Below are 115343 nucleotides of genomic sequence, written 5' to 3'. Positions count from 1 at the left end.
AAGGCTTTGGTGAAGGCTGCCGGCATGTGCTGGATCAACACGATCGGTGCCGGGAAGTTGGCCGGCAACTGCGTCAGTACCCGTTGCAGGGCAACCGGGCCACCGGTGGAGGTGCCGATGGCGACCAGTTTGTAGGCTTTGCGTTTCGGCGCTGGCGACGCCGGCGTCGCTGCATGGCTGCGAGCCGGAATCGGTGCCGGGGCCGGACGCGCAGGCGCACTGCTGCTGCCGTAGCTGCTGACGCTCGAAGGCGCAGGTGTCGGGGCGGGTGCGGCCACTGGAGCCGGGGCACTGTAGGCGCTGACACGACGGTTACTGCGCGAGATGCTGAGAATTTTCTCGCACAGCAGTTGCTTGACCTTCTCCGGGTTACGCGAGATGTCTTCGAAATTCTTCGGCAGGAAATCCACCGCGCCAGCGTCCAGCGCATCGAGGGTGACCCGCGCGCCTTCGTGAGTCAGCGAGGAGAACATCAACACCGGGGTCGGGCAGCGCTGCATGATGTGCCGCACTGCCGTGATGCCATCCATCATCGGCATCTCGTAGTCCATGGTGATCACGTCTGGCTTGAGCGCCAGCGCCTGATCGATCGCCTCTTTGCCGTTGGTCGCCGTACCGACGACCTGGATATTGGAATCCGCTGAAAGAATTTCCGAGACGCGGCGGCGGAAAAACCCCGAATCGTCCACCACCAGGACTTTGACTGCCATAAACACTCCGTTAGACGGGGCGAGGCTCAGTCGCCCCGCTCCCGCAGAATCAAATACGCCGTGCGGCGTAACGCTTGAGCATGCTCGGAACATCGAGAATCAGTGCAATGCGGCCGTCACCAGTGATGGTGGCGCCGGACATGCCCGGGGTTCCCTGGAGCATTTTGCCCAATGGCTTGATGACCACTTCTTCCTGGCCCACCAGTTGATCGACGACGAAGCCGATCCGCTGAGTGCCCACCGAAAGGATCACCACATGGCCTTCGCGCTGCTCTTCGTGAGCGGCGGAGCTGACCAGCCAGCGCTTGAGGTAGAACAGCGGCAGCGCCTTGTCCCGCACGATCACCACTTCCTGGCCGTCCACCACGTTGGTGCGCGACAGGTCGAGGTGGAAGATCTCGTTGACGTTCACCAGCGGGAACGCGAACGCCTGGTTGCCGAGCATGACCATCAGCGTCGGCATGATCGCCAGGGTCAACGGGACCTTGATGACGATCTTCGAGCCCTTGCCCTTGGTCGAGTAGATATTGATGGTGCCGTTGAGCTGGGCGATCTTGGTTTTCACCACGTCCATGCCCACGCCGCGCCCGGAGACGTCGGAAATCTCGGTCTTGGTCGAGAACCCCGGAGCGAAGATCAGGTTGAAGCAATCGGTCTCGCTGAGACGGTCCGCCGCATCCTTGTCCATCAGGCCTTTCTTCACGGCGATACCGCGCAGAACATCGGCGTCCATGCCTTTGCCATCATCGGAGATGGACAGCAGGATGTGGTCGCCTTCCTGTTCCGCGGACAGAATCACCTTGCCGCTGCGAGGCTTGCCCATCGCTTCGCGCTCAGCCGGCTCTTCAATACCGTGGTCGACCGAGTTGCGCACCAAGTGGACCAGCGGGTCGGCCAGGGCCTCGACGAGGTTCTTGTCGAGGTCGGTTTCTTCGCCGACCAGCTCCAGGTTGATCTCTTTCTTGAGCTGGCGAGCCAGGTCGCGAACCAGACGCGGGAAGCGCCCGAAGACTTTCTTGATCGGCTGCATCCGGGTCTTCATGACCGCGGTTTGCAGGTCGGCCGTGACCACGTCGAGGTTCGACACGGCCTTGGACATGGCTTCGTCGCCGCTGTTGAGGCCCAGGCGGACCAGGCGGTTACGCACCAGTACCAGCTCGCCGACCATGTTCATGATCTCGTCGAGACGCGCGGTATCGACCCGCACGGTGGTCTCGGCTTCGCTGGCCGGTTTTTCCGGTGGCGGTGCGGCCGGGGCACGAGCAGGTGCCGGTGCAGCAGCGGCGGCCGGTTTCGGCGCTTCGGCTTTTGGCTCGGGCGCTTTGGCCACAGGTTTCGCAACCGGTGCTGGCGCCTTGGCGACAGGAGCAGAAACCACTGCGCCAGTGCCAACCTCGGTGAACTTGCCTTTGCCATGCAATTCGTCGAGCAGTGATTCGAACTCGTGATCGGAGATCAGATCGTCGCCGGCCGCTTTAGCGGTTGGCGCAGCCGGGGCCGGAGCCGAAGCAATCGCCGACTCCAATGCATCGACCGCAAAGTTGCCTTTGCCGTGCAACTGGTCGAGCAGTGCTTCGAACTCGTCGTCGGTGATGTCGGAGCTGTCGCCTGGCGCTTTCGGGGCCGCCGGTGCGGCGGGCGCCGCGACCACTGCATCGGGGGCGAACTGGCCTTTACCATGCAATTGATCGAGCAACGACTCGAACTCGGCATCGGTGATTTCGTCGCTGGCCGAGGCATCGCTGGTCGGCACTGGCGCAGCCGCTGGAGCCTCGGCTTGAGCCTTGACGGCATTCAGCGAGTCCAGCAGTTGTTCGAATTCGTTATCCGTGATGTCGCCCGATTCTTCAGCGGCAGGTTCTTCCACCACCTCGGCGACCGGTGCCGACTCATCGGCGGTTTGCGGCTCGGCCAAACGGGCCAACGCTGCAAGCAACTCAGGCGTGGCAGCCGTGATCGGGCTGCGTTCGCGGACTTCGCTGAACATGCCGTTCACCGCGTCCAGTGCCTCGAGAACCACGTCCATCAGTTCCGAGTCGACGCGTCGTTCACCCTTGCGCAGGATGTCGAACACGTTCTCGGCGATGTGACAGCACTCCACCAACTCGTTGAGCTGGAGGAAGCCGGCGCCCCCTTTTACAGTGTGAAAACCGCGAAAAATTGCATTGAGCAAATCCGCATCATCCGGTCGGCTTTCAAGCTCGACCAGTTGTTCGGACAGTTGCTCTAGAATCTCGCCGGCCTCAACCAGGAAATCCTGAAGGATCTCTTCATCGGCGCCGAAGCTCATTAAGGGGGGTGCTCCTGAGGTCTAAAAACCTAAAAAACCTAAAATGCTAAAACTCTAGAATCCTAGGCTGGATAACAAATCGTCCACATCGTCCTGACCGGACACAACGTCTTCTCTTTTATCGGCATGAATCTGCGGACCTTCACCCTGAGAGAGATGTTTTTGCGGATCTTTTTCAGCCAGCATCGCTTCACGGTCATGTTCGATACCCGCAAAGCGGTCGACCTGACTGGCCATGAGCACGAGCTTGAGCAGGTTGCTTTCAACTTCGGTGACCAACTGGGTCACGCGCTTGATCACCTGACCGGTGAGGTCCTGGTAATCCTGGGCCAGCAGAATGTCGTTGAGGTTGCTCGACACGATGCGGTTGTCTTCACTGCTGCGGGTCAGGAAACCGTCGACCCGCCGAGCCAGTTCGCGGAACTCTTCGGCCCCGACTTCGCGACGCATGAACCGTCCCCAATCCGTGCTCAGCGCCTGAGCTTCGTCGCTCAGGCTGTTGATCAGCGGTGTGGCGTTTTCCACCAGGTCCATGGTGCGGTTGGCCGCGGCCTCGGTCAGCTTGACCACATACCCCAGGCGCTCGGTGGCATCCGTGATCTGAGACACTTCCTCGGCTTGCGGCATGTGCGGGTCAATCTGGAAATTGACGATCGCGCTATGCAGCTCGCGAGTGAGCTTGCCCACTTCCTGATACAGGCCGCGGTCACGGGTCTGGTTGAGCTCATGGATCAGTTGCACAGCGTCGCCGAACCTGCCTTTTTCAAGGCTTTCGACCAGTTCGACCGCGTGTTTTTTCAGGGTCGACTCAAAATCGCCCTGTGAAGATTCGTTATGCTCCATAGCTCCCCCGTGACGGACTGGCTTTGCACATCAACCGATGCGTTCGAAGATCTTTTCAATCTTGTCTTTCAACGCTTGAGCCGTGAATGGCTTGACCACATAGCCGTTCACGCCCGCCTGAGCGGCTTCGATGATTTGCTCGCGCTTGGCTTCGGCCGTGACCATCAACACCGGCAGGTGTTTGAGTTTTTCATCGGCACGCACGTGGCGCAGCAGATCAATACCGGTCATGCCGGGCATGTTCCAGTCCGTTACCAGAAAGTCGATGCTCCCGCTGTTGAGGACCGGAATCGCGGTAATACCGTCATCCGCCTCGACCGTGTTGGTGAACCCAAGGTCACGCAACAGGTTTTTTATGATCCGCCGCATCGTTGAGAAGTCATCAACGATGAGGATTTTCATATTCTTGTCCAATTCGACCTCCAAGCAGTCTTAAAACGCGCGCAGCACCTGAACGCGCCGTTCAATCAATTCGGCGTAACACTCAACAGTTGTATGGATTACAACGGGCCGTGGCCGATGCAGCAAAATGCCGTACCCACCTCGTTCGCAGTGTCCCCACACTGCCTGTCAGCGCGCTCGCCACTCCCCCAAACGCCCCCGCAAACGGGCCGCGCACTGGCTGTGTAACTGGCTGACCCGCGATTCGCTGACCCCCAGGACCTCACCGATTTCCTTGAGATTCAACTCTTCGTCGTAGTACAGCGCCAACACCAGTCGCTCACGCTCCGGCAAATTGGCAATCGCGTCCGCCAGCGCCGCCTGGAAGCGTTCATCTTCCAGATCGCGCGACGGCTCGAGATGAGCACTGGCGCCATCCTCGTGCAGCCCTTCGTGTTCGCCGTCCTGCAACAGATCGTCGAAACTGAATAACCGGCTACCGAGGGTGTCGTTCAAAATCCCGTAATAATCGTCGAGACTCAATTGGAGTTCGGCCGCAACTTCGTGATCTTTAGCGTCACGGCCGGTTTTAGCTTCAATCGAGCGAATTGCGTCGCTGACCATGCGGGTATTGCGGTGAACCGAACGTGGCGCCCAGTCCCCCTTGCGCACTTCATCGAGCATCGCGCCGCGGATTCGAATGCCCGCGTACGTCTCGAAGCTCGCGCCTTTGCTGGCGTCGTATTTGGTTGATACTTCAAGCAGGCCGATCATCCCGGCCTGGATCAGGTCTTCGACCTGGACACTGGCCGGCAGACGCGCCAGCAAGTGGTAGGCAATGCGTTTGACCAGTGGCGCGTAACGCTCGATCAGCTCGTACTGCGCGTCACGTGCCGACTTCTTGTAGAGGTTGTAGCCACTGGCTGTCATAGGACGGGTCCTGCGGTCTGTTGCACGAGGCGCTCGACGAAAAACTCCAGGTGCCCACGCGGGTTGGCCGGCAGTGGCCAGGTATCGACCTTCTGCGCAATGGCCTTGAACGCCAGGGCGCACTTGGAACGCGGGAAGGCTTCGTAGACAGCACGCTGCTTCTGCACGGCCTTGCGCACGCTTTCGTCGTAAGGCACGGCACCAACGTACTGTAAGGCGACGTCGAGGAAACGATCCGTGACCTTGGTCAACTTGGCGAACAGATTGCGGCCTTCCTGCGGGCTCTGCGCCATGTTGGCCAGGACGCGGAAGCGGTTCATGCCGTAGTCGCGATTCAGCAATTTGATCAGCGCGTAGGCGTCGGTAATCGAGGTCGGCTCATCGCACACCACCAGCAAGACTTCTTGCGCTGCGCGAACGAAACTGACTACCGAGTCACCAATACCCGCAGCGGTGTCGATCACCAATACGTCGAGGTTGTCGCCGATGTCGCTGAAAGCCTGGATCAGGCCGGCATGCTGGGCCGGGCTCAAATGAACCATGCTCTGGGTGCCGGACGCCGCCGGGACGATGCGGATGCCGCCGGGTCCTTGCAACAGCACGTCGCGCAGCTCACAGCGGCCTTCGATCACGTCGGCCAGCGTGCGTTTGGGTGTCAGTCCCAGCAGGACGTCGACGTTCGCCAGTCCCAGATCGGCATCCAGCAGCATGACGCGCCGGCCGAGCTCAGCTAGAGCCAGGGACAAGTTCACTGACACGTTAGTCTTCCCGACGCCACCTTTGCCGCCGGTCACCGCGATCACCTGTACGGGATGCATGCTGCCCATGTTATTTCTTTACCTTGTCTTACTTAGACGGAGGCCACATTACTGGCTGCGCGTTCACCAACTGAACAATGCATGGCAGACCATCGATGTAGGTACAAAAACTGTTCATTAGTACCTCAGCCAACCTGCTTGGTCGGGCTGTGGTAAATATCAGCGAACATGTCAGCCATGGCTTCTTCGCTGGGTTCTTCCTGCATTTGCACGCTAACGGCGCGACTCACCAACTGATGACGACGCGGCAGATGCAAATCATCCGGAATCCGCGGGCCATCGGTCAGGTAAGCCACCGGCAGTTCATGACTGATAGCCAGGCTCAACACCTCGCCCAAGCTTGCCGTTTCATCCAGTTTAGTCAGGATGCAGCCGGCAAGGCCGCAACGTTTGTAACTGTGATAAGCGGCGGTTAGAACCTGTTTCTGGCTAGTGGTTGCCAAGACCAGATAATTTTTTGATTTGATGCCCCGTCCGGCCAGGCTTTCGAGCTGCATGCGCAGTGCTGGATCGCTGGCTTGCAGGCCGGCGGTATCGATCAGCACTACGCGTTTGCGCAGCAAAGGCTCCAGCGCCTGCACCAGCGATTGGCCCGGGTCGACGTGGGTGACCGACACGTTGAGGATGCGGCCCAGGGTCTTGAGCTGTTCCTGAGCGCCGATGCGATAGCTGTCCATGCTCACCAGCGCGATGTTTTGCGCGCCGTACTTGAGCACATAACGCGCTGCGAGCTTGGCCAGCGTGGTGGTCTTGCCCATGCCTGCCGGGCCAACCATGGCAATCACACCACCCTCTTCCAACGGCTCGATTTCCGGAGTGGCGATCATCCGCGCCAGGTGCGCGAGCAACATGCGCCAGGCCTGACGGGGTTCATCAATATCGGTAATCAGTGCCAGCAGATCGCGCGACAACGGGCCGGACAGACCGATGCGTTGCAGGCGACGCCAGAGGTTGGCCTGGGCCGGACGGCTGCCTTGCAGCTGATTCCAGGCCAGCGAGCCGAGTTGCACTTCCATCAGTTCACGCAAGCTGTTGAGCTCGAAACGCATCGAATCGAAGGCTCGCGGGTCAACTCCACCGGAGGCTGGCGCGGGGGCTGGTGCAGCACGACGAGGTTCAGCGTAAGTCGGTTCGATCAGTGGCTCGGCGGCGGTCAGCGGCAGGCCGGCGAACAATTGGCGATTGGTGCTGTTGTCGCTCTCGCCGTCGCTACGCAGGCTCAATTCGGCCTGGGCGGTCACGATCCGCGACTGAGTCTTGCGCAGCTCGTCCTCGAGCTCCATGTTCGGAACACGCGGGGCCAGCGCCGACAATTTGTAATCCAGGGCAGCCGTCAGCTCGACACCGCCGGCAATCCGGCGATTGCCAATGATGGCGGCATCAGCGCCCAGCTCATCACGAACCAGTTTCATGGCCTGACGCATATCGGCGGCGAAAAAACGCTTAACTTGCATAAACCACTACCTCAGCCGTTGGGCCCTACTGTCGCAACGATGGTCACTTGCTTGTTGTCAGGGATTTCCTGGTAAGCCAACACATGCAAACCCGGGACTGCCAGTCGGCCGAATCGCGAGAGCATCGCGCGAACCGGACCGGCCACCAGCAGAATCACCGGTTGACCTTGCATTTCCTGACGCTGCGCCGCTTCGATCAACGAACGTTGCAGTTTCTCTGCCATGCTTGGCTCCAGCAGAACGCCCTCTTCCGAGCCTTGTCCTGCCTTCTGAAGACTATTGAGCAATATTTGTTCCAACCTTGGCTCCAAGGTGATCACAGGCAGCTCCGACTCAGTGCCTACAATGCTTTGGACGATTGCACGGGATACGCCGACGCGCACTGCGGCCACCAAAGCGGCAGTATCTTGACTCTTGGCGGCGTTGTTCGCGATGGCTTCGGCGATGCTGCGAATGTCCCGTACCGGCACCTGTTCGGCCAGCAATGCTTGCAAGACCTTGAGCAGCTGCGACAGTGAAACCACCCCCGGCACCAACTCCTCAGCCAGTTTCGGTGAGCTCTTGGCCAGCAATTGCATGAGTTGCTGGACTTCTTCGTGGCCGATCAACTCGCTGGAGTGCTTGTACAAAATCTGGTTCAAGTGGGTTGCCACGACTGTACTGGCATCGACCACGGTGTAGCCGAGGGATTGCGCCTGGGCACGCTGGCTGATTTCGATCCAGACCGCCTCCAGACCAAAAGCCGGATCTTTGGCGGTAATGCCGTTGAGCGTGCCGTAGACCTGCCCCGGGTTGATCGCCAGTTCGCGATCCGGGTAAATCTCGGCCTCGGCCAGGATCACGCCCATCAGTGTCAGGCGGTAGGCGCTTGGCGCCAGATCGAGGTTGTCACGGATATGCACAGTCGGCATCAGAAAGCCCAGGTCCTGGGACAGCTTTTTACGCACCCCCTTGATCCGTGCCAGCAACTGACCACCCTGGTTGCGATCCACCAGCGGGATCAGGCGGTAGCCGACTTCCAGGCCGATCATGTCGATAGGGGTCACGTCATCCCAGCCAAGCTCCTTGGTTTCCTGGGCGCGGGCCGGCGATGGCAACAGTTCCTGCTGACGCTTGACCTCCTGCAGGGCCTGAACCTTGACCGTGTTCTGCTTCTTCCAGAACAGGTAAGCGCCGCCGGCCGCCAAGGCTGCCATGCTGAGAAAGGAGAAGTGCGGCATGCCTGGCACCAGGCCCATCACCGCCATCAGGCCAGCGGCCACGGCCAAGGCTTTCGGCGAGGCGAACATCTGACGATTGATCTGCTTGCCCATGTCCTCCGAGCCGGAAGCCCGGGTCACCATGATCGCAGCGGCAGTCGACAACAGCAGTGATGGCAATTGCGCCACCAAACCGTCACCGATGGTCAACAAGGCATACACCCGACCGGCATCGCCAAAGGTCATGCCGTGCTGGAAGATACCGACTGCCATGCCGCCGATCAGGTTGATGAACAGAATCAGCAGGCCGGCGATGGCGTCACCGCGCACGAACTTGCTGGCACCGTCCATGGAACCGTAGAACTCGGCTTCCTGGGCCACTTCCATCCGGCGCAGTTTCGCCTGGTTCTGATCGATCAGGCCGGCGTTCAAGTCGGCGTCGATGGCCATTTGTTTGCCCGGCATTGCGTCGAGGGTGAAACGCGCGCTCACCTCGGAAATCCGTCCGGCACCCTTGGTCACTACGACGAAGTTGATGATCATCAGAATCGCGAAGACCACGATACCAACCACGTAGTTGCCGCCGATCACCACTTCACCGAAGGCCTGGATCACCTTACCGGCGGCCGCATGGCCATCCTGACCGTGGAGCATTACCACCCGTGTCGAGGCCACGTTCAACGCCAGTCGCAACAACGTCGCCACCAGCAGAATGGTCGGGAACACCGCAAAATCCAGCGGCCGCAAGGCGTACACGCAGACCAGCAACACGACGATGGACAAGGCAATGTTGAAGGTGAAAAACACGTCCAGCAGGAACGGCGGCACCGGCAACATCATCATGGCCAGCATGACCAGCAGCAACAGCGGCACGCCCAGATTGCCCCGACTGAGGTCGGCAACGTTTGTGCGTGCAGTGTTGATTAACTGAGAGCGATCCACCGGTTTTCCCCGTTCCTTTAAAGCAAATCTTTGACGCCTGAAGCAGGCGCAGGGCGGCTACTGCAAGAAGCCTTCCAACTTTTGCCGAGCGGGGAGATAGAGGGCCGTTTTGGGGATTTGTATCGTCTGTACCGACGCCTTCGCGGGCAAGCCTCGCTCCTACAGATTTGAGTCAGTAGCGACTTATGCGAACGACACCGGACTGTAGGAGCGAGGCTTGCCCGCGAAGAGGCCGGCACTACCAACGCACAATCAGGAATCGCGGCGCAGATCCGGCGGAATCGGCAAATCATCCTGGAGCGGATCCGGACGTTTACCCTTGCCGGCGCGGTACTGGCGAATCTGGTAGACGTAGGCCAGTACCTGGGCGACCGCCAGATACAGCCCGCCGGGGATTTCCTGCTCCAGCTCGGTGGAGTAGTAGATCGAACGCGCCAGCGCCGGCGATTGGAGCAGCAGCACATTGTTGGCCACGGCGATTTCGCGGATTTTCAAGGCAAGGAAATCGCTACCTTTGGCCAACAGCACCGGCGCATTGCCTTTGTCCGGGTCGTACTTGAGGGCTACGGCATAGTGAGTCGGGTTGGTGATGACCACGTCGGCCTCGGGAATGGCCGCCATCATCCGCCGCTGCGACATCTCGCGTTGCAACTGGCGAATGCGCTGCTTGACCTCTGGTTTACCTTCCTGATCCTTGTGCTCGTCGCGCACTTCCTGCTTGGTCATCTGCAGCTTCTTGTGGCTTTCCCAGAGCTGCACCGGCACGTCGACCACGGCGATGATGATCAGCCCGCAAGCCATCCACAAGGTACTCCAGCCGACCACCTGCAAGCTGTGAATGATCGCCATGTCCAATGGCTCGTGGGCGATGCGCAACAGATCATCGATGTCCGACGACAGGACCGCCAACGCCACGAACAAGACGATGAAAAACTTCGCCAGAGCCTTGAGCAGCTCAACCAAAGCCTTGGCCGAGAACATCCGTTTCAGGCCCGCGCCGGGGTTCATGCGACTGAACTTGGGCGCCATGGAGCCGGCCGCGAACAGCCAGCCACCGAGAGAGATCGGGCCGATCAACGCAGCCAACAGCAAAGTGATCATCACCGGCTGAATCGCCAACAGGGCAATCTGTCCCGAGTGCAGCAAGAAGGTACCCATGTTGCGCTGATCCAGAATCACTTCCCGCGACAGCGTGAAGTTCATCCGCATCAGCTCCATCATGTCCTGCGCCAATGCACCACCGAAAATCAGCAGCGCACCGGCGCCGGCGAGCATGACCGCCAAGGTATTGAGCTCCTTGGAGCGCGCAATTTCGCCCTTCTCACGGGAGTCCTTTTTACGTTTCTCCGTGGGGTCTTCTGTTTTGTCCTGACCGCTTTCGCTCTCAGCCATGACTCAGCGCGCCCGTGCCAGTTCGCGTAACAACTGCAAAGCCTCGGCGGCCAGCGGTTGATACTGATTGAGAATGTCCGCCAGGCCGACCCAGACAATGAACAGCCCCAGCACCAGCGTCAGCGGGAAGCCGATCGAGAAGATATTCAGCTGCGGCGCCGCACGGGTCATCACGCCAAACGCAATGTTGACCACCAGCAACGCCGTGATAGCCGGCAACACCAATAACAGCGCCGCACCGAGTACCCAGCCGAGTTTGCCGGCCAATTCCCAGAAATGATGGACCATCAAGCCGCCGCCGACCGGCAGCGTGGTGAAGCTTTCGGTGAGCACTTCGAACACCACCAGATGGCCGTTCATTGACAGGAACAGCAGGGTCACCAGCATGGTGAAAAACTGCCCGATCACCGCCACCGACACACCGTTCGTAGGGTCGACCATCGAGGCGAAACCCATGCCCATCTGGATCGCGACAATTTGCCCGGCAACCACGAAAGCCTGGAAGAACAGTTGCAAGGAGAATCCCAGTACCGCACCGATGATGATCTGTTCGGCAATCAGCAGCAGCGCACTCAAGTCCAGCGCATTGACGGCGGGCATGGGCGGCAGCCCCGGCGCAATAACCACGGTGATCGCCAGCGCGAAGTACAAACGCACGCGCGTGGGCACCAGCGTCGTGCCGAAAATCGGCATGACCATCAGCAACGAACCGATGCGAAACAACGGCAACATGAACGTTGCCACCCAGGTGCTGATCTGGGTATCGGTCAACTGCAGCAGCGACATGGTTTAACCGATGACCTGAGGAATACTGCCGTACAGCTGCAGGATGTATTCCATGAAAGTCTGCACCAGCCACGGACCGGCAACGATCAGCGTCACCAGCATCACCAGCAGGCGCGGCAGGAAGCTCAGGGTCTGTTCGTTGATCTGGGTGGCGGCCTGGAACATCGCCACCAACAAACCCACCAGCAAGCTGGGAATCACCAGCACGGCGACCATCATGGTGGTCAGCCACAGCGCTTCACGAAAGATATCTACGGCCACTTCCGGCGTCATGGTGAAACGCCGCCAAAGCTGCTGGCCAAGGTACCGATGATCAACGCCCAGCCATCCACCAGCACAAACAACATGATTTTGAACGGCAGGGAAATGATCAGTGGCGAGAGCATCATCATACCCATCGCCATCAACACGCTAGCCACCACAAGATCGATGATCAGGAACGGGATGAAGATCATGAAGCCGATCTGGAACGCGGTTTTCAGCTCAGAGGTCACGAACGCCGGCACCAGAATCGTCAGTGGCGCCTGATCAGGCGAAGCAATGTCAGTGCGCTTGGACAAGCGCATGAACAGTTCCAGATCGCTGCTGCGAGTCTGGGCCAGCATGAAGTCCTTGATCGGCACCTGGGCCTTGGTCACGGCATCCTGAGCGGTGAGTTTCTCCGCCAGATACGGCTGCAAGGCATCCTGATTCACCCGATCGAACACCGGCGCCATGATGAACATGGTGAGGAACAACGCCATGCCGGTGAGGATCTGGTTCGACGGTGTCTGCTGCAAGCCCAGGGCCTGCCGCAGGATCGAGAACACGATGATGATCCGGGTGAAACTGGTCATCAGCATGACGAACGCCGGGATGAAACTCAGCGCAGTCATGATCAGCAGAATTTGCAGGCTGACCGAGTATTCCTGAGCGCCTTCGGCGTTAGTGCCCAAGGTGATTGCCGGGATCGACAACGGATCGGCGGCGAACGCCAGCGGCGCGGCCAGCATCAGGGCCAGCGTCAAGACGATGCGTAACGCACCCATTACTTCTTATCCTTGTGGTCCTTGCCCAACAACTCCAACAGGCGCTGGGCAAACTCTGGGGTCGCTTTTTCAGTCCCGCTCGGCACTTGCACCGGTTCCTTGAGCACATGCAACGCGGTGATGTTGCCGGGACTCAGGCCGAGCAGAATCTGTTCGTTGCCGACCTGCACCAGCATCAAACGGTCCCGGGGACCCAGCGCGCGCGAACCGATCAGCTCGATCACCTGCCCCTTGCCGGCCGGCCCGGCCTGCTGGACCCGGCGCAGCAGCCAGGCGAGGAAGAAGATCAACCCCAGCACCAGCACCAAGCCGAATACCAATTGCGTCAATTGCCCCGCCACACCGCTGCTGACGGCCGGCGTGGCAACCGCTGTCGCAGCTGTCGTTACCGGCTCGGCCGCCAACGCGCTGAACGGCAAGGCCAGCGCTAACCCCAGCACAAAACCCAGAACCTTTTTCACTCAGCGCAGCTTCTTGATGCGTTCGCTTGGGCTGATCACGTCGGTCAGGCGGATGCCGAACTTTTCGTTGACCACCACCACTTCACCGTGGGCGATGAGCGTGCCGTTGACCAGCACGTCCAGCGGCTCGCCGGCCAGACGGTCAAGCTCGATCACCGAACCCTGGTTGAGTTGCAGCAGGTTACGGATGTTGATATCGGTGCTGCCGACTTCCATGGAAATCGACACCGGAATATCGAGGATCACGTCCAGGTTCGGACCGTCCAGCGTCACCGGATCGTTGTTCCTCGGCACGCTGCCAAACTCTTCCATCGGCAGACGGTTGGACGGCGAACCGGCGGCGTCGGCGGCCAGCAAGGCATCGATATCGTCCTGCCCGGCGTCACCGGTCTCTTCCAGGGCCGCAGCCCACTCATCAGCCAGTGCCTGGTCGTCCTGGGCGTTCATATCGTCGTTCATCATTTGTCCTCGGCGGGCACCTGCTCAATCAAGAGCAGTCAATTAAAGGGGGGGGGGTGGAGCGCCGGTCAGCGGCGCTCGATCGGCTCGATCACTTGCAACGCGAGGTTGCCCTTGTGCGAGCCCATCTTGACCTTGAAGGCCGGTACGCCGTTGGCGCGCATGATCATTTCTTCCGGCATCTCGACCGGAATAATGTCCCCGGGCTGCATGTGCAGGATGTCGCGAAGGCGCAGCTGACGGCGGGCCACGGTGGCACCGATAGGCACATCAACGTCCAGCACGTCCTGGCGCAAGGCGTTGATCCAGCGCTCATCCTGATCGTCGAGGTCCGACTGGAAGCCGGCGTCGAGCATCTCGCGCACCGGCTCGATCATCGAGTACGGCATGGTCACGTGCAGGTCGCCGCCACCACCATCGAGTTCAATGTGGAACGTCGACACTACGACCGCTTCGCTCGGGCCGACGATGTTGGCCATGGCCGGGTTCACTTCCGAGTTGATGTACTCGAAGTTCACTTCCATGATCGCCTGCCAGGCTTCCTTCAAATCGACGAAGGCCTGTTCCAGCACCATGCGCACCACACGCAGTTCGGTGGGGGTGAATTCACGCCCTTCGATCTTCGCGTGACGGCCATCGCCGCCGAAGAAGTTGTCCACCAGCTTGAACACCAGTTTGGCGTCGAGGATGAACAGTGCGGTGCCGCGCAGCGGTTTGATCTTGACCAGGTTGAGGCTGGTCGGCACGTACAGCGAGTGCACGTATTCGCCGAACTTCATCACCTGCACGCCACCGACGGCAACGTCCGCCGAGCGGCGCAGCATGTTGAACATGCTGATGCGGGTGTAGCGGGCGAAACGCTCGTTGATCATTTCCAGGGTCGGCATGCGTCCACGGACGATGCGATCCTGGCTGGTCAGGTCGTAGCTTTTGACGCTGCCGGGTTCGGCAGCGTTATCGGTCTGTACCAGACCATCGTCGACGCCATGCAACAGCGCATCGATCTCATCCTGGGACAGCAGGTCCTGCACGGCCATGTCGTGTTCCTACTGCAGTACGAAATTAGTGAAAAGCAACTGTTCGATCACCACTTTGCCAAGCTCTTTCTGCGCCACTTCCTGGACGCTGGCCGTGGCCTTCTGACGCAACATTTCCTGGCCGACCGGAGTCGCCAGCGTGGCGAAATCCTGACCGGAAAACAGCATCACCAGGTTATTGCGAATCACCGGCATGTGGACTTTGAGCGCTTCCAGATCGGCCTGATTGCGGCCCTGCAGGGTGATGCTCACCTGCATGTAGCGCTGGCGACCGTTCTGGTTGTAGTTGGCCACGAAAGCCGGCGCCATGGGCTCGAATATCGCTGGCTGCTTGCCGATCACCGCCGTTTCAGCCGCAGGGGCAGGCTTGCTCTGGGCGCTGTGCATGAAGAACCAGGTCGCCCCCACGGACAAGCCGATCGCCAGCAACAGGGCCACGACGATCACAATGATCAGCTTGATTTTGCCTTTGGTTGCGGGGTCTTTCACTGGTGCTGCGTCGCTCTTAGCCATGCCAATAATCCGTCACTATTCGGGTTTTCACAGTCGCACGGCAAGGCAAGAGCAAGTGTTATGCCAGAAGTGTCGGGAGGGAGTAGAGGCGCAGGCTTAGATCGAAGGAACCGTAGGAGCGAGGCTTGCCCGCGAAGAACGATAACGCGGTTTATCGGTTAAACCGCGTTATCGTTCTTCGCGGGCAAGCCTCGCTCCTACAGGGGTATTGCGTTTGATCAGGCGTAGTAGTCGACGGCGCTGGAGCCAATCACGCTGGTTGTGTTGGCGGCTACTTCAGCGACAGTCGCAGGAAGCTCTTCATCGACAGAATCGAGTCGACCGCCATTGGCGTTGGCACGCCCACCCTGCCCCTGTTGAGCCTGCTCCTGACCCTGCCCCTGCCAGCCACGGGACTGATCGGAAACGTTGACGTCGACCTGGCCCATGCCCTGTTGCGCGAACATGTCACGCAGGCGATGCATTTGCCCGTCGAGCGCTTCACGAACGCTTGGATGGGCACTCATGAAGGTCACCTGGGTCTGCTGATCCGGAACCATGTTCACCCGAATATCCAGGCGCCCCAGCTCGGCCGGCTGCAACTGAATGTCGGCCGCCTTGAGATTGGCGCTGGACAGGTACATGACCCGGTTGACCACCTCTTCGGTCCAACCGCTCTGATGCATGGCGATTGGCTGGTTTACCGGTAATGCATTGGCAGTCTTCGGCGTTGCCGCCTGGGTCAATGCCGCCAGACGGTTGGCGAAATCATCGACACGGGTATCGCTGCTGGCGGACTTGAGATCCTTGAGGCCGTCATCGATCAGGCCACTGAAAGCCTTCTCGCCGCCCTGGCTGGTGCTGTCCTGATCGGCTTGCACATCGAGCATGCCCGCCATGCCCGTGGCAAAGTTCTGTGCCGAAGTTGGCTCGCCGTCGACTTGAGCCGAGGTCGGTGCCGCTTTTGGCTGGGCCTGGCTGGCGGGCGAAACGTGCCCGCCCTGCTCCATGGCCATGCGCACGGCTGGCAGCGCATCGAGAGGATCGGCTTCGGGATCGAAATCCGGATCGATGGTTGCAACAGTCTGTGCCGCAGCCGCAGTAACGACGGCAGCGACAGGTGCCTCAACTTGTGATTGCGCAGTGGCCACAACTGTTGGCGTTTCCAGCACAGGAGCTGGCAACACCGGCTGCACCACCAACGCAGGATCGAGGGCCGGATCGACAGGCGCGGTATCGGCCACCGGCGTCGACGCCTCGGCCGTATCCGACGCGTCATCGCTGGCCGTCTTGTCGTCAGCCTGCGCCGGTTTATCGGCGGGCAAGGATTTGCCGCTATCGGCAACCGTCGGTACCGGGGCGGCAGACTCGTCGTTGCTCACGTCCTTTTTGCCGACGCTGTCCGAGACTTTGTCGCGCGCGGGTTTAGCCGAGCCGTCCGCCATGGCGGAGGGTTTATTCTGCGCCTGATTGGCATAGACCTGAGCGAAGCTGGAGGCCTTGTCCCCGGGCTCGGCCGTCAGCGCCGGTGCATTGGCGGACGCGGCTTGAGCCTTGGCCGTCGTGGCGGCCTGAAGAAGGATGTTTGGGGTAACGGGCATAAAACGGTCTCCGCTGCACTGGGATCGTAGGTACAGTTGAGCAAGTTAACTGCAAGGGTCGAGCCAGCTTTGTTCGCTGGCTGCTAAAAACGCCGGACGGATGCTGGTTCAGCCTGGGAACGCTGGCGTTCCGCTTCGTAGAGCGGTCGGACAATAGCGAATTCGCCGTCAATGTCATCAATGAGCCGCTCAATGCCGACGAGACTCTTTTCTTTGGCACGCTGCTCCAGCTCACCGCACAGCTTGGCCAGATAACTGGCGCCCATGTTGCTGCTGCTACCTTTGAAACTATGGGCAGCATTCATAAGCTGCGCGGCGTCCTCGGCCTTTCGCAGGACGCGTAAACGCTCTTCGGAATCGGCGAGAAAGGTATCGAGCAATTCTGGATACCCGTCCTCCATCACTTCCTGCAACGCGCTCAGCACGTCGCGGTCCAGATGTGTGTCGTCCACTTGTTCACTCCTTGATCAAGAATGCCTGGCATTATGCCAGAGCCTCCCAGAAAAACTCCACGCGAGCACTTCTTCCATTATCGGACCAGGTCGCATGATCGCTCAACTGGCGGATCAAATTGACCCCACGTCCTGACAGACGGACGTCATCGACGGGACGCGCCATGACCCGCGCCACATCGAAGCCTTTGCCACTGTCTTCGACCCGCACCACCAGGCAACCGCCCTCGCCTTTTGGCGTCACCTGCAAATGCACCCGCACATAGCCATCGCGCAACTCGTCCAGGCGTGCATTGCGCTGCTGATAATAACGCGCAAAACCTGCCGCATCGCGTTTCAAACTCGAATCCAGGCCCAACACGCCATGCTCCAGAGCATTGGAATAAAGCTCTGCCAGCACACTGTAGAGTGCGCCACTCTGAGCCCGCAGACCATGCACCTCAAGCAGCAACTGCAACAAGTACGGCAGCGGATTGAAGCGCTTGAGGGTGGCGGCGCGGAACTCGAAACTCACCGACCAGTCCAGCGGGCACGACTGGCCGCTGTCGGAATACACCGGTGCCGGAGGGCTCAGTTGCGCGGCCTCCAGCAGGCGGACCTCGACCATGCTCACGTCATCACGAGCCTCGCCACGAAAATCCCGCAGTGCCTGCTCGATCTCTTCAAACAGTGCATCGGGCTGACGATTGGTTGCAAACACTTGCTCCAGCCGCTCTACGCCAAACAACTGCTCATTGGCATCACAGGTATCGATCACCCCATCGGACAACAGGAACACCCGATCGCCGACGGCCATCGGGAACACCTCGGTGCGATCATCGAAGGTTTGCGAGCTCAGTACGCCCAGCGGCAAGTGCCGTGCCGTCAGCGCCGTGCGTTCGCCACTGGCGATACTGTGCAGGTAACCGTCCGGCATTCCGCCGTTCCAGACCTCCACCGACCCTCGCTGAAAGCTCAGGCACAGCAGCGCCGCACAGCAGAACATGTCCACCGGCAGAATACGTTTGAGCTTGGCGTTCATCTCGCGCAGGGTTTCGGACAAACCGTAACCCTTGGCCGTCATGCCATAGAAGACTTCGGCCAACGGCATGGCACCGACAGCGGCCGGCAAACCATGGCCGGTAAAATCACCGAGCAGCACATGCATGTCGCCAGCCGGAGTGAACGCGGCCAGCAACAGATCGCCATTGAACAGCGCATAGGGCGATTGCAGGTAACGGATGTTCGGTGCATTCAGGCAACCGGAGTGGGCGACCTTGTCGAACACGGCTTTGGCTACCCGTTGTTCATTGAGCAGGTAATCGTGGTGCCTGGCAATCAGGTCGCGCTGCTCCAGCACCGTGGCTTGCAAACGTCGCAAGCGGTCCATCGCCTTGACCTTGGCCGCGAGGATCACCTGGTTGTAAGGCTTTGCCAGAAAATCGTCGCCCCCGGCCTCCAGACAACGAGCCAGGGCTTCGCTTTCGGTCAGCGACGTCAAAAAGATGATCGGCACCAGGGTTTCGCCGGCCAGCGCCTTGATCTGCTGCGCCGCCTCGAAACCGTCCATCACCGGCATCATGGCGTCCATCAGTACCAGATGCGGTCGTTGCGAGCGAAATACTTCGACCGCTTCGGCGCCGTTGGCGGCCGTCAGCACTTCATGGCCCTGGCGCCGGACGATAGTCGACAGCAGCATGCGATCGGCCGCGCTGTCTTCGGCGATCAGAATCGTCAGCGGTTCGAGCGACTGCATGACGGTCAACTGATGTCGAACAGTTTGTCGAAATTGGAGATGGCGAGGATTTTCTTCACATCGGAACTGCTGTTGACGACGCGAATATCGGAGGTGTCGCCACCGGCGTGATCACGCAGCAAGAGCAGCATGCCCAGCGCAGAGCTGTCGAGATAAGTGGCTTTTTTGAGGTCCACCACAATGGAATCGGGTTTACTGCTGAGTTTTTCGTAGCACTCGCGAAACTCCTGATGCCGACCGAAATCGAATCGTCCCTCGATCGAAATCGTCAGCTTTTTTCCATCTTGAGATACTTCTGTAACGACTGACATTTCACGGCTTCCTTGTCATTGGCGAACGAACGTACGTGTACAAGGTTTAGCACCTGATGGGGGCTGGAGCAAGGCTGAAGAGTTGTTCGGTTTGTGAAATCGACTTCGCGGGCAAGCCTCGCTCCTACGAAAAATGGTCGAACACACCGTTGCGCTCGACACTGCCTCTGTAGGAGCGAGGCTTGCCCGCGAAGAACGATAACGCGGTCTTCAATACGGATCGTGACGCGGCAAGCGCTGGGACAGCTCATCGAGCAGCTTCTGCTCGCGCTTGTCTTCCAGTTGCCGCGCTTCATCCCTGTAGCGCTGAACCAGTTTGCGCAAGCCTTCGACCCGGGCAAACGCCTGCTGCCAGGCTTCCCGGGATTTGTTCAGGTTATTTTGGTGCCAGTTCAGGCTCTGACGCTGCTGGTCGATGGCCGTGCCCAATTGCGCGAGAAAACCCTGATAACCCAGCAACCATTGGCCCGACACGCCGCTACTGCCGCGTACGATCCATTGTTCCTGGTATTCGAGGCGGAAGTTTTCCAGGTCGGCGAGTTTGCTTTCCGCCAGGCGAACCTGGCCCTGAAAGTGCCCCAGGCGCAGGACCGCGGTCTTTTCGGCCTTTTCAGCCATTTCCACCACAGGCGCCAGACGTGCTGCGCGGCTCGAGGCCATGACGGGTTAACCGCCCGGCGCTGGCGCAAAGATCGAAGCGAGATGGTTCTCGCTGGCGCCCATGCTGATGTTGTCGTTCAAGCCCTGGCGCAGGTACATGCTCATGGCCGGTTGCAGACTGATCGCAGTATCGGTTTCCCGATCACCGCCAGACACATAGGCGCCGACACTGATCAAGTCGCGGCTCTGCTGATAGCGCGACCAGTATTGCTTGAACGTCTGCGCGTGGTTCATGTGCTTGATGCCCACCACCGACGGCATGACCCGGCTGATGGAGGCTTCGATATCGATGGCCGGGTAATGCCCTTCCTCGGCCAGACGCCGGGACAGCACGATGTGTCCGTCGAGCACACCCCGCGCCGAGTCGGCGATCGGGTCTTGCTGATCGTCGCCTTCGGACAATACCGTGTAGAACGCAGTGATCGAACCGCCGCCCTTTTCAGCGTTACCGGCACGCTCCACCAGTTTCGGCAACTTGGCGAACACTGACGGCGGATAGCCCTTGGTCGCTGGAGGTTCGCCGATGGCCAGGGCGATTTCCCGCTGGGCCTGGGCGAAACGGGTCAGGGAATCCATGAGCAACAGGACGTTCTTGCCCTTGTCGCGAAAATACTCGGCGATTCGCGTGCAGTACATGGCCGCGCGCAGACGCATCAGTGGTGCGTCGTCCGCTGGTGACGCCACCACCACCGAACGCTTGAGGCCTTCTTCACCGAGGATGTGCTCGATGAACTCTTTGACTTCACGACCCCGCTCACCGATCAGCCCGACGACGATGATGTCGGCCTCGGTAAAGCGGGTCATCATGCCCAGCAGCACACTCTTGCCCACGCCAGTACCGGCGAACAGCCCGAGCCGCTGACCGCGACCCACCGTCAACAAACCGTTGATGCAGCGAATGCCCACGTCCAGTGGCTCGCTGATCGGTTCGCGCTTGAGCGGGTTGATAGTCGGGCCGTCCATCGGCACCCAATCTTCTGCCTTCATGCCACCCTTGCCATCCAGCGCACGCCCGGCGCCATCGAGCACCCGCCCGAGCATGCTCATGCCCATGGGCAAGCGACCGGTATCAGCCAGGGGAACCACACGGGCACCGGGGGCGATGCCGGCGACGCTGCCAACTGGCATCAGAAAGACTTTGCTGCCAGAGAAACCCATGACCTCGGCTTCAACCTGCACCGGGTGATAACTGTCATCGTTGATGACCATGCAGCGGCTGCCCATGGCGGCGCGCAAGCCTTCGGCCTCGAGGGTCAGGCCGACCATGCGCAGCAGGCGACCTTCGAGGATCGGCGCACTGGCAAGCTCCGTGGCCTCGGCGTAGCTGCCGAGGCGCTTGGCAAAGCTGGTGCGATCAAGGCGCATCGGGATCGTCCAGTGTCGGCTCGACCGGTGTAACCGCGGGTTTTTCGTCGATTGGCAGTTCCAGGCTCAGGTCCGGCGCGGCCGGGTGCAGCGCCTGATCGTGCAATTGATCGAACAGCTTGGCCATGACCTGGGTAACACGGGTTTCGATGGTGGCGTCGATGCGGCTGTGTTCGGTCTCGACCCGGCAGCCGCCCGGCAACAAGCACTCGTCCTCGACAATGCGCCAGGTTTCTTCATGGCGCTCGCGCAGGGCTTTGACCTGTTCGAAATCCTGCGGATTGATGTACAGCCGCACATTGCCCACACCCAGCGGCAAAAGCTTGAGCGCTTCGCGCATGACGTGTTCGATCTGCGTCGAGTCGATGGCCAGTTCGCGCTGAATCACTTGCCTGGTGATGTGCTGCACGAGGTCAACCAGCGACTTTTCGATCTGCGTGTCCTGCTCGGCAATCGGCTCGAACAGGTTGGCCATCAGTTGTTCCAGGCCCGCGATCTTGGCCGTCAGGGCCACTTCGGCTTCCTGACGGACCTTGAGCGTGGTGCTGTGGAAACCTTCTTTTTCGCCAACGGCGAAGCCTTCGTTGTAGGCCTCCTGGCGAATGCTCTCGAGCTCTTCGAGGGTCAGTGGCTGGACTTCTTCCAGCGGCACTTCTTCCATTTCCGGCGGTTCGGGTTCCGGTTCCGGCTCGGGTTCTGGCACAAACGGGTCGAAGCTGGGCAACGACCAGATGTCGAAACCACCGACGTCCTTGGCACGGATCAGGTCGGTATTGGACTCATCATGTTTGGACGACATAGTGACCTTAGATCATCTCTTCGCCGCCCTTCCCGCCGAGAACGATTTCTCCGGCTTCGGCCATACGGCGGGCAATGGTGAGGATTTCTTTCTGTGCGGTTTCCACGTCGCTGACGCGCACCGGGCCTTTGGCCTCGAGGTCGTCGCGCAACAGTTCGGCCGCCCGTTTGGACATGTTCTTGAAGATCTTTTCCTTGACGCCTTCGTCCGAACCCTTGAGGGCCAACACCAGGACGTCCGAGGACACTTCGCGCAACAGCGCCTGAATGCCACGGTCGTCGACATCGGACAGGTTGTTGAACACGAACATGAGGTCTTCGATCTGACCGGACAGGTCTTCGTCGACTTCGCGGATCGAGTCCATCAGCTGACCTTCGATCGAGCTGTCGAGGAAGTTCATGATGTCGGCCGCACGCTTGATGCCACCCAGGGTGGTGCGCGAGGCATTCGAGTTGCCGGAGAACTGCTTCTCGAGAATCTGGTTGAGTTCTTTCAGGGCTGCCGGTTGCACGGTGTTCAACGAAGACACCCGCAGGATGATGTCCAACCGGACCTTGTGGTCGAAGTTGCCCAGCACTTCACCGGCCTGATCCGGGTCGAGGTAGGCGACCACGATGGCCTGGATCTGCGGGTGCTCGTAACGGATCACGTCGGCGACGGCGCGCGGCTCCATCCACTTCAGGCTGTCGAGGCCACTGGTGTTGCCGCCCAGCAGGATCCGGTCGATCAGGCCGTTGGCCTTGTCTTCGCCCAGTGCCTGAGTGAGCATTTTGCGCACGTAGTCATCGGAGCCGACACCCAGGCTGGTCTGGTCGCCGACGATGTCGACGAACTCGCTCATCACCTGTTCGACCTGCTCACGGTGCACGTTGCCCATCTGGGCCATCGCCACGCCCACACGCTGGACCTCTTTGGGCCCCATGTGGCGCAGCACTTGCGCAGCATCGGTGGAACCGAGGGACAGCAGCAGAATCGCGGCTTTGTCGACCTTGGTCAGTTTGGCGGCAACGACTCGGTTATCACTCATCTGCGTTAATCCACTCTTTCACGACCTGGGCCACGCGACCCGGATCTTCTGCCACCAGACTCTTGATTGCGTTCAACTGTGCGTCATAGCCTTCGCTCGGGCTCGGCAGCAGGATGCTGGTCGGGCCACCAAGGCTGACGCGGTCGCTGGACAGTTCGCCGTCCAGGCCGCCCATGCCTCCGAGCTCCACGTCGCTGCCCAGGCCTGCGAGTTGCTTGTCTTTGCCGCCACCGGTGATGTTGTTGAGCACCGGACGCAGCACACCGAACACCAGCACCAGGATGAACAACACACCCAGCACTTGCTTGACGATGTCCCAGAACCACGGCTGGGAATAGAATGGAATCTCGGCAATCACTTCACCGCGCTCGGCGGAGAACGGCATGTTGATCACACTGACGCTGTCGCCACGGCTGGCGTCGAAACCGACCGCGTCCTGTACCAGACGCGTGAAGCGCGCCAATTCATCGGCGCTCCACGGCGCGCGAGTCGTTTCGCCGTTGACCGCGTTGACCTTGAGCTGATCATCCACCACCACCGACACCGACAGGCGATTCAAACGGCCCTGCTGCTGTTTGGTGTGACTGATGGAACGGTCGAGTTCGAAGTTCTTGGTGGATTGTTGACGCTTGTCCGCCGGGTACGGCGCCAGCATCGGCTGGCCGGTGGCCGGGTCCATGATTTGCTGACCGTTGGCATCGAGCAATGGCTGGCCTGGTTGCACCATCCCGGCCGACGCGGTGGCGCCACCGGTGGTTTGCGGCGCCGAGGCTGGCGATGGAGGCTGGTTGCTCAGGGCACCCGGCACACCTTGCGGGCCATTGCTGGCGGTGCGCTGTTCGTTGACCGATTGCTCACTGCGCAACGCCGGCTGATCCGGGTTGAATTGCTCGGAAGTCGACTCGACGGCGCTGAAATCCACATCAGCCGACACTTCGGCTTTATAGCGATCATTACCCAACACCGGTTGCAGGATGTTGTGTACACGCTGGGTCAGCATGCTTTCCATGCGACGGCTGTAATCGAATTGCTTGCCGGCCATGGTCAGTTCGGAGTTTTCCGCCTGATCCGACAGCAGGTTGCCCTTCTGATCGACCACTGTGATCTGCGACTTGCTCAGTTCAGGAACGCTGGTAGCAACCAGATTGATGATAGCGACGACCTGGCCCGGCTCCAGCGAGCGACCGGAATAGAGTTCAACCAGAACCGAAGCGCTGGGCTTACGCTCGTCACGCACGAACACCGAACTTTTCGGAATCGCCAGGTGCACGCGGGCACCCTTGACGTTGTTCAGGCTGGAAATGGTCCGGGCCAGTTCGCCTTCGAGGCCGCGACGATAACGGGTCGCTTCCATGAACTGGCTAGTGCCCAGCCCCTGCTCCTTGTCGAGGATCTCAAAACCGATGTTGCCGTCGCTGGGAGTGACACCAGCGCCCGCGAGCTTGAGCCGCGCACGGGACAGGTCATCGGCCTTGACCAGCAAGGCACCGGAGTTCGGTTCAACGGTATAGGGGATGTCGGCTGCGGCCAGGGTTTCCATGACCTGCTTGGCGTCCATACCGGCAAGGCTGCCGTACAGAGGCCGGTAGTCTGGCTGCTGGGACCACAACACCACGGCAAAACCAATCGCCACGCTCGCGGCCAGGCCGACCAACAGGCCCACCTGACGCAGCATGGTCATCTCGGAGAGGTTTTCCAGGAAGGACAACCCGAACAGCGGCTGTTTGCCGTCTATTGGAGTGGCCTTGGCCGGAACATTATCGGCGATTGCTTCTGCCATGACTCAATCTCGTCCTTAAACCGGCATCTGCATGATGTCTTGGTATGCCTGAACCAGCTTGTTACGCACTTGGGTCAACGCTTGAAAAGACACGCTGGCCTTCTGCGAGGAAATCATCACGTCCGTCAGATCGACGCCGCTTTTACCGATCTCGAAAGCACTGGCCAACTGATTTGACGCCTGCTGGGTGTCGTTCACTTTATTGACGGCCTGACCGAGCATGTCGGAAAAGCTGCTGCCACCCAATTCAGGGACTGCGGCAGTCGATTTCGGCGCAGACATGGCATCCATTTGCATGGAGCGCATATCCAGCATCAACCGATTGAATTCAATACCTTGGCTCATGGTTTCTCTCTTTGACGAAGCTACGTCTTTGGCTACCCGCAATTTTTTGACACTCACTCGGCGGGTAGTGAGGTGTTAGCAACAAGGGTGCCAGCTCGGTGATCGCTTTAAACAAAAGCCTTCCGGATCTTGCTCAACCTTGAACCACCGCAAAACAAATGTGGGAGCGGGCTTGCTCGCGAATACGGTTTCCCATTCAACAGAGATGCTGGCTGGTTTACAGCTTTCGCGAGCAAGTCGAATCGTCGCACCGCCGCTCCCACATTTGGATCGGTGTTGCTGCGTCAACTTTCAGGTGGCGAACAAGTAGCCTTCCACATCCATACCGGCGTCACGCATTTGCGCCAGCTTGTAGCGCAAGGTGCGCGGGCTGATGCCCAGTCGCTCGGCGGCTTCTTTGCGACGGCCACGCTCGGAACGCAAAGTGTCGATGATCATCTGAAATTCACGGCGCCGCAGGTCATCGCCGAGGGCGCCCGCCGATTCAGCTTCGACGTCCACCGTACGTGTGGGGGGCGACGCCAATGGCGGCAACGGCGCACACGCCACAGGCCCGGTCAGGCAAAAATCCTGCGGCTGGATCAAACCGCCCTGCTGCAGAATCATGGCTCGCTGGATCGCGTTATCCAGCTCACGGACGTTGCCCGGCCACGGATAAGCGATCAGGCAAACTTGCGCCTCGGGCGAGAGCTTCGCCGCGGCATGCTTCATTTTATTGACGTACTTGGCCAACAGTCGCTCGGCCAGCGGCAGGATATCGGCGGTGCGCTCGCGCAGCGGACGCCAGGCCAGCGGGAACACCGAAAGGCGATAGTAAAGATCTTCGCGAAAACGCCCCGCCGTCACTTCGGCGGCAAGGTCACGGTTGGTGGTAGCCACCACTCGAATATCCAGCACGATCGGCTTGCGTGCGCCGACTCGCTCGACTTCACGCTCTTGCAATACACGCAGTAATTTGGCTTGAAGGCCGAGGGGCATTTCGGAGATTTCATCGAGCAGAATCGTGCCGCCATCGGCCTGCTCAAACTTGCCGGCCTGCGCCGCAATGGCGCCCGTGAACGAGCCCTTTTCGTGACCGAACAAGGTGGCTTCGAGCATGTTGTCCGGGATCGCTGCGCAGTTGATCGCAATGAATGGCTGACTGGCGCGATGAGAATGCTGATGGATGTAACGCGCCAGCACTTCCTTGCCGGTCCCGGACTCACCGGAGATCAACACCGTGGAGTCACTGCGTGCCACCCGCGCAGCCAGTTCCAGCAATTGCGCACTGGCGGGCTCGAATGCCACAGGCCCTTCGCCCTCGGTCGCGCCCAGATTGCCCAGTGCGTGCCGCGCCACCAGGTCGAGCAAGGCTTTGGGCTCGAATGGCTTGACCAGATAATCCGCCGCGCCCTGACGCATGGCGTCGACTGCGCGTTCGACCGCACCGTGAGCGGTCATCAGTAATACAGGCAGTTGCGGCTGACGAGCCCGCAGCAATCCAAGCAATTGATGACCATCCATGCCCGGCATATTGACGTCGCTGAGCACCAGGTTAAATACCTCGGTGCCGACCGCAACCAGCGCCTCTTCCGCCGAACCGACCGCCGTGTAATCGTGCCCGGCAAGCAGCAGCGTATCGGCCAATGCTTCCCGTAGCGCGCGGTCATCCTCGACCAGTAAAACCTTGATGGCCATGTCCTTCACTTCGCTCCCTGAGCGCTGGGTTGTTCACCAGAAAAAAGCGGCAAGATCACCTGCGCGCAGGTGCCGCGACCCGGCCGCGAGCGCAACTGCAATTCTCCCTGATGGGCACGGGCGACTGCCTTGACCACGGTCAGGCCCAGGCCGGTGCCGGTGGTTTTAGTGGTGAAAAACGGTTCACCCAAACGCGCCAGTACCTTCGTGTCGATACCGCTGCCGCTGTCGCTGATGCACAAGCGCAGGTTGTTGTCGCGGGTATACAGGTGAACCTTCAAACGAACATCGCCGGCGCTGGCCTGGATGGCATTCTCGATCAGGTTGAGGATCGCCCCGACCAAGGTGTCGCGATTACACAACAACTCACCGGCATGACTGTCGCACTGCCAGCGAATCGGCAAGTCCTGAACGTGAGTCAGCGCTGCCGCTTGCAGCGACTGCATCAGCATCCTGGGGGTCACGCGATCGGTCAGCGGCAGCTCGCCGCGGGCGAACACCAGCATGTCGCGAACCTGGTGTTCGAGTTCATGCAGACGCTCTTTCAGGCGCCCGGCAAAACGTTGCTGGGTCTCGACCGGCAACTGCTGCTCAGTCAAATGACTGGCGTAGAGCAACGCAGCGGACAATGGCGTGCGAATCTGATGAGCCAACGAGGCGACCATACGCCCCAGAGACGACAGGCGTTCATGGCGAGCCAGTTGATCTTGCAGATGACGGGTTTCAGTCAGGTCGTTGAGCAGCACCAACTGACCGGGCTCGGCGTCCAGCGAACGCGTGGCGATCGATAGACGTCGACCGTCCTTAAGGGATATTTCGTGACCGTCGTCCTCGCGCGGTGCAAAGCATCGAGCAATCACATGACGCCACAGCTCGCCTTCGAGGGGCAGCCCGAGCAGTTCACTCGCGGCGGGATTTGCTTCGCGCACGATGCCTTGGGCGTCGATGACGATGACACCGCCGGGCAACAGATCGAGGAGATTTTGCAGACGGTTGGCCAGGCGTTCTTTTTCCGCCAGCTCCTGCATGCGCTGAGCACTGACCACCGCCAGCTCGCCCTTGAGCTCGGTGACCCGGGCTTCGAGCATGCTGTAGGAATCGGTCAATTGGCTCGACATCTGGCTGAACAGCGCAAATGCCTGCTCAAGGCCAAGCCGGCTTGCCTGCTCTACGGACGACGGTTGCCCCGAAGCATCAAGGGCAGGAGACATCTGGGCGGCTTGGGGCATCGGGCTCTCTCGCGTGGTTGACCGTCAGTTAAACGGAACGTTGCGAGGGATGTAGCAATACCCGTGCCTAAAAAAAACCACCTATAAATGAAGGAGTTGAAAAACAGGCGTCAATCATCCGCCTGTTCATCACCGTCACGACGACTCATGCCGTACTTGCGCATCTTCTCCACCAGCGTGGTACGACGAATCCGCAGCCGTTCTGCCGCCCGCGCCACGATGCCATTGGCATCATCCAGCGCTTGCTGGATCAGCCCTTGTTCCAGACCACCGAGGTAATCCTTCAAGTCCAGGCCTTCCGGTGGCAGCAAGGCATTGGCGGTGAAGTCCGGGGTATGACCGTTAATGGCCACCCGCTCTTCAAGATCGCTGCGCAGGCTGTCGACCAGTTGCTCGTCTTCGTCATCGACGTAGCGGAATTTCTTCGGCAACTCGACCACGCCGATCACCCCGTACGGGTGCATGATCGCCATGCGCTCCACCAGGTTGGCAAGCTCGCGAACGTTGCCCGGCCAGCCATGACGGCACAGCGACATGATCGCCGCCGAATTGAAACGGATCGAACCGCGCTTCTCGTGCTCCATGCGCGAGATCAACTCATTCATCAGCAGCGGAATGTCTTCGACGCGTTCGCGCAATGGTGCCATCTCGATCGGGAACACGTTCAAGCGATAGTAGAGGTCTTCGCGGAAAGTGCCGATCTCGATCATGCTTTCGAGATTCTTGTGGGTCGCGGCAATGATCCGCACATCGACGCTTTGGGTCTTGTTGCTGCCCACGCGCTCGAAGGTGCGTTCCTGCAAGACGCGCAGCAGCTTGACCTGCATCGGCAACGGCATGTCGCCGATTTCGTCGAGGAACAGTGTACCGCCGTTGGCCAGCTCGAAACGCCCGGCACGACTGGTGATCGCTCCGGTGAAAGCACCCTTCTCATGGCCGAACAATTCGCTTTCGAGCAACTCGGCCGGAATAGCACCGCAGTTGACCGGCACGAACGGCGCATCACGACGCTTGGAGTGGTAGTGCAGGTTGCGCGCGACCACTTCCTTGCCGGTCCCGGACTCGCCGAGGATCAGCACGCTGGCGTCGGTGTCAGCAACTTGCTGCATCATCTGACGAACGTGTTGAATCGCCCGGCTGGTGCCGACGAGGCTACGGAAAAGATTGGGTTCACGGTGACGACCGCGCTCACGCGCCTGGTCATACATCTCGCGATAGACCTGTGCACGGTGCAACGAGTCGAGCAATTTGCTGTAGCTGGGTGGCATTTCGAGCGTCGAAAGCACTCGACGACGCTGGTCTTCCGGCAAGTCAATGGAAGAATTATCGCCCATTAACAAAACTGGAAGGAACTCATCCCAGGTTGAGAGTGTCTTTAACAGGCCCAAAAGTGCACCAGGAGCATTTACCGTCCCGATGAGGACACAGATTACTTCACGACTTGATGACAAAGAGCCGACAGCCTGCTGCCAGTCATGGCTGCCACAGGGTAAATTTTCTTCGCCGAGAAAATTTAAAATCACCGCCAAATCGCGGCGGCGGACGCTATCGTCATCAATCAGCAGAATTTTGGTTTCACGCCACATGCAATAGCAACTTCCCTAGTCAACTCAATGCCCAAAATGAGGGGCAAGCTAGACGCTTGCAGACACGTTATGCCTGTAGACGCCTGAAATCTGGAACCAGCCACTAGTTAAGTCAAAAAACCGTGCACAGTCAAATTTATGGCGCACTATGTTTGGATTAACTGAGGGTTAACTACCCAAACAGATGGTAAACCTTTGCCGCGCTCTGCGCTTGGTGGATCTGCGACATCTCGTCGACTATCGCCTGGCGCTCCCCCGTCGCCGCCTCCAGAAGCTGTTTATACACCCCCAGCAACTCCTCAAGGTTATCGCGCAACGCGGCCTCGTCCACCGAAGCTTCACTCAAGACGTCTTCCATGCAGGAACGGCAAGCCAGGTCCAATTCACCAATGGCTTCCCAGTTGCGCTCGGCCAATGCACCGACGAGGGCATCCCGGGTTTGTTCGATTCGCTGCAAGACAAGACTCATGGTGATCTCCTTAAAACTGCGGACCCGGCGCGGCAATGGCATCCCAACCGTCTTTGACCGTGCGAAGCAGGTCGGCGACTTCGTCGAGAATTTTTGGATCGGTCTTGAGATTGGCTTCAGCCAGACGTTTCATCATGTAGGTGTAAAGGTTATCCAGCTCAGTCACCGAGTCGGCCTGATTTTCCAGATCCAGACCTTCACGCAGACCACCGATGATGCCGATGGCCTTACCGATCAGAACACCTTTATTCGGAATATCCTTACGCTCCATCGCGCCTTTGGCCTGGGCGATACGATCCAGGCCGCCTTCCATCAGCATCTGCACCAGACGATGCGGGCTGGCTTCGGAAGTTTGCGCCTGAGCGCCAATCTTCTGGTATTGGCGAAGGGCTAACATTGGATTCATGTTGTACCTCATCAGAAATCTGTGGTTCGTATAACCAGTGTATCGACGACGCGTCAAAAAACTTTAGATTCAAAAACAAAAAGCCCGGAGCGTGAAAACGCTGCCGGGCTTTTGGCACTGTGAGTGTTAGGAGTTCTTCTGCTGCGCGGTCATCGCTTCGAACATCGACGTGATGTTGCTGGCTGTCGCTTTCAGCTTGCCGACCAGGGTGTCCATGTCGTTGTACTTTTTGGTCAGTACCGCGGTCAGGGTCTCGATTCGGCGATCCAGGGCTGCCTGGTCATTGCTCAGCTTTTTCTTGGTTGAATCGAGGCTCTTGGCGCGCGCATCCAGGATCGAGTCGACTGCTTTGCCATTGACGGTTTTACCTTCGGTGTAAGGCTTGATCGCATTGTTCATACGTTCAATCAGACCGTTGGTACCGGTGAACAGTGTCTGAACCTCACCGCCCAGCTTCTTGTCGTTCATTGCAGTGTTGAACTTGGTGCTGTCGAAATCCAGCGCGCCGGTCTTCTGGTTAGTGGTGATACCCAACTGGGAAAGCACGGTCAGCTTGTCGCCGGCACCGGTCTGGGACAACGGGCCCCGCAAGGAATCCAGAATTGAACGTGGCAGCGGATCACCGGTCAGCGCCGCGGAAACGGTCAGCTTGCCATCGTCATCCAGGGACGGCTTGGTCAACGAAGTCACAGCGTTGGCGACGGCGTTGTACGCATCGACGAACTTCTGGATCGACGCCTTCAGACCATCATTGTTGGACGCCACGGTGACGGTCGACTTGCCCGTGGTGAGCAAACTCAGGCTCAACCCGGAGATCGTCTTGTCGATGGTGTTGGACTTGCTGGTCATCGCCAGGCCGTCGACGCTAAACACCGCGTCCTGGGCCGGAGCACCAATAGCCCCCGAAGAAGTGGCAGTCGGCGGGGTGGCCATCGGGGCGGTCCCATCGATTTCCAGACCGGCAATACCGCTGGCGGAAATGTCGGAACCCGCGCCAGTCGTCGTGGAACCCAGCACCAGGCGCGAGCCGAAGCTGTCGGTCACAATGTTGGCGCTCAAGCCACTGGACTGGTATTGGCTGTTGATCGAATCACGCACCGATTGCAGCGTGGCGCCTGCGCCCACAGTTACCGGATAGCTTTTGCCATTTTGCGTGATGGTCAGCGTGCCAGCAGGGATCGCACTGGTTGTACCACCGGCAAACGCAGCAGAGGCGACTTTCGAGGAGGTGGCCAGGCTGGTGATGTCGACCACGTAGTTACCGGCGACAGCCGCGTTACTGGACGTAGCGGTCAGCACTTTTACATCGGACGACGTCGCGGCAAAACCCGTGAACTGAGGGGTTGTCGTACTACCCAGATCGGTAAGCGCTTTCTGGAACGTAGCCAACAGCGACTTCAAGGTACCAATCCCGGAAATACTCGCCGAGTTAGTGGCGGTTCCACGATCGATCTGACCTTGCTTGGCCGCTTTATCGGCGTTCACCAAGGCTTTAACGATAGCACCGGTATCAAGGCCGGAACCTAAACCTGTGCCCGGTAGAATTGGACTTGCCATGTGAAACTCCCTTCAGTGTGTCGCCGGCCTTTTGACCACTACAACGCCCAAAAGAACATAGCAACAAAATTCGTGCCAGTTGTCAGACTTTAGCGCTGAACAACAGGCTGCTTGCATCATTCAAACTATTGGCCAGTTTCAGGACTTCTTCGTTGGGGATCTGTCGGATCACCTCACCGGATTCGCTGGCAATGACTTTGACGACCACTTTGCCCGAAGGCTCGTCGATCGAGAATTCCAGGTTGCGCTTGACCGACTGAACGAATTTTTCAATTTCCTGAACAGCCATCTTCAGTTTGTCCTGCTCGGTCTGTTCGCCCTTACCTTCTTCCTTGACGACAGCTACTGGAGCAACTACCGCTCGAGGCTTCTCCGCCGGCTTGTCGGCAACAGTCGTCGCCTGCTTGGCCGCAGGATAAGACAAGTTCAGCTTGACGCTCATATCCATGTCCATCACCTCTTAAAGTAAAAAGCGAGAGAGCGCGACAAGCGCACTCCCCCGCCAAAACGCATCAGCTATTACTGAAGCAGTTTCAGTACAGCGGATGGCAGTTGGTTGGCCTGAGCCAGAACTGCGGTCGAAGCTTGTTGCAGAGTTTGTTGCTTGGTCAGCTGTGCAGTTTCAGCAGCGAAGTCGGTATCTTGTACGCGACCCAGTGCAGCACTGGCGTTTTCGTTGATGTTCTGCAGGTTGGAGATGGTGCTGGACAGACGGTTTTGCGCAGCACCGAGGTCAGCACGGCTGGAGTTGATCTTGGCCAGAGCGGCGTCGATTTTGGTCAGCGCGTTGTTCATCGAAGCTTCGGCGGTTGCCGAGTTGTTACCAGTGATCTGAACGGTAGCCGAGTCAACCGACAGGGTAGCTGCGTCGAAGCCGCTGTCCAGGGTCAGAGTGATCTGGTTGGTAGCGCCGGTGTTGGAACCAACCTGGAAGGTCATGGTGCCAGCGGTGCCGTCGATCAGGTTCTTGCCGTTCAGGTTGGTCGACTTGGCGATACGAGTCAGCTCGTCCGACATCGAAGCGAATTCTTTGTTCAGAGCAGCACGGTCAGCAGTACCGTTCGAGTCGTTTCGCGATTGAACAGCCAGTTCACGCATACGCTGCAGAATGTTAGTCGATTCTTGCATCGCGCCTTCAGCGGTCTGAGCGATCGAGATACCGTCGTTGGCGTTTTTGATAGCCATGGTCTGACCGCGGATCTGCGAAGTCATACGGGTAGCGATTTGCAGGCCGGCGGCGTCGTCTTTAGCGCTGTTGATTTTCAGGCCGGAAGACAGGCGAGTCATCGACGTCGACAGAGCGTCGGAAGCGCGGTTCAGGTTTTTCTGAACGTTCAACGATGTGACGTTGGTGTTTACTGTTAAAGCCATGACGAATTCCTCGTTGGTTGGGTACTGCGGCTTCCGGCCCTGGCAACCGCCGGGTATGGCCTAGAGAACCTTCGTAATAGTTATCGTCGGGATTGGAACTTGCTTTAGGGGATTTTGAAAAATATTTGCCATCACGTTGCCACCCTCCGCAAATCAAGGGCTTGGCTGTGTTCAAGCAGCGAAAAAATGACGTCAGGGAAATGCCGGTGACAGACTGGCGAGGACTCGCCTGCACCGGCAGAAGGGAAATTGTTTAAATGGACAGACTGTCGCGCAGCAACTGGACCAGTTCGTATTCCAGATAGTCCGCCAGCGCCAGCCAATTTTGCGCCTCCTGGCATTCGAGCATCTGGCCGAGCAACAGCACCCACTGCTGCTGAACCACCTGCGGCGTCAGATCAAAGGACGGTTGCACCGCAACGATCAGCTCGATCATCGCCAGCCCGGCTTCTACATCACGTCCCAAACGGAACAATGTTGCACATTGCTCAGAGTCGACGACAAAGGATTCAAGCCCGCTCATGACACCCACTCCGGATGAAAAGCCGTACCGGCAATCATCGCGCCTGCCCGGCTGCTGTTATAGAAGCGCACCTGAGGATGCCCTGCGATAAAGCGCTCCAGCTCACACAGGTAACTGCGAAAATTGAGCTGGGTCTTGATGCGTTGACCGTTACCATCGAGCACCCAATGCTTGGCGGCGCCCAGTTGCGGTCCCAGATCGCCATCGTTCCAGCCCGCATGGGTCTTGTCATTGGGAAAGGCAAAGTCGGCACCGAACAAGGTGATCTGTGCTGCGCCCATCTTCACCGCAAGGTCTACCGCGGGATGAATCACGCTACCGCCGACATACAGTTCGCCTTTGGGCTGTTGCCGACGCATCTGCTGGTAAATCGGGCTGGCGGAGTAACTGGCATAGCGCGGTCCCTGCCAGGCTTCAAGCACCAGGGGATCGACCATGGGCATATACGCCAGGATGATATCGGTCGTGCCTTCATAGGGTAGATGCCGAGCCGAGATGCGCTGGTCGATGCTGACCACCACATCAGGTCGGATCCCGTGATCGATCAGTGGTCGGTAAGCCGTATCGACACAGATGAACAACGGCCGTTCGGCCTGATTACGAATCGCGAGCAAGGTCTCGAAATGCTGCTCAAGGCTCGGGCCCGTGGCAATGACGAACACCTCCTGCCCTTTGCGCCAGCCGAATAACTCGGCCACATCTCGATCGCCCTGCACCAGTTCCAGACTCGCCTGCAAGCGTTCGACGATGTCCGGAGCCTGAGGGTCGAACTCGCGATTATTGAACGCCAGGTGGGTTTCGCTGATCAGGCGATCGCGGATCTTGGCATTGAAGTCATCGGCCAGCACCAGCTCGGACGGCAAGGCAAAGAACGGCAGCTGAATTTCTGCCAGATCGCCGGCATATAACAATTCAACTCGCGGATCGCTGAGCCACTGCTGTTGATCGAGCAGTTGCAGCACCAGCGCAAACACCGCGCCGTTGAGGATGTGTACGTATAAACGCTCGAGCCCGTCGCGCTGCAGAAGCTCTATCTGCAGATCGCCAAGCCCGGTGCCGTAGACATGCACCACCGGACTGTCAATGGGCAGGCTGTCGGCCTGAAGCCTGGCCTCGCGATTGCGGTCATGGCGACTGGTCAACTGAATGCCGTTGATGCTCAGGGTCGAGCCCAGGCCTTCCACCAGATCGGCCTGCAACGGGCCCGGATCTTCAGTCAGCAAACGCTCAGCCACGGCCGGCCAGCGACGCTGGATGACCTCGACGTTGCGCTCAAAGAACTCGCTCATGGAGCCTCGCTTTTCATTCGGGCAAAAAAATAGCGTTCAAGGTTACACCTTGAACGCTTTTTTTGTGCCTGGCTTTTAGAAGCTCAAGGACGATAGATGATCGCCGACCCCCAGGACAAACCAACACCGAAACCGCTGAGCGCCACACGCTTCCACTTGGAATCGAGCACGTGTTTTTCCAGCAGCAACGGAATGCTCGACGACACGGTATTACCGGTTTCGACCATGTCCTTGATGAACTTCTCAGGCTCGCCCTCGAAGCGTCGCGCCACCGCGTCGACAATCGCCGCGCTGCCCTGATGAATGCAGAAGGCATCGATATCGTCAGCCGTCAGGCCCGAGTCGCCGAGCAGCTCATGCAAATGCGCGGGCACTTTGAGCAGCGCGAAGTTGAAGACCTGACGGCCGTTCATGAAGAACACCCCGTCGGAAACCTTCAGGTGCGGCGCGCCGGAACCGTCAGTGCCGAACTTGGCCTTGCCCAGCTGCCATGGAGCGTCTTCGCCCATCCAGGTGGCGGTGGCGGCATCGCCGAACAGCATGGTGGTGTTGCGGTCTTCCGGGTCGACGATCTTCGAGTACGGATCGGCGGTCACCAGCAGGCCATTCTTCAGGCCCGCGGCTTCCATGAAGCCCTTGATGGCGTAGATGCCGTAGACGTAACCCGAGCAGCCCAGGGAAATATCGAACGCTGCCACGGTCGTCGGCAGGCCCAGTTTGTCCTGAACAATGGCAGCAGTGTGCGGCAGACCTTCTTCGTCACCGTTCTGGGTGACGACGATCAGCACGTCGATGGCTTCACGCTTCAAATCGGGATTGTTGGCGAACAGCGCGTTGACTGCTTCGACACACAGGTCCGAAGTTTCTTGCCCCGCATCTTTGCGCGGCAGGAAGGCCGAACCGATTTTACCCAGGATGAATTCTTCATCCTTTTCGAATTTTGCACCTTGTGCGTAATTGTCCACGCCGGCTACAGGAACGTAGCTCGCAATGCTCTTTATGCCAATCATTACGGCTTCCCAATAATAAACAGCCCAATACCACCGCTCGCAAGGAATCGAGGGGCGCCGACAAACAACGAATAAACGTCGCCCTCAAGGGGGTGACAGCGGGAAGAATAAAAGGCCATCACTGGGCTAAAAACAGTCCAGGCGCCATCTCCCCTTTTTATACAATACAGTGAAGATGCGCGTTATGACTCGCAGGTCACGCTATTTTGCCGAATCAGCCGCACAAGCGGTTATTCAACCAACGACCAATCCAGCGGTGTTCCGCGCTTGATGGGCTGGCGCGCACGGCGGCCCAGCAGGGTTTCAGCGTGTTTGGGGGCCAGCCCCAGGCCAGGCCGGATGGCTCGCAGGTTGGCAACGGTGAAAGGCTCACCGGCGGCCATGTCCTGAGTGACGTATAGCGAACGTCGGTATACCAGAGATTTGCGCTCGGCCTCGGTCACGCCGTAATGCACCTGGCCCATGGCCTGCCAGGCGCGTTCGGTTTCGATCACCAGGCTGGCGAGTTCAGCCGGTTCCAGCGAGAAACTGGCGTCCACGCCACCGGCGGCACGGTCGAGGGTGAAGTGTTTTTCCACCACCGTCGCCCCCAGCGCTACCGCGGCGACGGACACTCCAACGCCCATCGAATGATCGGACAAACCGACTTCACAGCCAAACAGCTCCCGCAGATGAGGGATGGTGCGCACATTGCTGTTGGCGGGCGTCGCCGGGTACGTGCTGGTGCACTTGAGCAACACCAGGTCCTTGCAACCGGCCTCACGGGCGGCGCGCACGGTTTCGTCGAGTTCGGCGATGCTGGCCATGCCAGTGGAGATGATCAGCGGCTTGCCGGTGGCAGCGACCCGCCGGATCAACGGCAAATCGGTGTTCTCGAAACTGGCGATCTTGTAGGCCGGCACGTCCAGGCTTTCGAGGAAGTCCACTGCGGTGTCATCGAACGGTGTGGAGAACGCCAGCATGCCCAGCTCTTTGGCACGGGCGAAAATCGGCGCGTGCCATTCCCACGGCGTGTGGGCCTTCTCGTACAGCGCGTACAGCGAAGAACCGGCCCACAGGCTGTTGGGGTCCTTGATGAAGAACTCGCCTTCAGACAGATCCAGGGTCATGGTCTCGGCGGTATAGGTTTGCAGCTTCAAGGCGTGCGCACCGGCCTTGGCCGCGGCTTCGACGATGTGCAGCGCCACGTCCAGCGACTGGTTATGGTTGCCGCTCATCTCGGCAATGATGAACGGCGGCGCATCGGCACCAATCAAGCGGTTGCCGATCTTGAAACTGGTCATGGGTGATCCTTTAAGACGCGTGTGAACGCACAAGCACTCTGAGTGAAACCTGCCTCGCGGAAAACTTTCAGCGACGCTGAATTGGCCGGCAGCACCTGAGCGGTGATGGCTTCCAGTCGCGGCCAATGAGCGGTGACGAAGGCTTCGCCCCGCGCCAGCAGCGCCCTGCCCCAGCCCAGGCCAAATCGGCCTTCGAACAGATAAATCGAGACTTCGGCGCGAGCATCGTCGAGGTCATAACGCAGCACACCGACCGGGCCATCATCCGCTTCGGCGATCAACAGCAACCGCCGCGGATTGCTCAGGCTCGCGGCTAGCCAGGCCTGATGCCGTTGCCAGTCAATGACGTGCGTGTCCAGCGACCAGCGCCGAACCGCTTCGGCATTGCGCCCATCGAACAACAATTGCGCATCATCCTGAGTGGCCTGACGAACCTGCAACACCGCCCCCGCCAGCGCTGCCGCCACCCGCTGCGCCCCACGGCCATCGACCAACTGCCGCGAGCGTTCGGCCAGACTCTGACGAATCCCCTGATTGCCCACGACAAAACCGATGGTCTGATGCAACTGCTCGACGCTGACCCGGTCGCGATTGCCCAGAAACACATGAGCACCCGAGGTCGCCATCACCTCGCCGTTGGCCTGCTGATTATTCGAAACCGCAATGCAGATCGTCGGCAGTCCCATGGCCGCCCGCTCCCAGCTGGTACCGCCACCGGCACCGATGAACAGGTCGGCCTCGGTCATCAGCTGGTAGAAATCGCTGACAAAATGGTGCAGGCGCCAGTTCGGACGATAGTCCACCAGACTCTGCATCTGCTCCCAGGCCGGGTTGTCGGCACCTGCCACGAAATCGACTTCCAGCTCATGGAAGTCCGCCAATGCCAGCATCGCGTGATGGGTCTGCATGGCCGCGTCGAAGCCGCCGAAGTTCACCAGCACGCGCCTGGCTCGAGGTTTGATCTCGATCGCCGGGCAACAGAACTCATCGCGCAGCAAGGCAAACCGTGGGCCGAGTAAAGTCTGGCAATCGGGCGTCAGCAGTGAGGCATAAGCCTCTGGCGTGCCCGACAGATTTTGATTGAGCAGCAGATCGACGCTGTATTGCCGAGTGGCCAAATCGTCTACCGCCGCAATTCGTGGAGCCCAGCGGCGGGCGGCAGTCTGCCAATGGTGATCGAGACCGTAGTGGTCGGCGATGATCCAGTCGAAAGCCGGATGACTTTCCAATACTTGCCCCAGCGCTGCAATGTCTGCCTGCCAGGGCAGCATCGACTCGATGGCCTGCTGTGGGTCTTCATCGCGATAGCGCTCCGGCAGCGCGAAGGTCTCGAAACCCTCGGCCCGCAGACTGTCCAGTCGATGCCCGGGCAACAGACGACAGGCGAAAGCAACGTGCGTGCCCTGCTTGCGCAATACCCTGGCCAGGGTCAGGCAGCGGGCAACGTGGCCACTGCCAATGGTCGGCGACGCATCGGCGCGGATCAGTACTCTCATTGCAGCTCACCTCCCGCCTTCAAGGCGATGTAGAGGTATTCGGCGCGTTTCCAGTCTTCGAGGGTGTCGATGTCCTGCACCAGATGCCGCGGCAGAATCACCGGCAGGCTCGCCGGCGAGAACAGCACATCGCCACGCAACCAGGCCTCGCTACGCCCCCAATAGAACTGGCCGGCATCCTGAAAAGCTTCGGGCAAGTCCTGGGAACGGGTCTCGCGAAACTCCGGGTAGAGCGAGGTCAAGGCGCCCTGCTCGTCGAGGGTCAAGGCCCGTTGTACCGGGAAGCCAAAACCGGCGACTGAAAACGCGAAAGACTTGTCCGGATGCTGCACCAGCAACTCATACCCCTGACGCAGATAACGCGCCTGCAACAGGGGCGCCGTCGCGTAGACGCAGCACGCATAGTCGAACGGCGGCAATTGCTGCAAGGCATGTACGATCACCGCTGCAGTCCCGGTGAAATCATCGGCCAACGTTGCGGGCCGCATGAACGGCACTTGAGCCCCATTGGCCCGTGCGACCTCGGCGATTTCTTCATCGTCGGTGCTGACGATCACCTGGTCGAACAGGTTCGACTCCAGCGCCGTGCGAATCGAACGGACGATCATCGGCACGCCATCGAACGGCTTGAGGTTCTTGCGCGGAATTCGCTTGCTGCCACCACGGGCCGGGATGATCGCAACACAACTCAAGAGTCTCTACTCCTCAAAGATCAGTCGTCGCAATTGCTCGACCACATAGTCCTGTTGTTCATCGCTCAGCAGAGGAAACAGCGGCAGGCTGATGGCCTCGGCGTAATAACGTTCGGCCTGGGGGAAATCACCCTCGGCAAAACCCAGGTCGCGATAGTACGGCTGCAAGTGCAGCGGAATATAGTGCAGATTCACCCCCACCCCGGCTGCTCGCAAACCTTCGAACACCTGTCGATGACTGAGGTTGATCCGCTCCGTCTGCAAGCGCACCACGTACAGATGCCACGCCGATTCGGCCTCGGGCTGCGCGCTGGGCAAGGTCAGCGGCAAGTACGCCAGCAACCGCTCATAACGCGCCGCCAGTTCACGCCGACGTTCGATGAAACCATCGAGCTTGTTCAGCTGTGACAGACCAAGGGCCGCTTGCAGGTCGGTGATGCGGTAATTAAAGCCCAGTTCCACTTGCTGGTAGTACCAGGGGCCGTGGCTGGGTTCGGTCATCTGCGCAGGGTCGCGGGTCATGCCGTGGCTGCGCAGGCGCTGCAAGCGCTCGGCCAGTTCCGGGCGGTTGGTCAGCACCATGCCGCCTTCGGCGCTGGTGATGATCTTCACCGGGTGGAAACTGAACACCGTCATCGCCGCGAAATCGCCGCACCCTACCGGACGCCCGGCATAAGACGCCCCAACCGCGTGGGAAGCATCCTCGATCACGGTGAAACCATAGCGCTCGGCCAATTCAGCGATCATGCGCATATCGCAGCTCTGCCCGGAGAACGCCACCGCCACCAGCACTTTCGGCAGCGTGCCGTCGCGCTCGGCGATCTCAAGCTTCGCCGCCAAGGCATAGGCGTCGAGGTTCCAGGTCAGCGGGTCGATGTCGACAAAATCAACCTCGGCGCCGCAGTAGCGACCGCAATTGGCCGAGGCCAAAAAGGTGTTCGGCGTAGTCCATAACCGATCGTCCGGCCCGAGGCCGGCGGCGAGACAGGCAATGTGCAACGCCGCCGTGGCATTGCACACCGCCACAGCGAAATCGGCCTGGCAACGCTCGGCCATGGCCTGTTCGAAACGCTCGATGGTCGGCCCCTGCGTCAGCCAGTCGGACTGCAACACGGCAACCACCGCGTCAATATCTTCCTGATCCAGGCTTTGCCGACCGTAGGGAATCATGCCGACAACTCCGCGTGCAGATCAGCGATCTGGCCGACCGACAGGAAGTGCGGGTTGGTGTCGGAGCGGTACTCGAAATCTTCGCTCACCGGCCGGCCCTGCTCGCCCAGTTTGTCGACGGCAAAATCCACGTCGACGCTGGTGAAGCGAATCGACGGCTGAATGGTGTAGTGATCATCGAACTCCAGGGTCATGCGCGCGTCGTCCAGCGGCACCATCAGTTCATGGAGCTTTTCCCCCGGACGGATGCCGACGTTTTTGTGCGGCAAATGTCCAGCCATGCCCTGCGCCAGATCGACGATGCGAATCGACGGGATCTTCGGCACAAACACTTCACCGCCGTGCATGCGGGCGAAGCTGTCGAGCACAAACTTCACACCGTGATCGAGGGTGATCCAGAAACGCGTCATGCGCTCGTCGGTGATCGGCAGTGATTTGGCGCCCTCGGCAATCAGTTTGCTGAAGAACGGCACCACCGAACCCCGCGAGCCAGCCACGTTGCCGTAGCGCACCACGGCAAAACGAGTCTGCTGTTCGCCGGCGATGTTGTTGGCGGCCACGAACAGTTTGTCCGACAGCAGCTTGGTCGCGCCGTACAGGTTGATCGGGCTGGCGGCCTTGTCGGTAGACAGCGCGACGACCTTTTTCACGCCGTTGTCGATGGCAGCGGCGATGATGTTTTCCGCACCGTTGACGTTGGTACGAATGCATTCAGTGGGGTTGTATTCCGCCGCCGGCACTTGCTTCAGGGCCGCGGCATGCACCACGTAATCGATACCGCGCATGGCCTGACGCAAACGCTCGGCATCGCGCACATCGCCGATAAAGTAACGCATGCACGGCGCGTTGAACGTCTGCTGCATCTCGTACTGCTTGAGCTCATCGCGGGAGAACACCACCACCCGCTTGGGCTGGTATTGCTCCAGCAAGCGGCGAATGAAGTTGCGCCCGAACGAGCCGGTGCCGCCAGAGATGAAAATCGATTTACCGTTGAACATGCCTTGAGTCCTTTTACCTGTCAGCCAGGCTTATGCGAGCAACTGCGCCCAGTTCACGCTGGTCGGTTCGCCGAGAGTAAAGCCCTTGCCGGTCAAGGCCAGGTTCTGGTTGTAGGCCGAGTCGTGTTCGAATCGGGCCTGCCACTTGTCGCGCAGAGCGGCGCGTGCTTGAGGCGCATCGGGCAGCAGGCCCGGGTGCAGTAATTGTGCTTGTGGCGTCCAGACTGTCAGGTAACCGGCATCGGCGACTTTCAGGCACAGGTCGATATCGCCAAAAGCTTCGTCGAAATGTTCCTCGTCCAGACCGCCCACCGCTTCGAACACGTCTTTGCGAACCATCAGACAGGCACCGGATATTGCCGAATAGTTCTGCTCGACCTGATGGCCGTTCATGTAGCCCTTGGCGTCCTTACGTTCATCGACAAAGACCGAGCCGATCTCGCCATTCAAACCCAGGACCAGACCGGCCTGGGTGGTGACACCACGAATGTCCATCAGTTTGGCGCCAACGATGCCGACTTCCGGACGCTGGGCCTGGTTGAGCATGGCGTCGAGCCAATTGACATTGACCACTTCGGATTCCGCCGACAGCAGCACCAGGTAGTTCCCCTTGGCCTCGGCACAGGCAAAGTTGTTCAGCGCCGAGGCACTCAGGCGCTGATCGCTGCGCACTACGCGAAGTCGATCGCCCTTGCCTTCAAGGCTGCTCAGCCAGGTCGCCAGTTCTTCGGATTGGCTGTGATTGTCGGCAATCAGCACTTCGTGACGTTGATAACGGGTGCGCTGCAGCACGCTGACCAGCGCTCGTTGCAGCGACTCAAGGTTGTCCTGGCTCTGGAGGATAATCGATACCAGCGGCCGCTCAGCGTGTTGATAGTCGATCTGGTAAGTCAGCGGCAGCGTCGAGCTGACCTGAGCGCGATACCCACGCGCAGTCAGAGAACGGGTCAGCACCTGACGCTCCTGAACGCTGACTTCCTCTACCGGGGCATTGCAAATCAGCAGCGGCTCGGCCAGATGCGCCAGGCCCGCCAGCCCGCCATCCTCGATCAGACGCAGCAACAGATCGAATTCCAGCGCCTGACTGTACTCGGCCGAGAAACCGCGTGCCTGAGCCAACACATCACGCTGGATCAACCAGTGGCGCGCCATCAGCGACGGCACGCTTTGCAGCAGGTCGAGATTGACCCCGGGGCGGAACACATCCGCCAGAGCACCGTTGGCCTGACGCTGAAGCTCGTCCATCGCCACTGCACGGACACCCTCGGCACCGGCCAGCTCCAGGCTGGCGCGCAGCAAACCGCTGGCAGTGAACTGATCACCGGCCTCGGCCAGCAACAGCCAATCGGCGGTGGACTGAGCGACGATCTGGTTGATGCGCTCCACATAATTGGTCGCGGTGACTTTGACAAAGTGCACGGTGTCGCGCACGGATGTCGTCGCCGGTAAATCACCGGTAGTGAACACCACCACGTTGAACGCTTTGCAGTGACCACCGACCAAGCTGTCGAAGGTCGCCTGCAACTTGACCATGTCGGCATCCAGATCCAGCAACAGAATGCCGAACTGAGGACCGCCATTATGCTTGGCCAACTGTGCAGCGATTGCCTTGAGCTGCGCGGCATCCGGGTTGCGCGCTTCGAGCCAGCTCAGCAAGCGGCCGGACGGCATGTTCTCGAACAGTCGGCGGTCTTGCTGACCCGGTAAAGCGTTCAGTCGCTCAGCCCAGGCTTGCAGCTTGAGGCCTTCTTCCGGCTCGTCACTGTCTTTCAATGACTCCGCCAGGCGCTTGACCACCGTGCGGTTGAACACGTTCAGGCTCAAGGCCTCCCACAACCGGCTACGCACGGTGCGGTCGGTGTCGTTGGGGTGAACGCGCATCAACTCATGCTGCTTGAGCAGGATGCCTTCCAGCTCCTGAAGTTGCAGGCGACCGGCAGGCATGGCGTGCAGCAGGAATTCGAACTCGGTCAGCAGATCGAACACCGGTTTGTTGTAGAACGGTATTTCGACGAACTGCTCCGGGCCGAATGAACGAATCGGCTCTTCCCCCGCCTCGCGCCAGGCCGAGCGAATAATCATGGTGCCTTTGAGCGAGCGGCCTTCGACCAGGCAATCAGCCATGGCGGCAAAACTGTCCAGGGCAATTTGTTTGACCCGGACCGGATCCTTGTTGTCACTGAGTGGCGTCGGGATCGAGGCCAGGAATTGGGCAAACTGCTCGCGTTCGGCAACGCTTTTGGCGTCTTTGAAAGTCAGCACCGTCAACACGTTGGTGTTGTGGTCCGAAGCGCCATAGTTCATTTCCCGCACGGCGAACGGAATCGGCAGGATCCGCGCCTTCGCGCAGGCCAACAAATAGAAAGTGTGGCCGATTTCCTGCCATTCGAAACTGGTGCCCGCTGGCAGAAGGCTGTACCACTGTTGCAGCAAGTCGGTACGGGTGACCGCATAGAACGGCGGCAGGAAATTATCCATGAACCGCACCACACGGTCTTCGGCCTGCTCCGAGTTGTAATCTTCATGAACCTTGCGGTCGCGACGGAAGTAGTTCACTTCCGTGGCACGGGTCAGGTACATGATCCCGTAGCCATGGCACAAGCCGTAGTCGGGATTGGCTTCGAGAAACTCCACCGACTCGGTCAGTGCGCGGTGCAGCAGGAAGTCGTCATCGGCGGCAAACACCATGTAGGGCGTGGTGACCTGATTGACACCGTAGGTGAGTTTTTCCTGCAGTCCCTTGTAGGTGTATTGCGGCAAGTGGCGATAGTCGACCGACGGGAAGTCCCGGGCCATGTTCTCGTCACCCTCAGCGGACGAATCCAGAACCAGAACCGTGCAGGGATAGCTGCTGTAGTACTGCAAGGTACGCCGCAGGAACGCGTTCCGGTTGTGGGAAATCACCACCACCGTAAACCGCTCGTTCAGCGGTGCAACGTTGTTTTGAGCACTGTTTTGAACCTGCATCTTTCTATCCCCACAACCGGCCAATCGCCAAGAACCTGAAACCACTTTTGATTAACGAACGCGACGCAGATAGCCGTCCGGCGCTACGGTGATCAGCAGCTTGTTTTGCAGTTGCTGGTCAATTTCGAAGTCCTTGTTCTCTTCAAGGTACTTCCATACCGCAGTCTTCGGGTTGTCGCCCGGGCCCCATGGACGATCCGGAAAGAAGTCGGCCGGCATGTCTTCAACCACGGTGTCCATCACCACGCAGTAGCTGTCCACCGAAACCAATGGCGCATACAGACGCAGCTCTTCGAGCACGTGATCGTGGGTGTGGTTGGAATCCAGCACCAGGATGACTTTCTTGCCTTCGGCGGCAGCGCGCACTTTGGCGGCGATGGCCGGGTCGATGCTCGAACCTTCGATCATCGAAATGCGCTTGCTCATCGGGTGGCTTTCGATGGCTTCGCGGTTGTGCGCACGGATGTCCAGGTCGATGCCCAGCACTTCGCCGTGGCCTTGCAGCTCCAGCAACGAGGCGTAGTAGATGATCGAACCGCCGTGGGCAATTCCGCACTCGATGACCAGATCCGGTTTGACCTGCCAGATGATCTCTTGCATCGCCATCATGTCTTGCGGCAGCTGGATGATCGGACGGCCCATCCACGAGAAGTGGTAGCTGTATTTGTGCTTGGCCGATTCGTTGAAGAAGTCACGGGCCAGGCCGGTGAGTTTCTGGTCATCACCTTGCTGGGCGATCTGTTCCCGGCATTCGGCTTCGAAGGCTTTGTTGATGCTGTTGTCGGTCATTTCAAAATTCTCATTGGTCACTGGAACGAAGCGCTGTCGACGGCGTGATAGACGTAGCGTCCACCAGTCATCCGCTTGATTTCTTCGAGGTAGTTGGAGTTCATCACAAACAGGTTGGCGCCTTCGGGCAAGGCATCCATGGCCTCTTGGGGCGAGGACACCCGCGCGCCGCTCAGGGGCAGATATCGGCCCTGTTTGGCCGGATTGATATCCACCACGCGATCCACCGCCACACCCGCTCGTTGCAGGAACAGCGAATAAATCACGCCTTTGGACGACGCGCCCCAGATCGCCGAACCTCGCTCAGGCGCGGCCTGAATGATCTGCACGGCGCGGTCGAGGCTGGCGGTGAAACCTTCCGGCAGCGTCAGGCGCGGCACCGGTTGTTCCGGGGTCAGGCGCAACGTGGACAGGTCGGCGACGAGGTACAGATACTGGCCACCGAACAGGTGACCGGCCTCATGCACCGTGCCGAACATCCGGCGCAGGTCATCGAGGCGGAAATAATTGACGTGCTCGTAGAACAGGTCGAACCAGGCATGGTGCTCGAGAATCCAGTCGAAGCACGGCACTTCGATGTAGATCTGCCCCCCGCCCTGATTGGCCTCGGCGATGACCGCCAGAAAGCTCAACGGATCCTGAATATGCTCCAGCACATGCCGCAGCACGATGGCGTCCGCCGACAGACCCAGGCCGCGAGTGAATGGCGCCTTGATCACATCGGCGTTGTCGCCTTCGTAGGCCGGATCGATGCCGGTGATCGAGTAACCCAGGCCTTTGAGCAGCTCTAAAAAATACCCCTTGCCGCAGCCGACTTCGATCAGCTCTTGCCCCTTGAAGTGGCGAGCAATGATCCCTTCGACATCGTTCAGATGTTTCTGGAACTGGCCGGAATGCGCCTGCTCGTTCTGATAGTCAGCGTCGTAGCTGAGTTTGTCGGCGTCGAAGGCCTGATTGAAGATCAGCCCGCTCGTCTCATCCTGCACCAACACCATGTCGGCGCAGGCCGAAGCTTTCGCTGATTGCGCATCGGCAAAGGTACGGTTCTGCAACACCGGCAGGTCGGCGACCCGATACAACTCATGCCTCATGCTCTGCTCCCAGTAGCTGTTGCAAACGGTCCGCCACGCCCCAGAACGCCATCGGTTCATGGGTAGGGTAAGGGTAATGGCCCAGGTTCAAATCGATTGACACGCCGCGCTCATGCAGACGTTGTTCGACCAGCGCTCTGACCGATATCGGTTGGCCGCTGGAACAATTGATCACGCCATCAAATTCGCGCTGTTGCAGGATCGCGGCGAGGTAACCGGCGGCCGTCTCGATCGCCAGGTAATCGCGCAATTGCTCGCCGGCCGACATGTTGAAGCTGGCGTCGCCGGCCTCGATTGCCCGGTCCAGCGCAGCCAATAAACTGTTAGGGTTCTGCCCTTCCCCGTGCAGGTAAAACAGCCGCGCCCATTGCAGGGTGAACGGTTGAACCTGCTGCAGATTTTCGAGGAACAGCCGTAGCGTGTTTTTCGCCAACCCGTAAGGGTTACTCGGCCGCGCCTCGGTCTGCTCGCTGAGCGGTCCGCTCTGCAGGCCGTATTCGAAACAGGTGCCGGTGACCAACACTTGCGGCACACCCGCCTCGACCGCGCCCTTGATGAACCGGTAATCGGCCATCAAGTTATGCTCGAAATGGAACAGCGCCTGATAGTTCGGCAACCCCGGCCATGCCAGATGCGCCAGGGCGTCGATGCCATCGGTCAGCGCTGGAATGTTCAGCTCGTCGGCGTGAATATCCGCCGCGATAAACTCCACAGCATTGATCCACGGCAAACTCGCAGCGGCCTCGGCGTTACGCGCCACGGCCCGGACTTGACAGCCACGGGTGAGCAAGGCTTCGACCAAGTGTCGGCCGACGAACCCTGTGGCACCGGTCACGAGCACTTTCACAGCACGATCAACTCAGGCACAGCGATCACGAAACGGCCATCCCACTGCCGTACCTGCGCCAGTTGCTGACTGACTTCGTGAAGCAAATTCCACGGCAGCACCAGCACGTAATCCGGTTTCTCCAGATCGATCTGCGCCGGCGAAACGATCGGAATGCGACTGCCCGGCAGGTACTTGCCCTGTTTGTGCGGGTTGGCGTCGGCCACCCAGGCCAGCAGGTCCGGTTTGACCCCGGCGTAGTTGAGCAAGGTGTTGCCCTTGGCCGCCGCGCCATAACCGACCACGCGCTTGCCGTCGGCCTTGGCCTGCAGCAGGAAACGCAGCAGTTCGTGCTTGATACATTCAGCCGCTGGCGCCAGGGTCGCGTAGTACTCGGGCGTCTTCACCCCGGCGTCCAGTTCAGCCTGCAACTGATGCTGCACAGTTGGTTGGACGGCGCGGCGTTCACCGTCCTTGCGCTGCACGAACACCCGCAACGACCCGCCATGAGTCGTCAACTGGCTGACATCGAACACCTCCAGCCCATTGCGCTCGCACAGCGTCTGCACGGCGGTCAGGGACAGATAGGAATAATGCTCGTGATACAGCGTGTCGAACTGCTGCCCCGCCATCAGCGTCAACAGCTGTGGAAACTCGAACGTCGCCACACCGGTGGGCTTGAGCAAGGTGGCGAAACCACCGAGGAAATCATTGATGTCCGGCACATGGGCGAGCACGTTGTTGGCAGCCATCAGGTCAGCGGCCCAGCCTTCGCTGTTCAACTGCGCAGCGGTGTCGCGACCGAAAAACAGTTCGCGAATCTGCAGGCCTTTTTCCCGTGCCGCCAGCGCGGTGCTGCGGGTTGGCTCAACGCCCAGACAAGGGATGCCGCGCCCCGCCACGTACTGCAACAGGTAACCATCATTGGCGGCGATTTCCACCACGCGGCTGTCGGCGGTCAGGCCGAAGCGTTCGACCATCTCGGCGACATAGCGCTCGGCGTGGGCCAGCCAGGTGCTGGAGAACGAACTGAAATACGCATATTCGGCATCAAACAGACTGTCGGCGCGGGTGTAATCCTCGGTCTGCACCAGCCAGCACTGCTGACACACCGCGACCTTCAGCGGCACCCATTGCTCGGCTTGTTCCAGGCAATCCGCATGCACGTAGGCATTGGACGGCGGCGAGGTGCCGAGATCGATCAGCGGCAGGCTCAGCGGTGCAGCGCAACCACGGCAATTCATAGACGCACTCCAGCGAAGTGTTCATCGAGCAAGGGATGGCTGGAATCCCTGGCCGACAGATTATTGACAGGCAACGGCCAGGCGATGGCCAGCCGTGGATCGTTCACGCTCAAGCCACCCTCATGCGCAGGCGCGTAATCGTTGCTGTGCAGGTAGAGCAATTCGGCGTCGTCGGTGAGGGTCTGGAAACCATGGGCGAACCCGGCCGGGATCAGCAGGCTGCGGCCGTCGCCGGCCTGCAGGTGTTCGGCGTGCCAGTGCAGAAAAGTTTCGGAGTCAGGGCGCAAGTCCACCGCCACATCCCAGACCTCGCCACGCAGGCAGGTAATCAACTTGGCTTCCGGCGCATTGGAATTTTGATAATGCAGGCCGCGCACACTGCCCCGCTCGCGAGTGCAGGAATGATTGATCTGGCGGATATGAAACGTCTGGCCGAAGGCGCTCAGGCTGCCTTCGCAAAACAGCCGAGCGAAGTGCCCGCGATCATCTTCGAAGCGTTTGTGCTGGACACTGAACAGACCGGCCAGCGGCAAGGCTTTCAACAGGAACTCGCTCACAGCGCGCCTCGGTACAGGTTCAACTGGTTCAAGGTGACTTCACGCATGTCATCGCCGTTCTGCCATGCCAGGTGCCAATCGAGGGTCTGGGTCAGGCACTGCTGCAACGACCATTGCGGTTGCCAGCCAAGCAGCTGACGGGCGCGGCTGCTGTCCAGGCGCAGCAGACCGGCCTCATGCAAATCAGTGGGTTCGATGCGCAAGCCGCGCGCTTGCGGCCAGCGGCTGGCGAGCAACTCGACCACTTCACCGACGCTGCACATGTCCGCTTCGCTCGGGCCAAAATTCCACGCACCGGCAAACGCCGGGCCCTGCTCGTAGAGGCCGGCGGCCAGTTGCAGGTAACCAGCCAATGGTTCCAATGCGTGCTGCCATGGGCGCACGGCTTGCGGGTAGCGCAGGGTCACCGGCTCATCCGCCGACCAGGCTTTGAGCACATCGGGAATCAGGCGCTCAGGCGCAAAGTCGCCACCGCCCAACACATTGCCGGCACGCGCGGTGGCCAACGCCAAGCCATGCTCGGCGTACTTGTCGGCCGGGAAAAACGATGCGGCGTAAGACTGCGCCAACAATTCACAGCAAGCCTTGCTGCTGCTGTAAGGGTCATGACCGCCGAGGGCTTCGTCCTCGCGATATGGCCACAGCCATTCCTTGTTCGCATAAACCTTGTCGGTGGTCACCAGCACGCAGGCGCGCACACCACCGACCTGGCGGATCGCTTCAAGCAGATTGAGCGTGCCCATGACGTTGCTGGAATAGGTGCCGAGCGGATCGCGATAGCCTTCGCGCACCAGCGGTTGAGCCGCCAGGTGCAGAACGATTTGCGGCTGGGTTTCGGCGATCAATTCCAGTAAGGCACCGAGATCACGCAGGTCACCGCGCTGATCATTGATGCCCTCGTGCACGCGGGCCAGTTCGAACAGGCTCGGCTCGGTGGACGGATCGAGCGAAAACCCGCTGACCTCGGCACCGAGGCTTTGCAGCCACAATGTCAGCCAGCTGCCTTTGAAACCGGTGTGGCCGGTCAGCAGAACACGTTTGCCGCGCCAGAATTGCGGACTCAGTCCCATTGCTTCCATGGGGCCTCCCCGCTCTGCCACAGCGCTTCGAGGTGGTTCTTGTCGCGCAGGGTGTCCATCGGATGCCAGAAACCTTCGTGCTCGAAGGCCTTCAACTGTTCATCCTGGGCCAGTCGCGCCAAGGGCTCGGCTTCCCAAGTGGTTTCGTCACCGCCGATGTATGACAGCACTTTGGGCGAAAGCACAAAGAAACCGCCATTGATCCAGCCACCGTCGCCACGGGGCTTTTCGGTGAAACCAAGCACCTGATCGCCGTGACGCTCCAGGGCACCGTAACGGCCCGGCGGTTGTACGGCGGTGACGGTCGCCAGGTGACCGTGGGCGCTGTGGTAGTCCACCAGTTGACGGATATTGATATCGGAGACGCCGTCGCCGTAGGTGAAGCAGAACGCCTCTTCGTCCTTGAGGTAACGGCCGGCGCGCAACAAGCGGCCGCCGGTCATGGTTTCCTCACCGGTGTCGATGAGCGTGACGCTCCACGGTTCGCTGTAGTTCTGGTGTACGTCCATGCGGTTATTGCGCATGTCGAAGGTGACGTCGGAGGTGTGCAGGAAGTAATTGGCGAAGAAGTCCTTGATCGCATAGCCCTTGTAGCCAAGGCAAATCACGAAATCATGAATCCCATGGGCAGAGTACTGTTTCATGATGTGCCAAAGAATTGGCTTGCCACCGATCTCGATCATCGGCTTGGGCTTGAGGTGCGACTCTTCGCTGATGCGCGTACCGAGACCACCCGCCAGAATTACTGCCTTCATCGCTGTCCTCTTGCTCTTCGCGCGGCGCGGCAGCCCCCCGCAAGGGTCGGCGAGCCGTCATGCACATCATTTACCCGCAGCCATTGGGCCGGTCATCCCCTCGGGGGTGAAGGTTTTATGGCGATATACGGGCGACTTGCAGGAAGTGAGCCAATTGCGCAGGACAAAAAAATCGCAGCCTTCGCCAGTCAACACATTCCTGTGAAGCTGTCGAAGGCTGCGATTTTTGATCCTTGGAAGGTAATAGCAGAATCAGTCCGGCAACCAGCCCCATAACCAGTGATTGAGGTTGTCGCCACGCAACATGAAATCGCGATGCACCGCTTCACGCAATTCATCGCCCATACGATAGCTGGCATCCGGGTCAGCCAGGTGCATGCGGATCGCCTGCAGCCATTCGTCCGTGCTGTTGCTATAGACCTTGGTACACGGCAAGTGGCCGCGGTAGGCCTCGGTGTCGGTGCAGATCACCGGGTACCCGCAGGCGCCGTATTCCAGCAGGCGCAGGTTGCTTTTGCAGTCGTTGAAGATATGAAATTCCAGCGGTGCCAGCGCCAGGTCAAGGTTCAGACTGGCCAGTTTGAATGGGTAGCTCTGCAAACCGATGGTGGAGTGAAACTCGTGAACATACGGACGCAAGGCGTCAGGGCACATGCCGAAGAACACCCACTCGACTTCGTCCGCCAGTTCGCGCACAACCTCGGCAATGATCTCCAGGTCACCGGTGTGGCTGGTGCCGCCCCCCCAGCCGACTCGCGGCTTGCTGGAGGTGCGACGGTGACTGGTCAGTGTCGCCCAAGGGTCCGGCGATAGCATGTTCGGCACCACGCGGATCTCGCTGTGCATACTCGACAAGGCATCGGCCAGTGGCTGAGTGGTGACCACTACGCGATCGCACAGGCCAATGCCTTCGCGCAACAGCTGCTCGGTATTGACCGGTTTGTTGCGGGCGTGGGTGTTTTTCTTCGGCGCACTGACGATGTAGTCGTCGAGTTCGAAAATTCGTAGCGCACTGGAATACTTTTTCATCCGCAGAATGTCACCCGCGGCACCTTCGCTGTAACGCCCTTGCAGAATGATCGTGTCGGGTGACAGACGCTCGATCTCCACAGTCGACGGCGACTCATAGGCCACCCGCGCGATCACCCGACCGGCTGCTTCGAGTTCGGCCAGCGGCGCGGTTACCCGGTAATGGCCAACGGCGGTGCTGTTAACCGGCAGACCGAGAATCAACGGCAGGGCACGGGTACAAAACGGGTTCCAGTTATTGCGCAGTGACGGCTCCAGACTGAAGCTGGAAATCCCAAGGCTCAGCGCCGGGCTGTAGGCCGGATCCTTGGCGATCTTCGGCAGCCATTTGCGATAAAAGTCCTCCTGTTCACGCTCGCGCAGCGCCAGTGTCGAAGGCTGTGCCGGCGACACATCTTGCGGCACCCACACCACGCTGGCGTAAGGCGTCCAGACCACCAGGTAGCCATCCTTGGTCGCCCGCAAACACAAGTCGACGTCGCTGAGGCCTTGGGTGAAAGTCACCTCATCGAACTGCTCGAGTTCATCGAACACTTGCTTGCGCACCATCAGGCAGTGATTGCTCACCGCACTCCAGTTCTGGGTCACGTGTAAACGCTGCATGTAGCCGCGAGAACCGGCCGCTTCGCCATAAAATGGCGAACCGACGGGTCCGGCAAGACCAAGAATCAACCCGGCACTGACGATCGAGCCCTCGGGGCTGAGGATGCGGGCACCGACCACACCCACTTCGGGGCGCTGGGCGTGATTGAGCAATTCATCCAGCCAGTCGCTGTCGCAGATTACCGTCTGCGCACTGAGCAGCAGCAAGTACTCGCCATGCGCCAGGCTCGCGGCAAAGTTACGGATCGCCGCGTCGTTGGCGTCACCGGCGTAACGCAAGACTCTCAGCATTGCGGCGCCCAGTTGCGCCATCGCTTCCAGCCAGTCGAGCATCGCCCGGTCGCCCGTGCCGCTGTCGACGATCAGGATTTCGTATCGGCTATAGGCCGTGCGCTCGATCAGGCCTTCGATGCATCGCTGCAACGCGTACAGCGAATCGCCGGTCTGGATGATGATCGACACCAGCGGTCGCACCCCATGGAGGTAGTCGATGCGGTTGATCAGCGGCAACGCTTCCTGCCGGATCGCGTGCGCCACGCCAATACGATCCAGGTGCGCACTGACCATGCCGGCGTTGCTCTCGATCACTTCGGGCAATGACAGCCAGGCGGCGAAAGATTGAGTCGACTCTACCTGGATTTCGGCGATGTGCTCGATGGTTTGCGGCCCGGCCTCTTCCACCAGACGCCATAACAAATCATGCGGTGCCAGCTCACCGTGAGCCGGATCGAAACCGCCCAGCGCCATGAAGCGCTGCCGCTCGAAGGCCAGGGTTCGACCGACGTAGGGATAGGCGCGCATCAAGTCGAGGTTGAAATCGGGTTTGAACACCGGATCGATCGACTCGCCATCGACCAGCGCGCCTTCGTCACTGTAAGCACAGAGAATGCCCGCCGAACCGGCAATGCGTTCGGCCAGGATCAGCAGAGCCGACTCGCGCAAGGTGTCGCCAGCGTGCAGCAGATAAAACCAGTGAGCGCCTTCCAGTTGCGGTACCACGGCGTTGAGCTGTTGCGCCCAATCCGCCTGGAACGGCAACTGCACCACGCGATCGTCAGTCGCACACAAGGCATCGGACAACACCAGCACTGCCTGAGGCGCGTACAGTTGCTGGCTAATACTCTGCAACGTCGTCTTGAGCCCCGCACCGTCAGCTGTGCTGTCGATCACGATCGGCACGATCTGCGGACGGTACGCCCAACTGTCGAGACGTTGCGGCATGAGCCGTTGCTCGACATCGGAGAACCTGCGGATCGCCAGCCATTCGCGATAGAAATCGGCGTAGCTTTCGCTCTCCCCGCCCACCCGGCCATTCACCACCGTGTTGCGATTGCCCAGAATGCGCACCACACACAACTCTTCCCAGGCGTGGGGCTGGTCGGTGATTTTAGTCAGCTCGATGTAGCGCACCCAACCCGATGCCGGTGCCGATTCACCGCTGCGCGCCGCGAGCATCTGCGAAAGCCAGTTCCACTCCACGGCTGCGGCCTTGACCATTTCAGGGGTTTTGCTCAGGCGCTCCGGATACAGACGTTCAGTGCTCAACACAGTGCTCAGCGACACCAGATTGCCGCGACGCATCAAGCACACGAACAAGGCGAAATCGAGCATGGCGACGAAACCGGCACCTTCCTGAATCAGCGCCGGCAACAGCTCCAGTACATCGGTGCGGCGCATCAGGGTCGAACTGAAGTTACCGAGGAAATTCTTTGGCGTGCCTTCAAAGATCGCCAGCATGTCATCGCCCTTGAGCAAGGCGTCGTTCGGTGAGAACCGGCAGTTGTCGACCCGTGGCGGCAAGATGAAATTGCCGGCGTCGCTGAGCATCCGCAGGGCAAACACCACATTCACGTCCGCGTGGTCGATCAACACCTGCGCCTGCAAGGCAATGCTCGGTGAAAACAGACGGTCGTCGTCACACAGCACTTTGATGAACTCGCCCCGGGCTTGCTCGACGCAACGCAATACGTTCTTCTGCAAACCCAGACGCTGCGGATTGCGCAAGTAACGAATCGGGTGAGCCGGCTCGACGAAGGTCTCGACAATGTCGCGGATTTCGTCGCTGGACGAATCGTCGCAGATGACGATCTCGACGTGCTCGTAGGTCTGGGCGAGCGCACTTTCCAATGCCTGACTGAAGAAGCGCGGATTGAAGGCTGGGATGACGATGCTGACGAGGGGGCGTTGATTCACGGCGGAAACTCTCGAGCGGCGGGCCTCTACCCTTTCAGGCAGAGGCCCCGGAACCGCTTAAAAAAAGACGGTTGGCTGCTCGGCAGGCGCAGGCTCAGACCTTGTTGAACAGGCCCAACTGAGCAATCTTGCTGAAGGCCAGTTGCGAGGCTTGCAACATGGTTTGTTGCAGGGTCAGACGGGTCATCACTTCAGCCGGATCGGAATCGCGGATCGATGATTGGGTCTGGGCATTGGCCAGTTTCAAGCTCTGGTTGGTATCGCTCTGGGTATCCAGGGCAGCACCGCGACCACCGACCGAGCTCAAGGCACTGGACAGCTGATCGGTACCGCTGGCCAGGTTGGCAATACCGGAAGCCAATGACGCTTGCAGCTTCTGAGTAGCGATCGGATCACCGTTGGTTGGCGTATTCAGCGCGGTTTTCAACTGGCTCACGGTGTCCAGGATGTTCTGGGTTTCGTGAGTGTTGACCGCGATGCTGAACTGATCGTTGGCAGCCGGCGTACCACTCAACGTGAAACTCACACCCGATGCAGTGGCGACGCTACCGGCCATGGTTCCGCTAGACACAGGCTTGCTGCTGGCCGTCAAAGGCGCCGCATACAGGTCGAAGGCGGTGGCGCTGGTGAACTTGAGGATCGCAGAACCGGTAGGGAAACTGGCGTGGTAATCCGCCGGGTTGGTGATGCTGCTGGTGGTGACCTGCGCCGCCGAAGGGTTGCCCGGGCTGCCGGTTGCGCTGAAGGTGTCCGGCTTGGCCGCCAGGGTAAACGTGTGGCCAGGCAGCACGGTCGCCGCCGTGTCGCCGGCGCTCAGGTTGATGTTCAGGGTCAGCTCGACGCCACGGAAAGTGACGGCCTGGCCGGTCTTGCTGGCAGGATCGAACGCGCCACCCTGACTGGCTTCGGCAGTCACGTCATTGCCGCCCGAGTCAGTGATTTTCAGCTGGGTGCCGCTGACGAAATCCACGGTATACGGCTCGCCGCTGCGGAATTTGGCGTTGTAGGTGACGTTCGACGACACTTGGCCGTTGGACAGGGTCACGCGGCCGTCGTCCACGACCGGCGCGGTCCGGGTGACCTCGCTACGGCTGGTGTTGATCGCTTGCTGGAATGCATCCCAACCGGTGCTGTTGGTGGCCATCGACATGGTGTCGCCGATCGCCAGGTCAAGCGTTACCTGGTCACCGTTGTAGCTGTAGGTGCCATCGTTGTTACGTGTGAACGGCACGGTATCGCCCTTGGAACCGGCGAAGATGTATTTACCGTTCTCGTCTTTGCTGTTCATCAGGCTGAGCAGCTGCTCTTCGATCTGCCCCAGCTCCGATGCGTTGGCCTGGCGGTCGGCATCGGTATAACCGGCGTTGCCTGCGCCTACGGCCAATTCCTTGGCGCGTTGCAGCACGTTATTGATGCTGGTCATCACTGCTTCCGTGGTGCCCAGGGTTGCCTTGATGGTGGTGGTATTGGCTTCGTACTGATCAAGCATCGAAGCCTGCTGACCCAGTTGCAGCAAACGCGAAGCGCCGACCGGATCATCCGCCGCGGTATTCACACGAACCAGGCTGCTGGCCTCTTCGCTGCTCTTGACCACGTTGGCGAAGTTCTTCTGATAGTTGGCGGCAGAGGACTCGTAAAACTGGGCGGTAGAAATGCGCATGGGCTACGACTCCTTAAAGACTGTTGATCAGTGTGCTGAAGATTTCCTGCGCAGCCTTGATGATCTGCGAAGACGCGGTGTAGTACTGCTGGTACTTGACCAGGTTGCCGGTTTCCTCATCGAGGTCGACCCCGGACAACGAGTCGCGAGCGCCCTTGGCGTTGGCCAGAATCGCTTCGGTGGCAGCGCTGTCGAGCTTGCCTTGGGCGGCTTTGGCGCCTACGCCCTCAACCAGTTTGCCGTAGGCGTCGGTCAGGGAAATGCCTTTGCTCGCCGAACCGGTATCCACGGTCTGCTTGGTCTGCAAGCCAGCCAGTGTGGTGCCGTTACGGTTGTCCAGCGTACCCGGTTGGCTGAGCGAGACGTTGATCGCAGAGCCTTGACCTGGCGAACCGGCCACGGTCATGTCAAACGACACAGTGCGCTGCACAACTGGCGGCCCCGGGTCATTGATCGCGGCGCCGCTGGCGTCGACCAGAGGAATGGTCAGGCTCAGCGTATTGTTCTGGCCCGGCACAATGGTGCCGCTGCTGAGCGGGTTACCTTGGGCATCGAGCATTTGATAAGTCTGGGTCGTACCACCGGCCGTGCCGAACACAATCTTGACCGGAGTCGACGTCTTCAGGCCGTTCTGGATCGTGGTGGTGGTCGCCGTGTCGTAGATATCGAACTTCGTGGTCAGGGTCGGTTGACCACTGGCCGGAATCGTCAATGTGCCGCTGCCACCCGGCGCGATGGCGGCGCCCAAGGGTGCCGCGATGGCCAGACGCTTGGAGTCGGTCATCTCGGTCTTGATGGTGGTCGCCGCGTTGCGGGTCGGGGTGATCTTGAAGGTGTCGCCGGCGGCTGCGGTGCCACCGGTGAGCTTCATCGAGAAACCATCGATCACTGGCGGCGGCGTGGTCAGCGTGCTGAATGCGCCCATGGCGGTGCCTTCAGGCAGGCGCTGCACGGTGTAGTTCGTGGCGCTGGTGAAGGTGACCTTGTAATCGTTGATGGTCAGCTTGCCGCTGTCCTCGATGCTCACCTCGAAGTTGCCTGAGCCGGCGCTGTTGCCGACCGTGGCGACGCTGCGCTGAGCCATTTGCGCGGCACTGTTGATGCTGTTGAACAGGTTCGAACCGAAGTCACCGTTCTTGTCGATGCCCTGGGCCTGGATGGTATTCATCTGATCGGCGACGACCAGCGCCACACGCCCCAGCTCGTTCATGGCCGGGTCCAGCACGGTGCTGCGATAGCGCAGCAAGCCGCCCATTTCTCCACCGGTCATCACCGAAGTGATGTCGATGGTGCTCGAACCACGATTGAGCTGAATGGCCGAGCGCGAAGGGTCGTCTTTGCTCGGCACCACTTCCAGTTTGCTGGCGGTGCTGCCCATGACCAGCGGCTGACCGCTGCCCAGGTAAATGTCGAGGTTACCGTCACGCTCCATCACCTGCGCACCGGTGAAAGTGGACAGTTGGCGTACGGTCTCGTTGCGCGCATCGAGCAAGTCGTTGGGCTGGCCGCCGGCTTTGGAAACTTCGGAAATCTTCTGGTTCAGCTGGGCCACGGTGGCGGCCAGTTTATTGACCTGATCGGCCATGTCCGCCAGGTTGCCGTTGACGTTGGCGTTCTGCTGCGTCAACTGGCTGGAGATCGAGTTGAACCGGTTGCTCAGGGCCTGCGCATCGCTGAGCAGCAGTTGGCGGGAAGCATCGTCGCCCGGCTTGGCGTTGACGTTCTGTACCGAGGCGAAGAACTTGGTCAAGGCGCCATTGAGGCCGGTGCCGCTGTCCGAGAGCAACTTATCGAGCGGGCTGATCTGCCCGGCGTAGGCAGCCGAGTCGCTGTTAAGCGAAGTGGTGGTCTGCAGTTGCGCATCCAGGTAGCTGTTGTACACCCGACGCACATCGGCCAGGGTCGTACCGGTGCCGATGTAGACATTGCCGAACTGATTCGAAGCCTTGGTGCCCTGCACGGTTTGCTGGCGTGAGTACCCGGCGGTGTCGGCGTTGGCAATGTTATTGCCGGTAGTCATCAGCGCGGATTGGCCAGCGGCCAGACCCGACATCCCGATATTGAGCAAACTCATGGTTCAGACCTTATGCCTTGTGCCTATAAAGGCGTAGTGGAAGCGCCCGCCGCAGCGTAGTTTTGGTAACTCGTCATCTGCTTGGCTATCTGCGAAATCTTGCTTGCGTAATCCGGGTCGGTTGCATACCCGGCTTTTTGCAACTCGCGTACAAACTGTTCTGGGTTATCGGCCGACTTCAGCACATCTTGATAGCGATTATTGCTTTGCAGCAGCGTCACAAGGTCATGGAAGCTGTCTTTGTAAGAGGCGTAGGAACGGAACTCGGCCGTCTCCTTGACCATCTCGCCATTTCTGAATTCGCTGGTGATCGCCCGCGCCGAATCGCCCTTCCAGTTACTGCTGGCCTTGATGCCGAACAGGTTGTGGCTGCTGCTGCCATCCTGGGCGCGCATGACCGATTTGCCCCAACCGGTTTCCAGGGCAGCCTGAGCCACCAGGTAACGTGGATCGACACCGATACGGTCGGCAGCTTCTTTGGCCATCGGCAGCATGGTGTTGACGAATTCGTCGGCGGAACTGAAGGCTTTCTTCGCCGGCGCCAGGGGTATTTGGGCCATGGCACGCCCATAAATCTGCATGCGTCCGCTGGCCGCTGTATCCGTTTGCGCAGCCAGCCAATCGCCGTTGTACAGGGAACCGGAACTGGTCGCGGTACTCTGCGGCACCTGGATTTTGTTCTGTGCTGCGGTGGCGGTCGTCGCCGTGGTCGATGCCGACGGCACCAGCCCGGCGAGCAAACGATCAGCCAGTTTCGGTGGCAATGCCAGACGCCGCTGATTGATCAGCGCCATGTCATTGCGATGAGCACCCTCGCCCGCGCTTGCCGGCGTCTTCACCGAGCGCGAAGCCCACAACGGGCGCTCACCATTGAGACGCGACAGTGGTCCGTTGGTGGCGACCGTACCGGCGGCAATCGGTGTTTCCACGGCAGCTTGCGCGGCGGCTTGCTTGGCGGCAGACGCTGCCGCGGCCTCACCCGGCGCCATCGGTTTGTTCTTCGACATCTGGCGCATCAGCACGTCCGCCAGGCCAATACCGCCGCCTTCGCGGGACAGGGAAACGGCCAACTGCTGGTCGTACATTTCCTGGTATTGCTTGGCTGCCGGCGTGTTGAGCGGGTTGTCCTGGCCCAGCGCTTCGGTGGCCGAACGCATGGACTTGAGCATTTCACCCAGAAACAGCGATTCGAATTCCTGCGCCACTTTGCGCATGTTCGCATCGCTGTTCTTGTCGCCGACCTTGAGCTGATTCAGGCGATTCAGGTCCGAGTAGGAACCCGAATCGCTGCTGCTGACCAGACCGCTTTTGCGCATATCCATGGTCGCCGTCCTCAGATCACAATCAGATCGGCTTGCAACGCGCCGGCCTGCTTCAGCGCTTCGAGGATCGCCATCAAGTCACCCGGTGCCGCGCCGACCTGGTTCACCGCACGGACGATTTCGTCGAGGGTGGTGCCCGGGCCGAATTTGAACATCGGCTTGGCTTCTTGCTGAGCATTGACCCGCGAGCGCGGTACGACCGCCGTCTGCCCGTTGGACAGAGGGCCGGGCTGACTGACAATCGGGTCTTCGGTGATGGTCACGGTCAGGCTGCCGTGGGTCACGGCGGCCGGGGAAACCTTGACGTTCTGGCCAATTACGATGGTGCCGGTGCGCGAGTTGATGATGACTTTCGCCACCGCCTGGCCCGGGTCGACTTCGAGGTTTTCGAGGATCGACAAATAGTCGACCCGCTGGCTCGGATCGAGTGGCGCAGTCACGCGGATCGAACCACCGTCGATGGCCTGGGCGACGCCAGGGCCAAGCATGTTGTTGATCTTGTCGACGATGCGCTTGGCGGTAGTGAAGTCCGAACGGTTGAGGTTCAGGGTCAGGCTGTTGCCCTGATTGAAACCGCTTGGCACGGCACGCTCGACCGACGCACCGCCAGGGATGCGACCGGCCGACGGAACGTTGACGGTGATCTTCGAACCGTCACGTCCTTCGGCATCGAAACCACCAACCACCAGGTTGCCCTGAGCGACGGCGTAGACGTTGCCGTCGATACCTTTGAGCGGCGTCAGCAACAACGTGCCGCCACGCAGGCTCTTGGAGTTACCGATGGACGCAACGGTGATATCTATCTGTTGACCCGGCTTGGCGAACGCCGGCAGATCAGCACTGATCGACACCGCCGCGACGTTCTTCAATTGCACGTTGCCCGAACCTGCCGGCACCTTGATGCCGAACTGCGAAAGCATGTTGTTGAAGGTCTGCAGGGTGAACGGGGTCTGGGTCGTCTGATCGCCGGTGCCGTTAAGCCCGACCACCAGGCCGTAGCCGATCAATTGGTTGGAACGCACACCGGAAATACTGGCGATGTCCTTCAGCCGCTCGGCTTGAGCGTCGAAGGCTACGGACATCAGGAGCGCAGCCACCATCAGGTGTTTGAAGTTCAACATGCTCACCAGAGAAGCCACCTAGAAAGGGAACAGCGGGCTGAGGAAGAAACGGTCGAACCAGCCTGGCTGACTCGCATCGGCAAACGCACCGGTGCCCGAATAGGTGATGCGCGCATCGGCGACGCGGGTCGACGACACGGTGTTGTCGGTGGCGATGTCATCGGCGCGAACGAGGCCGGCAATCCGCACCAGCTCATCACCGGTGTTGAGGGTCAGCCACTTCTCGCCGCGCACGGCGATGATGCCGTTGGGCAACACGTCGGCGACGGTCACGGTGATCGAACCGGTCAGGCTGTTGCTTTGGCCGGACTTGCTGTCGCCCTTGGTGGCGCGGTCACCTTCATAACCGACGTCCAGACTCAGGCTGCCGCTGCCCACTGGATCACTGGTGCTCAGGCCGCCCCCGAAAAACGAGCTCAGACCGATGTCGGTCTTGCTGTTCTTGTCGATCTGCGAGTTGGCGTTCTTGCTCGCCTGGGTGCGCTCGTTCAGGGTGATGGTGATGATGTCACCGACCCGGAACGCCTTGCGGTCGCTGTACAGGTTCTGTTCGAAACCGGCCTGGTAGATCGAGCCGTTATTGGCGGCAGCCGGCAGCGGCGTGCGCGGCAACACCGGGGCGTAGTAAGGGTCATTGGGCTTGGGCGGCGGGGCGACGCAGCCCGCGAGCAAAACGGCCCCACTCAGTGCCAGAACAGATACAAAGCGATTCATGACCCTACCTCACGGTATTGCAGGCGACCTCATGGCCGCCTCATAGACTTGATTACAGATTCTGCGTTACGAACGAGAGCATCTGGTCGGCGGTGGAGATCACCTTGGAGTTCATCTCGTAGGCGCGCTGAGTGGTGATCATGTTGACCATCTCTTCGACGGTGCTGACGTTGGACGTTTCCAGGGTGTTCTGCAGCGTGGTGCCGAAACCGGCAAGGCCCGGGGTGCCGACTTGCGGCGCGCCACTGGCAGCGGTTTCCAGGAACAGGTTGTTACCCACCGCTTGCAGACCGGCCGGGTTGATGAAGTCGGCGGTTTGCAGGTTGCCGATCACCTGGGAGGCCGGGTTGCCGGCAACGGTGATGGACACGGTGCCGTCTCGGCCGACGGTGAAGGTCTGGGCGTCGTTCGGAATGACAATGGCCGGCTCCAGGGCGAAACCGCTGGCGTTGACGATCTGGCCGTTGGAATCCAGGTGGAACGTACCGTCACGGGTGTAGGACGTGGTGCCGTCCGGCTGCAGGATCTGGAAGAAACCGCGACCGTCGATGGCCATGTCCAACGGTTGCTCGGTGGTTTGCAGGCTGCCGGCGGTGAAGTTTTTCTGGGTGCCGACGATGCGCACACCGGTACCCACTTGCAGACCCGACGGCAATTCGCTGTCCTGGGTCGACTGGGCGCCTGGCTGGCGTTTGATCTGATACAGCAAGTCCTGGAACTCGGCGCGGTCACGTTTGAAACCCGTGGTCGATACGTTCGCCAGGTTGTTGGAAATGGTGGTGAGGTTGGTGTCCTGGGCGGACAGACCTGTTTTGGCAACCCATAGAGCCGGAAGCATTCGATTCTCCTCGTGCGCCTGTTTTACGGCGCGACGTTCTGATAATTAGCTGATCTGCAAGACCCGAGCCATGGCCTGGTCATCGTCTTTGGCGGTGTTCATCATCTTGATGTGCAGCTCGAACTGCTTGGCCAGCGCCAGCACCGAAGTCATTTCTTCCACGGCATTGACGTTGCTCGACTCAAGGAACCCGGACACCAGTTTGACGTTGGCATCGGCCTGCGCCGGCTTGCCGTCCTTGGTGTGGATCGAACCGTCCAGGCCTTTGGTCATGTTCTTGAAGTCCGGGTTGACCAGTTTGATGCGGTCGACTTCGGCCATCACGCGAGGGCCTTCACCCATCGCACGGATGCTGATGGTGCCGTCTTCGCCGACTTCGATTTGCTGCTCGGGCGGCACGGCAATCGGCCCGCCATTGCCTACCACCGGCATACCGTTGCCGGCACGCAGCACGCCCAGGGCGTCAACGTTCAAGCTGCCGGTGCGCACGTAGCTTTCACCGCCATCGGGGTTCTGCACGGCGATCCAGCCGTTGCCCTGCACCGCGACATCGAGGTCGCGACCGGTTTCTACCAGCGAGCCAGGAGAGAAGTCGGTGGCCGGACGTTCGCTCATGGCAAACGCACGCGCCGGAAAGCTGTCACCAAACACCGGCATCGAACGAGCCTGTTCCAGGTCCTTCTGAAAACCGTTGGTAGAGATGTTCGCCAGGTTGTTGGCATGAGCCTTCTGCGCCAGTGCATTCTGGCTGGCGCCGGTCATTGCCACATAAAGGTACTTGTCCACACTCTTTCCTCTGCATGCCGGACGTTTGCCGCCCACCGCTGTACTGCTGAGCCATAAGCAATTTGCAGACCAACTTTTTTCTGGCGGCGCAGGGCCCGGCAAACAAAGGACTTGAGGGATTCAGAGGGGATTGGGGGAATGTATCGAAGACGAAAAACCGGCGGTGTTATGCCGGTAGGTGGCAACGGTTGACCTTGAGGTTGACTGGACTACCGCCTTCGCGAGCAAGCCCGCTCCCACATTTAATTTGTGTTCGACTCGATCAAATGTGGGAGCGGGCTTGCTCGCGAAGGGTCCATCACAGGCAAAAATAGCTATCGGCTAAGACTCAGTCTTGCCGACCTCATACTCACGCAACTTATTGGCAATGGTGGTATGCGACACCCCCAACCGCTTGCCCAGTTGCCGACTGCTCGGATGCTCGGAATACAAACGCTCCAGCACCGCTTTCTCAAAGCGCCCGACAATCTCGTCCAAACCACCCTCAAGGGAAAAATCGCCAAGCGGCTGACGCACGCCGTAGTCCGGCAGGCGAATATGCTCGGCTTTGACGGTGCCGCCGTCGCACAGGGAAACGGCCTGGAACAGTACGTTTTCCAACTGCCGCACGTTACCCGGCCAATGATAATGACTGAGCCGTTCCATGGCCGCTGGCGCCAGTTTCGGCAAAGGGCAACCGATCTGCCGACTGGCCTGATCGAGGAAGTGCTCCACCAGCGGCGCCAGTCCGTCGAGGCATTCGCGTAGCGGCGGGATGTGCAGCGAGAGCACGTTCAAACGGTGGTACAAATCCTGGCGAAACTCACCGCGAGCGCACAGCTCGGACAAATCCACTTGCGTTGCGCAGATCACCCGCACATCCAGATAGACCTCTTCATCGCTGCCGACACGACGGAAGCAACCATCCTGCAGAAAGCGCAGCAATTTCACCTGCAAGCGCGGGCTCATTTCGCCGACGCCGTCGAGAAACAACGTACCGCCCGCCGTCAGCTCCAACAGCCCGAGCTTGCCTTCGGCCCGTGCGCCTTCGAAGGCGCCGGGACCGTAGCCGAACAATTCGGTCTCGGCCATGGACTCCGGCAGACCGGCACAGTTGAGCGCCATCAACGGTGACTGCCCACGCGGGCTCGCCAAGTGACAGGCCCGCGCCAACAACTCTTTGCCGGTGCCGGTTTCGCCTTCTATCAATAGCGGCGCATCCAGTGGCGCCATGCGCCGTGCTTCGCGAACCACCGCCGCCATCACTTTCGAGCTTTGGAAAATGCTGTCGAAGCCGCGCAATTCCTGCTTGCGCACGTTATAGATGCGCTCGCCCACCCGGTCCGCCCGGTGCAACGTCAACACCGCACCGGCCATGGCCTCGCTTTCGTCATGCTCCGATTGCAGCGGCGCGATGTCGGCGAGAAACACGTCGCCCTTGACCTTGACCCGCAAGCCGTTGATCCGTGACTTGTTGGCGCGCACCAGTTCCGGCAAATCGAAATCCTCGGCGTACCGCGACAGCGGTATCCCCGGCACCTCGTCTACCCGCACCCCGAGCAACTGCGCCGCCGCACGATTGGCCGCGACGATGGAGCCGCCCATGTCGATCGACAGCACCGGAAACTCCAAGGCACCAAGCAAGGCATTGAGTTCCATATGCCGACGCTCGCTGGGCATCAGCCCTACGCGTTTGACGCCGAATACCCCGCCAATCGCCTCAAACTTCGGACGCAACGCCTGAAACTGAATGTTGATCAGGTTCGGGCAGTGCAGGTAGATCGCATTGCCGTGCTCACCGCCCACTTCGCCGCGAGCGACGTTGATCCCGTACTCGACCAGCAGGTTGAGAATGTCGCGCAGAATACCGATGCGGTTCTGGCAGTGAACTTTGATACGCATATAAAGGCCCACAAAACGGTGAGTGAGGTTGATGCCGAGCACACAACCTGTGGGAGCGGGCTTGCTCGCGAAAGCGTCGGACCATCCAGCATTGATGTATCAGACAGACCGCCTTCGCGAGCAAGCCCGCTCCCACAGGGTACTTGGCAGACCGACGTATTTTTCTGCCGAGGCACTCAAATAGTCGTCAAGATTATGTGACACCCGTGCGCCATTTCAAACCCGCAAATATCAATACTTGCGCCATAGCGACCAATCCGTAACGAATACTTTACGAAAAGCCGAGATTTTTCCAACTCTCACTGCGGATCACCTGCTACAACACCGCACGCCTTGGGGTATTTCTAGGTCTATAGCTGTACACACAACAAGAACGTATCCCCTAGCAGGAGAGCAGCATGAAGCAGACGCAATACGTGGCTCGTGAGCCCGATGCGCAAGGTTTTATCGACTACCCCGCCGAAGAACACGCGGTGTGGAACACGCTGATCACTCGCCAACTGAAAGTGGTCGAGGGCCGTGCGTGCCAGGAATACCTGGACGGTATCGAAAAACTCGGTCTGCCCCACGACCGCATTCCGCAACTCGGTGAAATCAACAAGGTCCTCGGTGAAACCACCGGTTGGCAGGTTGCCCGAGTCCCCGCACTGATTCCCTTCCAGACCTTTTTCGAATTGCTGGCGAACAAGCAGTTCCCGGTGGCGACGTTTATTCGTACCCGCGAAGAGCTGGATTACCTGCAAGAACCGGACATTTTCCACGAGATCTTTGGCCACTGTCCGCTGCTGACCAATCCCTGGTTCGCCGAATTCACCCACACCTACGGCAAACTTGGCCTACAGGCTTCCAAGGAAGAACGCGTGTATCTGGCGCGCCTGTACTGGATGACCATCGAGTTCGGCCTGGTCGACACGCCACAAGGCCTGCGCATCTATGGCGGCGGCATTCTGTCCTCGCCCAAAGAAACCGTTTACTGCTTGTCGAACGAGCCTGAGCATCAGGCCTTCGACCCGCTGGAATGCATGCGCACGCCGTACCGCATCGACATTCTGCAACCGCTGTACTTTGTCCTGCCGAACCTCAAGCGCCTGTTCGATCTGGCCCACGAAGACATCATGGGCATGGTCAAGCAAGGTATGCAGCTGGGGCTGCGTGCGCCGAAATTTCCGCCAAAAGCCGCGTGACCCGCGTCTTTTGGCATCAAGTGAGTCTGTTACGGATCGCCGCTTTGCTTTAGCGTGGTCCCACTGACGACCGTTTTTCAAAACACTCGATTTCAGGAACACATCATGTCCACATTAAACCAAGCCCATTGCGAAGCCTGCCGCGCCGACGCCCCTCAGGTCAGCGACGAAGAATTGCCGATCCTGATCAAGCAGATCCCTGACTGGAACATCGAAGTTCGCGACAGCGTGATGCAGCTGGAAAAAGTTTTCCTGTTCAAGAACTTCAAACACGCGCTGGCGTTCACCAACGCCGTCGGTGAAATTTCCGAGGCCGAAGGTCACCACCCAGGCCTGCTGACCGAGTGGGGCAAAGTCACCGTGACTTGGTGGAGCCACTCCATCAAAGGCCTGCACCGCAACGACTTCATCATGGCCGCGCGCACTGACGAAGTGGCGAAGAACGCCGAGGGCCGCAAATAATGCATTTCGACGCCATCGGCCGAGTTCCCGGCGACCCGATTCTCGGCCTGATGGAGGCCTATGCGCTGGACCCTAATCCGCGCAAATTCGACCTTGGCGTGGGTGTCTACAAAGACGCCCAGGGCCAGACGCCAATCCCCGAAGCAGTGAAGCTCGCCGAGCAACACCTGGTGGATCGTCAATCCACCAAAACCTACATCGGCGGCCACGGCAATGTAGCGTTCGGCAAAGTCATCAACGAGTTGGTGCTTGGTGCGGATTCGGCGTTGATCGCCGAACAACGGGCCGGCGTCACTCAGACGCCGGGCGGTACTGGCGCGTTGCGTTTGAGCGCCGACTTCATCGCCCAATGCCTGCCGGGCCGTGGCGTGTGGTTGAGCAACCCGACCTGGCCGATCCACGAAACCATTTTCGCGGCGGCCGGGGTCAAGGTCAGTCATTACCCATACGTGGGCAGCGATAACCGTCTCGATGTGGAAGCAATGCTGGCGGTGCTCAATCAAGCACCCAAGGGCGATGTGGTGCTGCTGCATGCCTGCTGCCACAACCCGACCGGTTTCGATTTGTCCCATGACGATTGGCGTCGGGTGCTGGACGTGGTGCGCAGTCGCGATTTGCTACCTCTGATCGACTTCGCTTATCAGGGTTTCGGTGACGGCCTGGAGCAGGATGCCTGGTCGACGCGGCTGTTCGCCGCCGAGTTGCCGGAAGTGCTGATCACCAGTTCCTGTTCGAAAAACTTCGGCCTGTACCGCGACCGCACCGGCGCATTGATTGTCTGCGCGAAAACCGCCGACAAGCTGGTGGATATCCGCAGCCAACTGGCCAACATCGCCCGCAACCTGTGGTCGACGCCGCCGGATCATGGCGCCGCCGTGGTCGCGACCATCCTCGGTGATCCAGAGCTGAAAAGCCGCTGGGCCGACGAAGTGGAAGCCATGCGTTTGCGTATCGCCCAGTTGCGCAGCGGTCTGGTCGAAGCACTTGAACCCCATGGCTTGCGTGAGCGATTTGCGCACATCGGTGTGCAACGCGGGATGTTTTCCTACACCGGTTTGTCGCCGGAGCAGGTTAAACAGCTACGCGAGCATCACAGTGTGTACATGGTGAGCTCGGGCCGGGCTAACGTGGCGGGGATTGATGCGACGCGTCTGGATCTGCTGGCCGAAGCTATCGCTGACGTCTGCAAATAAATATCAGACACTACACATCCCCTGTGGGAGCGGGCTTGCTCGCGAAAGCGGCGTATCAGGCAACGATGATGTTGACTGACACTCCGTCTTCGCGAGCAAGCCCGCTCCCACATTTGAATGTGTGTCGCCCCCTCTTGCTGACCTGTCTAGACAATCCCATCCGTCGCAACAAATGGATATAAAAGTCTATTTGTCATTTCTCCTGCTGTATCCTGCGCAGGCTTTTTAAAAGCGCGGATCTACCAGATCTATCAACAGACTTAGCGAGGAGCGCGACATGCACGAGATCCCTAATCTCCCCTTCCCAAGCCTGCACGAAACTGAGCAGACAACCACGCAACAAGCCGGTGCCCAACAGCCCGAGATGAAAGAAGCACCTGAACGCCGCCAGGCCGACAGCGAAGACTGATACACCTGCAATGCCAGACCGTGTGGAAAGCGCTAACATGCGCTTTCCACACCGCCTGAACCGCGAGCCCGCACCATGAGCGATGATTTCACTGAAGCCCAGGCCAGCGTCCTGATCGGCACCGCCGAGAAGATGATCGAGATCTGGAACCGCCTTTCCCCCGAGAAACAAGCCGCCCTGCTGGCCCGCTTCGGCAGCGAAGAAAACGCCCTGGCCGCTCTGGTCACGACGCAACTGGTTGCCCCCGCCAAAACCTGACTCACCCCGTCTGGCAAATAGTTTTACTTTTTCACGCCCCGCGACCGTCCACGCCGCTATCATAAGCAGCCTATCTATCCTGCTGCCCCGTGGACCTTTACCCATGTCAGAAACCCAGCGCCCCATGGCGGTCACGCTGCAAGTCGTTTCCATCGTCCTGTTCACGTTCATCGGTTACCTGAATATCGGCATTCCTCTGGCCGTATTGCCGGGCTACGTCCACAGCGACCTCGGTTTTGGCGCCGTGATCGCCGGGCTGGTGATCAGCGTGCAATACCTGGCCACCCTGCTCAGCCGCCCTTACGCCGGACGCATCATCGATAACAAGGGCAGCAAACTGGCGGTGATGTACGGCCTCGCTGGCTGTGGTTTGAGCGGTGTGTTCATGTTGATTTCGGCCTGGACGCAAAGCCTGCCGACGTTAAGCCTGATCTGCCTGTTGATCGGCCGACTGGTGCTCGGCAGCGCAGAAAGCCTGGTGGGTTCCGGGTCGATCGGCTGGGGCATCGGCCGGGTCGGCGCAGCGAACACCGCCAAGGTCATCTCCTGGAACGGCATCGCCAGTTACGGCGCGCTGGCGGTCGGCGCGCCGCTGGGGGTGCTGCTGGTGAGTCAGTTGGGTTTGTGGAGCATGGGCGTGAGCATCGTGCTGTTGGCCGTTCTGGGTCTGGCGCTGGCCTGGCCAAAAACCGCTGCACCAATCGTTGTCGGCGAACGCCTGCCATTCATGCACGTGCTGGGGCGGGTGTTTCCTCACGGTTGCGGTCTGGCCTTGGGTTCCATCGGCTTTGGCACCATCGCTACATTCATCACCCTGTATTACGCCACTCAGCACTGGTCCAACGCGGTGCTGTGCCTGAGCCTGTTCGGCGCCAGTTTTATCGGTGCGCGATTGTTGTTCGGTAATCTGATCAACCGCCTCGGCGGCTTTCGCGTGGCGATTGCCTGCTTGTCGGTGGAAACCCTCGGACTGTTGCTGCTGTGGCTGGCACCCGATGCCCATTGGGCACTGGCCGGGGCGGCGCTGAGTGGTTTCGGTTTTTCACTGGTGTTCCCGGCCTTGGGCGTGGAAGCGGTCAACCTGGTGCCCGCCTCCAGCCGTGGCGCGGCAGTCGGGGCGTATTCGTTGTTCATCGATTTGTCGCTGGGGATCACCGGACCGCTGGCGGGTGCGATTGCGGCTGGATTCGGGTTCGCCTCAATCTTCCTGTTTGCCGCGTTGGCCGCTTTGAGCGGATTGATACTAAGCGTTTACTTGTACCGGCAGGCGCCAAAGTATCGTGAAGAAAGAGAAGCGCGTTAAAAGTCGACCTTTCCGCGCCCAGCCTTGATGCTGCCGCGCTTGGTCTTGGATTCGAGCCGACGCTTTTTCGAACCGAGGGTCGGTTTGGTCGGACGGCGCTTCTTCTCGACCTTGGTGGCACTGAGGATCAACTCGGTCAGGCGCTCCAGCGCATCAGCGCGGTTCTGTTCCTGCGTGCGGTATTGCTGGGCCTTGATGATCAACACGCCGTCGCTGGTGATGCGACTGTCGCGCAGCGCCAGCAGCCGCTCCTTGTAGAACTCGGGCAAGGACGAGGCCGGAATGTCGAAGCGCAGGTGCACGGCGCTCGAGACCTTGTTGACGTTCTGCCCACCGGCGCCTTGCGCACGAATGGCCGTCAATTCGATCTCGGCATCCGGCAGATGCACATTGTTGGAAATCACCAGCATGGAAAAAGGTCCGGTATCAGGACCGCTAGAATACCTTGTAGGAGCGAGGCTTGCCCGCGAAGAACGATAACGCGGTTTGCCTGATGAACTGCGGCGTCTTCTTCGCGGGCAAGTCTCGCTCCTACAGGTTGGATGCGAACCCAGATTTTTCATCGTCCACAAAAAACCCGGCACATGGCCGGGTTTGTTGTTTCTGCGCTTTGCACTTACTTGGCAGCGGAACCTGCGGCCTGCAACGCCTGCTGGGCGCTGCGCTTGTTCTTGATGCCGTAGCAGATCCACATGAACGCGACCCACACTGGAATCGCATACACCGAGATCTGGATGCCCGGGATCAACAGCATCACGCCAAGGATGAACACCACGAACGCCAGGCAAACATAGTTGCCGTACGGGTACCACAGGGCCTTGAACAACGGCGTCTGTTTGGTCTTGTCCATGTGCTGACGGAACTTGAAGTGCGAGAAGCTGATCATCGCCCAGTTGATCACCAGGGTGGCCACCACCAACGACATCAACAGTTCCAGCGCATGTTGCGGAACCAGGTAGTTCAGCAGCACCGCGACCAGGGTCACGGCAGCCGACGCCAGAATCGAACGCACCGGCACGCCACGCTTATCGATCTTCGACAAGGCCTTCGGCGCATCGCCCTGCTCGGCCATGCCCAGCAGCATACGGCTGTTGCAGTAGGTGCCGCTGTTGTACACCGACAGCGCCGCGGTCAGGACCACGAAGTTGAGGATGTGCGCGGCGGTGTTGCTGCCGAGCATCGAGAACACTTGCACGAACGGGCTACCGCTGTAGGCATCGCCGGACGCGTTCAGCGTCGTCAGCAGGCTGTCCCAAGGCGTCAGCGACAGCAGGACCACCAGCGCACCGATGTAGAAAATCAAAATCCGGTAGATCACCTGGTTGATCGCTTTCGGGATCACGGTTTTCGGTTTGTCAGCTTCAGCTGCGGTGAAACCGAGCATTTCCAGGCCGCCGAAGGAGAACATGATGATCGCCATGGCCATCACCAGACCGCTAACGCCGTTCGGGAAGAATCCGCCGTGTTCCCACAGGTTGGTTACGGAGGCTTGTGGGCCGCCGTCGCCGCTGACCAGCAGGTAACTGCCGAGCGCAATCATGCCGACGATGGCCACGACCTTGATGATCGCAAACCAGAACTCGGCCTCACCAAAGACTTTGACGTTCGCCAGGTTGATCAGGTTGATCAACACGAAGAAACCGGCTGCCGAGACCCAGGTCGGGATATCCGGCGCCCAGTAGTGGATGTATTTGCCGACCGCGGTCAGCTCGGACATACCCACCAGAATGTACAGAATCCAGCAGTTCCAGCCCGACAGGAAGCCGGCAAAACCGCCCCAGTATTTGTGGGCGAAGTGGCTGAAGGAACCGGCGACTGGCTCTTCGACGATCATTTCGCCGAGTTGGCGCATGATCATGAAAGCGATGAAGCCGCAGATGGCGTAGCCGAGAATCATCGACGGGCCAGCGGATTTGAGCACGCCGGCCGAGCCAAGGAACAACCCGGTACCGATCGCGCCACCGAGGGCGATCAGTTGAATATGGCGATTTTTCAGGCCGCGTTTCAGCTCGCCTGAATGCGAGTTTTGTCCACTCATGAAAAGGGTCTCACGCAAGGTTTGATGATGTTCAGTAGACGTTGCTGCTCGGTTGCGATTTCAAGCAGCGCCGATCAAACCCCAGCGCAGGCACCAGGAGTTCAGCGTTTTTACGACAGTCATGCGTCACCTGTTTGTTTTTATCTGTGACGAAATCGAACCCGACACGCTCGTGACGCGGCGGAGTGAACAAGGCGGATAGCCTTGAGGTTTGCGCTGTTGCGCAGAGGGTCACAGTTAAAACGCGGCGCATTGTACACCTGTAACCCCCTGCTGCCAGACACCGCTGGATCAGCGCGTCGGTTGCCGGGATTGCCTGTGTCCGCCTCGAGGGTCTCGGGCGACTGCAAAAATTGAGTCAGACCTTTGCAGGTCATCGATAAGGGCAGCGGAAAAATCGCCCTTGGGGGAGAGATGGAGATGAGTCACGGCGTACATTGCGCCTCCTTCTTGTTATGCACCTGCACGACAGGCATAGGGCGCATCTCACCCTTCATACGCTGCCGAAACAAGCGTGCCAGAGCCCTTGAAGGCTACAAACTCGCCGGCTGACGGCAGGTTTTCCTTACAGACCTTTCCCTCGCGGCATTCCACGGGGTTTGAGAGCGCTTTTCGTAAGGTTTTATTGACAAGGCGTAACGTAAATTTTCCAAATCAGATCCATAAGCCCATTGACTGTAAATTGACGATAGGAAGCTTCCTAAGTAAATACTCGACTTAGTTTTCTGTTTTTTATTAAGAAAATTGGCTTTCGAAAAACGGAATAAATAGTTCAAATGAAAATTGTTTAATTATTTTTTTGCATTCCAAAACCCTGTGAACTAGGTTTTCAGCGACTTGCCGAACTGCATCGTCCGGCACGTTGACGCGCTCTTCAACGAGTGAAAAGCACGCCGCTGTTCTTACCTAAAAGTCATCTAGGAGATTCACCATGCAAGCACTGGACAAAGACTTGGACACTGAACTGCAACTGGACGATTGGTTTGAAGCACCGACCCACGAAGCTGCCGTCGAAATGATGCAAGCCGACGCGGTTGTTCCGTTCGGCACGGCGATGTGGCCTCTGTAAGACATCCCGGCAGGCACGATCCGGCCGGTCGTGCCTGCCACTTTCTCGGTTTGTCAGGGAGGACTACATGGATAAGCAACGCGCCATCTCGCATTTCCTTTACTACCTCGAACATCACCCTGCTGTTGCCGGTATCAACCCGGCGAAGGTCTTGCTCGGCCATACCGCTGATTACCAGGCGCACACCTGCGCCATCGCCGAACAGGCCGGTAACAGCCCACGGTTCAGCTTCAGCACGATGCGTCTGGACCTCGAACCCACCGAATTGCTGACCCAGGCGATTACCGACAGCGATCTGTACATTTTCTTCTACGACTCTTCCACCCTGCCCAACCCGCGTCCCGACGGCCCGGAATTTGTCCGTGCGCTGCAGGGCGTGATAGCGCAGAACTGGAAGAAGTCATTGCTGTTCAAGGATTACGGCGATTACTTCTACGACACCTTCAGTGTCACCCCGCAGCGAATTGCCGGGTTGAATAGCCACTTGATCCAGCGCATGTCCCACGCCACCACCCTGAGCTTCAAAGATGATCACGGGTCGTGGTTCGAAACACCCTTGAGCAGTATCAAGAAGTGGACCGACATCAACGGTATCGGCAACTTCGACCTGGCGCCCGGCGAGATCGCTACTCATAGCGAGGCCATTAATGGGCGGGTGAAGTTTATGGGGACTTTCCTCAGTACGATTCCGTTTGCCCGCAAGTACGGCGTATTGGCGTCACCGCTGGAGTTGTGGATCGAGAACTCTACTATCAGCAAAATCGCCACCGATGTGCCGGGGCTGGAACATGACTTCAACAAGTACCTGGACGCCAATCCGTCCAATCGGCGAATCGAGGAACTGGGGATCGGCACCAACGAAGGCGTGAAAGATTTGTATGCGCGCAATGCCGGGTTCGAGGAGCGCCATTGCGGTTTGCACCTGGGTCTGGGTGGAGGTGCCAAGGGTAGCCATCATTTGGATCTGATCTTCTCCAGTGGCGTGTTGGCCCTGGATGATGACCCACTGTTTGATCGGCGGTTTGTGTTTTAAGCGAGATTAAGGGTGTTCGGACCGACGCCTTCGCGGGCAAGCCTCGCTCCTACAGGTACAGCAGTGTCCTTGTAGGAGCGAGGCTTGCCCGCGAAGAGGCCCTCACAAACACCACAAAACTAAAGACAGCCCCAAAAAAAACGCCATCCCGAGGGATGGCGTTTTTCATGCAGCGCTCACCGATTACTCAGGCTTGCGACGACCGAAGCCCGGGCGCTGGCCGGAACCGGCTGGTGCACCGCGGCGTTTGCCCGATGGCGCGTCACGGTCGACCAGGACGATGCCTGGGCGTTTCTTCGGCGCCGGCTTGGCCGGGCGCTTGGTGTCGGCCGGGCGGTCTGCCACGGGCGTACCACGACCGGCAGGCGCACCGCGATCGCTGCGACCACCGGACGGCGCGCCACGGCCTTCGCCACGCTCAGTGCGACCGTTGGCCGGACGTGGCGTGCGTGGACTGCGCTCGCCGTCCTGACGTGGTGCTGGCTTGCGGGCCGGGCGTTCGCCTTCGATCTGTGGCTCGCGGGATTCGCGCGGGCTGGCGGCGGTCGAACCCGCAGCTGGACGCAGGGTACGCACGCGTTCGGTCTTGCCCACCGGACGGGACGATTTGCGCTGCATACGCTCAAGCTTGTCTTTGCTCTTGGCGTTCATTTGCGGCATCGCCACCGGGGTCAGGCCGACTTCAGCACTGAGAATGTCGACTTCGTACTGGCTCATTTCGCGCCAGCGGCCCATCGGCAGGTCGGAGTTGAGGAACACCGGACCGAAACGCACGCGCTTCAGGCGGCTGACCACCAGGCCCTGGGATTCCCACAGACGACGGACTTCGCGGTTACGACCTTCCATCACCACGCAGTGGTACCAGTGGTTGAAACCTTCGCCACCCGGAGCCTGTTTGATGTCGGTGAACTTGGCCGGGCCGTCTTCGAGCACCACGCCTGCCTTCAGGCGTTCAATCATCTCGTCGTCGACTTCGCCACGTACACGTACCGCGTATTCACGGTCCATTTCGTAGGAGGGGTGCATCAGGCGGTTGGCCAATTCCCCGTCGGTGGTGAACATCAGCAAACCGGTGGTGTTGATGTCCAGACGACCGATGTTGATCCAGCGACCTTCTTTCGGGCGCGGCATCTTGTCGAACACGGTCGGACGACCTTCAGGGTCGTTACGGGTGCAGATTTCGCCGTCGGGTTTGTTGTACATGATCACGCGACGTACCGACTCGGCGGCTTCTTCGCGCTTGATCACCCGGCCATCGATGGTGATGGCGTCATGCAGGTCGACGCGCTGGCCGAGGGTGGCGTCTTTGCCATTGACCTTGATGCGGCCGTGGCTGATCCAGGCTTCTACGTCACGGCGCGAGCCGACGCCGATACGGGCGAGGACTTTCTGCAGCTTTTCGCCTGCTGGGCCGATTTCCTGGTCGTCTTTCTGGTCGTTGATACTCATCTGGGCACCTCCCGGTGTGGACTGTTCAGGCTTGTGCCTGAAGATGTGAAAGCTGGTCGTTTGACGAAGAGATCGCCAAAGGGTCGCGAATCATACGCTCATGGAGACGTTCGCGCATCAGAGACTAGCTGATGAATGAAGAGTTACCCGGATTTCCGCCGACTGGTGGCCGCCGAGTTTGAATTCGATACAGATCCAATGTGGGAGCGGGCTTGCTCGCGAAGGCGTTGTGTCAGGCAGCATCGATATTGAATGTGCCGCCCCCTTCGCGAGCAAGCCCGCTCCCACATTGGGTTCGTGTCAGTCTTCGAGTAGGCGGCGTTCGTTTTCGATCGCTTCGGCGAGGGCCTTGGCTTCGGCTTCTTCGTCGGTCAATTCGGGCTCGGGTTTCGGCTGTTCGAGCGCGGCGACGGCGGCCAGGAGCTTTTCGCGAGCTTCGGCGACACCAAGAATGTCGTCTTCCTGCTCTGGTTCGACTTCGGCGTCAGCCTCGACCTGAGGTTCAACTTCGGTTACAGGCTCGGGTTGAACCGACTCCCCTTCCGTCTCGGTCATCGCCCCATCGCGCAACAAATCGTCGAAGTCGGTCTTGAGCCCCTCTTCCATGGTGTCCAGTTCCAGCAACAGGGTGTGGAAACTGGTTTCTTCCTTGGGTTCTTCCGGCTCGGCGCTGGCATCAGCCAATTCCTGCAGGCTGGCAGGCACGGGCGCGTCGTCAAAATCGAGCACAGGATCGGGTTCAAGTTCGCGCAGTTCGGCGAGTGGCGGCAGGTCGTCGAGATTCTTCAGGTTGAAGTGATCGAGAAACGCCTTGGTGGTGGCGAACATCGCCGGTTTGCCGGGTACGTCGCGGTAACCGACGATGCGGATCCACTCACGCTCCAGCAGGGTTTTCACGATATGGCTGTTGACGGCCACGCCGCGCACGTCTTCGATCTCGCCCCGGGTGATCGGCTGGCGATAGGCGATCAGGGCCATGGTTTCGAGCATGGCACGGGAATAGCGTTGCGGCCGCTCTTCCCACAAACGTCCGACCCACGGCGCGAACTTTTCGCGGATCTGCAGGCGATACCCGGAGGCGACTTCCTTCAACTCGAAAGCACGGCCATCGCAGGATTTGGCCAGAATCGTCAGCGCTTTCTTGAACACAGGGGGCTCGGGCCGCTCGCCTTCTTCGAAGAGTTCGAACAGGCGTTCAAGCGATTGCGGTTTTCCCGAGGCCAACAGAAAGGCTTCAAGCAGTGGCGCCAGCTCGCGGGGTTCAGTCAGGTTCATGATTCAACTCGTTATTCGGCTCGGGCCCGGACATGGATCGCCGCGAACGGCTCATTCTGCACCAGCTCGACCAAGGATTCCTTGACCAGTTCGAGAATCGCCATAAAGGTCACCACCACCCCCAGGCGCCCTTCTTCAGCGGTGAACAGCTCGACAAAAGGCACAAAACCGCCGCCCTTGAGCCGTTCCAGTACATCGCTCATGCGCTCGCGGGTGGACAGCGCTTCACGGCTGACCTGGTGGCTTTCGAACATGTCGCCACGGCGCAAGACCTCGGCCATGGACATCAGCAACTCTCCCAGACTCACATCCGGCAACAGCTTGCGCGCCCGGGCTTCAGGGGCGTCGAGCTTGGGCACCACCACGTCGCGGCCGACGCGGCTCAGGCCATCAATACCTTCGGCTGCAGCCTTGAAGCGCTCGTATTCCTGCAAGCGGCGAATCAGCTCGGCGCGAGGATCGTCCTCTTCGTCTTCGATCGTCTCGGCACGGGGTAACAGCATCCGCGACTTGATCTCGGCGAGCATCGCGGCCATCACCAGGTACTCGGCGGCCAGCTCCAGGCGCACCGACTGCATCAACTCGACATAGCCCATGTACTGCCGGGTGATTTCCGCCACCGGGATGTCGAGGATGTTGATGTTCTGTTTGCGGATCAGGTACAGCAGCAAGTCGAGCGGGCCTTCGAAGGCCTCAAGAAAGACTTCGAGCGCATCCGGCGGGATGTACAGGTCCAGTGGCATTTCCATGACCGCCTGGCCATAGACCATGGCGAAAGGCAGTTCTTGCTGGGCGCCGGCCTGGCTGTCGACGGGTTCTACTGCAGACATCTAGGCCTCGGCCATGAAAGGCGCAGGGTCGCCGCAACCGACACGGATGATTTCCGGTTCGCCGTCGGCGAGGCTGATCACGGTGGACGCCTTGATCCCGCCAAAACCGCCGTCGATGATCAGGTCGACCTGATGCTCAAGCAACTGGCGCATTTCGTAAGGATCGCTCAACGGGTCGGTGTCGCCTGGCATGATCAGGGTCACGCTCATCAGCGGCTCGCCGAGTTCTTCCAGCAATGCCAGGGCAATCGGATGGCTTGGCACACGCAGGCCGATGGTGCGTTTTTTCGGGTGCAACAACAGCCGCGGGACTTCGCGGGTGGCGTTGAGAATGAAGGTGTAAGGGCCAGGCAAGTGAGCCTTGAGCACACGGAAGGTGCCGGTGTCGATCTTGGCAAACAGCCCCAACTGCGACAGGTCGCTGCAAATCAGCGCGAAGTTGTGCTTCTCATCCAACTGACGCAGCCGACGCACACGCTCCACGGCGTTTTTGTCGCCGATCTGGCAACCAATGGCGTAGGAAGAGTCTGTGGGATAAATCACCACCCCGCCGTTGCGGATGATCTCGACAGCCTGTTTGATCAGGCGCGGTTGCGGGTTTTCCGGATGAATCTGGAAAAATTGACTCACATTCTCTACCTGTTCAGACGACGGCAATAATTGGGTCATGTTTGAATCGACACCACAGTGGTGGCAGATCCTCCGGAACCGGGCGATATTCACCGATCTCGGACCAGCCTCCAGGGCCATGAAAATCACTGCCGGCGCTGACCAGCAGACCAAACTCGCGGGCTAGAATCGCCAAACTGCCCACCTGCTCGGCGGGTTGATGGCCATTGACCACTTCTATCGCGTGGCCCCCTGCTTGAATATAGTCGGCAATCAGGCGACGACGCTTGCTGCGAGTGAAATCGTAGTGCCAGGGATGCGCCAGGCTGACCCAGGCACCCGCGGCGCGCAGGGTTGCGACGGTGTCTTCCAGGGTCGGCCAGTGTTGTTTGACGTCCCCCAGTTTGCCGGCGCCCAGCCATTTGCGGAACGCTTCGGCGCGATCCTTGACGAAACCTTCACGCACCATCCAGTCGGCGAAGTGCGGACGGGCCGGCGCGTTGCCGCTGTCGCCCAGTTCCTGTTGAATGGCCCGAGCGCCGTCGAGCGCCCCCGGCATGCCTTTCAACGCCAACTTGCGGCTTATTTCTTCGGACCGTAGCCAGCGGCCATCGTGCAATGTTGCGATGGCCTCGAGCAACGGCGGCGCATTGACGTCGAAACCGTAGCCCAAAACATGAATGGTCGCCCCGCCCCAGGTGCAGGACAATTCGACGCCATTGACCAGTTGCATCCCCAGCGCCGTTGCGGCGCTACGGGCCTCATCGAGGCCCTCAAGGGTGTCGTGATCGGTCAAGGCCAGGACTCGCACGCCTTTCTCGAACGCACGCGCAACCAGTACCGCAGGCGCGAGGGCGCCGTCGGAAGCCGTGCTATGGCAGTGCAAATCAACATTCACAGGACTGTGTAACCTCAAATCAGCTGACGCTATCGCGCGTCAATATGTTTGTTATTATGCCGCCACATCCTGCTTCTGGCTGCCACTGTGAAACAATTCATCGACTTCATCCCGCTTCTGCTGTTTTTCATCGTCTTCAAAATCGATCCACGGGTCGTCGATATCGGCGGTTATCAACTGTCTGTCGGTGGTATTTACAGCGCCACCGCCGTGCTGATCATCAGCTCCCTGGTGGTCTACGGCACGCTGTTCATCAAGCAGCGCAAGCTGGAGAAGAGCCAGTGGCTGACCCTCATCGCCTGCCTGGTCTTCGGTAGCCTGACCCTGGCGTTCCACAGCGAGACCTTCCTGAAATGGAAAGCCCCGGTGGTCAACTGGCTGTTCGCCCTCGGGTTCATCGGCAGCCACTTCATCGGTGACCAACTGCTGATCAAACGCATCATGGGCCACGCACTGACCCTGCCGGAGCCGGTCTGGACCCGTCTGAACATCGCCTGGATCGGTTTTTTCCTGTTTTGCGGCGCCGCCAACCTGTTTGTTGCGTTCACCTTCCAGAGCTACTGGGTCGACTTCAAAGTCTTCGGCAGCCTGGGCATGACGTTGCTGTTCCTGGTCGCCCAGGGCATTTACCTGTCCCGCCACCTGCACGACGCTGATACCACCACGCCAAAAACCGAGGACTGACATGCTTTACGCAATCATTGCCACAGACGTCGCCAACTCCCTGCAAGCCCGCCTGGCCGCACGGCCTGCGCACCTTGAGCGCCTGCAAGTGCTTAAAGGCGAAGGTCGCATCGTACTGGCCGGCCCGCACCCGGCCGTCGACAGCAATGATCCGGGCGCGGCGGGTTTCACCGGCAGCCTGATCGTCGCTGAATTCGATTCGCTGAGCGCCGCACAGGCCTGGGCCGATGCCGACCCGTACATTGCCGCAGGCGTCTACGCCAACGTTTTGGTCAAGCCGTTCAAGCAAGTCCTGCCGTAAAGTCCTTCAGCGCGATGAACCTTGTCGGTTCATCGCGCGTTCAATCGCTCATTATTCTCGTTTACCGGCCGACAACCTGCCCAATACTCGTATTGGAATCAGGAGTTGCGATGCGCAAAGGTCCGTTGTGTCTGATGTTGGTGACGTTGTCGATCATGGCGCCCGCCCATGGTGAAGAAAGCGCCAATGGCGGTAGTTCGACGCCGCTGTCCTTGAGCGCCGGCAGCCAGATCACCGAGTTGCAGCAGCGCTTGAAGGCAAGCGAACAGCAACGAGAAGAACTGAACAAACAACTGCAAAATACCGATAGCGAACGCGAAAGCGCTCAGTTGAGCCGGTTGCGCCAGGAGAATCAGCGCCTCAAGCTGCAACTCAAGGAGGCTCAGGCCAGCAGCCCGCTGCCACGCCTGCTGACAGATCAGCAGCAATGGTTCGTGATTGGGGGCGCAGTAGCGCTATTGGCCCTTCTCTGCGGTATCTTCGCCAGTGGTGCAACCAGAAAACGTCGGCAATGGCTAAATTGAGTGAGTGATGAGCGAGCTGTTACTAATTGATGATGACCAGGAGCTGTGTGAGCTCCTGAGCAGTTGGCTGAGCCAGGAAGGCTTTCAGGTCCGTGCCTGCCACGATGGCCAGAGCGCGCGTCGTGCGTTGGCTGAAACGTCCCCGGCGGCCGTGGTGCTGGACGTGATGCTGCCGGATGGCAGTGGCCTGGAACTGCTCAAGCAACTGCGCAGCGACCATCCGGATTTGCCGGTGCTGATGCTTTCGGCCCGTGGCGAACCGCTGGACCGCATCCTCGGCCTGGAACTCGGTGCCGATGATTACCTGGCCAAACCGTGCGACCCGCGGGAACTGACAGCCCGCCTGCGCGCAGTGTTGCGCCGCAGTCATCCGACGGCAGTTTCCAGCCAGCTCGAATTGGGTGACTTGTGCTTCAGCCCGGTGCGTGGCGTGGTCAGCATCGATGAACAGGAGTTCACCCTCACCGTCTCCGAAAGCCGCCTGCTCGAAGCCCTGCTCAAGCAGCCCGGCGAACCGCTGGATAAACAGGAGCTGGCGCAAATCGCCCTCGGTCGCAAACTGACCCTGTACGACCGCAGCCTGGACATGCACGTGAGCAACCTGCGCAAAAAAATCGGCCCACACCCCGACGGTCGCCCACGCATCGTGGCCCTGCGCAGTCGTGGTTACTACTACAGCCTCTGAATCTGACGCGCCTTTGTAGCAGCTGTCGAGCCCCAGCGAGGCTGCGTTCGGCTCTGTAACGCAGCCTCGCTGGGGCTCGACAGCTGCTACGAACGCCATGTTTCGTCAGAGAGAAATCGGCGAAGTGTTGGAATTGTCAGGAAGGTAGAAAATCGTCTTTACCCAAGCTTTACGCTCCGCTGACCGCCGCTGACCTTGATCTGCGTAATCTGCACACATCCGGAACGTACCGGGAACGAGACAAGGAGATACACCATGCGCAAGACTCTTATCGCTCTGATGTTTGCTGCCGCCCTGCCGACCGTTGCCATGGCCATGCCTGAAGGCGCAGGTCCCATGGGTGACCACATGGACGGCTCACGCCACGGCGGTCAGATGCATGGCATGCACGGTAAAGGCCCTTACAGCCAACTGGACCTGAGCCGCGAACAGCGCGAGCAAATCCGCAAGATCATGGGCGAGCAGATGCATGAGCGTCAGCAACTGGTCGACAAGTACCTGGAAAAACTCTCGCCAGCCGATCAGAAAGCCCTGAAAGACGAGATGGCGGCCAAGCACAAGAAAGCCGAAGCCGACGTTCGCGCACTGCTGAAACCGGATCAACAGAAGCAATTCGACGAGATCCAGAAGAAAAAGGCTGAGCGTCGCGCTGAATGGGCCGAGTTCAAGGCCTGGAAAGCGCAGCAAGCGCAAAAAGCGCAATAATGCGCTAACCCCGGACCCGACGGCTAACCCGTTGGGTCTGTTGCCACTCAGTCTAATGTGGGAGCGGGCTTGCTCGCGAAGGCGGTGTGTCAGGTAAAGCATTTGCTGACTGACACACCGCCTTCGCGAGCAAGCCCGCTCCCACAAGGATTTGTGCTTGTTTGAGGATTTTCTGTGCGCTCATTGTTCTGGCGTATTCTGGCCAGCTTCTGGCTGGCCATCGCTCTGGTTGCAGGGCTTTCCATTCTGCTCGGGCACATGCTCAACCAGGACGCGTGGATTCTCAGTCGCCACCCTGGCCTCAACACCTTGGCCGAACAGTGGACGCAAACCTACGAAAGCCAGGGAGAAGAAGCCGCCCAGGACATTCTGGAACAGCGCAAGCGTCAGTATCACATCAACGTTCAAGTGCTCAACGAGGCAGGTGACCCGGTGGTACGCGGTACCTTTCCACGGCGGGCGGCGGCCTTCGAAGCACGACAGAACAACGATGATCGACGCCTGCCATGGCGGCGTCTGACCGATGAATACACCAGCGCCAAGACAGGCGACACCTATCTGCTGATCTATCGCGTCCCGCACCCGGAACTGGACGCCTGGCACCGCGAAAGCCTGCTCTGGCCGTTGAGTGCACTGGGCATCGCACTGGTGGTGTTGACTCTGTTCAGCTTGCTGGTGACCTTTTCCATCACGCGACCACTGAGCCGTTTACGAAGCGCCGTGCATGACCTGGGGCAGACAACGTATCAACAAAACAGCCTGGCGAAACTGGCCAACCGCCGCGATGAATTCGGTGTGCTGGCCAACGACTTCAATCGCATGGGCGCACGCCTGCAAAGCCTGATCGGCAGCCAGCGGCAATTACTGCGGGACGTGTCTCACGAGTTGCGTTCACCTCTGGCCCGACTGCGCATTGCGTTGGCGCTGGCCGAGCGGGCCAACCCTGAGGAGCGGGAAAAACTCTGGCCACGCCTGACCCGTGAATGCGATCGACTGGAAGCGTTGATCAGCGAAATCCTGGTACTGGCGCGCGTCGATGCCGACAACGCCAGTGCTGAAGAGGTCGATCTCAATGCGCTGCTCACTACCCTGCAAAAAGATGCGCAGTTGGGTTCGCCCGAGCAGAACGTGCACCTTGAGGTCGAGCCACAACTGAACCTCAAAGGCTGGCCGACCATGATCGAGCGTGCCGTGGACAACCTGCTACGCAATGCCCAGCGCTTTAACCCGGTCGGGCAACCGATCGAAATGCAGGCGTCTCGCCAGGGCGACAGGATTGTCGTCAGCGTGCGCGATCACGGTCCCGGCGTAGAAACCGAGCATTTGAATCAACTGGCTGAACCCTTCTATCGGGCACCGGGGCAGACAGCGGCCGGGCATGGCCTCGGGCTGGCCATTGCGCGTCGTGCGGCGGAGCGCCATGGCGGCAGTCTGGTGCTGGCCAATCATCCGGAGGGCGGATTTGTTGCCAGCCTTGAATTGCCGTTGGTGCCGGGGGCTGTGGTGCAGCCTTAAAAGCTTCGCGGGCAAGCCTCGCTCCTACAGGATTGTGTGGGCTACATGATCGCCAGATTACCTGTAGGAGCGAGGCTTGCCCGCGAAGCATTTGATCTTCAGGCCTTACCGGGCCAGGCACTGACAAACTCGGCCAGATCGACCTTCTCCGCCACCCGCGGTTCTTTCTGCGGCGTGCCCAGGTAAAGAAACGCAATCACCTCTTCCCCTTCCGCCAATCCCAAACCTTTGGCCACATGCGCCGAATAAGCCAGCTCACCGGTGCGCCACACCGCGCCAATGCCTTGCGCATAAGCGGCCAGCAAAATCCCGTGAGCTGCACAACCGGCCGCCAACAGTTGCTCGGACTTGGGATACTTGGCGTGGTCCTGCAATCGGGCAATCACCACAACCACCAGCGGCGCACGCAGCGGGCCGTTGCGCGCCTTGTCCAGCAAGGCTTCGGACACATCACTGTCTTGCAGCTTCGCCGCCTCGGCCAGCAACTCGCCCATCTGCTCGCGCGCCGCGCCTTCGACTGTCAGGAAGCGCCACGGCTGCAAGTGGCCATGGTCTGGTGCGCGCATCGCGGCGGCAAACAGCACTTCGCGCTGCTCGGCAGTGGGTGCCGGATCAAGCAGTCGTGGGACGGAAACACGGTTGAGCAAAGCGTCGAGAGCCTGCATCGGCCACCTCCTGTAGAAAATGTTTGGCTATTCTAGCGTCAACTGTCGCGACGGCGTCGGTTTACATGCCCTGCCCCGCAGGTAGAATGGCGCCCTTCTTACTATCAGCCCGAGCGGATTTCATGGCGTTGCCGACCTTACGGATCATTGGTTTCATCATCGGCATCTTCCTGATCACGCTGGCCATCGCCATGGTTATACCCATGGCCACCCTGGTGATCTTCGAACGCACCAGCGACCTGCCGTCGTTCCTTTGGGCCAGCATGATTACCTTTGTCGCCGGCCTGGCCCTGGTGATACCCGGGCGCCCCGAGCACATCCATCTGCGTCCGCGAGACATGTACCTGCTGACCGTCAGTAGCTGGCTGGTGGTGTGCATCTTCGCCGCCCTGCCGTTCCTGCTGACCCAGCACATCAGCTACACCGACTCATTCTTCGAAAGCATGTCCGGCATTACCGCCACTGGAGCGACGGTGCTCAACGGCCTGGACAACATGTCCCCCGGCATCCTGATGTGGCGTTCATTGCTGCACTGGATTGGTGGCATCGGTTTTATCGGCATGGCGGTAGCGATTCTGCCACTGCTGCGCATCGGTGGCATGCGGCTGTTTCAGACCGAGTCGTCGGACCGTTCCGAAAAAGTCATGCCCCGTTCGCACATGGTGGCGCGTTTGATCGTTGCGGCCTACGTCGGCATCACCATTTTCGGCAGCCTGGCGTTCTGGTGGGCCGGGATGAGTCCGTTCGATGCGATCAACCACGCGATGTCGGCGATTTCCACCGGTGGTTTCTCGACCTCCGACCAGTCTTTGGCCAAGTGGCCGGAGCCTGCTGTGCATTGGGTCGCGATCGTCATCATGATTCTCGGTGCCCTGCCGTTCACCCTGTATGTCGCCACGTTACGCGGTAACCGTCGGGCACTGATCAAGGATGAACAGGTTCAAGGGCTGCTCGGTATGTTGCTGGTGACCTGGCTGGTGCTCGGCACCTGGTACTGGTGGACTACCCAGCTGCATTGGCTGGAAGCCTTGCGGCATGTGGCGCTGAACGTGACGTCGGTGGTGACCACCACCGGTTTTGCACTGGGGGATTACAGCCTCTGGGGCAACTTCTCACTGATGCTGTTCTTTTATCTGGGGTTTGTTGGCGGCTGCTCGGGTTCGACCGCTGGCGGGATCAAGATTTTTCGCTTCCAGGTTGCCTACATTCTGCTCAAGGCCAACCTTAACCAGTTGATTCACCCGCGCGCGGTGATCAAGCAGAAATACAACGGCCACCGTCTCGACGAAGAGATCGTGCGCTCGATCCTGACCTTTTCGTTCTTCTTCGCCATCACCATTTGCGTCATCGCACTGCTGCTGTCGCTACTGGGCGTGGACTGGATGACCGCGCTGACCGGCGCGGCCGCCACGGTGTCTGGCGTAGGCCCGGGGCTTGGCGAAACGATTGGCCCGGCGGGTAACTTCGCCAGCCTGCCGGATGCCGCGAAGTGGATTCTCTCGTTCGGTATGCTACTGGGCCGGCTGGAGATCATTACGGTGTTTGTCCTGTGTATCCCGGCGTTCTGGCGTCACTAATCCGCATGGGCGCTTCCATCAGCCGCGTCCGGTATTCGCCGGGCGTGGAATCGAACCAGCGTCGGAAGGCGCGGAAGAAGTTGCTCGGATCGGCAAACCCCAGCAGGTAGGCAATTTCCAGCAGGGTCATGTTCGGTTGCGCCAGGTATTGCTCGGCCAGTTCACGTCGGGTGTCATCCAGCAAGGTCTGAAAACTCGTGCCCTCTTCCTGCAAGCGCCGCTGCAAGGTGCGTTGCGACAAGTGCAGCGTCTGGGCCACCGTATCACGCTTGGGTTCACCCTGGGGCAGCAGACGGCATAACACCTGCCGTGCCTTGTGGGTCACGCGGCTCTCGGAAAACCGCGCCAGATACTCGCCGGCAAACCGGTCGTGCAGCCGCGCCATGGCCTCGTTGGCGGTGGGTAGCGGTGCCTCCATGTCGGCGCGCTCGAAGATCAAGGCGTCATAAGGCGCGTTGAACATCAACGGGGCATGAAAGGCTTGTTTATAAGGTTCAAGATCAACAGGGTTAGCGCCTTGCAGCAAGACCTTGCGCGGCTGCAGCGTACGGCCGGTCAGCCAGCCGCAAAGTGCCAGGGCGCAGGCCATTGATGCTTCGGCACTCTGTCGGGTCGGCGGCAGGTGATCGCCATGGACCGTCAGAATCAGCGCATACCCCTCATCCAGCAATCGGAAACTCAAGTCGGCACTTTCGGCGATGATTCGCTGATAACGCACCAGACGTTGAAAGCCTTCAGCCAGGGTCTGGCTGGACATCAACGCATAACCGGCGACATGAAAGGACGCCGGTCGCACCACCTTGCCCATGTTCAGGCCGATCGCCGGGTTGCCGGACAGCTCGACCGCGCGCTGCCAGAGCCGCGTCATGGAATCTTGCGGGAAGCGCGCATCCGGGTCATCCAGTGCCGCATAGTCGAGCCCTAGCTGCTTGAACAGAACCCGGCAATCCAGGCCGTCCATTTCCAGTGCTTTGACAATCCCCATCGCCCAGCTTGCAGAAGTCGTTCGTTCGCTCATGGCGTTTACTACGTAATGGCCGCATGCCACGACCCAATACCCAAGGATACTAAAGTGGCGCCTATTGTCACTGGCTGATACCAATGATCACTCTAGACTTAAATAAGCTATCCGCAGAGCAACTTGTCGCGTGCACAGCCACCACAGAGATCGCAGTCGTGGAAAACATCAAGCGCTTCAATAGCTTCGCTGAGTTTTACCCGTATTACCTCAGCGAACATCGCAACAGCACCTGTCGACGATTGCACTTTGTCGGCACCTCTCTGGTTATTTTCATTTTGGCGCTGACCATCGGCAACGGCGCCTGGTGGATGTTGCTGGCCCTGCCGCTGGCCGGTTACAGCTTCGCTTGGGTCGGGCATTTCTACTTCGAGAAGAATCGCCCTGCCACCTTCCAGCATCCTCTTTACAGCCTGCTCGGCGATTTCGTCATGTACCGCGACATGATTCTGGGTCGCGTGCCGTTCTAGGGGGGCGTTCTCAATTAGTTTCCCCTCCGCGCCGGAACTAATTGAGAACGCCCCCTAGGCTCCATGGGCCACAAAAGCGTCTTGTGTAGCCAATGCAGCGTTGGATCCAAGTCCTACACTCAAAACATCCCTTTCGATCAGAACAAGAGGATAGCCGATGAATGCCCATGCCCGTTTTACCCATATGCAGGACGGCACACAGGAAGACTGGGCGATCATCGCCGCAGATTTCAGCGCCTATGCCCGGCAATTGCCCAAACGGATCGTGGCGCACCTGAAGTTACTGGAGGGGGATTTCGGCGGTTTCCCGGTGGATCGTCTGACCCACTCCCTGCAAACCGCCACCCGCGCCTGGCGCGATGGTCGCGACGAAGAATACGTGGTCTGCGCCCTGCTCCATGACATCGGCGACACGCTGGGCTCCTACAATCACCCGGACATCGCCGCGGCGATCCTCAAGCCGTTCATCAGCGCCGAGAACCTGTGGATGGTGGAGAAGCATGGGATTTTCCAGGGTTATTACTTTTTTCATCACCTGGGCATGGATCGGCATTTGCGCGAGCAATTCAGCGGTCATCCGCAGTATCAGGCGACCATCGAGTTTTGCGCCCGGTACGATGCGGCGGCGTTTGATCCAGCGTACGACACGCTGCCGCTGAGCTTCTTCGAGCCGATGGTGGAACGGCTGTTTGCGCAGCCGAAGAATTCGATTTACAAGGCGGCGATGGAAGAGCACGCGCCAGCCTGATTAATCTGGGTGTCCGGGCGGGCCCCTTCGCGGGCAAGCCTCGCTCCTACAGATAGGCGACGGTCACAGTATCGTGCCGTAGGAGCGAGGCTTGCCCGCGAAGGCGTCGGATCGGTCACGCCGGCTCTGCGACCTTCACCGCCTTCAATTCCGCCTCCCTTGCCTGGGCATCGGCCAACCGATACAGCTCGATCGAGCCATCCCAATGCTCGATCAGTGCCGTGCACGACTCCACCCAATCCCCACAATTGAGGTAATCCACCTCGCCGACCTTGCGAATCTCGGCATGGTGAATGTGCCCGCACACCACCCCGTGCAACTCGCGTTTGACGCATTCGTGGGCGATGGCTTCTTCAAAATCACTGATGAAGCTGACGGCTGTCTTGACCTTGTGCTTGAGGTACGCCGACAACGACCAGTAGCCGTAGCCATAACGGGCACGCCAATGGTTGAGCCAGCGGTTGAGCGTCAGGGTGAATTCGTAGGCCGAGTCGCCGAGAAACGCCAGCCAGCGATGGTAACGGGTGATCACGTCGAACTGGTCGCCGTGAATCACCAGCAGATGACGGCCATCGGCGGTCACATGCACGGCTTCGTCCACTAACTGGATGTTGCCCAAAATCAGCTTCGAATAACGGCGCAGGAATTCGTCATGGTTGCCGGTGACGTAGATCACTTCTGTGCCGCGCTTGCTCATGGTCAGCAGGCGACGAATCACATTGGTATGCGCTTGCGGCCAATACATGCCGCTGCGCAGTTTCCAGCCGTCGATGATGTCGCCGACCAGGTAGATCTTGTCGGTGTGGTAGCCCTTGAGAAATTGCGACAGGTGTTCGGCCTGGCAGTCCCGGGTGCCCAAATGCACATCGGAAATCCACAAGGTCCGCACACGTTGCTTACGGCTGGGTTTGGCGAGCTCGGCGCTGGTCATGGGCAACCCTCAGGACAAGTTTTGGCAAGCTTGCGCCGGTCGGGTGAATTGCCCATGACAGTGGCAAGTCAGTCTTGTGACAGCGCGAGTCGGGCCGCACCCGGTGTAGACTGGCGACCTGCACAGGAGACCTGCGATGAGACCGATCCTCACGCTACGCCAGTACACCCACGACCTGATCGTCCACAGCCACGACCACGCGCAACTGGTGTTCGGGCTGTCGGGCGCGCTGGACTTCGAGGTCGAAGGGCGTGGTAGTCAGGTGGTGCAGCAGAGTTTCGTGGTGGTGCCGTCGGGCGCGCATCATGCCTGCGACAGCGCCCATGGCAGTCGTTGCCTGGTGCTGGATGTGCCGAGCGACCAGTGGGTTTCGCAGTCCCTTGGCGATCACGCCGAAGCCAGTCGCCGCTTGCTCGACAATGCCGGGCGCCTGTCGCTGGACGCCGGGCAAAGCCAACTGGTGAGTTGGCTGGCAGGCAGTCAGATCAGTGATCCGCTGATCGCCCAGCAAGGCGCGGTGCTGTTGCTGGCCAGCCTGAACAACGCCAAACCCGACAGTGTGGGCGGTCGGCGCCTGCCCTATGCAGCGCTGAATGCGCACATCGATCAATACGCGGCCTATCCACTGCAAGTCGCCGATCTGGCGCGCATTGCCGGGCTGTCCAGTGCCCGGTTGCATGCGCGGTTCGTGGCGGAATGCGGGCAAACGCCGATGGACTACATTCGCAGTCGTCGGCTGCACATTGCCGTTGGCTTGTTGCGCAATTCGGCGCTGCCCATTGGCGAGATCGCCTGTCGGGTCGGCTACAGCTCGCAGAGTGCTTTCGCCGCGGCAGTGTTGCGTGAGTTCGGCGCCTCACCCGGTAAATTGCGCCGCGAGGCTGGCGACAAATGACGCGAGTCTGGCGACAGACATAACCAAGCGCTGCGCGATTAAATGTAGCAGCTGGCGAAGCCTGCGTTCGAGCGCGAAGCGGTCGCAATCGGAACAATGTGGTTTGCCTGGCACTGCGCATGCGCTGGTTTTACGACCGCTTCGCGCTCGAACGCAGGCTTCGCCAGCTGCTACAGAAGACCGCGGTATCTGAGAGGATGTCGTCGGCTTCGCTCACTACTTTCATCAAGGATTGCAATGACTCCCCGTACCGCCCTCGGCGCTCTGCATATCGGTGCACTGATGTTCGGCCTGACCGGCGTATTCGGCAAACTCGCCGCCGCTTCGCCGGCCATCATCGTGTTCGGCCGTGCCGCGTTTGCTGTCCTCGCCCTGGCGTTTTTCGCACGGTTCGCAAGCGGTACCCGTTGGCAGAAACTCGACGCCGTGGACCTGCGTCGCCTGCTGCTCAGTGGCTTGCTGCTGACCGGGCACTGGGTGAGTTTCTTTATCGCGGTGAAGGTCGCCGGGGTGGCAATCGCGACACTGGGGTTTGCCAGTTTCCCGGCGTTTACCGTGATCCTCGAAGGGCTGATCTTCCGCGAGCGCATCCGCGCCAACGAAATCCTGCTGGTGGTGCTGGTCAGTGTTGGATTGGTGCTGGTCACGCCGGATTTCGATCTGGCCAGCGGCGCCACCACTGGCCTGTTGTGGGCGGTGGCTTCCGGCTTGTTGTTCGCCCTGCTGTCCCTGACCAACCGTGCCAGCTCCGGACGAATTCCGCCGGTGCAGGCTGCGCTGTGTCAGAACGTAGTGGTAGCGATCTGCCTGCTGCCGGTGGCGGTACCGCAGTTGAGCGAAGTGCGCGCCATCGACTGGCTGTGGATCGGCCTGCTCGGGGTGTTCTGCACCGGCGTCGCCCACAGCCTGTTCGTCGCCAGCCTGGCGGTGATCAAAGCCCGTACCGCGTCAGTGGTGTTTGCTCTGGAGCCGGTTTACGGCATCACCCTGGCCTGGCTGTTGTTCGATGAAAACCCGACGCTGCGCATGCTGATCGGCGGCGTGCTGATCATCGTGGCCATCGTGGTTTCGAGCCGGTTGTCCGGCAGTTCAAGCAAGAGCGCCGTGGCGGTAGAAGCCGCGTCTCACTGAGGGCGGTCGTTGTGACCCAGGTCGCGGTCCGGATCGATCTGATCACGGACCCGCTGCTTGAGCACCTTGGCCTCGGGAAAACCACCGTCGGCCTTGCGCTCCCAGAGCTGCACATCGTCACAGAAAATGTGAAAAACTCCGCCAGTGCCGGGCACCAGAGACACTTTGCCCAGGTCATCGCCGAAGGTACTGAGCAGTTCCTGGGCCAGCCAGGCAGCGCGCAACAGCCATTGGCATTGCGTGCAATAGGTGATGACGATTTCCGGTTTACGTGCGGTCATGATTGGCAAAACTCCTGGGCCTGGGGGCGTCGCCATAATAGCCGCCTTGCCCCTGATGCTGTAGGAGCGAGGCTTGCCCGCGAAGAACGATGACGCGGTTTATCAGAACAACCGCATTATCGTTCTTCGCGGGCAAGCCTCGCTCCTACCTGGGTAAGGGTGTTATCGGATACCGGCCAACAGCGTCCGGGCCGTTTCCTTGAGCGGTTCGTCACCTTCCTTGAGTAACTCGTTAAGCAGCTCGATGGCGCTGTCCAGATCGCCGTCGTCGATGCAGGTCTGGGCCTGTTCGAGTTTACCCGCGTTGCTCGGCCCGGCCGGTTCAAGATCCATCAACTCAGCACTCAGCGGCTCAAGCTCCAGCGGCTGGCCGGGGTCGCTGAACTCGTTGAGAAAGGTCTCGTCCAGAGATTGAGCGTCTGGTTCGGCGATCCATTCAAGCTCGGGCTCGTCCAGCGTCGGCTCCTCGGGCATTTCGAAAACATCGGGCAACACGTGCAGGTTCGAGGTGAACCCGGGCTCGTCTGCCTGCGCTGGCTCATTCGACGGTTTGGCGCTGGATGATGAGTTTTCGAAGGGGCTGATCAGGTCCCAGTTCGAATCCATCGACAGGTCATCGAGGTTCAACTGGAATTCATCGCTCGGTGCCGCTTCAGGGATTGCAGGGGTGGGAGGAACCACTGCCACGGCGGCGATCACCGGTGCGGCGCTGATCAGTTTCGGATGGCGGGCGCGGATGTCCTGAAGTTGCTGTGCATCGAACCCGGCGTCTCGCAGGCTGCTTTCCTGTGCATCATAAGCTTGCACGTCGCCCTGTTTACCAAGGACCTCCAACAGCTGCACGGCCAGATCGGTGCGCTGGGGTTCCCTGGCCAACGCGTCTCGCAACAAACCGGCCGCCTCGGACAAACGGCCATACGCCAGATAGATACCCACCCCTTCCAGCACGTCGCCTACGGGAGTCTCTTCGGCCGATCCGGCTAGCGGTTGCGGCCGGGACGTCGGCCTGATCGGTTCTTCCGTGCGGAGGGGCACCGGTTCATGACGCAACGGCTGCACAGGTAACGGCTCGGCCTGGACCTGAGCCTGAGCCTGCTGTCGTTGGCGGCGAATGTAGACGGCGAGCGATAGCAACGCCACCAGTGCCAGCAACCCGATGATCAGCAGCCACGGAGTCGGTTCAGATTCCTCCCCTACAACGGGCGCAGGTGCCGTCACCTGGGGCACGACCGGCTCTACCGGTGCCTGTTTGACTTCCGCCAATTGGGTTTGCAGCTCGATCACCTGCTTTCTCTGCCCGGCGATCTGCTCGTCCTGAGCCTGAAGCTTGGCATTGAGTTCATCGATGGTCTTTTGCAACTGTTGGTTCTGCAGCACGCTGGCGGCCAGCTGTTCGGCAATAGCATCATTCCCGGGCACGGCAGCTGGTTTATCGATATCAGGCTTGGGCGTCGCCGCCTTCGCAGCAGGTGGCGGTGCAACAGCCGGTTCGACGGACGGGAACGCGGAAGACTGAGGGCGCGGCGCGGGGTCGTCGTTGACGGGAACAATGCCCGGTGACCCCGGAGGATCGATCAGCACTGTGTACTCACGCAGCAAACGCCCGTTGGGCTGATTGAGCTGCACCAGAAAGTTCAGGAAAGGTTCCTTGACCGGTTTGCTGGAGGTTACCCGGATCAGGCTGCGGTTGCCCCGCAGGATCGGTGTGAACTTCAGGTCGTTGAGGAAGAACACCCGCTCAACACCGGCACGGCTGAACTCGTCCGCCGTCGCCAGGCTGACCGATAGCTCGCCCTCCGCCAGGCCGCCAGCGTCCACCAAAGCAATGTCGGCATTGAACGGCTGATTCAACGCCGAATGCTGGGTGATCTCACCCAACCCGAGCGCAGGGGCCAATGCCGAGTAAGTGACAGCACCACCGACCAGCAGCAGCCTGGTGCAACACCGCAATACAACGTGCCAACTCTCGAGCATGAGCATCCCTTAGATAACCTGAACCAACCTGTACGTATTCGCACATCCGGTACGAACACGATATTACCTAGTAGTTCTTTATAGTCTGCCCAACGGAGTATCTCAAAAGTCCGGCGCGTGGTTATGCCTCAAGATTTTTCCAGGTTACCCAGGATGTGCCCGTGGACGCGCATGCAGACTTTCAAATCCGCCTCATCAACGCCTTCGAACAGTTCGTGGCGCAATTGAGTGGCAATGGTTTCAATTTGTTCGATCAAGGGCCGGGCCGGGGCACAGAGGACGATTTTTTTTGCCCGACGGTCTTCCAGCACGGATTGGCGTTGCACCAGGCCCTGACTTTCCAGGCTGTCGAGCAGTCGGGCCAGAGTGGGCCCTTCGACGCCAACGCTTTGCGCCAGTTCGCGTTGGGTGGGGGCAGTCTCGAAACGTGCCAAATGCAGCAGCACCAGCCAGCGCGCCTGGGACAGACCCAGGCCAGCCAATCGGCGGTCCAGTTCGGCACGCCAGCCCCGAGACATCTGGGCCAGTTGCATGCCAAAGCGGTGTTGATCGGTTAACGGCATAAAACACTCATGGTCAGACTGAAAATAGAGAAAAGCTAATTATTAGTCAGCTAAGCATGACCTTTGGCTATAGGCAAGGCTTGCTCCTGTACTGAATCGTTACATCTATGCCGCAGGTCATTCAGACTTCGAATTCCGACTGCAGGGCGGCACGAACGCAATACAAAACGCCTTCCGGAACTCTTCCCGCAAACAGCGCGGCAATCTCTGATACCGATGGCAACTCGCCCTCGCCGTCGAGGAAAGCGTCCTGAACTTCGCCCATCAACTCTTCAGGCAGGTCCAGCGCCTGTTCCAGTGATAGCTGCTGCTTGCCGATGGCCTCGGCAAGCATTGTGTAAACGTTCTTTTCCGAGCATTGCAGCTGACCGGCGATCTGCAGCGGAGTCATGCCGGCCCGGGCCAGCGTGATCAACTCGTGACGCACATCGGCCACCACTTTCGGCGCCTCGACCTGGCCGCCGAGCACTTCGAGGAAGGCCTCGCCGTAACGTTCCAGTTTGCGCGCGCCGACACCGCTGACCGTGGCCATTTGCGCCAGCGAAGTTGGCTGGCTGCGGAGCATTTCCAGCAGCGTCGAGTCGGGGAAGATGACGTACGGCGGCACGCCATGCTCTTCCGCCAGTTTGCGACGCAGGGCACGCAAGGCTTCCCACTGTTCGCGTTCTTCACCGCGAACCAGTTGGCTGGCCTGGCTCTTGCTGCTTTTGGCGGTGGTTTGCGGCTTGAGGTCGCGGCGCAGTTCCAGGGTCACTTCGCCCTTGAGCAATGGCCGGCAGGTATCGCTCAGGCGCAGGCCGCCGTAGCCTTCGAGGTCGATGTCCGCCAGACCACGGGCAACAAGTTGTCGGAACAAGGAGCGCCATTCGCTCTCCCCCATCGCTTTGCCTACGCCGTATACCGACAAATGCTGATGACCGAAGCTGCGGACCTTTTCGTTGTCCTTGCCCAGCAACACGTCAACCAGATGACCGACGCCATAACGCTGGCCGGTGCGGTAGATCGCCGACAGCGCCTGACGGGCCGGCTCGGTGGCGTCCCAGGTCTGCACGCCGTCGACGCAGTTGTCGCAGTGGCCGCAGGGCTCGGGCATGTCTTCGTCGAAGTACGCGAGCAGGGTCTGGCGGCGGCAGCGGGTTTCTTCGCAGAGCGAGAGCATGGCGTCGAGCTTGTGCTGCTCCAGACGCTTGTGGCGCTCGTCGCCTTCGGAGTTTTGCAGCATCTGCTTGAGCATCACCACATCTTGCAGGCCGTACGCCATCCAGGCATCCGCTGGCAGGCCGTCACGACCACCGCGACCGGTCTCCTGGTAATAGGCCTCAAGGGACTTCGGCAAATCGAGGTGCGCGACAAAACGTACGTTAGGCTTGTCGATGCCCATGCCGAACGCCACGGTGGCGACCATGATCAGCCCTTCCTCGTTAAGGAAGCGCTTCTGGTGATGGGCCCGCGTGTCGTTGGGCAGTCCGGCATGGTATGGCAGTGCCGGGAAACCTTGCTCGCTGAGGAACACCGCTACTTCATCAACCTTCTTGCGCGACAGGCAGTAAACAATGCCGGCGTCGCTGCGCCGCTCGGCGAGGAACGCCAGCAACTGCTTGCGCGGCTGTTCCTTGGGCACGATGCGATAGAAAATATTGGGGCGGTCGAAACTCGAGAGGAAACGCTCGGCATCCTGCAAATGCAGGCGATCGACGATTTCTTCCCGGGTGCGCTTGTCGGCCGTCGCGGTCAGGGCGATGCGCGGGACGCTGGGGAACAATTCCGCCAATTGGCCCAGTTGCAGGTATTCCCGACGGAAATCGTGACCCCATTGGGACACGCAGTGCGCTTCGTCGATGGCGAACAGCGCGATTTCAAGGCTTTGCAGGAAGGCCAGCATACGTGGCTGAACCAGACGCTCGGGCGCCAGGTAGAGCATTTTCACCTCACCGCGCTTGATCCGCGCCGCCAGATCACGCTGCTGCTCAGCGCTCAGCGTGGAGTTCAATGCCGCCGCGGCGACACCCAGCTCTTCGAGGGTCGCGACCTGATCGTCCATCAGCGCGATCAGCGGCGATACCACCACCGCCAGGCCTTCGCGCAGCAGCGCCGGCACCTGGAAGCACAAGGACTTGCCGCCCCCGGTAGGCATCAGCACCAGGGCATCGCCGCCACTGGCCACGCGCTCAATGATTGCACCCTGACGGCCACGGAAACTGTCGTAGCCGAAGATGTCCTTGAGGACGCGTTGAGCCTGTTCGAGCATAAAAACTCCAAAAATCACCGAAACATCCCTGCAAGGCTGGTTCAGAATCATGAAAGCTGCACCGACAAATCGTAAGTGCGCATTGCATGACGCTGCATATCTCAGCCGTGACGCCAGCAGGGCATCACAAAACGCGCGAGTATACCCGAGCCCTCCCCTGCAAAGGGCGCCGCTGATAAGACACATGAAAGCCAATGCAATACAGACCTTGTGGGAGCGGGCTTGCTCGCGAAAGCAGTGTGTCAGTCGACATTAATGCCGCCTGACACACCGCTTTCGCGAGCAAGCCCGCTCCCACAGGGTTTTCTATTGCCCCCAACCACAGATTCCATCACAAGGGTTCAAATATGCCGCGCGGCTGGCCCAAGCGCTCAAGAAGGCCTAGAATTCCCGCATCGTATATTCCCCAAGGTAGCCCTTTAATGTCCTTCGCTGAGCAACTAACCCGCCTGCAAGTCTTCCTCGACGCCGACGAGCTGCATGACGAGGCGCTGGACTACGTGGCCGCCCACGGCTACCTCACCGCGCTGTCGATCTGTTCCGAGAGCGTTCCCGACCGTGAATGGATCGACGCGCTCTTCGCCGAAGAGCCGCACTACGCCGACGACACCGAGCGTGAGGCGATCGAATCCACCCTGCTGCTGCTCAAGGCGCACATCGCCCGCCAACTGGCGTCCGACGAAGAGTTCGAGCTGCCATGCGAGCTCGATCTGGGCGACGACCCGGACGATTCCGACCTGCGCGGCTGGTGCATCGGTTTCATGGAAGGCGTGTTCCTGCGCGAAGCGGCCTGGTTCGAAACCGCCGAAGACGAAGTCAGCGAAATGCTGCTGCCGATCATGGTCGGTTCGGGTCTGTTCGACGAACAGCCTGAATTCTCCGACATCGCGGCCGACGCCAACCTGATGGACGACATGATCGTGCAGATCCCGGAAGCCCTGACCGCGCTGTACCTGTTGTGCAACGCGCCAGACGAAAAACCGGCGATTCTCAAGCCACGTCACCACTAAGGTTTTGCCTATGGACAACCCCATAGGCAACCGCCCCCTGATGTTGCGCTACGTGCTGCTGGCCATCGGCTGGCTGAGCGTAGCGCTGGGGGTGATCGGGATTTTCCTGCCGGTGCTGCCCACCACACCGTTCCTGTTGCTGGCGGCCGCCTGTTTCGCCCGCAGCTCGCCGCGTTTCTATCAGTGGCTGGTGGAACATCCACGGCTTGGGCCGTGGGTCCGCGACTACCTGAGCGGCAATGGCATTCCCCTCAAGGGCAAGGTCTACGCCATCGGTTTGATGTGGGCGAGCATCCTGCTTTCCTGCTACCTGGTGCCCCTGCCTTGGGCGCGCGGGTTCATGCTGACCAGTGCAGTGCTGGTGACGGTTTATATCCTCAAGCAGAAAACCCTGCATAAACCCTGATCTCATCTGGGCACGGGGGCTTCTGTGGCGAGGGGGCTTGCTCCCGCTGGGTTGCGAAGCGACCCCAAACCCTGCGACCCAATTTTTCCTGACACATCGCATGAGCTAGTTTTACGACTGCTGCGCAGCCGAGCGAGAGCAAGCTCCCTCGCCACAGTAAGCAAACTGCTGACGTCCTTTCGTCCGACGACCTGCCCTACCCCGCCCAAATCAACGCCTAGACTTCAGACATCTGCACTCGAGCAGCCAGACATGTCCCGCAGTCCGCGTAGCCCAGGATGGTCAACGCTCCGACTTCGGTTCGGCGGATGGCTGCTGCTGATGAGTTTTCTGCTGGTCGGGTTGGGCAGTATCCGGGCCGACCGGGATTTTGCGCAGATTCTGCAAACGGCTGAAAAACGCTACGGCCCCCTTGGCCCGGCTCGGGGGCGGATCGAGGCTTGGAGTCAGTTGCTGCAAAGCGAACTGAACCAGCCTGAGCGCGAACAACTGAACGCGGTTAATCGCTTCTTCAATCAACAACTGAATTTTCAGGATGACATGCGCATTTGGCATCAGACTGATTACTGGGCCACGCCGGTGGAATCCTTGATCAAAGCCGCTGGTGACTGTGAAGACTACGCCCTGGCGAAATATTTCAGCCTGCGTCACCTCGGAATTCCCAGCGAGAAACTGCGCATCACCTACGTCAAGGCCCTGATCCAGAATCAGGCGCACATGGTGTTGACCTTCTACAGCAGCCCCACAGCCGATCCGCTGGTGCTGGATAACCTGATCGGCGAGATCCGCCCCGCGTCTCAACGCAACGACCTGCTGCCGGTGTATGCCTTCAACGCCGAAGGCCTGTACTTGCCGGGAGCCCATGGCGGCAAACGTAGCAGCGACTCGAAAAAACTGTCGCGCTGGCAAGACGTGCTGCAAAAGATGCAAATCGAAGGGTTCGCCGTGGGCGAAGGCTAGCCGCTACAGCAAGGAGCGTTTTATGTCACTGCGCAAACAGTTGTTCCTGGCCATTTGCCTGTTCTTGCTGGTGGCTTTCAGCGGCAGTTTTTTTGTCAGCCTGGAGAGCTCCCGTGAGCAGGTGCTTAGCCAGTTACGCTCCCATGCCCAGGACGCCGCCACGGCGCTGGGCCTGTCATTGACGGCACAGATCGACGACCCGGCGATGATCGAATTGATGGTCAGCTCGATTTTCGACAGTGGTTATTTCAGCAGCATCCGGGTCATCGACATCGAAAATGAACAGGTGCTGGTGGAACGCAGCGCCCCCGCACAAATAGAAGGCGTTCCGCAGTGGTTTGTGAGCGTGGTCAATCTGCGCCCGCAAGGTGGTGACGCACTGATCACCCGTGGCTGGCAGCAGGCGGCGCGAGTCGAAGTGTTGAGCAATCCGCAATTCGCCTTGGCCAAACTCTGGGACAGCACCCTCGGCAGCCTGATCTGGCTACTGATTTGCGGACTGCTCAGCGCCGTGTTCGGTGGCTGGTTGTTGCGCCGGCAACTGCGCCCGCTCGACAACATGGTCAAACAGGCAGAAGCCATCAGCAAACGCGAATTCCGCAGTTTGCCGAAACTGCCGCGCACGCCGGAACTCAAGCGGGTAATGCTGGCCATGAATCAGATGGTCGAAAAGCTCAAGGCGCTGTTCGCCGAGGAGGCCGCGCGAAGTGAAAATCTGCGAGCCGAATCTTATCAGGACGCCCTGACAGGCCTGGCGAACCGGCGCTTGCTGGATGAACAATTGGCCGACCAATTACTGGTTTCCGAGCAAAGCCGCGACGGTCATTTGCTGATGCTGCGGATCAATGACCTGATCGGCCTCAACCAACGCTTGGGAGGCCAGCGCACCGATGCCCTGATCGGTGCCGTCGGCGAATTGCTCAAGCGCCTGACGCAACCGCCGGAGCGTCGAACCTGGCTCGCGGCACGCAATCGCGGCGGCGAATTCAGCTTGTTGACCCCTGGCCTGGACAGCAAGGATGCTGCACGCGTGGCCAGCGAAATCAGCGCCACCCTGGAAAACCTGCGTCTTACCGGCGCCAGCGACTGTATGCCGGTGGCGCACCTGGGGGTGGTCGCCTTTCACCCCGGCGAACCAACGAGTGAGGTGCTGCTACGCCTCGATCAGGCGCTGACTCAGGCCCGGCAACATCCCGAGCGCCCCTGGGTATACCAGGCCCACGCCGATACCGCGCCGAACCATTCCCAACACGACTGGCGCAGCTGGATCGACGAGGCACTGACCGAGGGCAAGATGCAGTTGTATTTCCAACCGGTGGTGCAGTGCGCCGACACCAGCCAGGTGCTGCACCACAAAGTCCTCGCTCGCCTGCTCGATCCGCAGGGCGAGGCGATTGCCGCCGGGCATTTCCTGCCGTGGATCGAACGCCTTGGCTGGTCGGCGCGATTCGATCTGGCGATGCTCGAAACAACCCTCGAATACCTGGCCGCCAACCGTTGGCCCCTTGCGCTGAGTCTGTCCGGCAGTACCCTGCGCGATCAGGCGCAGCTGCAACATATCCTCGACCTGCTCGAATCACTGCCAGAACTCGCGCCGCTGCTGATCCTGGAAATCGACGAACGCCAACTGCCGCCCCCCGAAGAACTGCAACGCCTGAGCCACAGCCTGCTCAACACCGGTTACCGCATCGGGTTGCAGCATTTCGGCGGCAGCTTCAGCCAGATCGGCAACCTGACGCAACTGGGGCTGGCTTACCTGAAAATCGACGGAGCCTACATACGGGGTATCGATGAACAGACTGACAAGCGCCTGTTCATCGAGGCGATTTTCCGGGCGACCAACAGCATTGATTTGCCGTTGATTGCCGAGATGGTGGAAACGCAGGGCGAATTGGAGGTCATTCGGGAGCTGGGTTTGTTTGGGGTGATGGGAAGATTGATTGGACCGCCGGAGCCTATGTGAGGCAGCCGCGAGCAGGCTCGCACAGGTCAGGGCCGGCGATCCTCAACCCGAACCTGACTCTTGCTCCAATCGGTCAGCAGACTGTAAGCCACGGCCAGCAATGTCGGGCCGATGAACAAGCCGATAAATCCAAACGCGATCAACCCGCCAAACACCCCGAGCAGCACAATCACCAATGGCAAATTCCCGCCCCGGCTGATCAGGTACGGCTTAAGTACGTTGTCGACCCCGCTGATAATGAACGTCCCCCAACAGCCAAGGAACACCGCCATCCCGTACTCCCCTTTCCAGGCCAACCACGCCGTGGCTGGAATCCACACCAACGGCGGCCCCATCGGAATCAGGCTGAGCAGGAAGGTCACGATCCCCAGCACCAACGCCCCGGGTACACCGGCAATCAGGAAGCCGATCAACGCCAGAACAGCCTGAGCCGCTGCGGTGCCGATCACCCCATTGACCACTCGCTGCACGGTACCCGCCACCAGTTCGATGTAATAGCTGGCACGGTCACCGATCAGCCGCTCCAGCAGCCCATGAACAAACACCGCCAACCGTGGCCCGTCGCGGTAGAAAAAGAACACGAACACAATACTCAGCGTCAGCTCGAGAATCCCGCCGCCAATCTGCGCACTGCGCGCCAGCAACCAGTTACCGACCTGCCCCAGATAAGGCTTGATCGCCAGCATCATCGCCGCGCCTTGCTGATCGATGCTGTTCCAGATACCCACCAACCGCTCGCCGACCAAGGGAATACCGCCCAGCCAGGTCGGCGCCTCAGGCAGGCCATCGACCTGTATATCCTTGATGAGCGCCGTGGCATCGCGCACATGATCCGCCAGATTGAATCCCAGCCACACCAGCGGCACCGCCACCAGCACCATCCAGCCGAGTGTCAGTAGCAGCGCCGCCAGGGATTCACGGCCATTGAGCCAACGGGTCAACAAACGCATCAGCGGCCAACTGGCAAACGCCAGCACCGCGCCCCAGAACAGCGCCGACCAGAACGGCGCCATCACCCAAAAGCTCGCGCCAAACAGCACCAGAAGCAGAATTTGCACCAACAGCCGATCGTTATTGGGCATGTATGATCCTGAAAAAAGTCAGACGAAAAAGTCAGTCAGCAAAGAGTAGGCGAACGCGCAGAACGCGCTCGCCCAATGAAGCTTATCGCAACAGCTCGAAGTGCAGACCAGAGCCTTCGACGTTGCCGGTTTCCATCCGTGCCGCCCGTACGCCCTGGCCGATCAGCGCCTGACGCCAGGTTTCGGCATTGGGCCCCGAAACATTAACGCGCAGTGTGGTGTCCAGGTTCAGGCCTCGGGAAATCAGACGCAGCCAGGTTTCGTCCGGGTCGCCGCCGAGTTTGGGGAAATCGAGTTTTCCAGTGCTTTTTAGCTGTCGCAGCAAGGTCGCGGAAGTGGGCACCAAATCGCCCAATGGTGCAGCAGCGTCGAACTGCTCGACGTGCAGATAGGCTTTGCGATTGCCGCGAGTGATGCTGTAAAGCGCCACCAATGTGTTGTCTTGAGGGGCTGCCAGACGCAGCAGTAGATAAGCCTGCTGATTATCGGCGCCATACAGCTTGGCGTTGCCGAAGACTTCATTGGCCCACAGACTGCTTTCGCCACAATCCCGGGCCTGGCACCAGAACAGCAACTCGGCGCCCTGTTTCTGCAAGGCTTCGCGAGCGGTGGTGAAGGCATCGGTCGAGGAATGCTCCGGTGGCAACTCGTAAGTCACCGAGGTGGTTTGACCCCGGGCGGTGACTTGGCCGTCAAAGCGCAGCTGGCCACTGATCTTGCGGATCGAACCCAGCGGGTAGATCCGCTCAAGCTCGACAGCCGGGCGATAGTCGACGATCTGCGCATCGGCCATACGCGGCACGATCGGCAAGTCCTGACTGCCAGGGATATCAGCGGCAAATAGCAGAGGACTGAAACAACACAGCGCCAGAAGACTGAGAGAACGCATGGATAGACTCATCGAATCAGCATGGCCTGGGCGCCCTTGATGACACTGTCGTCATCGATGCGCTCGGGCACCAGTAGACCGCGTTGTACCGCAGGGCGTGCGCCCATGGTCGCCATCCAGCGCTGCAAGGCTGACAAGCCATCCACCGCGACACCGGACCATTCATGGCCACGTACCCACGGAAAAGTCGCGATGTCGGCAATGCTGTATTCGCCCGCCAGGAACTCTACGGCTTGCAGACGCGTGTCCAGCACCTCATACAAGCGCCGGGTTTCATGTTGATAGCGGTCGATGGCGCCCTGGAGCTTTTCCGGAAAATAACGGAAAAACACATTGGCCTGGCCCTGCATCGGGCCGATTCCGCCCATCTGGAACATCAGCCACTGCAGTACCACCGAGCGCCCTTTCGGGTCCTGGGGCAGCAGTTTGCCGGTCATCTCGGCGAGGTAAATCAGGATCTCACCGGACTCGAACACGGCGAAATCGCCATTGGCGCGGTCGACAATCGCCGGAATCCGCCCATTGGGATTGATCTTGAGAAAGTCCGGGGACTTCTGTTCCTTTTTGTCGAAACTCAAGGCATGCACCGTGTAGGGCAGGCCGAGTTCCTCGAGCACGATAGAGACCTTGTGGCCATTCGGGGTCGCAGCGGTGTACAGATCTATCATGGTTGTCTCCCATTTCAACCCGCCCAGCCTCGACAGTTGCCCGACGCAAGTCAAGGAATGGCGAAGAACCGATTGAAACAGTCTGCGACAAGGTCTGCACCGGATTCGTCATTCAGGTGCAAATGATGGCCGCCAGGCAACTGTTCCCGGCTAAAGGGTAGACGCTCCAGCAACTCTGGATGTTTGGCGAGCATGCCGTCAGCTGCAACCACCAGGTGTGCGGGACAACCGACGCGCTGGACGAAGGCCATCGCCTGTTCCGTGGTCAGACGTAGCGGCGATGGCAGGGTCAGGCGGTTATCGGTGCGCCAGGTATAACCGCCGGGCACCGGCATCAAGCCGCGCTGGGCCAGCAGTTCGGCGGCTTCGCGACTGACCGCCACCAAGCCTTTCATTCGTGCTTCGATGGCGCGGTCGAGGGTGTTGTAGACCGGCTTGCGTTTTTCCCGCAGATCCAGCTGCGCTTGCAGGGCCATGCCCATGCGCTCGGCGGCGTTTTCGCCTTTGTCTGTAGGAGGAATGACGCCGTCGATCAAGGCCAGATGCGTGACCCGCTCCGGCAACGACCCGGCCAGCACCAGCGAGACGATCGCCCCCAGGGAATGTCCCAGCAGCGCAAAACGTTTCCACCCCAACTGCTCGGCTACTTGCAGCACATCGTGGACGTAGTCCCACAGCGCGTAACCGGCGCCGTTCGGTCGATGCCCCGAGTGACCATGCCCGGCCATGTCCAGCGCGATGATGCGCAAGCCTTTGAGCTTGGGCGCCAGCCGGGCAAAGCTGTTGGCGTTGTCCAGCCAGCCGTGCAAGGCGATCACCGGCAAGCCGTCCTCGGGACCGAACAGGTGCGCCGCCAACTCGATATGCGGCAGGCTCAGGCGAACTTCTTCGACGACGCTGTTCATGCGCAATCCTGTTGGCGGCGACCGTCCCAGCGACTGAACAGATTCTTCAGCAGCGTGGCCGTGTCTTGTGGACGTTCGAGGGGAAACATATGGCCGCCGGGCATGGTCAAGGATTCGCCCAGGGGCATGCGCCCGACGGAACGGGCGTGATGTCGCATCACCACGCGGCTCTTGTGCCCGCGAACCACCGCCAGTGGCACCTTCAACTGACGTGCACGGCCGGGGCTGGTGTGGGGCACACCGCGGTAGATGCTGATTTCCGTGGCCGGGTCAAAACGCAGGCGCAGCTTGCCGCCGACAGTGTGCAAACCATGTTGAAGATAGGCGTCGAAGCATTCCGGATCAAAGCCACGAAACAGGGTTTTACCGGCGAAATACAATCGGGCTGCGTCCAGATCGGCAAACTCTTCCCGTCGGCCCAACGTACGGCCGGCCGGGGTCAGGCGATCGATGAAGCCGAAGCGCTTGGCGGCACGGATCACCCATTGATCGGCGCGGGTCAGCACCGGCGAATCGAGCATCACCACGCCGCGATACAGCTCAGGGCAACGCAACGCGGCGTGCAAATGCAGAACGCCGCCAAAGGAATGGCCGACGCCCCAGACCGGTTCCGGTTGCTGCTTGAGGTGATGAATCAGCTCATCCACCAGGTTGTTCCAGTTGTCGTCCGCCGGAAAACGAGGGTCATGAGCGTGCTGCTCCAGATGCGTCACCTGATACTCGGGCGCCAGCGCCGCGAACAACTTGCCGTAGGTCCCCGAAGGAAAGCCATTGGCGTGGGCGAAAAATATCTGTTGCGACATACCTGCAAATCCATGAGCGAGAACGGAGGTTGATTGTCCGTAAGACCGTGTCCTACAGCAATGACCGTAACTGACAGGAATGATGACAGGCCGGTCATGGCTATGGCGCAAGGATGACTCTGATCCTTGGTAGCAGCTGGCGAAGCCTGCGTTCGGCTGCGAAGCAGTCGCAAAACCATTCACCGCAGTGTTTCAGGGACATCAAGGGGCAGGATTGACGACTGCTGCGCAGCCGAACGCAGGCTTCGCCAGCTGCTACACCGAGCGTGCCGAAACTCAACGCGCCGGTGGATTTTCACCCAGCGGCACCACCGCCATGGTCAGCCGCGACACGCAACTGGCCTTCCCTTCATCACTGCTCAAACGGATATCCCAGACATGAGTGGTGCGACCAATGTGAATCGCCTTGGCCACCGCCGTCACTCGCCCACTGCGCAGGCCGCGCAAATGGTTGGCGTTGATTTCCAGGCCCACGCAATAAAACTTGCTGGCGTCGATGCACAGGTAACTGGCCATCGAGCCGACGGTTTCGGCCAACACCACCGAGGCGCCGCCGTGCAGCAAACCAAAGGGCTGATGCGTGCGATGGTCGATGACCATACTGGCAGTCAGGGACTCGTCATCGAAGGCTTCAAAGCGAATATCCAGCACTTCGCTGATGGTATTTTTTCCGATTGCGTTCAACTGCTCGACGTTGGGAATGGTGCGCCACAGACTCATCGTTACGTTCCTTTGCTGGAGTTGTTCGTGGCTCAATCCTGCCACAGCACCGCCTCGCTACGCTCGCTCCATTCTTCAAAGCGCGCACCGTAAGCCGCTTCGATCATGTTGCGCTTGATCTTCAGGGTCGGTGTCAGGAAGCCGTTTTCCACCGCCCAACTGTCCTTGACCACCACCAATCGACGCAAGCGCTCATGCCTGTCGAGGACGCCGTTGACTTCCTCCAGCAGTTTTTCCAGGCTTGAATGCAAGCCCGCCCGGGCCGATCCCTTCGCGTCCTGCTGACCGACCGCCGACAACACGCACAACCCCAGCGGTGCGCTCAGCCCATCGCCAACCACACACACCTGTTCGATCCGCGCATGCACCGCCAGGCGATTTTCAATCGGTGCGGGGGCGACGTATTTGCCTTTGCTGGTTTTGAAAATTTCCTTCAGGCGCCCGGTCAGGCGCAGGTTGCCTTCGGCGTCTTCCTCGCCCTTGTCGCCGGTGCGCAGGAAACCGTCCTCGGTGATGGTTTCGGCGGTTTTCTCAGGTTCCTTGAAATAGCCGAGCATGGTCGCGCCGCTGCGCACCAGTACTTCACCAGACGGCTCGATGCGCACCTCGACTTCCGGGCATGGCTTGCCGATCCAGCCGGGTTTGTTCTGACCCGGCTGGCCGATGTGGGAATAACCGCAGCTTTCGGTCATGCCGTACACCTCAAGCACATCCAGCCCCAGTTTTCGGTACCAGAGCAGCAAGGTCTGTGGCACTGGCGCCGCGCCGGACAAGGCGATGCGCAAGGCGTCCAGCCCCAGCCCGGCAAGGACTTTGTGCCCTACCCGTTTGCCAATGAAGGGCAAGCCGAGCAGGAAGTCGAGGCGTTTAGCCGGGATCTTGCTGTAGACCCCCATCTGGAATTTGGTCCAGATTCGCGGCACGCCGAACAGCGCGGTCGGCCGGCCACGTTTTAGATCAGTGAGAAAGGTATCGAGGCTCTCAGCAAAAAATACCGTTTGCCCGGTATAAATCGACGCCAACTCGACAAACATCCGTTCGGCGACATGGCACAGCGGCAGGTAGGACAGCAGGCGATCCGACTCATTCAGGCCGAACAACTGAGTGCCACGAGTGGTGGCAAAGCCCAAGTTGCCGAAATTGTGCATCACGCCTTTAGGTTGGCCCGTGGTGCCAGAGGTGTAAATGATGGTCGCCAGCTGATCGGCGGCGGGTTTTGGGTCGTCCTGAATCGGCGAGCTGCGCTGCAGATCGGCCCAGCTGAAATCGAAGGGGCCGGCCGGGCACAGCGGCAGGCTGATGGTTGGCAGATCGGACCTGACCCCGGCGGACATGCCCGGCCAGTCATCCAGCTTGCCAATGAATGCCAGCGCAGCTTCCGAATGCTCGAGCACCTGAGCCACGGAATCGGCGGTCAGATTGGGATACAGCGGCACCGAGACATGCCCGGCCATCCAGATCGCCAGGTCGGCGATGATCCAGTGGGCGCAGTTTTTCGAGATCAGCGCGATGTGGCTGCCTTGCGGCAGTTCACGAGCCCGCAGCCAGTGGGCGGCACAACGCGCCTGATGGCCGACGTCGGCCCAGGTCAGCGTCTCGACCTGACCGCCCCCCGTCGGCTGCACCAGAAAGCGTTGGCGGGGATGACGGGCTTCACGCTCGTAGAAGGCGTCCAATGGCAAACGGGAAGCAGCAGACATGCGACTTGCTCCTTTATTTTTTGTCTGGAGCAAGCGTAGTCAACCAAGCAAGTGCTTGGTTGACTATTTCACACAAAAACCAAGAACAAAAACGGAACGCCACCGCCCCTGTAGGAGCGAGGCTTGCCCGCGAAGGGGCCTTCGAAAACGCTAAAAGCTTCGCGGGCAAGCCTCGCTCCTACAAATGCAGAAGCAAAGGCTATACCTAGAACAGAAGCAAATTACGGGTGCTTGATGCCGTTGAGCTTCATCGACCCGATCAGCAGTTCATTGTTCTCAAGCTCGGCCAGGCCGGCGGTGCTGACTTTTTCCGGTGGATGGCCGGCGCCGTGCTGCAGATAGCTCAGCAGGTTGCCCACCAGCGGATTGTGACTGACCAGCAGCACATCACTCACCGATACAAGCTGCTCCGCCACCTTGTCCGGATCGGTATCCGGGGTCAGCCAGTCGACGGTGCGGATCTCCGGCGCGAAATTGAGCGCCGCACGCACAATTTCTGCCGTCTCCTGCGCTCGCTGATAAGGACTGGCATAAATGGCGGTGAGTGGCTTGCCCATCAAACAGGCGGCAGCACGCAACACCTCTTCACGGCCATGGGCGGTCAATTTCCGCTCGGAGTCGGGACGAGTACCGTGAGGCTCGGCTTCACCATGACGCAATACCCAGAGTTTCATAGCTTCGGTTCCTCATCTCGGGCCGGGTGCGGTGCTGGCGCCACAACGTGCGGGGCTTCACCTTCCGGTGTACGCGGCGTCGGCCAGTCGGCGAACGGCCAGGGCTTCTGGTCGCTGTGAAAGCTGCCGAAACGACCGATCTGCGCCAGAAACTGGCTCAGACTGTCGCCGAAATTCATCAAGCTGGCGCTCGGTGCGCCATAAATCAAACGATAGATCAGCTGCACAAACACCACCGCACCGAGGATCAATTGCGCCACTTGCCAGACCAGCACATAGACAATCATCCACAGCACCCGCAACAGGATGGATTCGTACTTGGCTTCTACCTTCGGATCATTCATGTTTCGCTCCCTGCCCTGTAGATGGGGTATTTAGTTGAAACCGCTGGTGGAGATAAAATCGACGTCGGTTTTAGGCTCGGCACGCATCAGTAGACCGATGACCTGCTCCAGCGTGCGCCCTTCGAAGAGGATGGCATGCAATCCGGCGACCAGCGGCATATACACGCCGGCTTCCTGCGCCTTGGCCTTGAGTACCTTCAGGGTGTTCACGCCTTCGGCGACTTCGCCAAGACGCGTCACCGCATCCTCAAGGCTCAACCCCTGACCGAGGGCAAACCCGACCTGATAATTCCGGCTTTTGGGCGACGAGCACGTCACGATCAAGTCGCCCACGCCCGCCAGCCCAAGGAACGTCATCGGGTTGGCACCCTGATTCACCGCGAAGCGGGTCATTTCCGCCAATGCCCGGGTGATCAGCATGCTCTTGGTGTTTTCACCCATGCCCAACGCCACCGCCATGCCGGCGATGATCGCGTAAACGTTTTTCAACGCCCCGCCCAACTCCACGCCATAGCGGTCGGCGCTGGCGTACACACGAAAGGTCTTGCCGTGCAGCGCTTCCTGGACCCGTTGGCAAAGCGCTTCGTCTTCGCTGGCGACCACCGTGGCGGTCAGCGCGTGTTCGGCGATTTCACGGGCCAGATTCGGGCCCGACAGCACGCCGATGCGCGCTTGCGGGGCGATTTCTTCAAGGATCTCGCTCATCAGCTTGAACGTATGGGCTTCGATGCCTTTGGTCAGGCTCACCAGCAGTTTGCCGCTCAAACGTTCGGCGTGAGGGACCAGCACCGAGCGCAGCGCGCTGGACGGCAGCGCGACGAAGCACAGGTCGCAGGCCTCCAGGGTGGCTTGCAGGTCTGTGACCGCTTCCACTGCCGGAAGAATCTTGATGCCTTTGAGGTAACGCGGGTTCTCACGATTGACCCGAATGGCCTCGGCCTGTTCCGGGTCGCGCATCCACAGCCGGACCTGATGCCCATTCTCGGCCAGCAGATTAGCCACGGCGGTACCAAAACTTCCGCCTCCCAGGACCGCAATTGGGCGCTGTTCAGTCATATGCAATCCGTTAATCCATACCAGTGGCGATGCCGGCATTATACGGAGCAGCCCGGTCGCGGCCAGCCCCAGCATCAATTACCGACACTTGTAGGAAGAAGACCAAGAAAACCGAGGAAAATGCCCATAACGTGACTGGAAAAGTCTTTGCGCTCGGTTAACATGCGCGCCAACTAACCGCTATCAAGGCCGTGCCGTGTCTTTTGGCTTTCCCCGTGCTCGCTCGCCGCTGGTATTGGCGCTGATCTTCAGCTCGCCATTGCTGGCCGACGATCTGTTCCTCGACAATGATCCGCTGCCGCAAGTGCTGACCGCGACGCGCCTGAAGCAATCGCCAGCGGCCGTGCCGGGAAGCATGACGGTGATCGACAGTGAACTGATCAATGCCAGCGGCGCGCGGGATATCAGCGAGCTGCTGCGGCTGGTGCCGGGGATGATGGTCGGCAATATCAGCGGCAATCAGGCGGCGGTGAACTATCACGGCACCAATGCCAGCGAAGCGCGGCGCATGCAGGTGTTGATCGACGGCCGCTCGGTGTACCGCGCCGGCCTGGCCACGGTGGACTGGAGTGATATTCCGGTGGCCATGGAAGACATCGAGCGCATCGAGGTTTTCCGTGGCCCGAACACCGTCAGCTACGGCGCCAACGCGCTGATGGCGGTGGTCAATATCATCACCCGCAAACCGGCCGACAGCCACGGCACGCGGCTGAAAGTCACCCGTGGCCAGCGCGGTATCAATGATTTCTACGCCAGCCAGGGCATGGGTTGGGACAGCGGCGACTTGCGTCTGTCGTTGTCCGGCCAACAAGATGACGGCTTCGACTCGGATCGCACCGGCGCCGATTACCGCGACAGCCGTCGCTTGAACCGCTTCAGCCTCGCCGTCAGCCAGACGCTCAATGACAACCAGAGCATCGACTGGCAACTGAATGCCAAGGACGGGACCAACCAGCGACCCTATACCTACCGTCCGGTGTTCTCAGGGATTACCGCCGCCGGGAACAATTCCGACGTCATCGCCAAGGATTATGCCGGCTCGCTGCGCTGGAACCTGGACATCAATCCCGATCACAGCCTTTATATTCAAGGCTCGGCGCAACACTGGGATCGCCAGCAAACCTGGCGTGCCTGCGATGCCGAGGTCTCATTCAGCCCGGAACTGACCCAACTTTGGCAGCTCAATCCCAATTACACCGAACGTCTGGCGCGCAACATGAACCGCTACGCCGGTTCGGGCGCGCCGGCGGGTACGGCGGCTGAACAAGCGCTGGCCAATCAGGTTCTGACGCAATGGCGAAACGGCGCCAGTAAAACGCTGTGCGGCGACATTGACCAGAGTGCCCGGGAATCCCGCTACGACCTCGAACTGCAAGACACGCTCAGCCTGTCCGACAGTCTGCGGCTGGTCAGCGGCATGAACTATCGTTACGACCGGGCCAACTCCGAGACCTACTTCAATGGCACGCTCGACGACACCACTTGGCGGGCGTTCGGCCAACTCGAGTGGCGCGCCACCGAACACTGGTTGTTGCAGGGCGGCGCGATGTACGAAGACACGCACTTGACCGGCAACTCGCTGACCCCACGGGTGGCGGTCAATTACCTGATCAACCCGCGCCACGGCTTGCGCGCGGTGTATTCGGAAGCCATCCGTTCGCCGGACATGTTCGAGAACAACGTCAACTGGAGCTACCAGGTCACCAACCTGAAGCCCAGTGCCTACGGCCAGTCCAGCGCCCGCTATTTCGTCAAGACCCGTGGCCCGGGTGACCTCGAACAGGAACGCATGCGCTCCCGGGAATTGGGCTATAACGGCTACTTCGCAGAGTGGGGGCTGGCGGTCGATGTGAAGCTGTTCTACGACGAAATCACCGGCATGATCAGTGAACCGCTGCGCAACAACCAGTACATCGCCAGTAACTCGAACAGCTCGCGCTTCTCCGGGACTGAAACCCAGCTGGATTGGCGCGTCAGCAGCGCCGATCGTCTGCGCCTGACCTATGCCTACGTCGATGCCGAGGCCAGCAACCCGCTGGATGCACAACAGACTGCGCGCAACAGCGGCTCCGCCGGTTGGCTTCGCAACTGGGGCCTGGGCTGGAACAGCGCGCTCTTCTACTATGGTGCCGACGCCCTCAATGGCTATCGCTTCGAACGGGTCGACACCCGCATCGCCAAACGCATCGGTTTGGGCAAAGCCAATCTGGAGCTGGCCGGGGTCCTCCAGCAACGCCTCGACAATCAGCCCACCACCTTCGTCGACAACAACTACGACGATCGCCGAGTGCTCTACTTCAGCGCGGAGCTGGAGTTCTAAGATGCAACATCGCCCGCCACCGAAGACGCCAACCCTTGGCCGCCTGCTGGCGGGGTTGTGCCTGGTGTTTATCGGGCTGCTGTGCCATCTGCCGGCACGGGCCGCCGACATTCTGCTGACTGGCGCCGAGGACAATCCCGGCGTGCAGTCTTTCGTTCAAGCCCTCAGCGAGTTGCGCCCCTCCGACAATGTGCGCTTCCAGCCTGTCGCCAGCCTGCCGGCGCCAGGCCAATTGCCCGTCGACACCCGCCTGGTGCTGCTCGACTTGCCCAGCCTCGACTGGCGCCTGCAAGACGCCCAAGGCCCGGCGACGCTGGTGTTGCGCATCAGTCGTTTGCAAGCCCATCAACGCTTGGGCAATGACCTGCCATCGCACCTGAGCCTGCTCTGGAGCGATCCACCGCTGGAGCGACAGTTGCGCCTGACCCGACTGCTCCTGCCTGAGGCCCGCCGGGTCGGTGTGCTTTTCGACAGCCACAGCGAATTCCTTTTGAAAGAACTGCGTCAGGCTGCCCTGCCCCTGGGCCTTGAAGTGGTCACCGAGCGTTGGGATAACACCCATGACAGCCGCCCCTTACAGGCCCTGCTGAAAAACAGTGACGTGCTGTTGGGCCTGGACGACCCTGATCTGTACAACCCGAAAACCGTGAAAAACTTGCTGCTCAGCAGCTATGCCCGGCAACTGGCGTTGATCGGTCCCAACGCAGCCTTTGTCAGGGCCGGTAGCCTGGCCAGTACTTACAGCGACCAGAACGATTGGCTGAAGATTCTCGACGAACTGCTCGACCGCCCCTCGAGCACCTGGCCACGCGCATTTTATCCGCAACACTTCAAGGTCTTAAGCAACCCGCAAGTGGCTCGTTCACTGAGTATTGAACCGATGAATGAAGCCTCTGTCGCAACACAGCTGGCCGAAGGAGAACGCCGCCCATGACCTTCCGTCGCGGTTGGGACATCAATACCCGCACCCAGATCATCAGCCTCGGCCCGGCCCTGTTGCTGACCTTGCTGCTGATCAGTTTTTTTACCTTCGTGCGAATCCAGGACCTGCGCCAGGAACTCAATCACACCGGTCAGCTGATCGCCAATCAACTGGCGCCGGCCACCGAATACGGGGTGATTTCAGGCAACAACGAGGTGCTCGAAAGTTTGCTCAAGGCCACCCTGGCCACGCCCAACGTACGCTTTCTGGAAGTACAGGACAGCGCCAACCGGATTCTGGTGTATGTCGAGCAACCGTCGGAAGCGCACAACCGCTCGCATCAAGTCGAAGTGTTCCAGGCGCCGGTGCGCCTGCAACGCATCGCGCTCAACAATGACTTTTTCCAAAACAGTCGTACCGTTGCCAGTGCACCGGGCGAGGATTATCTGGGCCGGGTGATCGTCGGCCTGTCCAATGACGCGTTCAACCAGCGCCAGCAGGAAATCCTCTTCAAGGCCGGGATCCTGGCCTTGTTCGCTCTGCTGTTTACATTTCTGCTGGCCCGGCGCCTGGCCAGCAGCCTGTCTCAACCGATCCACGACATCGGCAATGCGGTCAAGGCGATCCAGGAAGGCGACTACAAAACGCCCCTGCCGATTGTCGACGACACCGAACTGGGCGCCCTGTCGCAACACATCAACAACCTTGCCCAGGGCCTTGAGCAAGCCAGTCGCGAACAGCATCAGGCGATGGCGCAATTGATCCAGACCCGCGAAGAAGCGGAAAAGGCCAACAACGCCAAATCCGATTTCCTGGCGATGATGAGTCACGAGTTGCGCACGCCGATGAATGGCGTGCTGGGCATGCTGCAACTGCTGGAAACCACCGAGATGACCGAGGAGCAGATCGAGTACGCGGCGCTGGCCTCGGAATCCACCGAACACCTGCTCAAAGTGATCAACGACATTCTCGATTTCTCGCGCATCGAACGCTCGGAACTGGAGCTGGAACATATTCCGTTCAACCTCGCAGACCTGATCAGCAGCTGCGCCCAGTCGTTCCAGCACAGCGCGGTGCAACGCGGCCTGGACATGCAACTGCGCATCCCCGAGGACATGCGCGCCCTTCAGGTTCAGGGCGATCCAACGCGAATCCGGCAGATTCTGGTCAATCTGGTCGGCAACGCGCTGAAGTTCACCGAACGGGGCCGTGTCACGATCGAACCGCAGTGGCAGTCCCTGGATCATGAACTGCTGTGGTTCACCTGCACCGTACGCGACAGCGGAATCGGCATTCCGCCCGCTAGCCTGGAGTTGATGTTCAACGCGTTCCAGCAGGCCGACAGTTCTATTTCAAGACGTTACGGCGGAACCGGGCTGGGGTTGCCGATTGCCCGCACCCTGGCTGAGCGGATGGGTGGCACCTTGCGCGCGCAGAGCGAAGAAGGCATTGGCTCGGCGTTCACCCTGGAAATCCCTTTGGCGCTGTATAAGCAGCCACTACCGGTGCTAACCCCGCGAGGGCATACCGGCGATGACCACGGCGAAGGTCGCAATGTGCTGCTGGTGGAGGACAACCCGGTCAACCGCACCGTTGTCGAAGCAATGTTGCGCAGTCTGGGCTTTACTGTCAGCGTCGTCACCGACGGTGCGCAAGCAGTACGCAGTGCCGAGAATCTGACTTTCGAAGCGATTCTGATGGACTGCCGATTGCCGGTCATCGACGGCTACGAGGCCACCCGACAGATTCGTCGATTGCCCGGCTGTGCTGACGTGCCGATCATCGCCCTGACGGCCAATGCCTTGCAGGGCGACCGCGAAGCCTGTTTATCGGCGGGAATGAACGATTACCTGGCCAAGCCCTTCAAACGCACTGATCTGCAGCAAATTCTGCAGCGGTGGGTGCAGTAGAACAGGCCATTCGGCTATCTGCGACTGGCGTGAATGACGAAAGTGCGGCAGTCTTAGGCACCCGAACGAGCCCGAAAAGGGGCTTGAATAATAATTTCAGTGCACAAGTGTACATTCATGTCCTTGGTGCTGTGACTTTCACCACAACGCAATAGTCTATGAGTAGGCTGCTGACTCGAGGCATGAACGCTTCGATCGGCCGGGAAGATTCGCCCCACCCTGCCGCATGGACTATTGAGGAGCTCGCATGACCAAACAAAACGCCTTTACTCGGGAAGACCTGCTGCGCTGCAGTCGTGGTGAGCTGTTCGGCCCAGGTAACGCGCAATTGCCCGCCCCGAACATGCTGATGGTCGATCGCATCACCCATATCAGCGAAGAGGGTGGCAAGTACGGCAAAGGTGAATTGGTCGCCGAGCTGGATATCACTCCGGACCTGTGGTTTTTCGCCTGCCACTTCGAAGGTGATCCGGTGATGCCGGGCTGCCTGGGCCTCGACGCCAT

The 115343-nt window shown here is 59.8% G+C and carries 110 protein-coding genes (2 of these 110 cut by a window edge); 27 read left to right on the top strand and 83 right to left on the bottom strand.

Annotated elements, in window-relative coordinates; translation table 11 throughout:
* The 59 genes from KW837_RS00795 to KW837_RS00505 all read right to left on the bottom strand — a co-directional run.
* Nucleotides 1–710, bottom strand: the 5' portion of a protein-coding gene (locus KW837_RS00795; protein WP_192345723.1) for a chemotaxis response regulator protein-glutamate methylesterase. It extends 424 nt beyond the left edge of the window; 710 of the gene's 1134 nt are visible here — the first part of the coding sequence; its start codon is at nt 708–710; the stop codon falls past the left edge of the window.
* A 49-nt stretch (nt 711–759) separates the two neighbouring features.
* Nucleotides 760–3000 carry a chemotaxis protein CheA gene (locus KW837_RS00790; RefSeq protein ID WP_218394192.1) on the bottom strand — a complete coding sequence of 747 codons (2241 nt, stop codon included), beginning with the start codon at nt 2998–3000 and terminating at the stop codon, nt 760–762.
* A 54-nt stretch (nt 3001–3054) separates the two neighbouring features.
* Nucleotides 3055–3843, bottom strand: a complete 789-nt coding sequence (locus KW837_RS00785) for a protein phosphatase CheZ (RefSeq protein WP_095051772.1) — start codon at nt 3841–3843, stop codon at nt 3055–3057.
* Nucleotides 3844–3873: 30 nt separating this feature from the next.
* Nucleotides 3874–4245, bottom strand: coding sequence for a chemotaxis response regulator CheY (locus KW837_RS00780; protein WP_008072643.1), 372 nt, complete (start codon nt 4243–4245; stop codon nt 3874–3876).
* A 168-nt stretch (nt 4246–4413) separates the two neighbouring features.
* Nucleotides 4414–5154 carry an RNA polymerase sigma factor FliA gene (gene fliA, locus KW837_RS00775; RefSeq protein ID WP_007894214.1) on the bottom strand — a complete coding sequence of 247 codons (741 nt, stop codon included), beginning with the start codon at nt 5152–5154 and terminating at the stop codon, nt 4414–4416.
* Nucleotides 5151–5981 carry a flagellar synthesis regulator FleN gene (gene fleN / locus KW837_RS00770; protein WP_003222917.1) on the bottom strand — a complete coding sequence of 277 codons (831 nt, stop codon included), beginning with the start codon at nt 5979–5981 and terminating at the stop codon, nt 5151–5153. The genes fliA and fleN overlap by 4 nt, the downstream gene beginning before the upstream one ends.
* A gap of 116 nt (nt 5982–6097) precedes the next feature.
* On the bottom strand, nt 6098–7426 hold the full coding sequence (flhF, locus tag KW837_RS00765) for a flagellar biosynthesis protein FlhF (RefSeq protein ID WP_218394191.1): 1329 nt from the start codon (nt 7424–7426) through the stop codon (nt 6098–6100).
* A gap of 11 nt (nt 7427–7437) precedes the next feature.
* Nucleotides 7438–9567 carry a flagellar biosynthesis protein FlhA gene (flhA, locus tag KW837_RS00760; protein ID WP_008006718.1) on the bottom strand — a complete coding sequence of 710 codons (2130 nt, stop codon included), beginning with the start codon at nt 9565–9567 and terminating at the stop codon, nt 7438–7440.
* A gap of 252 nt (nt 9568–9819) precedes the next feature.
* A complete protein-coding gene (flhB, locus tag KW837_RS00755) occupies nt 9820–10959 on the bottom strand; it encodes a flagellar biosynthesis protein FlhB (RefSeq protein WP_218394190.1) in 1140 nt (379 codons plus the stop codon).
* A 3-nt stretch (nt 10960–10962) separates the two neighbouring features.
* Nucleotides 10963–11745 (bottom strand): flagellar biosynthetic protein FliR, encoded by a 783-nt coding sequence (gene fliR / locus KW837_RS00750; protein ID WP_192345717.1) that lies wholly within the window; start codon nt 11743–11745, stop codon nt 10963–10965.
* Between the two features lie 3 nt (nt 11746–11748).
* Complete coding sequence (gene fliQ / locus KW837_RS00745; protein ID WP_007948918.1) at nt 11749–12018, bottom strand: flagellar biosynthesis protein FliQ; 270 nt, start codon at nt 12016–12018, stop codon at nt 11749–11751.
* A complete protein-coding gene (gene fliP / locus KW837_RS00740) occupies nt 12015–12773 on the bottom strand; it encodes a flagellar type III secretion system pore protein FliP (protein ID WP_030130550.1) in 759 nt (252 codons plus the stop codon). Before fliP ends, fliQ begins: the two co-directional genes overlap by 4 nt.
* A complete protein-coding gene (fliO, locus tag KW837_RS00735) occupies nt 12773–13234 on the bottom strand; it encodes a flagellar biosynthetic protein FliO (protein WP_218394189.1) in 462 nt (153 codons plus the stop codon). The genes fliP and fliO overlap by 1 nt, the downstream gene beginning before the upstream one ends.
* Nucleotides 13235–13693, bottom strand: a complete 459-nt coding sequence (fliN, locus tag KW837_RS00730) for a flagellar motor switch protein FliN (RefSeq protein ID WP_008072631.1) — start codon at nt 13691–13693, stop codon at nt 13235–13237. It abuts the gene before it with no gap.
* A gap of 68 nt (nt 13694–13761) precedes the next feature.
* On the bottom strand, nt 13762–14730 hold the full coding sequence (fliM, locus tag KW837_RS00725) for a flagellar motor switch protein FliM (protein WP_008072629.1): 969 nt from the start codon (nt 14728–14730) through the stop codon (nt 13762–13764).
* A gap of 9 nt (nt 14731–14739) precedes the next feature.
* Nucleotides 14740–15243: a flagellar basal body-associated protein FliL gene (gene fliL, locus KW837_RS00720; RefSeq protein ID WP_008072628.1), complete on the bottom strand. Its 504-nt coding sequence runs from the start codon at nt 15241–15243 to the stop codon at nt 14740–14742.
* Between the two features lie 218 nt (nt 15244–15461).
* Nucleotides 15462–16823, bottom strand: a complete 1362-nt coding sequence (locus KW837_RS00715; RefSeq protein ID WP_218394188.1) for a flagellar hook-length control protein FliK — start codon at nt 16821–16823, stop codon at nt 15462–15464.
* Nucleotides 16824–16906: 83 nt separating this feature from the next.
* Nucleotides 16907–17275, bottom strand: a complete 369-nt coding sequence (locus KW837_RS00710) for an Hpt domain-containing protein (RefSeq protein ID WP_218394187.1) — start codon at nt 17273–17275, stop codon at nt 16907–16909.
* A 31-nt stretch (nt 17276–17306) separates the two neighbouring features.
* Nucleotides 17307–19010 carry a fused response regulator/phosphatase gene (locus KW837_RS00705; RefSeq protein ID WP_218394186.1) on the bottom strand — a complete coding sequence of 568 codons (1704 nt, stop codon included), beginning with the start codon at nt 19008–19010 and terminating at the stop codon, nt 17307–17309.
* Between the two features lie 5 nt (nt 19011–19015).
* Nucleotides 19016–19321 carry an STAS domain-containing protein gene (locus KW837_RS00700; RefSeq protein WP_218394185.1) on the bottom strand — a complete coding sequence of 102 codons (306 nt, stop codon included), beginning with the start codon at nt 19319–19321 and terminating at the stop codon, nt 19016–19018.
* Between the two features lie 210 nt (nt 19322–19531).
* On the bottom strand, nt 19532–19981 hold the full coding sequence (fliJ, locus tag KW837_RS00695; RefSeq protein WP_218394184.1) for a flagellar export protein FliJ: 450 nt from the start codon (nt 19979–19981) through the stop codon (nt 19532–19534).
* A 6-nt stretch (nt 19982–19987) separates the two neighbouring features.
* Nucleotides 19988–21346 (bottom strand): flagellar protein export ATPase FliI, encoded by a 1359-nt coding sequence (gene fliI / locus KW837_RS00690; protein WP_218394183.1) that lies wholly within the window; start codon nt 21344–21346, stop codon nt 19988–19990.
* Nucleotides 21336–22145, bottom strand: coding sequence for a flagellar assembly protein FliH (fliH, locus tag KW837_RS00685; protein ID WP_218394182.1), 810 nt, complete (start codon nt 22143–22145; stop codon nt 21336–21338). Before fliH ends, fliI begins: the two co-directional genes overlap by 11 nt.
* A gap of 7 nt (nt 22146–22152) precedes the next feature.
* The gene (gene fliG / locus KW837_RS00680) at nt 22153–23172 is read right to left on the bottom strand and encodes a flagellar motor switch protein FliG (protein ID WP_109628582.1); all 1020 of its coding nucleotides are present in this window, start codon (nt 23170–23172) and stop codon (nt 22153–22155) included.
* Nucleotides 23165–24952 (bottom strand): flagellar basal-body MS-ring/collar protein FliF, encoded by a 1788-nt coding sequence (gene fliF, locus KW837_RS00675; protein ID WP_218394181.1) that lies wholly within the window; start codon nt 24950–24952, stop codon nt 23165–23167. The genes fliG and fliF overlap by 8 nt, the downstream gene beginning before the upstream one ends.
* Before the next feature lie 15 nt (nt 24953–24967).
* On the bottom strand, nt 24968–25297 hold the full coding sequence (fliE, locus tag KW837_RS00670) for a flagellar hook-basal body complex protein FliE (protein WP_008072611.1): 330 nt from the start codon (nt 25295–25297) through the stop codon (nt 24968–24970).
* Nucleotides 25298–25588: 291 nt separating this feature from the next.
* Nucleotides 25589–26974, bottom strand: a complete 1386-nt coding sequence (locus KW837_RS00665; protein ID WP_218394180.1) for a sigma-54 dependent transcriptional regulator — start codon at nt 26972–26974, stop codon at nt 25589–25591.
* Nucleotides 26975–26979: 5 nt separating this feature from the next.
* The gene (locus tag KW837_RS00660; RefSeq protein WP_218395134.1) at nt 26980–28185 is read right to left on the bottom strand and encodes a PAS domain-containing sensor histidine kinase; all 1206 of its coding nucleotides are present in this window, start codon (nt 28183–28185) and stop codon (nt 26980–26982) included.
* Between the two features lie 128 nt (nt 28186–28313).
* The gene (locus KW837_RS00655; protein WP_007894189.1) at nt 28314–29789 is read right to left on the bottom strand and encodes a sigma-54 dependent transcriptional regulator; all 1476 of its coding nucleotides are present in this window, start codon (nt 29787–29789) and stop codon (nt 28314–28316) included.
* A gap of 172 nt (nt 29790–29961) precedes the next feature.
* A complete protein-coding gene (locus KW837_RS00650) occupies nt 29962–30258 on the bottom strand; it encodes a hypothetical protein (RefSeq protein ID WP_008006639.1) in 297 nt (98 codons plus the stop codon).
* A gap of 10 nt (nt 30259–30268) precedes the next feature.
* On the bottom strand, nt 30269–30664 hold the full coding sequence (fliS, locus tag KW837_RS00645; RefSeq protein WP_123496026.1) for a flagellar export chaperone FliS: 396 nt from the start codon (nt 30662–30664) through the stop codon (nt 30269–30271).
* A gap of 126 nt (nt 30665–30790) precedes the next feature.
* Complete coding sequence (gene fliD / locus KW837_RS00640) at nt 30791–32221, bottom strand: flagellar filament capping protein FliD (RefSeq protein ID WP_218394179.1); 1431 nt, start codon at nt 32219–32221, stop codon at nt 30791–30793.
* A gap of 82 nt (nt 32222–32303) precedes the next feature.
* Nucleotides 32304–32669, bottom strand: a complete 366-nt coding sequence (locus KW837_RS00635; protein WP_218394178.1) for a flagellar protein FlaG — start codon at nt 32667–32669, stop codon at nt 32304–32306.
* Between the two features lie 71 nt (nt 32670–32740).
* Complete coding sequence (locus KW837_RS00630; RefSeq protein ID WP_008072599.1) at nt 32741–33592, bottom strand: flagellin domain-containing protein; 852 nt, start codon at nt 33590–33592, stop codon at nt 32741–32743.
* 253 nt (nt 33593–33845) lie between these two features.
* A complete protein-coding gene (locus KW837_RS00625; protein WP_218394177.1) occupies nt 33846–34115 on the bottom strand; it encodes a hypothetical protein in 270 nt (89 codons plus the stop codon).
* Nucleotides 34112–35404 (bottom strand): motility associated factor glycosyltransferase family protein, encoded by a 1293-nt coding sequence (locus tag KW837_RS00620; RefSeq protein ID WP_218394176.1) that lies wholly within the window; start codon nt 35402–35404, stop codon nt 34112–34114. Before KW837_RS00620 ends, KW837_RS00625 begins: the two co-directional genes overlap by 4 nt.
* Nucleotides 35405–35487: 83 nt before the next feature.
* Nucleotides 35488–36414: a ketoacyl-ACP synthase III gene (locus tag KW837_RS00615; protein WP_192345706.1), complete on the bottom strand. Its 927-nt coding sequence runs from the start codon at nt 36412–36414 to the stop codon at nt 35488–35490.
* 230 nt (nt 36415–36644) lie between these two features.
* On the bottom strand, nt 36645–37697 hold the full coding sequence (gene pseI / locus KW837_RS00610; RefSeq protein ID WP_218394175.1) for a pseudaminic acid synthase: 1053 nt from the start codon (nt 37695–37697) through the stop codon (nt 36645–36647).
* Nucleotides 37694–39193 carry a UDP-2,4-diacetamido-2,4,6-trideoxy-beta-L-altropyranose hydrolase gene (pseG, locus tag KW837_RS00605; protein WP_218394174.1) on the bottom strand — a complete coding sequence of 500 codons (1500 nt, stop codon included), beginning with the start codon at nt 39191–39193 and terminating at the stop codon, nt 37694–37696. Before pseG ends, pseI begins: the two co-directional genes overlap by 4 nt.
* Nucleotides 39190–39885, bottom strand: coding sequence for a pseudaminic acid cytidylyltransferase (gene pseF, locus KW837_RS00600; RefSeq protein ID WP_218394173.1), 696 nt, complete (start codon nt 39883–39885; stop codon nt 39190–39192). Before pseF ends, pseG begins: the two co-directional genes overlap by 4 nt.
* Before the next feature lie 6 nt (nt 39886–39891).
* Nucleotides 39892–41055 carry a UDP-4-amino-4,6-dideoxy-N-acetyl-beta-L-altrosamine transaminase gene (pseC, locus tag KW837_RS00595; protein WP_218394172.1) on the bottom strand — a complete coding sequence of 388 codons (1164 nt, stop codon included), beginning with the start codon at nt 41053–41055 and terminating at the stop codon, nt 39892–39894.
* The gene (gene pseB, locus KW837_RS00590; protein WP_218394171.1) at nt 41052–42053 is read right to left on the bottom strand and encodes a UDP-N-acetylglucosamine 4,6-dehydratase (inverting); all 1002 of its coding nucleotides are present in this window, start codon (nt 42051–42053) and stop codon (nt 41052–41054) included. Before pseB ends, pseC begins: the two co-directional genes overlap by 4 nt.
* A gap of 30 nt (nt 42054–42083) precedes the next feature.
* Nucleotides 42084–45020: a TIGR00180 family glycosyltransferase gene (locus KW837_RS00585; RefSeq protein WP_218394170.1), complete on the bottom strand. Its 2937-nt coding sequence runs from the start codon at nt 45018–45020 to the stop codon at nt 42084–42086.
* Nucleotides 45021–45071: 51 nt separating this feature from the next.
* Nucleotides 45072–45809, bottom strand: a complete 738-nt coding sequence (locus KW837_RS00580; protein ID WP_218394169.1) for a cephalosporin hydroxylase family protein — start codon at nt 45807–45809, stop codon at nt 45072–45074.
* A 17-nt stretch (nt 45810–45826) separates the two neighbouring features.
* Nucleotides 45827–46900 carry a class I SAM-dependent methyltransferase gene (locus KW837_RS00575; protein WP_218394168.1) on the bottom strand — a complete coding sequence of 358 codons (1074 nt, stop codon included), beginning with the start codon at nt 46898–46900 and terminating at the stop codon, nt 45827–45829.
* Complete coding sequence (locus tag KW837_RS00570) at nt 46890–47747, bottom strand: NAD(P)-dependent oxidoreductase (protein ID WP_218394167.1); 858 nt, start codon at nt 47745–47747, stop codon at nt 46890–46892. Before KW837_RS00570 ends, KW837_RS00575 begins: the two co-directional genes overlap by 11 nt.
* A complete protein-coding gene (locus KW837_RS00565) occupies nt 47744–48970 on the bottom strand; it encodes a class I SAM-dependent methyltransferase (RefSeq protein WP_218394166.1) in 1227 nt (408 codons plus the stop codon). The genes KW837_RS00570 and KW837_RS00565 overlap by 4 nt, the downstream gene beginning before the upstream one ends.
* Nucleotides 48967–49527: a dTDP-4-dehydrorhamnose 3,5-epimerase gene (locus KW837_RS00560; RefSeq protein WP_218394165.1), complete on the bottom strand. Its 561-nt coding sequence runs from the start codon at nt 49525–49527 to the stop codon at nt 48967–48969. The genes KW837_RS00565 and KW837_RS00560 overlap by 4 nt, the downstream gene beginning before the upstream one ends.
* Nucleotides 49524–50606: a CDP-glucose 4,6-dehydratase gene (gene rfbG, locus KW837_RS00555; RefSeq protein ID WP_218394164.1), complete on the bottom strand. Its 1083-nt coding sequence runs from the start codon at nt 50604–50606 to the stop codon at nt 49524–49526. The genes KW837_RS00560 and rfbG overlap by 4 nt, the downstream gene beginning before the upstream one ends.
* The gene (rfbF, locus tag KW837_RS00550) at nt 50588–51361 is read right to left on the bottom strand and encodes a glucose-1-phosphate cytidylyltransferase (RefSeq protein ID WP_192345693.1); all 774 of its coding nucleotides are present in this window, start codon (nt 51359–51361) and stop codon (nt 50588–50590) included. Before rfbF ends, rfbG begins: the two co-directional genes overlap by 19 nt.
* A gap of 252 nt (nt 51362–51613) precedes the next feature.
* Entirely contained in the window at nt 51614–55186 is a 3573-nt protein-coding gene (locus KW837_RS00545; protein WP_218394163.1) for a glycosyltransferase, read from the bottom strand.
* 94 nt (nt 55187–55280) lie between these two features.
* Complete coding sequence (locus KW837_RS00540) at nt 55281–56846, bottom strand: flagellar hook-associated protein 3 (RefSeq protein ID WP_123495990.1); 1566 nt, start codon at nt 56844–56846, stop codon at nt 55281–55283.
* A gap of 13 nt (nt 56847–56859) precedes the next feature.
* Nucleotides 56860–58920 carry a flagellar hook-associated protein FlgK gene (gene flgK, locus KW837_RS00535; protein ID WP_218394162.1) on the bottom strand — a complete coding sequence of 687 codons (2061 nt, stop codon included), beginning with the start codon at nt 58918–58920 and terminating at the stop codon, nt 56860–56862.
* 23 nt (nt 58921–58943) lie between these two features.
* Nucleotides 58944–60242 (bottom strand): flagellar assembly peptidoglycan hydrolase FlgJ, encoded by a 1299-nt coding sequence (flgJ, locus tag KW837_RS00530; RefSeq protein ID WP_218394161.1) that lies wholly within the window; start codon nt 60240–60242, stop codon nt 58944–58946.
* A gap of 11 nt (nt 60243–60253) precedes the next feature.
* A complete protein-coding gene (locus KW837_RS00525) occupies nt 60254–61363 on the bottom strand; it encodes a flagellar basal body P-ring protein FlgI (protein ID WP_218395133.1) in 1110 nt (369 codons plus the stop codon).
* A gap of 18 nt (nt 61364–61381) precedes the next feature.
* Nucleotides 61382–62077, bottom strand: coding sequence for a flagellar basal body L-ring protein FlgH (flgH, locus tag KW837_RS00520; RefSeq protein WP_218394160.1), 696 nt, complete (start codon nt 62075–62077; stop codon nt 61382–61384).
* A gap of 52 nt (nt 62078–62129) precedes the next feature.
* A complete protein-coding gene (flgG, locus tag KW837_RS00515) occupies nt 62130–62915 on the bottom strand; it encodes a flagellar basal-body rod protein FlgG (protein WP_008011001.1) in 786 nt (261 codons plus the stop codon).
* A gap of 45 nt (nt 62916–62960) precedes the next feature.
* Complete coding sequence (locus tag KW837_RS00510; RefSeq protein WP_008074885.1) at nt 62961–63701, bottom strand: flagellar basal body rod protein FlgF; 741 nt, start codon at nt 63699–63701, stop codon at nt 62961–62963.
* A 321-nt stretch (nt 63702–64022) separates the two neighbouring features.
* Nucleotides 64023–65582 (bottom strand): sigma-54-dependent phenylalanine hydroxylase transcriptional regulator PhhR, encoded by a 1560-nt coding sequence (locus KW837_RS00505; protein WP_008074886.1) that lies wholly within the window; start codon nt 65580–65582, stop codon nt 64023–64025.
* Between the two features lie 398 nt (nt 65583–65980).
* On the opposite strand from KW837_RS00505, the gene phhA reads away from it, so the two are divergent.
* From phhA to KW837_RS00480, 6 genes are all read left to right on the top strand, one after another.
* Nucleotides 65981–66766, top strand: coding sequence for a phenylalanine 4-monooxygenase (gene phhA, locus KW837_RS00500; RefSeq protein ID WP_008074887.1), 786 nt, complete (start codon nt 65981–65983; stop codon nt 66764–66766).
* A 105-nt stretch (nt 66767–66871) separates the two neighbouring features.
* A complete protein-coding gene (locus KW837_RS00495) occupies nt 66872–67228 on the top strand; it encodes a 4a-hydroxytetrahydrobiopterin dehydratase (protein ID WP_010457024.1) in 357 nt (118 codons plus the stop codon).
* Nucleotides 67228–68421, top strand: coding sequence for an amino acid aminotransferase (locus KW837_RS00490; RefSeq protein ID WP_225603749.1), 1194 nt, complete (start codon nt 67228–67230; stop codon nt 68419–68421). The genes KW837_RS00495 and KW837_RS00490 overlap by 1 nt, the downstream gene beginning before the upstream one ends.
* Before the next feature lie 277 nt (nt 68422–68698).
* Nucleotides 68699–68830, top strand: a complete 132-nt coding sequence (locus tag KW837_RS28635) for a hypothetical protein (RefSeq protein ID WP_256348506.1) — start codon at nt 68699–68701, stop codon at nt 68828–68830.
* 75 nt (nt 68831–68905) lie between these two features.
* Nucleotides 68906–69088 carry a hypothetical protein gene (locus KW837_RS00485; RefSeq protein ID WP_008074891.1) on the top strand — a complete coding sequence of 61 codons (183 nt, stop codon included), beginning with the start codon at nt 68906–68908 and terminating at the stop codon, nt 69086–69088.
* Between the two features lie 103 nt (nt 69089–69191).
* Nucleotides 69192–70391 (top strand): MFS transporter, encoded by a 1200-nt coding sequence (locus KW837_RS00480; protein ID WP_218394159.1) that lies wholly within the window; start codon nt 69192–69194, stop codon nt 70389–70391.
* Here the strand turns inward: KW837_RS00480 and arfB are convergent.
* Nucleotides 70388–70801: an alternative ribosome rescue aminoacyl-tRNA hydrolase ArfB gene (arfB, locus tag KW837_RS00475; protein ID WP_008074893.1), complete on the bottom strand. Its 414-nt coding sequence runs from the start codon at nt 70799–70801 to the stop codon at nt 70388–70390. The two genes, KW837_RS00480 and arfB, sit on opposite strands and share 4 nt — an antisense overlap.
* A 206-nt stretch (nt 70802–71007) precedes the next feature.
* Nucleotides 71008–72429 carry an amino acid permease gene (locus KW837_RS00470; RefSeq protein ID WP_218394158.1) on the bottom strand — a complete coding sequence of 474 codons (1422 nt, stop codon included), beginning with the start codon at nt 72427–72429 and terminating at the stop codon, nt 71008–71010.
* Nucleotides 72430–73360: 931 nt separating this feature from the next.
* Here KW837_RS00470 and KW837_RS00465 point away from each other — a divergent pair.
* Nucleotides 73361–73498, top strand: a complete 138-nt coding sequence (locus tag KW837_RS00465) for a hypothetical protein (protein WP_007938535.1) — start codon at nt 73361–73363, stop codon at nt 73496–73498.
* 67 nt (nt 73499–73565) lie between these two features.
* Nucleotides 73566–74531, top strand: coding sequence for a leucyl aminopeptidase (locus tag KW837_RS00460; RefSeq protein WP_218394157.1), 966 nt, complete (start codon nt 73566–73568; stop codon nt 74529–74531).
* A 183-nt stretch (nt 74532–74714) separates the two neighbouring features.
* On the opposite strand, the gene rluB is transcribed toward KW837_RS00460, so the two are convergent.
* From rluB to KW837_RS00435, 5 genes are all read right to left on the bottom strand, one after another.
* Nucleotides 74715–75980 carry a 23S rRNA pseudouridine(2605) synthase RluB gene (gene rluB / locus KW837_RS00455; RefSeq protein ID WP_192345682.1) on the bottom strand — a complete coding sequence of 422 codons (1266 nt, stop codon included), beginning with the start codon at nt 75978–75980 and terminating at the stop codon, nt 74715–74717.
* A gap of 300 nt (nt 75981–76280) precedes the next feature.
* Nucleotides 76281–77255 (bottom strand): SMC-Scp complex subunit ScpB, encoded by a 975-nt coding sequence (gene scpB / locus KW837_RS00450; protein WP_218394156.1) that lies wholly within the window; start codon nt 77253–77255, stop codon nt 76281–76283.
* An 11-nt stretch (nt 77256–77266) separates the two neighbouring features.
* The gene (locus KW837_RS00445) at nt 77267–78025 is read right to left on the bottom strand and encodes a ScpA family protein (RefSeq protein ID WP_177319506.1); all 759 of its coding nucleotides are present in this window, start codon (nt 78023–78025) and stop codon (nt 77267–77269) included.
* Nucleotides 78026–78085: 60 nt separating this feature from the next.
* Nucleotides 78086–78715: an L-threonylcarbamoyladenylate synthase gene (locus KW837_RS00440; protein ID WP_032830619.1), complete on the bottom strand. Its 630-nt coding sequence runs from the start codon at nt 78713–78715 to the stop codon at nt 78086–78088.
* 13 nt (nt 78716–78728) lie between these two features.
* The gene (locus KW837_RS00435; protein ID WP_218394155.1) at nt 78729–79592 is read right to left on the bottom strand and encodes a PHP domain-containing protein; all 864 of its coding nucleotides are present in this window, start codon (nt 79590–79592) and stop codon (nt 78729–78731) included.
* Between the two features lie 87 nt (nt 79593–79679).
* On the opposite strand from KW837_RS00435, the gene KW837_RS00430 reads away from it, so the two are divergent.
* The 6 genes from KW837_RS00430 (at nt 79680) to KW837_RS00405 (ending at nt 84006) form a co-directional block, all read left to right on the top strand.
* On the top strand, nt 79680–80276 hold the full coding sequence (locus tag KW837_RS00430) for a septation protein A (protein WP_123495966.1): 597 nt from the start codon (nt 79680–79682) through the stop codon (nt 80274–80276).
* Nucleotide 80277: 1 nt separating this feature from the next.
* A complete protein-coding gene (locus tag KW837_RS00425; protein WP_008074905.1) occupies nt 80278–80577 on the top strand; it encodes a YciI family protein in 300 nt (99 codons plus the stop codon).
* 110 nt (nt 80578–80687) lie between these two features.
* Complete coding sequence (locus KW837_RS00420; RefSeq protein ID WP_218394154.1) at nt 80688–81101, top strand: translation initiation factor 2; 414 nt, start codon at nt 80688–80690, stop codon at nt 81099–81101.
* Between the two features lie 7 nt (nt 81102–81108).
* The gene (locus tag KW837_RS00415) at nt 81109–81786 is read left to right on the top strand and encodes a response regulator transcription factor (protein ID WP_008010984.1); all 678 of its coding nucleotides are present in this window, start codon (nt 81109–81111) and stop codon (nt 81784–81786) included.
* Nucleotides 81787–82041: 255 nt separating this feature from the next.
* A complete protein-coding gene (locus KW837_RS00410; protein WP_008010983.1) occupies nt 82042–82491 on the top strand; it encodes a Spy/CpxP family protein refolding chaperone in 450 nt (149 codons plus the stop codon).
* Between the two features lie 174 nt (nt 82492–82665).
* The gene (locus KW837_RS00405) at nt 82666–84006 is read left to right on the top strand and encodes a cell wall metabolism sensor histidine kinase WalK (protein WP_123495960.1); all 1341 of its coding nucleotides are present in this window, start codon (nt 82666–82668) and stop codon (nt 84004–84006) included.
* 98 nt (nt 84007–84104) lie between these two features.
* Here the strand turns inward: KW837_RS00405 and KW837_RS00400 are convergent, their stop codons facing one another.
* A complete protein-coding gene (locus tag KW837_RS00400) occupies nt 84105–84671 on the bottom strand; it encodes an NAD(P)H nitroreductase (RefSeq protein ID WP_218394153.1) in 567 nt (188 codons plus the stop codon).
* 122 nt (nt 84672–84793) lie between these two features.
* On the opposite strand from KW837_RS00400, the gene KW837_RS00395 reads away from it, so the two are divergent.
* A complete protein-coding gene (locus KW837_RS00395; protein ID WP_218394152.1) occupies nt 84794–86248 on the top strand; it encodes a TrkH family potassium uptake protein in 1455 nt (484 codons plus the stop codon).
* Here KW837_RS00395 and KW837_RS00390 read toward each other — a convergent pair.
* Nucleotides 86205–87266, bottom strand: coding sequence for an AraC family transcriptional regulator (locus tag KW837_RS00390; RefSeq protein WP_218394151.1), 1062 nt, complete (start codon nt 87264–87266; stop codon nt 86205–86207). The two genes, KW837_RS00395 and KW837_RS00390, sit on opposite strands and share 44 nt — an antisense overlap.
* A 158-nt stretch (nt 87267–87424) precedes the next feature.
* Between KW837_RS00390 and KW837_RS00385 the strand changes: the two genes are divergently transcribed.
* Both KW837_RS00385 and KW837_RS00380 read left to right on the top strand, forming a co-directional pair.
* The gene (locus KW837_RS00385) at nt 87425–87736 is read left to right on the top strand and encodes a DUF962 domain-containing protein (protein WP_218394150.1); all 312 of its coding nucleotides are present in this window, start codon (nt 87425–87427) and stop codon (nt 87734–87736) included.
* Nucleotides 87737–87893: 157 nt separating this feature from the next.
* Entirely contained in the window at nt 87894–88484 is a 591-nt protein-coding gene (locus KW837_RS00380) for an HD domain-containing protein (protein WP_218394149.1), read from the top strand.
* Between the two features lie 115 nt (nt 88485–88599).
* On the opposite strand, the gene KW837_RS00375 is transcribed toward KW837_RS00380, so the two are convergent.
* A complete protein-coding gene (locus tag KW837_RS00375; protein WP_218394148.1) occupies nt 88600–89415 on the bottom strand; it encodes a UDP-2,3-diacylglucosamine diphosphatase in 816 nt (271 codons plus the stop codon).
* 136 nt (nt 89416–89551) lie between these two features.
* On the opposite strand from KW837_RS00375, the gene KW837_RS00370 reads away from it, so the two are divergent.
* Both KW837_RS00370 and KW837_RS00365 read left to right on the top strand, forming a co-directional pair.
* Nucleotides 89552–90310 (top strand): AraC family transcriptional regulator, encoded by a 759-nt coding sequence (locus tag KW837_RS00370; protein WP_218394147.1) that lies wholly within the window; start codon nt 89552–89554, stop codon nt 90308–90310.
* Nucleotides 90311–90547: 237 nt separating this feature from the next.
* Complete coding sequence (locus KW837_RS00365) at nt 90548–91441, top strand: DMT family transporter (protein ID WP_218394146.1); 894 nt, start codon at nt 90548–90550, stop codon at nt 91439–91441.
* Here the strand turns inward: KW837_RS00365 and KW837_RS00360 are convergent.
* The 4 genes from KW837_RS00360 to recQ all read right to left on the bottom strand — a co-directional run bounded on the left by KW837_RS00360 (nt 91435) and on the right by recQ (nt 96507).
* Nucleotides 91435–91722, bottom strand: a complete 288-nt coding sequence (locus tag KW837_RS00360) for a SelT/SelW/SelH family protein (protein ID WP_192345668.1) — start codon at nt 91720–91722, stop codon at nt 91435–91437. The genes KW837_RS00365 and KW837_RS00360 overlap by 7 nt on opposite strands.
* A gap of 162 nt (nt 91723–91884) precedes the next feature.
* On the bottom strand, nt 91885–93696 hold the full coding sequence (locus KW837_RS00355) for a FimV/HubP family polar landmark protein (RefSeq protein ID WP_218394145.1): 1812 nt from the start codon (nt 93694–93696) through the stop codon (nt 91885–91887).
* Between the two features lie 128 nt (nt 93697–93824).
* Nucleotides 93825–94259: a MarR family transcriptional regulator gene (locus tag KW837_RS00350; protein ID WP_008074924.1), complete on the bottom strand. Its 435-nt coding sequence runs from the start codon at nt 94257–94259 to the stop codon at nt 93825–93827.
* A gap of 121 nt (nt 94260–94380) precedes the next feature.
* On the bottom strand, nt 94381–96507 hold the full coding sequence (gene recQ, locus KW837_RS00345) for a DNA helicase RecQ (protein ID WP_218394144.1): 2127 nt from the start codon (nt 96505–96507) through the stop codon (nt 94381–94383).
* Nucleotides 96508–96929: 422 nt separating this feature from the next.
* Between recQ and KW837_RS00340 the strand changes: the two genes are divergently transcribed.
* From KW837_RS00340 to lapD, 4 genes are all read left to right on the top strand, one after another.
* Complete coding sequence (locus tag KW837_RS00340; protein ID WP_205887150.1) at nt 96930–97517, top strand: YecA family protein; 588 nt, start codon at nt 96930–96932, stop codon at nt 97515–97517.
* Between the two features lie 10 nt (nt 97518–97527).
* The gene (locus tag KW837_RS00335; protein WP_008074929.1) at nt 97528–97923 is read left to right on the top strand and encodes a YbaN family protein; all 396 of its coding nucleotides are present in this window, start codon (nt 97528–97530) and stop codon (nt 97921–97923) included.
* Nucleotides 97924–98175: 252 nt separating this feature from the next.
* Nucleotides 98176–98883, top strand: coding sequence for a cysteine protease LapG (lapG, locus tag KW837_RS00330; protein WP_218394143.1), 708 nt, complete (start codon nt 98176–98178; stop codon nt 98881–98883).
* Nucleotides 98884–98905: 22 nt separating this feature from the next.
* Nucleotides 98906–100846: a cyclic di-GMP receptor LapD gene (gene lapD, locus KW837_RS00325; protein ID WP_218394142.1), complete on the top strand. Its 1941-nt coding sequence runs from the start codon at nt 98906–98908 to the stop codon at nt 100844–100846.
* Nucleotides 100847–100872: 26 nt separating this feature from the next.
* Here the strand turns inward: lapD and KW837_RS00320 are convergent, their stop codons facing one another.
* The 10 genes from KW837_RS00320 to KW837_RS00275 all read right to left on the bottom strand — a co-directional run bounded on the left by KW837_RS00320 (nt 100873) and on the right by KW837_RS00275 (nt 109687).
* The gene (locus KW837_RS00320) at nt 100873–101928 is read right to left on the bottom strand and encodes an AI-2E family transporter (protein WP_192345662.1); all 1056 of its coding nucleotides are present in this window, start codon (nt 101926–101928) and stop codon (nt 100873–100875) included.
* An 82-nt stretch (nt 101929–102010) separates the two neighbouring features.
* Nucleotides 102011–102817 (bottom strand): DUF4892 domain-containing protein, encoded by an 807-nt coding sequence (locus tag KW837_RS00315; protein ID WP_192345661.1) that lies wholly within the window; start codon nt 102815–102817, stop codon nt 102011–102013.
* 8 nt (nt 102818–102825) lie between these two features.
* Nucleotides 102826–103485, bottom strand: a complete 660-nt coding sequence (locus tag KW837_RS00310; protein WP_218394141.1) for a glutathione S-transferase family protein — start codon at nt 103483–103485, stop codon at nt 102826–102828.
* A 50-nt stretch (nt 103486–103535) separates the two neighbouring features.
* The gene (locus KW837_RS00305; protein WP_192345659.1) at nt 103536–104390 is read right to left on the bottom strand and encodes an alpha/beta hydrolase; all 855 of its coding nucleotides are present in this window, start codon (nt 104388–104390) and stop codon (nt 103536–103538) included.
* A complete protein-coding gene (locus KW837_RS00300) occupies nt 104387–105193 on the bottom strand; it encodes an alpha/beta fold hydrolase (RefSeq protein ID WP_218394140.1) in 807 nt (268 codons plus the stop codon). Before KW837_RS00300 ends, KW837_RS00305 begins: the two co-directional genes overlap by 4 nt.
* A 276-nt stretch (nt 105194–105469) precedes the next feature.
* The gene (locus KW837_RS00295; RefSeq protein ID WP_123495925.1) at nt 105470–105913 is read right to left on the bottom strand and encodes a hotdog fold thioesterase; all 444 of its coding nucleotides are present in this window, start codon (nt 105911–105913) and stop codon (nt 105470–105472) included.
* A 32-nt stretch (nt 105914–105945) separates the two neighbouring features.
* Nucleotides 105946–107613, bottom strand: a complete 1668-nt coding sequence (locus KW837_RS00290; protein WP_218394139.1) for an AMP-binding protein — start codon at nt 107611–107613, stop codon at nt 105946–105948.
* 221 nt (nt 107614–107834) lie between these two features.
* Complete coding sequence (gene sixA, locus KW837_RS00285; RefSeq protein WP_218394138.1) at nt 107835–108287, bottom strand: phosphohistidine phosphatase SixA; 453 nt, start codon at nt 108285–108287, stop codon at nt 107835–107837.
* Nucleotides 108284–108631, bottom strand: coding sequence for a DUF4389 domain-containing protein (locus tag KW837_RS00280; RefSeq protein ID WP_008011673.1), 348 nt, complete (start codon nt 108629–108631; stop codon nt 108284–108286). Before KW837_RS00280 ends, sixA begins: the two co-directional genes overlap by 4 nt.
* A gap of 30 nt (nt 108632–108661) precedes the next feature.
* Nucleotides 108662–109687 carry an NAD(P)H-dependent glycerol-3-phosphate dehydrogenase gene (locus KW837_RS00275; protein ID WP_123495919.1) on the bottom strand — a complete coding sequence of 342 codons (1026 nt, stop codon included), beginning with the start codon at nt 109685–109687 and terminating at the stop codon, nt 108662–108664.
* Between the two features lie 196 nt (nt 109688–109883).
* Here KW837_RS00275 and KW837_RS00270 point away from each other — a divergent pair, with 196 nt between their 5' ends.
* From KW837_RS00270 to fabA, 4 genes are all read left to right on the top strand, one after another.
* Complete coding sequence (locus KW837_RS00270) at nt 109884–112007, top strand: TonB-dependent siderophore receptor (RefSeq protein ID WP_192345654.1); 2124 nt, start codon at nt 109884–109886, stop codon at nt 112005–112007.
* A 1-nt stretch (nt 112008) separates the two neighbouring features.
* Nucleotides 112009–112941, top strand: coding sequence for an ABC transporter substrate-binding protein (locus KW837_RS00265; protein WP_218394137.1), 933 nt, complete (start codon nt 112009–112011; stop codon nt 112939–112941).
* Entirely contained in the window at nt 112938–114839 is a 1902-nt protein-coding gene (locus KW837_RS00260) for an ATP-binding protein (RefSeq protein ID WP_218394136.1), read from the top strand. The genes KW837_RS00265 and KW837_RS00260 overlap by 4 nt, the downstream gene beginning before the upstream one ends.
* A gap of 247 nt (nt 114840–115086) precedes the next feature.
* On the top strand, nt 115087–115343 hold the beginning of the coding sequence (gene fabA / locus KW837_RS00255; protein ID WP_007899046.1) for a 3-hydroxyacyl-[acyl-carrier-protein] dehydratase FabA. It continues 259 nt past the right edge of the window; the window shows 257 of its 516 coding nt (coding positions 1–257); it begins with the start codon at nt 115087–115089; its stop codon lies off the right edge, out of view.

Origin of the sequence: Pseudomonas sp. PDM24, from assembly GCF_019218905.1 — a bacterium.
Lineage (GTDB): Bacteria > Pseudomonadota > Gammaproteobacteria > Pseudomonadales > Pseudomonadaceae > Aquipseudomonas.
The sequence above is the reverse complement of the archived record's forward strand: the minus strand, read 5'-3'. Positions and strand labels throughout refer to the sequence as shown.

Bases quoted from the DNA above. Each gene is read 5' to 3' on its own strand.
- KW837_RS00790 (WP_218394192.1), bottom strand. From the start codon at position 3,000: ATGAGCTTCGGCGCCGATGAAGAGATCCTTCAGGATTTCCTGGTTGAG.
- KW837_RS00785 (WP_095051772.1), bottom strand. From the start codon at position 3,843: ATGGAGCATAACGAATCTTCACAGGGCGATTTTGAGTCGACCCTGAAA.
- KW837_RS00780 (WP_008072643.1), bottom strand. From the start codon at position 4,245: ATGAAAATCCTCATCGTTGATGACTTCTCAACGATGCGGCGGATCATA.
- fliA (WP_007894214.1), bottom strand. From the start codon at position 5,154: ATGACAGCCAGTGGCTACAACCTCTACAAGAAGTCGGCACGTGACGCG.
- fleN (WP_003222917.1), bottom strand. From the start codon at position 5,981: ATGGGCAGCATGCATCCCGTACAGGTGATCGCGGTGACCGGCGGCAAA.
- flhF (WP_218394191.1), bottom strand. From the start codon at position 7,426: ATGCAAGTTAAGCGTTTTTTCGCCGCCGATATGCGTCAGGCCATGAAA.
- flhB (WP_218394190.1), bottom strand. From the start codon at position 10,959: ATGGCTGAGAGCGAAAGCGGTCAGGACAAAACAGAAGACCCCACGGAG.
- fliR (WP_192345717.1), bottom strand. From the start codon at position 11,745: ATGTCGCTGCTGCAGTTGACCGATACCCAGATCAGCACCTGGGTGGCA.
- fliQ (WP_007948918.1), bottom strand. From the start codon at position 12,018: ATGACGCCGGAAGTGGCCGTAGATATCTTTCGTGAAGCGCTGTGGCTG.
- fliP (WP_030130550.1), bottom strand. From the start codon at position 12,773: ATGGGTGCGTTACGCATCGTCTTGACGCTGGCCCTGATGCTGGCCGCG.
- fliN (WP_008072631.1), bottom strand. From the start codon at position 13,693: ATGAACGACGATATGAACGCCCAGGACGACCAGGCACTGGCTGATGAG.
- fliM (WP_008072629.1), bottom strand. From the start codon at position 14,730: ATGGCCGTGCAGGACCTGCTGTCCCAGGATGAGATCGATGCGCTGTTG.
- fliL (WP_008072628.1), bottom strand. From the start codon at position 15,243: ATGGCTAAGAGCGACGCAGCACCAGTGAAAGACCCCGCAACCAAAGGC.
- KW837_RS00715 (WP_218394188.1), bottom strand. From the start codon at position 16,823: ATGCCCGTTACCCCAAACATCCTTCTTCAGGCCGCCACGACGGCCAAG.
- KW837_RS00705 (WP_218394186.1), bottom strand. From the start codon at position 19,010: ATGCAGTCGCTCGAACCGCTGACGATTCTGATCGCCGAAGACAGCGCG.
- KW837_RS00700 (WP_218394185.1), bottom strand. From the start codon at position 19,321: ATGTCAGTCGTTACAGAAGTATCTCAAGATGGAAAAAAGCTGACGATT.
- fliJ (WP_218394184.1), bottom strand. From the start codon at position 19,981: ATGGCCTCGAGCCGCGCAGCACGTCTGGCGCCTGTGGTGGAAATGGCT.
- fliI (WP_218394183.1), bottom strand. From the start codon at position 21,346: ATGCGCCTTGATCGCACCAGCTTTGCCAAGCGCCTCGGCAGCTACGCC.
- fliH (WP_218394182.1), bottom strand. From the start codon at position 22,145: ATGTCGTCCAAACATGATGAGTCCAATACCGACCTGATCCGTGCCAAG.
- fliG (WP_109628582.1), bottom strand. From the start codon at position 23,172: ATGAGTGATAACCGAGTCGTTGCCGCCAAACTGACCAAGGTCGACAAA.
- fliF (WP_218394181.1), bottom strand. From the start codon at position 24,952: ATGGCAGAAGCAATCGCCGATAATGTTCCGGCCAAGGCCACTCCAATA.
- fliE (WP_008072611.1), bottom strand. From the start codon at position 25,297: ATGAGCCAAGGTATTGAATTCAATCGGTTGATGCTGGATATGCGCTCC.
- KW837_RS00665 (WP_218394180.1), bottom strand. From the start codon at position 26,974: ATGGCCATCAAGGTTTTACTGGTCGAGGATGACCGCGCGCTACGGGAA.
- KW837_RS00660 (WP_218395134.1), bottom strand. From the start codon at position 28,185: ATGTCTCCTGCCCTTGATGCTTCGGGGCAACCGTCGTCCGTAGAGCAG.
- KW837_RS00655 (WP_007894189.1), bottom strand. From the start codon at position 29,789: ATGTGGCGTGAAACCAAAATTCTGCTGATTGATGACGATAGCGTCCGC.
- KW837_RS00650 (WP_008006639.1), bottom strand. From the start codon at position 30,258: ATGAGTCTTGTCTTGCAGCGAATCGAACAAACCCGGGATGCCCTCGTC.
- fliS (WP_123496026.1), bottom strand. From the start codon at position 30,664: ATGAATCCAATGTTAGCCCTTCGCCAATACCAGAAGATTGGCGCTCAG.
- fliD (WP_218394179.1), bottom strand. From the start codon at position 32,221: ATGGCAAGTCCAATTCTACCGGGCACAGGTTTAGGTTCCGGCCTTGAT.
- KW837_RS00635 (WP_218394178.1), bottom strand. From the start codon at position 32,669: ATGGATATGAGCGTCAAGCTGAACTTGTCTTATCCTGCGGCCAAGCAG.
- KW837_RS00630 (WP_008072599.1), bottom strand. From the start codon at position 33,592: ATGGCTTTAACAGTAAACACCAACGTCACATCGTTGAACGTTCAGAAA.
- KW837_RS00625 (WP_218394177.1), bottom strand. From the start codon at position 34,115: ATGAGCGGGCTTGAATCCTTTGTCGTCGACTCTGAGCAATGTGCAACA.
- KW837_RS00620 (WP_218394176.1), bottom strand. From the start codon at position 35,404: ATGAGCGAGTTCTTTGAGCGCAACGTCGAGGTCATCCAGCGTCGCTGG.
- KW837_RS00615 (WP_192345706.1), bottom strand. From the start codon at position 36,414: ATGATTGGCATAAAGAGCATTGCGAGCTACGTTCCTGTAGCCGGCGTG.
- pseI (WP_218394175.1), bottom strand. From the start codon at position 37,697: ATGACCAGTTTCAAGATCGGCAACCGCTTGATTGGTGCCGATGCGCCG.
- pseG (WP_218394174.1), bottom strand. From the start codon at position 39,193: ATGAGAGTACTGATCCGCGCCGATGCGTCGCCGACCATTGGCAGTGGC.
- pseC (WP_218394172.1), bottom strand. From the start codon at position 41,055: ATGATTCCCTACGGTCGGCAAAGCCTGGATCAGGAAGATATTGACGCG.
- pseB (WP_218394171.1), bottom strand. From the start codon at position 42,053: ATGTTCAACGGTAAATCGATTTTCATCTCTGGCGGCACCGGCTCGTTC.
- KW837_RS00585 (WP_218394170.1), bottom strand. From the start codon at position 45,020: ATGCAGGTTCAAAACAGTGCTCAAAACAACGTTGCACCGCTGAACGAG.
- KW837_RS00580 (WP_218394169.1), bottom strand. From the start codon at position 45,809: ATGACCGACAACAGCATCAACAAAGCCTTCGAAGCCGAATGCCGGGAA.
- KW837_RS00575 (WP_218394168.1), bottom strand. From the start codon at position 46,900: ATGAGGCATGAGTTGTATCGGGTCGCCGACCTGCCGGTGTTGCAGAAC.
- KW837_RS00565 (WP_218394166.1), bottom strand. From the start codon at position 48,970: ATGAATTGCCGTGGTTGCGCTGCACCGCTGAGCCTGCCGCTGATCGAT.
- rfbG (WP_218394164.1), bottom strand. From the start codon at position 50,606: ATGGAAGCAATGGGACTGAGTCCGCAATTCTGGCGCGGCAAACGTGTT.
- rfbF (WP_192345693.1), bottom strand. From the start codon at position 51,361: ATGAAGGCAGTAATTCTGGCGGGTGGTCTCGGTACGCGCATCAGCGAA.
- KW837_RS00540 (WP_123495990.1), bottom strand. From the start codon at position 56,846: ATGCGCATTTCTACCGCCCAGTTTTACGAGTCCTCTGCCGCCAACTAT.
- flgK (WP_218394162.1), bottom strand. From the start codon at position 58,920: ATGAGTTTGCTCAATATCGGGATGTCGGGTCTGGCCGCTGGCCAATCC.
- flgJ (WP_218394161.1), bottom strand. From the start codon at position 60,242: ATGGATATGCGCAAAAGCGGTCTGGTCAGCAGCAGCGATTCGGGTTCC.
- KW837_RS00525 (WP_218395133.1), bottom strand. From the start codon at position 61,363: ATGTTGAACTTCAAACACCTGATGGTGGCTGCGCTCCTGATGTCCGTA.
- flgH (WP_218394160.1), bottom strand. From the start codon at position 62,077: ATGAATCGCTTTGTATCTGTTCTGGCACTGAGTGGGGCCGTTTTGCTC.
- flgG (WP_008011001.1), bottom strand. From the start codon at position 62,915: ATGCTTCCGGCTCTATGGGTTGCCAAAACAGGTCTGTCCGCCCAGGAC.
- KW837_RS00505 (WP_008074886.1), bottom strand. From the start codon at position 65,582: ATGCGTATCAAAGTTCACTGCCAGAACCGCATCGGTATTCTGCGCGAC.
- phhA (WP_008074887.1), top strand. From the start codon at position 65,981: ATGAAGCAGACGCAATACGTGGCTCGTGAGCCCGATGCGCAAGGTTTT.
- KW837_RS00495 (WP_010457024.1), top strand. From the start codon at position 66,872: ATGTCCACATTAAACCAAGCCCATTGCGAAGCCTGCCGCGCCGACGCC.
- KW837_RS00490 (WP_225603749.1), top strand. From the start codon at position 67,228: ATGCATTTCGACGCCATCGGCCGAGTTCCCGGCGACCCGATTCTCGGC.
- KW837_RS28635 (WP_256348506.1), top strand. From the start codon at position 68,699: ATGCACGAGATCCCTAATCTCCCCTTCCCAAGCCTGCACGAAACTGAG.
- KW837_RS00485 (WP_008074891.1), top strand. From the start codon at position 68,906: ATGAGCGATGATTTCACTGAAGCCCAGGCCAGCGTCCTGATCGGCACC.
- KW837_RS00480 (WP_218394159.1), top strand. From the start codon at position 69,192: ATGTCAGAAACCCAGCGCCCCATGGCGGTCACGCTGCAAGTCGTTTCC.
- arfB (WP_008074893.1), bottom strand. From the start codon at position 70,801: ATGCTGGTGATTTCCAACAATGTGCATCTGCCGGATGCCGAGATCGAA.
- KW837_RS00470 (WP_218394158.1), bottom strand. From the start codon at position 72,429: ATGAGTGGACAAAACTCGCATTCAGGCGAGCTGAAACGCGGCCTGAAA.
- KW837_RS00465 (WP_007938535.1), top strand. From the start codon at position 73,361: ATGCAAGCACTGGACAAAGACTTGGACACTGAACTGCAACTGGACGAT.
- KW837_RS00460 (WP_218394157.1), top strand. From the start codon at position 73,566: ATGGATAAGCAACGCGCCATCTCGCATTTCCTTTACTACCTCGAACAT.
- rluB (WP_192345682.1), bottom strand. From the start codon at position 75,980: ATGAGTATCAACGACCAGAAAGACGACCAGGAAATCGGCCCAGCAGGC.
- scpB (WP_218394156.1), bottom strand. From the start codon at position 77,255: ATGAACCTGACTGAACCCCGCGAGCTGGCGCCACTGCTTGAAGCCTTT.
- KW837_RS00445 (WP_177319506.1), bottom strand. From the start codon at position 78,025: ATGGTCTATGGCCAGGCGGTCATGGAAATGCCACTGGACCTGTACATC.
- KW837_RS00425 (WP_008074905.1), top strand. From the start codon at position 80,278: ATGCTTTACGCAATCATTGCCACAGACGTCGCCAACTCCCTGCAAGCC.
- KW837_RS00420 (WP_218394154.1), top strand. From the start codon at position 80,688: ATGCGCAAAGGTCCGTTGTGTCTGATGTTGGTGACGTTGTCGATCATG.
- KW837_RS00415 (WP_008010984.1), top strand. From the start codon at position 81,109: ATGAGCGAGCTGTTACTAATTGATGATGACCAGGAGCTGTGTGAGCTC.
- KW837_RS00410 (WP_008010983.1), top strand. From the start codon at position 82,042: ATGCGCAAGACTCTTATCGCTCTGATGTTTGCTGCCGCCCTGCCGACC.
- KW837_RS00400 (WP_218394153.1), bottom strand. From the start codon at position 84,671: ATGCAGGCTCTCGACGCTTTGCTCAACCGTGTTTCCGTCCCACGACTG.
- KW837_RS00395 (WP_218394152.1), top strand. From the start codon at position 84,794: ATGGCGTTGCCGACCTTACGGATCATTGGTTTCATCATCGGCATCTTC.
- KW837_RS00390 (WP_218394151.1), bottom strand. From the start codon at position 87,266: ATGAGCGAACGAACGACTTCTGCAAGCTGGGCGATGGGGATTGTCAAA.
- KW837_RS00380 (WP_218394149.1), top strand. From the start codon at position 87,894: ATGAATGCCCATGCCCGTTTTACCCATATGCAGGACGGCACACAGGAA.
- KW837_RS00375 (WP_218394148.1), bottom strand. From the start codon at position 89,415: ATGACCAGCGCCGAGCTCGCCAAACCCAGCCGTAAGCAACGTGTGCGG.
- KW837_RS00370 (WP_218394147.1), top strand. From the start codon at position 89,552: ATGAGACCGATCCTCACGCTACGCCAGTACACCCACGACCTGATCGTC.
- KW837_RS00365 (WP_218394146.1), top strand. From the start codon at position 90,548: ATGACTCCCCGTACCGCCCTCGGCGCTCTGCATATCGGTGCACTGATG.
- KW837_RS00360 (WP_192345668.1), bottom strand. From the start codon at position 91,722: ATGACCGCACGTAAACCGGAAATCGTCATCACCTATTGCACGCAATGC.
- KW837_RS00355 (WP_218394145.1), bottom strand. From the start codon at position 93,696: ATGCTCGAGAGTTGGCACGTTGTATTGCGGTGTTGCACCAGGCTGCTG.
- KW837_RS00350 (WP_008074924.1), bottom strand. From the start codon at position 94,259: ATGCCGTTAACCGATCAACACCGCTTTGGCATGCAACTGGCCCAGATG.
- recQ (WP_218394144.1), bottom strand. From the start codon at position 96,507: ATGCTCGAACAGGCTCAACGCGTCCTCAAGGACATCTTCGGCTACGAC.
- KW837_RS00340 (WP_205887150.1), top strand. From the start codon at position 96,930: ATGTCCTTCGCTGAGCAACTAACCCGCCTGCAAGTCTTCCTCGACGCC.
- KW837_RS00335 (WP_008074929.1), top strand. From the start codon at position 97,528: ATGGACAACCCCATAGGCAACCGCCCCCTGATGTTGCGCTACGTGCTG.
- lapG (WP_218394143.1), top strand. From the start codon at position 98,176: ATGTCCCGCAGTCCGCGTAGCCCAGGATGGTCAACGCTCCGACTTCGG.
- lapD (WP_218394142.1), top strand. From the start codon at position 98,906: ATGTCACTGCGCAAACAGTTGTTCCTGGCCATTTGCCTGTTCTTGCTG.
- KW837_RS00320 (WP_192345662.1), bottom strand. From the start codon at position 101,928: ATGCCCAATAACGATCGGCTGTTGGTGCAAATTCTGCTTCTGGTGCTG.
- KW837_RS00315 (WP_192345661.1), bottom strand. From the start codon at position 102,817: ATGCGTTCTCTCAGTCTTCTGGCGCTGTGTTGTTTCAGTCCTCTGCTA.
- KW837_RS00310 (WP_218394141.1), bottom strand. From the start codon at position 103,485: ATGATAGATCTGTACACCGCTGCGACCCCGAATGGCCACAAGGTCTCT.
- KW837_RS00305 (WP_192345659.1), bottom strand. From the start codon at position 104,390: ATGAACAGCGTCGTCGAAGAAGTTCGCCTGAGCCTGCCGCATATCGAG.
- KW837_RS00300 (WP_218394140.1), bottom strand. From the start codon at position 105,193: ATGTCGCAACAGATATTTTTCGCCCACGCCAATGGCTTTCCTTCGGGG.
- KW837_RS00295 (WP_123495925.1), bottom strand. From the start codon at position 105,913: ATGAGTCTGTGGCGCACCATTCCCAACGTCGAGCAGTTGAACGCAATC.
- KW837_RS00290 (WP_218394139.1), bottom strand. From the start codon at position 107,613: ATGTCTGCTGCTTCCCGTTTGCCATTGGACGCCTTCTACGAGCGTGAA.
- sixA (WP_218394138.1), bottom strand. From the start codon at position 108,287: ATGAAACTCTGGGTATTGCGTCATGGTGAAGCCGAGCCTCACGGTACT.
- KW837_RS00280 (WP_008011673.1), bottom strand. From the start codon at position 108,631: ATGAATGATCCGAAGGTAGAAGCCAAGTACGAATCCATCCTGTTGCGG.
- KW837_RS00275 (WP_123495919.1), bottom strand. From the start codon at position 109,687: ATGACTGAACAGCGCCCAATTGCGGTCCTGGGAGGCGGAAGTTTTGGT.
- KW837_RS00265 (WP_218394137.1), top strand. From the start codon at position 112,009: ATGCAACATCGCCCGCCACCGAAGACGCCAACCCTTGGCCGCCTGCTG.
- KW837_RS00260 (WP_218394136.1), top strand. From the start codon at position 112,938: ATGACCTTCCGTCGCGGTTGGGACATCAATACCCGCACCCAGATCATC.